The organism is Bradyrhizobium ingae (assembly GCF_055791185.1).
Genome location: NZ_JBVUBB010000001.1, coordinates 281,142 through 394,996, shown reverse-complemented (window position 1 = coordinate 394,996; position 113,855 = coordinate 281,142). Strand labels below are relative to the sequence as shown.

The 113,855-nt window shown below is 61.3% G+C and carries 104 protein-coding genes and 4 riboswitches (2 of these 108 cut by a window edge); of the genes, 42 read left to right on the top strand and 62 right to left on the bottom strand.

Annotated features, from left to right (window positions below; all coding sequences use genetic code 11):
* A protein-coding gene (locus tag ACV1FX_RS01840; RefSeq protein WP_473115820.1) for a hypothetical protein crosses the window boundary here: on the top strand, window positions 1–60 show its final stretch. Its footprint begins 171 nt before the window's first position; the window shows 60 of its 231 coding nt (coding positions 172–231); its start codon lies off the left edge, out of view; it ends in the stop codon at window positions 58–60.
* 43 nt (window positions 61–103) lie between these two features.
* On the opposite strand, the gene rpoH is transcribed toward ACV1FX_RS01840, so the two are convergent.
* Window positions 104–997, bottom strand: a complete 894-nt coding sequence (rpoH, locus tag ACV1FX_RS01835; protein ID WP_232955836.1) for an RNA polymerase sigma factor RpoH — start codon at window positions 995–997, stop codon at window positions 104–106.
* A gap of 264 nt (window positions 998–1,261) precedes the next feature.
* On the bottom strand, window positions 1,262–2,140 hold the full coding sequence (locus tag ACV1FX_RS01830; RefSeq protein ID WP_473115819.1) for an NAD(P)H-dependent oxidoreductase: 879 nt from the start codon (window positions 2,138–2,140) through the stop codon (window positions 1,262–1,264).
* A 90-nt stretch (window positions 2,141–2,230) separates the two neighbouring features.
* Here ACV1FX_RS01830 and ACV1FX_RS01825 point away from each other — a divergent pair, with 90 nt between their 5' ends.
* Window positions 2,231–3,163, top strand: a complete 933-nt coding sequence (locus tag ACV1FX_RS01825; protein ID WP_473115818.1) for a LysR family transcriptional regulator — start codon at window positions 2,231–2,233, stop codon at window positions 3,161–3,163.
* Window positions 3,164–3,545: 382 nt separating this feature from the next.
* Here the strand turns inward: ACV1FX_RS01825 and ACV1FX_RS01820 are convergent, their stop codons facing one another.
* Window positions 3,546–3,812 carry a hypothetical protein gene (locus ACV1FX_RS01820; RefSeq protein ID WP_084334648.1) on the bottom strand — a complete coding sequence of 89 codons (267 nt, stop codon included), beginning with the start codon at window positions 3,810–3,812 and terminating at the stop codon, window positions 3,546–3,548.
* Window positions 3,813–4,066: 254 nt separating this feature from the next.
* Window positions 4,067–5,908 carry an ATP-dependent zinc metalloprotease FtsH gene (gene ftsH / locus ACV1FX_RS01815; protein WP_473115817.1) on the bottom strand — a complete coding sequence of 614 codons (1,842 nt, stop codon included), beginning with the start codon at window positions 5,906–5,908 and terminating at the stop codon, window positions 4,067–4,069.
* A gap of 501 nt (window positions 5,909–6,409) precedes the next feature.
* Between ftsH and ACV1FX_RS01810 the strand changes: the two genes are divergently transcribed.
* From ACV1FX_RS01810 to ACV1FX_RS01800, 3 genes are all read left to right on the top strand, one after another.
* The gene (locus tag ACV1FX_RS01810) at window positions 6,410–6,862 is read left to right on the top strand and encodes an Hsp20 family protein (RefSeq protein ID WP_473115816.1); all 453 of its coding nucleotides are present in this window, start codon (window positions 6,410–6,412) and stop codon (window positions 6,860–6,862) included.
* A gap of 117 nt (window positions 6,863–6,979) precedes the next feature.
* Window positions 6,980–7,387, top strand: a complete 408-nt coding sequence (locus ACV1FX_RS01805) for a hypothetical protein (protein ID WP_473115815.1) — start codon at window positions 6,980–6,982, stop codon at window positions 7,385–7,387.
* Between the two features lie 7 nt (window positions 7,388–7,394).
* Complete coding sequence (locus ACV1FX_RS01800; protein ID WP_473115814.1) at window positions 7,395–7,592, top strand: hypothetical protein; 198 nt, start codon at window positions 7,395–7,397, stop codon at window positions 7,590–7,592.
* 586 nt (window positions 7,593–8,178) lie between these two features.
* Here ACV1FX_RS01800 and ACV1FX_RS01795 read toward each other — a convergent pair.
* The gene (locus ACV1FX_RS01795) at window positions 8,179–9,333 is read right to left on the bottom strand and encodes a ribonucleotide-diphosphate reductase subunit beta (RefSeq protein WP_473115813.1); all 1,155 of its coding nucleotides are present in this window, start codon (window positions 9,331–9,333) and stop codon (window positions 8,179–8,181) included.
* 10 nt (window positions 9,334–9,343) lie between these two features.
* The gene (locus ACV1FX_RS01790; protein ID WP_473115812.1) at window positions 9,344–12,244 is read right to left on the bottom strand and encodes a ribonucleoside-diphosphate reductase subunit alpha; all 2,901 of its coding nucleotides are present in this window, start codon (window positions 12,242–12,244) and stop codon (window positions 9,344–9,346) included.
* A gap of 121 nt (window positions 12,245–12,365) precedes the next feature.
* A riboswitch (cobalamin riboswitch) is annotated at window positions 12,366–12,586 on the bottom strand.
* 255 nt (window positions 12,587–12,841) lie between these two features.
* On the opposite strand from ACV1FX_RS01790, the gene ACV1FX_RS01785 reads away from it, so the two are divergent.
* The 3 genes from ACV1FX_RS01785 to ACV1FX_RS01775 all read left to right on the top strand — a co-directional run bounded on the left by ACV1FX_RS01785 (window position 12,842) and on the right by ACV1FX_RS01775 (window position 18,742).
* Window positions 12,842–15,073, top strand: coding sequence for a TonB-dependent receptor (locus ACV1FX_RS01785; protein WP_473115811.1), 2,232 nt, complete (start codon window positions 12,842–12,844; stop codon window positions 15,071–15,073).
* On the top strand, window positions 15,070–15,855 hold the full coding sequence (locus ACV1FX_RS01780; RefSeq protein ID WP_473115810.1) for a DUF4198 domain-containing protein: 786 nt from the start codon (window positions 15,070–15,072) through the stop codon (window positions 15,853–15,855). The genes ACV1FX_RS01785 and ACV1FX_RS01780 overlap by 4 nt, the downstream gene beginning before the upstream one ends.
* Window positions 15,856–15,978: 123 nt before the next feature.
* Window positions 15,979–16,187, top strand: a riboswitch (cobalamin riboswitch).
* A gap of 125 nt (window positions 16,188–16,312) precedes the next feature.
* On the top strand, window positions 16,313–18,742 hold the full coding sequence (locus ACV1FX_RS01775; protein ID WP_473115809.1) for a TonB-dependent receptor: 2,430 nt from the start codon (window positions 16,313–16,315) through the stop codon (window positions 18,740–18,742).
* Between the two features lie 36 nt (window positions 18,743–18,778).
* Here the strand turns inward: ACV1FX_RS01775 and ACV1FX_RS01770 are convergent, their stop codons facing one another.
* The 8 genes from ACV1FX_RS01770 to ACV1FX_RS01735 form a co-directional block, all read right to left on the bottom strand.
* Window positions 18,779–19,567: a CbtA family protein gene (locus tag ACV1FX_RS01770; RefSeq protein ID WP_473115808.1), complete on the bottom strand. Its 789-nt coding sequence runs from the start codon at window positions 19,565–19,567 to the stop codon at window positions 18,779–18,781.
* A gap of 9 nt (window positions 19,568–19,576) precedes the next feature.
* Entirely contained in the window at window positions 19,577–19,759 is a 183-nt protein-coding gene (locus tag ACV1FX_RS01765; RefSeq protein ID WP_057741343.1) for a CbtB domain-containing protein, read from the bottom strand.
* Window positions 19,756–20,052: a hypothetical protein gene (locus ACV1FX_RS01760; RefSeq protein WP_473115807.1), complete on the bottom strand. Its 297-nt coding sequence runs from the start codon at window positions 20,050–20,052 to the stop codon at window positions 19,756–19,758. The genes ACV1FX_RS01765 and ACV1FX_RS01760 overlap by 4 nt, the downstream gene beginning before the upstream one ends.
* Window positions 20,049–20,630 (bottom strand): hypothetical protein, encoded by a 582-nt coding sequence (locus tag ACV1FX_RS01755; protein ID WP_473115806.1) that lies wholly within the window; start codon window positions 20,628–20,630, stop codon window positions 20,049–20,051. The genes ACV1FX_RS01760 and ACV1FX_RS01755 overlap by 4 nt, the downstream gene beginning before the upstream one ends.
* 63 nt (window positions 20,631–20,693) lie before the next feature.
* Complete coding sequence (locus ACV1FX_RS01750) at window positions 20,694–21,704, bottom strand: DUF6925 family protein (RefSeq protein ID WP_473115805.1); 1,011 nt, start codon at window positions 21,702–21,704, stop codon at window positions 20,694–20,696.
* Between the two features lie 33 nt (window positions 21,705–21,737).
* Entirely contained in the window at window positions 21,738–23,984 is a 2,247-nt protein-coding gene (locus ACV1FX_RS01745; RefSeq protein WP_473115804.1) for a TonB-dependent receptor, read from the bottom strand.
* 111 nt (window positions 23,985–24,095) lie between these two features.
* Window positions 24,096–24,293, bottom strand: a riboswitch (cobalamin riboswitch).
* 138 nt (window positions 24,294–24,431) lie between these two features.
* Complete coding sequence (locus ACV1FX_RS01740) at window positions 24,432–24,932, bottom strand: hypothetical protein (protein ID WP_473115803.1); 501 nt, start codon at window positions 24,930–24,932, stop codon at window positions 24,432–24,434.
* Window positions 24,933–24,938: 6 nt separating this feature from the next.
* Window positions 24,939–26,360, bottom strand: coding sequence for a short-chain fatty acyl-CoA regulator family protein (locus tag ACV1FX_RS01735; RefSeq protein WP_473115802.1), 1,422 nt, complete (start codon window positions 26,358–26,360; stop codon window positions 24,939–24,941).
* Window positions 26,361–26,508: 148 nt separating this feature from the next.
* Between ACV1FX_RS01735 and ACV1FX_RS01730 the strand changes: the two genes are divergently transcribed.
* The 7 genes from ACV1FX_RS01730 (at window position 26,509) to ACV1FX_RS01700 (ending at window position 34,605) form a co-directional block, all read left to right on the top strand.
* On the top strand, window positions 26,509–26,919 hold the full coding sequence (locus ACV1FX_RS01730; RefSeq protein WP_473115801.1) for an acyl-CoA thioesterase: 411 nt from the start codon (window positions 26,509–26,511) through the stop codon (window positions 26,917–26,919).
* A gap of 12 nt (window positions 26,920–26,931) precedes the next feature.
* A complete protein-coding gene (locus tag ACV1FX_RS01725) occupies window positions 26,932–28,449 on the top strand; it encodes an MmgE/PrpD family protein (RefSeq protein WP_473115800.1) in 1,518 nt (505 codons plus the stop codon).
* Window positions 28,450–28,491: 42 nt separating this feature from the next.
* Entirely contained in the window at window positions 28,492–29,673 is a 1,182-nt protein-coding gene (prpC, locus tag ACV1FX_RS01720) for a bifunctional 2-methylcitrate synthase/citrate synthase (RefSeq protein WP_473115799.1), read from the top strand.
* 10 nt (window positions 29,674–29,683) lie between these two features.
* Window positions 29,684–30,607, top strand: a complete 924-nt coding sequence (gene prpB / locus ACV1FX_RS01715; protein ID WP_473115798.1) for a methylisocitrate lyase — start codon at window positions 29,684–29,686, stop codon at window positions 30,605–30,607.
* Window positions 30,608–30,640: 33 nt separating this feature from the next.
* A riboswitch (cobalamin riboswitch) is annotated at window positions 30,641–30,865 on the top strand.
* A gap of 102 nt (window positions 30,866–30,967) precedes the next feature.
* On the top strand, window positions 30,968–33,301 hold the full coding sequence (gene metE / locus ACV1FX_RS01710; RefSeq protein ID WP_473115797.1) for a 5-methyltetrahydropteroyltriglutamate--homocysteine S-methyltransferase: 2,334 nt from the start codon (window positions 30,968–30,970) through the stop codon (window positions 33,299–33,301).
* Window positions 33,302–33,343: 42 nt separating this feature from the next.
* Window positions 33,344–33,547, top strand: a complete 204-nt coding sequence (locus tag ACV1FX_RS01705) for a hypothetical protein (protein ID WP_057741368.1) — start codon at window positions 33,344–33,346, stop codon at window positions 33,545–33,547.
* Window positions 33,544–34,605 carry a Rieske 2Fe-2S domain-containing protein gene (locus ACV1FX_RS01700; RefSeq protein WP_473115796.1) on the top strand — a complete coding sequence of 354 codons (1,062 nt, stop codon included), beginning with the start codon at window positions 33,544–33,546 and terminating at the stop codon, window positions 34,603–34,605. Before ACV1FX_RS01705 ends, ACV1FX_RS01700 begins: the two co-directional genes overlap by 4 nt.
* Before the next feature lie 103 nt (window positions 34,606–34,708).
* On the opposite strand, the gene ACV1FX_RS01695 is transcribed toward ACV1FX_RS01700, so the two are convergent.
* A complete protein-coding gene (locus ACV1FX_RS01695) occupies window positions 34,709–35,107 on the bottom strand; it encodes a hypothetical protein (protein ID WP_473115795.1) in 399 nt (132 codons plus the stop codon).
* A gap of 108 nt (window positions 35,108–35,215) precedes the next feature.
* Between ACV1FX_RS01695 and ACV1FX_RS01690 the strand changes: the two genes are divergently transcribed.
* Window positions 35,216–36,346 (top strand): DUF1194 domain-containing protein, encoded by a 1,131-nt coding sequence (locus ACV1FX_RS01690; protein WP_473115794.1) that lies wholly within the window; start codon window positions 35,216–35,218, stop codon window positions 36,344–36,346.
* A gap of 602 nt (window positions 36,347–36,948) precedes the next feature.
* On the opposite strand, the gene ACV1FX_RS01685 is transcribed toward ACV1FX_RS01690, so the two are convergent.
* The 8 genes from ACV1FX_RS01685 to ACV1FX_RS01650 form a co-directional block, all read right to left on the bottom strand.
* A complete protein-coding gene (locus ACV1FX_RS01685; RefSeq protein ID WP_473115793.1) occupies window positions 36,949–38,691 on the bottom strand; it encodes a peptidoglycan D,D-transpeptidase FtsI family protein in 1,743 nt (580 codons plus the stop codon).
* A gap of 284 nt (window positions 38,692–38,975) precedes the next feature.
* The gene (locus tag ACV1FX_RS01680; RefSeq protein WP_473115792.1) at window positions 38,976–39,854 is read right to left on the bottom strand and encodes a sugar phosphate isomerase/epimerase family protein; all 879 of its coding nucleotides are present in this window, start codon (window positions 39,852–39,854) and stop codon (window positions 38,976–38,978) included.
* A gap of 102 nt (window positions 39,855–39,956) precedes the next feature.
* Window positions 39,957–41,000 (bottom strand): branched-chain amino acid ABC transporter permease, encoded by a 1,044-nt coding sequence (locus ACV1FX_RS01675; protein ID WP_473115791.1) that lies wholly within the window; start codon window positions 40,998–41,000, stop codon window positions 39,957–39,959.
* Window positions 41,000–41,860 (bottom strand): branched-chain amino acid ABC transporter permease, encoded by an 861-nt coding sequence (locus tag ACV1FX_RS01670; protein WP_473115790.1) that lies wholly within the window; start codon window positions 41,858–41,860, stop codon window positions 41,000–41,002. The genes ACV1FX_RS01675 and ACV1FX_RS01670 overlap by 1 nt, the downstream gene beginning before the upstream one ends.
* A 5-nt stretch (window positions 41,861–41,865) precedes the next feature.
* Window positions 41,866–42,564: an ABC transporter ATP-binding protein gene (locus ACV1FX_RS01665; RefSeq protein ID WP_473115789.1), complete on the bottom strand. Its 699-nt coding sequence runs from the start codon at window positions 42,562–42,564 to the stop codon at window positions 41,866–41,868.
* A gap of 32 nt (window positions 42,565–42,596) precedes the next feature.
* On the bottom strand, window positions 42,597–43,352 hold the full coding sequence (locus tag ACV1FX_RS01660) for an ABC transporter ATP-binding protein (RefSeq protein WP_473115788.1): 756 nt from the start codon (window positions 43,350–43,352) through the stop codon (window positions 42,597–42,599).
* Between the two features lie 37 nt (window positions 43,353–43,389).
* Complete coding sequence (locus ACV1FX_RS01655) at window positions 43,390–44,688, bottom strand: ABC transporter substrate-binding protein (protein ID WP_473115787.1); 1,299 nt, start codon at window positions 44,686–44,688, stop codon at window positions 43,390–43,392.
* 224 nt (window positions 44,689–44,912) lie between these two features.
* A complete protein-coding gene (locus tag ACV1FX_RS01650) occupies window positions 44,913–46,547 on the bottom strand; it encodes a bifunctional 3-(3-hydroxy-phenyl)propionate/3-hydroxycinnamic acid hydroxylase (protein ID WP_473115975.1) in 1,635 nt (544 codons plus the stop codon).
* Window positions 46,548–46,836: 289 nt separating this feature from the next.
* Between ACV1FX_RS01650 and ACV1FX_RS01645 the strand changes: the two genes are divergently transcribed.
* The 4 genes from ACV1FX_RS01645 to ACV1FX_RS01630 all read left to right on the top strand — a co-directional run bounded on the left by ACV1FX_RS01645 (window position 46,837) and on the right by ACV1FX_RS01630 (window position 50,206).
* Window positions 46,837–47,616, top strand: a complete 780-nt coding sequence (locus tag ACV1FX_RS01645; RefSeq protein ID WP_473115786.1) for an SDR family oxidoreductase — start codon at window positions 46,837–46,839, stop codon at window positions 47,614–47,616.
* Window positions 47,617–47,632: 16 nt separating this feature from the next.
* Window positions 47,633–48,637, top strand: a complete 1,005-nt coding sequence (locus ACV1FX_RS01640; RefSeq protein WP_473115785.1) for a VOC family protein — start codon at window positions 47,633–47,635, stop codon at window positions 48,635–48,637.
* 67 nt (window positions 48,638–48,704) lie between these two features.
* Window positions 48,705–49,430 carry a GntR family transcriptional regulator gene (locus ACV1FX_RS01635; RefSeq protein WP_473115784.1) on the top strand — a complete coding sequence of 242 codons (726 nt, stop codon included), beginning with the start codon at window positions 48,705–48,707 and terminating at the stop codon, window positions 49,428–49,430.
* Between the two features lie 287 nt (window positions 49,431–49,717).
* The gene (locus ACV1FX_RS01630) at window positions 49,718–50,206 is read left to right on the top strand and encodes a cupin domain-containing protein (protein ID WP_473115783.1); all 489 of its coding nucleotides are present in this window, start codon (window positions 49,718–49,720) and stop codon (window positions 50,204–50,206) included.
* 64 nt (window positions 50,207–50,270) lie between these two features.
* Here the strand turns inward: ACV1FX_RS01630 and ACV1FX_RS01625 are convergent, their stop codons facing one another.
* Window positions 50,271–51,197, bottom strand: a complete 927-nt coding sequence (locus ACV1FX_RS01625; RefSeq protein ID WP_473115782.1) for a branched-chain amino acid ABC transporter permease — start codon at window positions 51,195–51,197, stop codon at window positions 50,271–50,273.
* Here ACV1FX_RS01625 and ACV1FX_RS01620 point away from each other — a divergent pair.
* Window positions 51,190–51,360: a hypothetical protein gene (locus tag ACV1FX_RS01620; RefSeq protein WP_473115781.1), complete on the top strand. Its 171-nt coding sequence runs from the start codon at window positions 51,190–51,192 to the stop codon at window positions 51,358–51,360. The genes ACV1FX_RS01625 and ACV1FX_RS01620 overlap by 8 nt on opposite strands.
* Here ACV1FX_RS01620 and ACV1FX_RS01615 read toward each other — a convergent pair.
* From ACV1FX_RS01615 to ACV1FX_RS01555, 13 genes are all read right to left on the bottom strand, one after another.
* Window positions 51,332–52,237, bottom strand: coding sequence for a branched-chain amino acid ABC transporter permease (locus ACV1FX_RS01615; protein ID WP_473115780.1), 906 nt, complete (start codon window positions 52,235–52,237; stop codon window positions 51,332–51,334). The genes ACV1FX_RS01620 and ACV1FX_RS01615 overlap by 29 nt on opposite strands.
* On the bottom strand, window positions 52,237–52,953 hold the full coding sequence (locus ACV1FX_RS01610) for an ABC transporter ATP-binding protein (protein ID WP_473115779.1): 717 nt from the start codon (window positions 52,951–52,953) through the stop codon (window positions 52,237–52,239). The genes ACV1FX_RS01615 and ACV1FX_RS01610 overlap by 1 nt, the downstream gene beginning before the upstream one ends.
* Window positions 52,950–53,690, bottom strand: coding sequence for an ABC transporter ATP-binding protein (locus tag ACV1FX_RS01605; RefSeq protein WP_473115974.1), 741 nt, complete (start codon window positions 53,688–53,690; stop codon window positions 52,950–52,952). Before ACV1FX_RS01605 ends, ACV1FX_RS01610 begins: the two co-directional genes overlap by 4 nt.
* A gap of 84 nt (window positions 53,691–53,774) precedes the next feature.
* Window positions 53,775–54,872 (bottom strand): NAD(P)-dependent alcohol dehydrogenase, encoded by a 1,098-nt coding sequence (locus tag ACV1FX_RS01600; RefSeq protein ID WP_473115778.1) that lies wholly within the window; start codon window positions 54,870–54,872, stop codon window positions 53,775–53,777.
* Window positions 54,873–54,935: 63 nt separating this feature from the next.
* On the bottom strand, window positions 54,936–56,729 hold the full coding sequence (locus ACV1FX_RS01595; protein WP_473115777.1) for a CocE/NonD family hydrolase: 1,794 nt from the start codon (window positions 56,727–56,729) through the stop codon (window positions 54,936–54,938).
* 119 nt (window positions 56,730–56,848) lie between these two features.
* On the bottom strand, window positions 56,849–58,177 hold the full coding sequence (locus ACV1FX_RS01590; protein WP_473115776.1) for an ABC transporter substrate-binding protein: 1,329 nt from the start codon (window positions 58,175–58,177) through the stop codon (window positions 56,849–56,851).
* Window positions 58,178–58,256: 79 nt separating this feature from the next.
* Window positions 58,257–59,390, bottom strand: coding sequence for a branched-chain amino acid ABC transporter permease (locus ACV1FX_RS01585; RefSeq protein WP_473115775.1), 1,134 nt, complete (start codon window positions 59,388–59,390; stop codon window positions 58,257–58,259).
* Window positions 59,387–60,256: a branched-chain amino acid ABC transporter permease gene (locus ACV1FX_RS01580; RefSeq protein WP_473115973.1), complete on the bottom strand. Its 870-nt coding sequence runs from the start codon at window positions 60,254–60,256 to the stop codon at window positions 59,387–59,389. The genes ACV1FX_RS01585 and ACV1FX_RS01580 overlap by 4 nt, the downstream gene beginning before the upstream one ends.
* A gap of 13 nt (window positions 60,257–60,269) precedes the next feature.
* Window positions 60,270–60,971: an ABC transporter ATP-binding protein gene (locus ACV1FX_RS01575; protein WP_473115774.1), complete on the bottom strand. Its 702-nt coding sequence runs from the start codon at window positions 60,969–60,971 to the stop codon at window positions 60,270–60,272.
* On the bottom strand, window positions 60,968–61,693 hold the full coding sequence (locus ACV1FX_RS01570; RefSeq protein WP_473115773.1) for an ABC transporter ATP-binding protein: 726 nt from the start codon (window positions 61,691–61,693) through the stop codon (window positions 60,968–60,970). Before ACV1FX_RS01570 ends, ACV1FX_RS01575 begins: the two co-directional genes overlap by 4 nt.
* A gap of 75 nt (window positions 61,694–61,768) precedes the next feature.
* On the bottom strand, window positions 61,769–63,031 hold the full coding sequence (locus ACV1FX_RS01565; protein WP_473115772.1) for an ABC transporter substrate-binding protein: 1,263 nt from the start codon (window positions 63,029–63,031) through the stop codon (window positions 61,769–61,771).
* 95 nt (window positions 63,032–63,126) lie between these two features.
* Window positions 63,127–63,630, bottom strand: a complete 504-nt coding sequence (locus ACV1FX_RS01560; protein ID WP_473115972.1) for a flavin reductase family protein — start codon at window positions 63,628–63,630, stop codon at window positions 63,127–63,129.
* 94 nt (window positions 63,631–63,724) lie between these two features.
* Window positions 63,725–64,912 carry an acyl-CoA dehydrogenase family protein gene (locus ACV1FX_RS01555; protein WP_473115771.1) on the bottom strand — a complete coding sequence of 396 codons (1,188 nt, stop codon included), beginning with the start codon at window positions 64,910–64,912 and terminating at the stop codon, window positions 63,725–63,727.
* 246 nt (window positions 64,913–65,158) lie between these two features.
* On the opposite strand from ACV1FX_RS01555, the gene ACV1FX_RS01550 reads away from it, so the two are divergent.
* Window positions 65,159–65,797: a TetR/AcrR family transcriptional regulator gene (locus ACV1FX_RS01550; protein ID WP_473115770.1), complete on the top strand. Its 639-nt coding sequence runs from the start codon at window positions 65,159–65,161 to the stop codon at window positions 65,795–65,797.
* 86 nt (window positions 65,798–65,883) lie between these two features.
* Here the strand turns inward: ACV1FX_RS01550 and ACV1FX_RS01545 are convergent, their stop codons facing one another.
* Window positions 65,884–66,903, bottom strand: a complete 1,020-nt coding sequence (locus ACV1FX_RS01545) for an LLM class flavin-dependent oxidoreductase (protein WP_473115769.1) — start codon at window positions 66,901–66,903, stop codon at window positions 65,884–65,886.
* A 606-nt stretch (window positions 66,904–67,509) separates the two neighbouring features.
* Here ACV1FX_RS01545 and ACV1FX_RS01540 point away from each other — a divergent pair.
* Complete coding sequence (locus ACV1FX_RS01540; protein ID WP_473115768.1) at window positions 67,510–68,406, top strand: LysR family transcriptional regulator; 897 nt, start codon at window positions 67,510–67,512, stop codon at window positions 68,404–68,406.
* Between the two features lie 11 nt (window positions 68,407–68,417).
* Here ACV1FX_RS01540 and ACV1FX_RS01535 read toward each other — a convergent pair whose 3' ends face one another.
* The 5 genes from ACV1FX_RS01535 to ACV1FX_RS01515 all read right to left on the bottom strand — a co-directional run bounded on the left by ACV1FX_RS01535 (window position 68,418) and on the right by ACV1FX_RS01515 (window position 74,345).
* A complete protein-coding gene (locus tag ACV1FX_RS01535; protein ID WP_473115767.1) occupies window positions 68,418–69,497 on the bottom strand; it encodes an isocitrate/isopropylmalate dehydrogenase family protein in 1,080 nt (359 codons plus the stop codon).
* A gap of 64 nt (window positions 69,498–69,561) precedes the next feature.
* Window positions 69,562–71,043 (bottom strand): aldehyde dehydrogenase family protein, encoded by a 1,482-nt coding sequence (locus tag ACV1FX_RS01530; protein ID WP_473115766.1) that lies wholly within the window; start codon window positions 71,041–71,043, stop codon window positions 69,562–69,564.
* Between the two features lie 26 nt (window positions 71,044–71,069).
* Window positions 71,070–71,984 carry an NAD(P)-dependent oxidoreductase gene (locus tag ACV1FX_RS01525; protein WP_473115765.1) on the bottom strand — a complete coding sequence of 305 codons (915 nt, stop codon included), beginning with the start codon at window positions 71,982–71,984 and terminating at the stop codon, window positions 71,070–71,072.
* On the bottom strand, window positions 71,985–73,478 hold the full coding sequence (locus tag ACV1FX_RS01520) for a sugar ABC transporter ATP-binding protein (protein WP_473115764.1): 1,494 nt from the start codon (window positions 73,476–73,478) through the stop codon (window positions 71,985–71,987). It lies immediately after the preceding gene.
* Window positions 73,479–73,484: 6 nt separating this feature from the next.
* Window positions 73,485–74,345, bottom strand: coding sequence for a strictosidine synthase (locus tag ACV1FX_RS01515; RefSeq protein ID WP_473115763.1), 861 nt, complete (start codon window positions 74,343–74,345; stop codon window positions 73,485–73,487).
* A 27-nt stretch (window positions 74,346–74,372) separates the two neighbouring features.
* On the opposite strand from ACV1FX_RS01515, the gene ACV1FX_RS01510 reads away from it, so the two are divergent.
* The gene (locus tag ACV1FX_RS01510; RefSeq protein ID WP_473115762.1) at window positions 74,373–74,582 is read left to right on the top strand and encodes a hypothetical protein; all 210 of its coding nucleotides are present in this window, start codon (window positions 74,373–74,375) and stop codon (window positions 74,580–74,582) included.
* Here ACV1FX_RS01510 and ACV1FX_RS01505 read toward each other — a convergent pair.
* The 3 genes from ACV1FX_RS01505 to ACV1FX_RS01495 are packed head-to-tail and all read right to left on the bottom strand — an operon-like array spanning window position 74,561 to window position 78,785.
* Window positions 74,561–76,681, bottom strand: a complete 2,121-nt coding sequence (locus ACV1FX_RS01505) for an ABC transporter permease (protein WP_473115761.1) — start codon at window positions 76,679–76,681, stop codon at window positions 74,561–74,563. The genes ACV1FX_RS01510 and ACV1FX_RS01505 overlap by 22 nt on opposite strands.
* Before the next feature lie 52 nt (window positions 76,682–76,733).
* Window positions 76,734–77,747: a sugar ABC transporter substrate-binding protein gene (locus ACV1FX_RS01500; RefSeq protein WP_473115760.1), complete on the bottom strand. Its 1,014-nt coding sequence runs from the start codon at window positions 77,745–77,747 to the stop codon at window positions 76,734–76,736.
* Window positions 77,748–77,786: 39 nt separating this feature from the next.
* Window positions 77,787–78,785, bottom strand: a complete 999-nt coding sequence (locus ACV1FX_RS01495; RefSeq protein ID WP_473115759.1) for an ABC transporter permease — start codon at window positions 78,783–78,785, stop codon at window positions 77,787–77,789.
* 436 nt (window positions 78,786–79,221) lie between these two features.
* Between ACV1FX_RS01495 and ACV1FX_RS01490 the strand changes: the two genes are divergently transcribed.
* Window positions 79,222–79,755, top strand: a complete 534-nt coding sequence (locus tag ACV1FX_RS01490) for a hypothetical protein (protein WP_473115758.1) — start codon at window positions 79,222–79,224, stop codon at window positions 79,753–79,755.
* Window positions 79,756–79,836: 81 nt separating this feature from the next.
* Here ACV1FX_RS01490 and ACV1FX_RS01485 read toward each other — a convergent pair whose 3' ends face one another.
* Window positions 79,837–80,349 carry an Lrp/AsnC family transcriptional regulator gene (locus ACV1FX_RS01485; RefSeq protein WP_473115757.1) on the bottom strand — a complete coding sequence of 171 codons (513 nt, stop codon included), beginning with the start codon at window positions 80,347–80,349 and terminating at the stop codon, window positions 79,837–79,839.
* Between the two features lie 32 nt (window positions 80,350–80,381).
* On the bottom strand, window positions 80,382–80,717 hold the full coding sequence (locus ACV1FX_RS01480) for a hypothetical protein (protein ID WP_473115756.1): 336 nt from the start codon (window positions 80,715–80,717) through the stop codon (window positions 80,382–80,384).
* A gap of 29 nt (window positions 80,718–80,746) precedes the next feature.
* On the opposite strand from ACV1FX_RS01480, the gene ACV1FX_RS01475 reads away from it, so the two are divergent.
* The 4 genes from ACV1FX_RS01475 to lpdA are packed head-to-tail and all read left to right on the top strand — an operon-like array spanning window position 80,747 to window position 85,689.
* The gene (locus ACV1FX_RS01475; protein WP_473115971.1) at window positions 80,747–82,006 is read left to right on the top strand and encodes a thiamine pyrophosphate-dependent enzyme; all 1,260 of its coding nucleotides are present in this window, start codon (window positions 80,747–80,749) and stop codon (window positions 82,004–82,006) included.
* A 3-nt stretch (window positions 82,007–82,009) separates the two neighbouring features.
* Window positions 82,010–83,023, top strand: coding sequence for an alpha-ketoacid dehydrogenase subunit beta (locus ACV1FX_RS01470; RefSeq protein WP_473115755.1), 1,014 nt, complete (start codon window positions 82,010–82,012; stop codon window positions 83,021–83,023).
* A gap of 1 nt (window position 83,024) precedes the next feature.
* Window positions 83,025–84,290, top strand: coding sequence for a dihydrolipoamide acetyltransferase family protein (locus ACV1FX_RS01465; protein ID WP_473115754.1), 1,266 nt, complete (start codon window positions 83,025–83,027; stop codon window positions 84,288–84,290).
* Between the two features lie 4 nt (window positions 84,291–84,294).
* Window positions 84,295–85,689, top strand: coding sequence for a dihydrolipoyl dehydrogenase (gene lpdA, locus ACV1FX_RS01460; protein ID WP_473115753.1), 1,395 nt, complete (start codon window positions 84,295–84,297; stop codon window positions 85,687–85,689).
* 124 nt (window positions 85,690–85,813) lie between these two features.
* Here the strand turns inward: lpdA and ACV1FX_RS01455 are convergent, their stop codons facing one another.
* From ACV1FX_RS01455 to ACV1FX_RS01445, 3 genes are all read right to left on the bottom strand, one after another.
* Window positions 85,814–86,722, bottom strand: coding sequence for a VOC family protein (locus ACV1FX_RS01455; RefSeq protein WP_473115752.1), 909 nt, complete (start codon window positions 86,720–86,722; stop codon window positions 85,814–85,816).
* Between the two features lie 15 nt (window positions 86,723–86,737).
* Window positions 86,738–87,865, bottom strand: a complete 1,128-nt coding sequence (locus tag ACV1FX_RS01450) for an FAD-dependent monooxygenase (RefSeq protein WP_473115751.1) — start codon at window positions 87,863–87,865, stop codon at window positions 86,738–86,740.
* 212 nt (window positions 87,866–88,077) lie between these two features.
* Window positions 88,078–88,752 carry a TetR/AcrR family transcriptional regulator gene (locus ACV1FX_RS01445; protein WP_473115750.1) on the bottom strand — a complete coding sequence of 225 codons (675 nt, stop codon included), beginning with the start codon at window positions 88,750–88,752 and terminating at the stop codon, window positions 88,078–88,080.
* 406 nt (window positions 88,753–89,158) lie between these two features.
* On the opposite strand from ACV1FX_RS01445, the gene ACV1FX_RS01440 reads away from it, so the two are divergent.
* Together ACV1FX_RS01440 and fahA are read left to right on the top strand one after the other, a co-directional pair.
* Window positions 89,159–90,529 carry an MFS transporter gene (locus ACV1FX_RS01440; protein WP_473115749.1) on the top strand — a complete coding sequence of 457 codons (1,371 nt, stop codon included), beginning with the start codon at window positions 89,159–89,161 and terminating at the stop codon, window positions 90,527–90,529.
* 96 nt (window positions 90,530–90,625) lie between these two features.
* Window positions 90,626–91,945 (top strand): fumarylacetoacetase, encoded by a 1,320-nt coding sequence (gene fahA / locus ACV1FX_RS01435; protein ID WP_473115748.1) that lies wholly within the window; start codon window positions 90,626–90,628, stop codon window positions 91,943–91,945.
* A 173-nt stretch (window positions 91,946–92,118) separates the two neighbouring features.
* On the opposite strand, the gene ACV1FX_RS01430 is transcribed toward fahA, so the two are convergent.
* From ACV1FX_RS01430 to ACV1FX_RS01405, 6 genes are all read right to left on the bottom strand, one after another.
* Entirely contained in the window at window positions 92,119–93,285 is a 1,167-nt protein-coding gene (locus ACV1FX_RS01430) for a cytochrome P450 (RefSeq protein ID WP_473115747.1), read from the bottom strand.
* Window positions 93,286–93,359: 74 nt separating this feature from the next.
* The gene (locus ACV1FX_RS01425) at window positions 93,360–93,560 is read right to left on the bottom strand and encodes a ferredoxin (RefSeq protein WP_473115746.1); all 201 of its coding nucleotides are present in this window, start codon (window positions 93,558–93,560) and stop codon (window positions 93,360–93,362) included.
* A gap of 51 nt (window positions 93,561–93,611) precedes the next feature.
* Window positions 93,612–95,021, bottom strand: coding sequence for an MFS transporter (locus ACV1FX_RS01420; RefSeq protein ID WP_473115745.1), 1,410 nt, complete (start codon window positions 95,019–95,021; stop codon window positions 93,612–93,614).
* 42 nt (window positions 95,022–95,063) lie between these two features.
* Window positions 95,064–95,612 carry a cupin domain-containing protein gene (locus ACV1FX_RS01415; protein WP_473115744.1) on the bottom strand — a complete coding sequence of 183 codons (549 nt, stop codon included), beginning with the start codon at window positions 95,610–95,612 and terminating at the stop codon, window positions 95,064–95,066.
* Between the two features lie 53 nt (window positions 95,613–95,665).
* Complete coding sequence (locus ACV1FX_RS01410; RefSeq protein WP_473115743.1) at window positions 95,666–96,616, bottom strand: fumarylacetoacetate hydrolase family protein; 951 nt, start codon at window positions 96,614–96,616, stop codon at window positions 95,666–95,668.
* A gap of 3 nt (window positions 96,617–96,619) precedes the next feature.
* Complete coding sequence (locus tag ACV1FX_RS01405; RefSeq protein ID WP_473115742.1) at window positions 96,620–97,570, bottom strand: NAD(P)-dependent oxidoreductase; 951 nt, start codon at window positions 97,568–97,570, stop codon at window positions 96,620–96,622.
* Between the two features lie 328 nt (window positions 97,571–97,898).
* Between ACV1FX_RS01405 and ACV1FX_RS01400 the strand changes: the two genes are divergently transcribed.
* Window positions 97,899–98,951, top strand: coding sequence for an amidohydrolase family protein (locus ACV1FX_RS01400; protein WP_473115741.1), 1,053 nt, complete (start codon window positions 97,899–97,901; stop codon window positions 98,949–98,951).
* A gap of 8 nt (window positions 98,952–98,959) precedes the next feature.
* Here ACV1FX_RS01400 and ACV1FX_RS01395 read toward each other — a convergent pair whose 3' ends face one another.
* Window positions 98,960–99,748 (bottom strand): cyclase family protein, encoded by a 789-nt coding sequence (locus ACV1FX_RS01395; protein ID WP_473115740.1) that lies wholly within the window; start codon window positions 99,746–99,748, stop codon window positions 98,960–98,962.
* A 169-nt stretch (window positions 99,749–99,917) separates the two neighbouring features.
* On the opposite strand from ACV1FX_RS01395, the gene ACV1FX_RS01390 reads away from it, so the two are divergent.
* On the top strand, window positions 99,918–100,892 hold the full coding sequence (locus ACV1FX_RS01390) for a D-2-hydroxyacid dehydrogenase family protein (protein ID WP_473115739.1): 975 nt from the start codon (window positions 99,918–99,920) through the stop codon (window positions 100,890–100,892).
* Here the strand turns inward: ACV1FX_RS01390 and ACV1FX_RS01385 are convergent.
* A complete protein-coding gene (locus ACV1FX_RS01385; protein WP_473115738.1) occupies window positions 100,889–101,455 on the bottom strand; it encodes a carboxymuconolactone decarboxylase family protein in 567 nt (188 codons plus the stop codon). The genes ACV1FX_RS01390 and ACV1FX_RS01385 overlap by 4 nt on opposite strands.
* 213 nt (window positions 101,456–101,668) lie before the next feature.
* Between ACV1FX_RS01385 and ACV1FX_RS01380 the strand changes: the two genes are divergently transcribed.
* The 4 genes from ACV1FX_RS01380 (at window position 101,669) to ACV1FX_RS01365 (ending at window position 105,014) form a co-directional block, all read left to right on the top strand.
* The gene (locus tag ACV1FX_RS01380; protein WP_473115737.1) at window positions 101,669–102,793 is read left to right on the top strand and encodes an FAD-dependent oxidoreductase; all 1,125 of its coding nucleotides are present in this window, start codon (window positions 101,669–101,671) and stop codon (window positions 102,791–102,793) included.
* A 37-nt stretch (window positions 102,794–102,830) separates the two neighbouring features.
* Complete coding sequence (locus ACV1FX_RS01375) at window positions 102,831–103,748, top strand: VOC family protein (RefSeq protein ID WP_473115736.1); 918 nt, start codon at window positions 102,831–102,833, stop codon at window positions 103,746–103,748.
* A 36-nt stretch (window positions 103,749–103,784) separates the two neighbouring features.
* On the top strand, window positions 103,785–104,177 hold the full coding sequence (locus ACV1FX_RS01370; protein ID WP_473115735.1) for a Rieske (2Fe-2S) protein: 393 nt from the start codon (window positions 103,785–103,787) through the stop codon (window positions 104,175–104,177).
* 96 nt (window positions 104,178–104,273) lie between these two features.
* Window positions 104,274–105,014, top strand: a complete 741-nt coding sequence (locus tag ACV1FX_RS01365) for a Crp/Fnr family transcriptional regulator (RefSeq protein WP_473115734.1) — start codon at window positions 104,274–104,276, stop codon at window positions 105,012–105,014.
* A 97-nt stretch (window positions 105,015–105,111) separates the two neighbouring features.
* On the opposite strand, the gene ACV1FX_RS01360 is transcribed toward ACV1FX_RS01365, so the two are convergent.
* From ACV1FX_RS01360 to ACV1FX_RS01350, 3 genes are all read right to left on the bottom strand, one after another.
* The gene (locus ACV1FX_RS01360) at window positions 105,112–106,611 is read right to left on the bottom strand and encodes a porin (RefSeq protein WP_473115733.1); all 1,500 of its coding nucleotides are present in this window, start codon (window positions 106,609–106,611) and stop codon (window positions 105,112–105,114) included.
* A gap of 788 nt (window positions 106,612–107,399) precedes the next feature.
* Window positions 107,400–108,422, bottom strand: a complete 1,023-nt coding sequence (locus tag ACV1FX_RS01355; protein WP_473115732.1) for a Bug family tripartite tricarboxylate transporter substrate binding protein — start codon at window positions 108,420–108,422, stop codon at window positions 107,400–107,402.
* Between the two features lie 119 nt (window positions 108,423–108,541).
* A complete protein-coding gene (locus tag ACV1FX_RS01350) occupies window positions 108,542–109,510 on the bottom strand; it encodes an ABC transporter substrate-binding protein (protein WP_473115731.1) in 969 nt (322 codons plus the stop codon).
* Window positions 109,511–109,691: 181 nt separating this feature from the next.
* On the opposite strand from ACV1FX_RS01350, the gene ACV1FX_RS01345 reads away from it, so the two are divergent.
* The 5 genes from ACV1FX_RS01345 to ACV1FX_RS01325 form a co-directional block, all read left to right on the top strand.
* The gene (locus ACV1FX_RS01345) at window positions 109,692–110,366 is read left to right on the top strand and encodes an RraA family protein (protein ID WP_473115970.1); all 675 of its coding nucleotides are present in this window, start codon (window positions 109,692–109,694) and stop codon (window positions 110,364–110,366) included.
* Entirely contained in the window at window positions 110,363–111,409 is a 1,047-nt protein-coding gene (locus ACV1FX_RS01340) for an amidohydrolase family protein (protein WP_473115730.1), read from the top strand. The genes ACV1FX_RS01345 and ACV1FX_RS01340 overlap by 4 nt, the downstream gene beginning before the upstream one ends.
* Window positions 111,410–111,425: 16 nt before the next feature.
* On the top strand, window positions 111,426–112,349 hold the full coding sequence (locus ACV1FX_RS01335) for an SMP-30/gluconolactonase/LRE family protein (RefSeq protein WP_473115969.1): 924 nt from the start codon (window positions 111,426–111,428) through the stop codon (window positions 112,347–112,349).
* 26 nt (window positions 112,350–112,375) lie between these two features.
* Window positions 112,376–113,089, top strand: a complete 714-nt coding sequence (locus tag ACV1FX_RS01330) for an IclR family transcriptional regulator (RefSeq protein ID WP_473115729.1) — start codon at window positions 112,376–112,378, stop codon at window positions 113,087–113,089.
* Between the two features lie 254 nt (window positions 113,090–113,343).
* Window positions 113,344–113,855 carry the 5' portion of an ABC transporter substrate-binding protein gene (locus tag ACV1FX_RS01325; RefSeq protein ID WP_473115728.1) on the top strand. The gene runs 496 nt beyond the window's last position, so the window shows 512 of its 1,008 coding nt (coding positions 1–512); it begins with the start codon at window positions 113,344–113,346; its stop codon lies beyond the right edge, outside the window.

Genomic DNA, 113,855 nt, shown 5'->3' with positions numbered 1-113,855 from the left:
CGCAAGGATCGTGATTTTTCGGCAGAGGCCATCGTGCCCGATATCTGCACCGGCTGCTGATCCATCGATCAGCAGCCGGCCAACGATTTTTCGTGTTCTGCTTCTAATATGCGCTTGCTGAAGCAGCCTCAATATCCGGAAGGCGTGCGCACATTATCGTCTTGATGCGCTTCAGCGCACGCTGCTCGATCTGGCGGATACGCTCACGAGAAATCCCGAAGGTATTGGCAAGATCGTCAAGCGTGCTTTGCTCTTCCGCCATGTAACGGGCTTCGACGATGGTGCGTTCTCGCGGAGAGAGCGCACTCAGCGCCTCCGAGAGTGCAGCCTTCTGCCGTTCACGGTCTCCGGTCTCCACAAGCTGGGTTTCAGGATCAGGAGATGAATCGGCGAGCCTGTCTTGCCATTGTTCGCCTTCTTCGTCACTGAGCTGAACGTTCAGCGTCATATCGCCACGGATCCGCCCGTTCATCTCGACGACGTCGGTTTCCCTAACCTGAAGATGTTCAGAGATCTGCTTCACCTGCTCCGGCGAAAGCTCGCCATCGTCCGGCGCACCAAGGCGTCTCTTCAACTTTCGAAGGTTGAAGAACAGCTTTTTTTGCGCTGCCGTTGTGCCGAGCTTGACGAGTGACCACGATCTCAGGACGAACTCCTGCACGGACGCCTTGATCCACCAAGCGGCATAGGTCGCCAGGCGAAATCCCTTCTCAGGGTCGAACCGCTTGACGGCCAGCATCAATCCGACGTTGGCTTCCGAGATGAGGTCGGCGATGGGCAATCCATAGCGCCGATATTTCAGCGCGATCTTGGCGGCCAATCGCAGATGGCTCGTCACCAGACGGTAGGCAGCTTCGCGATCCCCAGAATCCCGAAGACGCCTTGCGTACATCACTTCTTCGGATGCATCGAGCAGCGGGAAGCTACGGATCTCCTGCAGATACCGGGACAACCCGGCTTCCGAATGGATGGCAGGGAGGGCTGACTTGATTGACATGACTTGCCCTCCCTCAGAAGCCATCGCCGCTCTTGAGCTCTAACGAGCGGCCAGAGGGAAGACGCAGCCGCGGGGACCCACCGAGGTGAGCGAGACTGATCGACTGCCAAGCGATGACACAGGTAGCTTTCATATCCATATCCTCCATGGAGCAAAATGGTACGAGCCGCCGTGTCGCCTGGCTTAGCTGGGCCCTGAGGCGCCCAACGGCACTCAGGCCGGCGGCGCCAAAAGAACTGCGAACCCAATGGGTTGTTCCCCGTATCAGCTAGCCAATTCGTCAGAAGCCAAGCTGCCACGGCCCGATGAGGCGAGGGACGAGACCGACGCTTGGGGCCTACTCTCCTGCTCGCTATGACCTCCTCGATCGAGGTGAAGTGCGAATGCGCTTGTGCCGGGAGCCTCTAGCCCGGCGCGGAGTTGCATGCTCGGGATCAGGTAATCGCCACCATTCTGTCGCCGGTACGGAATGGGCGTGGTGGTCGCGAGCGCGCGCATCCGCTCACGCAATTCTTCGGCAATAGGCGCAAAACCGGCGTCGTCCAGCCGGTCCACGCGATAGACCACGAAGGGCGGAAGGACTTCATAGCCGGGATAGTAGAGAATGCCGTGATTGATGGGGAACAGCAGGTCGTCGATCGGCCCGTTGACGCCGCGATCGGAATAGTGCTCCTCCCATCCACCGGCAGTCACGACCAGCATCGCGCGCTTGCCCTTCAAAGTCCCGTCGCCATAGCGATCGCCCCACCGCTTGTCGCTGTGTTCGCCGACCCCATACGCGAAGCCGTAGGCGAACACCCGGTCGACCCAGCCCTTGAGGATCGCCGGCATCGAAAACCACCACAATGGAAATTGCAGGATCAGGACATCCGCCCACAACAGCTTTTCGATCTCGGCTTTCACGTCGCCGGTCAACGTCCCCGTCTCGAAAGCCTGCTTGGAGGCCGCGGCCGGCTTGAGCCGTTCACCTTGCCCGAGCGACGGAAAGTCCCCTCTGCCGACCTCCGACTTCCAGCCCTGGGCATAGAGATCCGACACCTGCACCTCGTGGCCGAGCCGCTTGAGCTCCCTGACAGCGACGTCTAGCAGCGAGCCGTTCAGCGAGCGCGGCTCCGGATGGGCGAAGACAATCAATACTTTCATGACAGCACCTCCTGATGAGTGACGCTGATCAGGTGGCGCGCGAAGCCGCGATCTAGTAGATGTGAGCAATGGATAAGATTGTGCCGAAAAATGGATAAATCAGAAGTCACCCTTGAGCGCATGCGCAGCTTCGTCCGGGTCGCCGAGCGGGGCAATCTGTCCGCCGTCGCGCGCGAGCTGGAAGTCGGGCAGTCAACGGTGACGCGCCATTTGCGGGAGCTGGAGGACGCGGTCGGCGTGCCGCTGCTCAGCAGAACCACGCGCCGGGTGACGATGACTGAAGAGGGGGCGCGCTATTATCGCCACTGCGTCCAGATCCTCCGCCAGGTTGATTTGGCCGGCGAGGAAGCGCGCAGCACACGCGGCGCGGCAGCGGGTACGGTACGCATCTCGTGCACCGCGGCCTTCGGAGTACTGCACGTCAGCCGTTTCATCTTCGCTTTTCAGGACCGCCATCCGGACATCCTTGTTGATCTGAGCCTCACGGATGAGCGCATCGACCTCGTGCAGGAAGGCGTCGATATTGCCCTCCGGCTTGGGCCACTTGGTGACAGTTCGATGAAGCTGAAGGCGCTGGGCCAATCCCGCCGAATGCTCGTCGCCGCACCGAGCTATCTAGCCGAACGCGGCAAGCCGGCGCAGCCGCAAGACTTGGCAGATCACGAAGGCGTCAGGATGTCTAATATCGCAGGCAGCGATCTACTCGTACTGCATGGTCAGCGCGGCGGACGCCATGTGGTGCCATTCGGGGGTCGTTTGCGCGTTGATCATGGACTTGCAGCAAGAGAGGCCCTCGTAGCCGGACGCGGGATAGCGCCTGCACATCTCTGGCTGGTCGAGGATCTCCTCGCCGCCAACAAGCTCGAAGTGGTGCTTCCCGAATTTTCGCCACCCTCCGTTCCGCTGAACATGCTGATCGTACCGGAACGTTTGGGCATCGCCCGAGTGCGCTTGCTTACCGACTTTCTCTCGGCACAGATCGCGCAAACGCCTGGGATCAAGAAGCAGGCTCCTGGAGGCTAGAGAGCCGGCGGTGCAGAGGGCCAAATCTGGAGGACTGCACTGCCGCAGCTTTTCACGAGAGCCTCCCGACCAGACCACATCGGCCCCAGCCTGGAGGTTTTTCCGGATCGAAAAACGAGCTGGGACCGAGCGGTCTGCCGCTGTCTCGTCGGCAAACGTCGCCTTCATCCCAAAAAATCATCGCGTTAGGATTCAAATTTGTGAATCCCCGGCCGGCGGGTGGCGTATATCGCGCCTGCAATGTTGCGCGGGTACCTCATGCTGCCAGCTCCGGCGCGTAACCGGCTGTCTGGGCAGGAACACCCTCCAAGGTCTCTTTGCGCTGGGCCTGGATCGTCGCGCGCCCCGGAAGAAGGCCCGGCGAGAACCGGGCTTCGTTTGATCACCAGTACCAGTACGGATAAACCGGAGGATAATAGCGGACTACCCGGTACGGACGGCCATAGTAGTAGGGCGGGCCATAGACCGGTCCATAATAGACCGGTGGTGCGGTCGCGGCCGCTAGTGTTCCAGCGAACAGTCCGAGCGCAAGCCCGGGACCGATACCCGGGCCGCCCCAGCCATGATGACGCCAATGGGCCGAAGCCGGCGCAACCGATCCGATGAGGAGCGTTGCCGCCGCGACGACTGCAAGTGCAAGCTTTCTCATGTCGTTTCCCTCAAGTTACTACGCGCTCTGCGCACTTGTCTCCTTGTCATGGTCCACTTCGCCGAACCTCGGTTCGGCTATACAGTGAATTAGAACTGTCCGGGGCGAGTTCAAGTAACTCGTTGATGAGACCTGTCGATCTTGCCAGCGATTTGGCGGAGCCAAAAACCAGCATCATGAGTTCTTCACCTGCTCCGGCGTTCTCAACGCGGTGGTGGACCAGCTCTAGCTGGGGCGCGAAAATGAGCGCGCCGTTAGACCGCCCGGAGGCCTTCCTTCGGCATCTCCCGGATCAACAGGTCAATATCGCTCTGCTCCAGCGTCTCCTTCTCCAGGAGCTTCTTTGCCGCGCGGTCCAGGATCGGACGCCGCGTATTCAGTATGCCTTGGGTGCGTTGAAAGACCTGATCTACAGTATCCTTTACCTCGCGGTCGATGGCTGCGGCGGTCTCCTCCGCGTAACCACGCTCGCGAACTGGATAGGGCTGGTCAGGGCGTGCTAGGAAATTGCCGGGCTCGCGGTCATAGGCAACGCTGCCGAGCTTCTCCGACATCCCATAGCGTGTGACCATGCTCCGTGCGATGTCGGTCACCCGGCGCAGATCGTCGGCAGCTCCCGTCGACAGATGACCAAACACGATGAGCTCAGCTGCACGGCCGCCAAGCAGAACGGCCATTTTGTTTTCCAGCTCCTCCTTGGTCATCAAAAATCGATCCTCGATCGGCCGCTGAATGGTGTAGCCGAGTGCACCGACCCCACGCGGTATGATCGAGACCTTGTGCACGGGATCGACACCGGTCAAGGAAAGCGCGACCAGCGCGTGGCCCATCTCATGAAAAGCGACGATCTCACGTTCCTTGGGATTGAGCAGCCGGTTACGTTTTTCCAGGCCGGCGACCATGCGCTCCACCGCGTTATTGAAGTCGCTCATGCTTACCGCCTCGGCGCCGCGGCGGGTTGCCAGCAGTGCGGCCTCGTTGACGAGGTTAGCCAGATCGGCGCCAGTAAATCCCGGTGTCAAAGCTGCAACCGACTCCGGCTCGACGTCGCCGGCGAGCCGCACCTTTTTCATATGGACCTTGAGTATCTCGATACGCCCCTTCTTGTCCGGACGATCGACCAACACCTGACGATCGAAGCGGCCGGCGCGCAACAGCGCAGGGTCAAGGATTTCAGGCCGGTTGGTTGCCGCGAGGATGACCAGCCCCGATCGCGAGTCGAAGCCGTCGAGTTCGACCAATAGTTGGTTGAGCGTCTGCTCCTTCTCGTCGTGACCTCCAGCAAACGGACCGATGCCACGCGCTCGGCCAAGCGCATCGAGCTCGTCAATAAAGATAATTGCTGGTGCCTTTTCGTGTGCCTGCTGGAACAGATCGCGCACCCGTGCCGCGCCGACACCAACAAACATCTCCACGAATTCCGAACCCGAGATCGAGAAGAACGGAACTCGGGCTTCGCCTGCAACCGCCTTCGCCAGCAAGGTTTTGCCCGTGCCGGGCGGACCAACCAGCAGCACACCTTTCGGCATGCGACCGCCAAGCCGACCGTAATCGGTGGGATTCTTCAGGAAATCGACGACCTCGCGAAGCTCGTCCTTGGCTTCGTCGACACCGGCGACATCGGCAAAGGTGACGCCCGTGTTGGACTCGACATAGATCTTGGCCTTGCTCTTGCCGATCGCCATCAGTCCGCCGCCAAGGCCGCCGCCTTCAGCCACGCGACGGCCGATGTACCACCACAGCCCGAAGAAAAGCAGCACGGGCATCACCCACGAGAGGAGGTCGCGCAGAAAGGTGCTCTCGATTTGTCCGGTGAAGCGGACGTTGTATTTCTCCAGTTCCTGCGCCACGTCCTGGTCGACACGCGTGGTCACAAATCTCTTCTGGCCGCCCTGCAGCGGCTCCTTGAGCGTGCCCTGCAGGGTGCGATCGGAAATGCCGACCGCATCGATCTTCCCCTGATGCAGTAATTGCAGGTATTCGCTGTAGGGAATGACGGCAATTTGTGTGGTCGTTGCGATAAGATACTGGATGAAGAAGATCGCGAAAATCGCGGCGATGGTATATCCGACATTGAAGCGAGTTTTGTTGGTCATGCAGAAACTCAATGCAAAGGGCCCGGGAGCAGGTTCCTCGAACCGAGCGGATAATCGGCGGTTGGCGCGGCACTGCACCAAACACTCTGGCGTGGCATTGGTTTCAACGAGGTCCTGACGGAGCCGGACGCAGCCCCGTCGGGCGATCTCGACTGCGGCAGTCCGCCTGGGCGGAGGCTCCGCCCCTGGTAAGCCGTCGACCGCCACTTTGACTTCTGCGCGTTCGGCCCGCTCGTTAACGTCCAGGGGCGAGTACGCGGAGGGAATGGCTGCCGCACTCGCACGGGCGTGGACGTATCTCGACTGCGGCCGCCGAAAGTGAAATTGAGCAGGCTTTGCACCAGCGGCGGCGGACCTCTTGAAACCTAACCAGTGGGTTCTAATTCGAAGAGTGCGGTGCGGATCGCGCTGCACCGGACGCCTGTCGAGGGTCCGGTTTTTGGGCGCCGGACGCGGTGTCCGGCGCTCATAAACCATGTTGCTCAAGTGGAGGATGTGGCTATGACCACCTTTGATTTTGCCCCCCTGTGGCGTTCGACCGTTGGCTTCGATCGCGTGTTTGATCTGCTCGAGGATTCCGTCCAATGGACGGGCGACAATTACCCACCTTACAACATTGAGCGGGCCGACCAGGATCACTATCAGATCTCCCTCGCGCTAGCCGGCTTTGCACCGCATGAAATAACCATTACTGCGGAGCAAAACGTACTCACGGTTGAAGGCCGAAAGGCCGATAAGGGAGACCACCAATACTTGTACCAGGGTATCTCCGTGCGTCCATTCCGGCATCAGTTTAATCTCGCCGAGTACGTGCAAGTGAAGCGCGCTTCGTTTGAAGACGGAATGCTCAAGATCGAGCTGGTACGTGAACTCCCCGAAGCGATGAAGCCGCAGCAGATACCGATCCAAGCCGGCAACGACAACCAGAAGCTCGTGAACCAGCAAACGGCCTGAGTTCACTCGCCTGCTAGTCAGCGGGGGTCTCCTCGCTCAGCTACCAGCGTGCACCGGACTGCGGGTGGACGCCTGATGGCAGAGCGAGCTCGCGTGGCCAGATTCAGGGAGAAATACATGAAGAACGTAATCTCAAACGATCCGCAGCAGCTCGAGCGCAGGCTGCTCAAGCTCCTCGAACGTCACGGAGGCGACGGTCGCGCGATCACCCTTGAGAGCCTTGCTGCCAATATTGGCATGCAGCAGCAAGCGAAGGATCTTCTCCTTGCCCTGGGTAACCTCGTCACACGGGGGCTTGTTAAGCGTGCCGGCGACGATCCTATACCTGGCTCTCTTGTTGCATTCCGTCTGGTACGCGCGGCATCGCCGTATGATTTATCGGCTGCCACGAGCGCGGCAGCCGCGATAGTGGCCCGTCCGTTAAAGGCCTCGACCAAGGCAGTTCGTCAAAGCCGTTCACGAGAGAGCACACAGCTGCCCAAAGGCATTGAGACCCTGTATTCGACAGTTTGGCAAGGTTGGTAGATCAGCGATGGACGATTATCGCGACCTCATGACGGTTGCTCTGGTGCTGTTCTTCGCGGGTCTCATGTTGGTGGTCGGCCAACTCTATCTCGAACACAGCACCAGACAGGATCTGGGCACGGAGATCGAGCTACCGCATGTGCCGACTTTATCGCCAATCTTGAGTTCGCGTGCGGGCGAGCATTCAGGCCGAACCTTCCGCTAGTGGTCTAGACAAATGTGTATGGTTCAAGGAGCTGGCGTTTATCAGAAACATCGGGGAGTCGAGTCACCTGGAGCGACTCGAACCGCCGACGTCGCTTTTTGTTTTCTCGCTTTGGCCCACGTGACATCTCGGCATTGACGGACGCTGAGCCCTGCTCGCGAGATTACTAGGCATCTTGGACCCTGCGCAGGGTGTCCAGCCTGCGCAGCGCACCCGCACTCTATGCGCCAACGCTTTGCGGACGTCGCGCATAGCTCCGACAAAGGACCACCGACGCTAGCCTCCGATGGATCTTTTTTGATCTCCCGGTGCACACGTCGTGCACACGCCGCCCTCTAACCAATTGAAAAACCTGAACTCTCGGCCCAATCCATCATGGGGAAGTTTGAGCTAATATTGGACAGCAGAATCACGGTTGCTCCACCATGATCCGCTTTACGCCAAAGGCCGCCCGCCTCGCCAAGCCGCTCCTCGACCTGATGCTAGCATCAGGATGGCCGTTAGGGGCGCACGTTGTCTTGCGCCCCCGAAATCTCGAAAGCAGCCAAGGCAAATTACACGCTCCGCGTTGAGCTTCAACTTCTGATCAATCCCAGCTCAGCGCGCCGCCGTTCTGGTATTCGATGACGCGGGTTTCGAAGAAGTTCTTCTCCTTCTTCAGGTCCATCGCCTCCGACATCCACGGGAACGGATTCTCCACCTCAGCGAAGACCGGAGCGAGGCCGATCTGGGCGCAGCGACGGTTCGCGATGAAATGCATGTACTGCTCGCACAGCGCCGCGTTGAGGCCGAGGAAGCCGCGCGGCATGGTGTCCCGGCCATAGGCGGCTTCGAGTTCGGCCGCCTCACGGATCATGCCACGGATCTCGTCCTGGAATTCGGCGGTCCACAGATGCGGATTCTCGATCTTGATCTGGTTGATCACGTCGATGCCGAAGTTCAGATGGATGCTCTCGTCGCGCAGGATGTACTGATACTGCTCGGCGATGCCGACCATCTTGTTGCGGCGGCCGAGCGACAGGATCTGCGCGAAACCCGTGTAGAACCACATGCCTTCAAATACGACGTAGAACGCGACGAGATCGCGCAGGAAGGCGCGGTCGTTATCGGGCGTGCCGGTCTCGAACGACGGGTCGTCGAGATGCTGGGTGTGCTTGAGCGCCCACGCCGCCTTGTCGGTGATGGACGGCACCTCGCGGTACATGTTGAACAGCTCACCCTCATCGAGGCCGAGACTTTCCACGATGTACTGGAAGGTGTGGGTGTGCACCGCCTCCTCGAAGGCCTGGCGGAGCAGATACTGCCGGCATTCCGGATTGGTCAGGTGACGGTAGATCGCCAGCACAATGTTGTTGGCGACCAGCGATTCCGACGCCGCGAAGAAACCGAGGTTGCGCTTGATGGCGCGACGCTCGTCCTCCGTCAGACCGTCGCGCGACTTCCACAGCGCGATGTCGGCCTGCATCGAGACTTCGGTCGGCATCCAGTGATTGTTGCAGCCGGAAAGATATTTCTCCCAGGCCCATTTGTATTTCAGCGGCAAGAGCTGGTTGACGTCGGCGCGGCAGTTGATCATCCGCTTCTCGTCGACCGAGACGCGGCCGCCGGCACGATCGATCGCCCCTAAGCCGGTCGGATCGACCGGCTCGAGCTTGAGCTGGATATGCGGACGCAGTGCCGTGGCGAGGGTAGAAGCGGCGGGAGCAGCCGCGGTGATTTCGGTGTCGGACCAATCAAGCATCGTCATCTCCTCACTGGCAGGCTTCGCATTCGGGATCGTCGATTCGGCAGGCCTTGATGCCGTCGAGATCGGGCGCCGCCGCCGTCGAGATCATGATCGGGGCATGCGAAACCGCGCTCGACGCGGACACTGCGTTGAGCTTGCCGTCGGTGCCCTTCAACGTGGACTTCTCTACATGGGTGGCGCTACGCGAGCGCAGGTAATAGGTCGTCTTCAATCCACGCCGCCAGGCTAGCCGGTAGAGCGTGTCAAGCTTCTTGCCGGAGGGATTGGCGATGTATAGGTTGAGCGACTGCGACTGGTCGATCCATTTCTGCCGACGTGCGGCGGCTTCGATCAGCCAGGCGCTGTCGATCTCGAACGCGGTGGCATAGAGCGCCTTGAGATCATCAGGCACGCGGTCGATCTGGCCGACACTGCCGTCGAAATATTTGAGGTCGGAGACCATCACCTCGTCCCACAGCCCCCTCGCCTTCAGATCGCGCACGAGGAAATCGTTCACGACCGTGAAGTCGCCGGACATGTTCGATTTGACGAACAGGTTCTGGTAGTTCGGCTCGATCGATTGCGAGACGCCGCAGATGTTGGAGATCGTCGCGGTCGGCGCGATCGCCATGACGTTCGAGTTGCGCATGCCGCTTGAAGTGACCTTCTTGCGGAGGCGATCCCAGTCCAGCGTCGCGGAGCGGTCGGCATCTAACCCGCCGCGGGACTCCGCGACGAACTGGATAGAGTCGAGCGGCAGGATGCCCTTCGACCACAGCGAGCCCTCGAAGCTCGGATAGCGGCCGCGCTCGGCGGCGAGATCCGACGACGCCTCGATGGCGTGGTAGGAGATCGCCTCCATGCTGACATCGGCAAAGCTGACGGCGACATCCGATGCGATCGGGATGCGCTGGACCTGAAGCGCTTCCTGGAAACCCATCAAGCCGAGACCGACCGGCCGGTGACGCATGTTGGAACGGCGCGCCTCCGGGATGGTGTAGAAATTGATGTCGATGACATTGTCGAGCATCCGCACGGCCGTCGTCACCGTCCGCTTCAGCTTGGCCTGGTCGATGCCGCCAGCGCTGACATGGGCGAGCATGTTGATGGAGCCGAGATTGCAGACCGCTACCTCGTCGGCCGAGGTGTTGAGCGTGATCTCGGTGCAGAGGTTCGAGGAATGGATCACGCCCATGTGCCGCTGCGGCGAGCGCAGATTGCAGGGATCCTTGAAGGTGATCCACGGATGGCCGGTCTCGAACAGCATGGTCAGCATGCGCCGCCAGAGATCGGTCGCACGCACGGTCTTGAACACGCGCATGCCGCCGGCTTTCGCTTTGGCTTCATAGGCCTCGTAGGCCGTTTTGAAGGCTGCGCCGTAGAGATCGTGCAGGTCAGGCGTCTCGTCCGGAGAGAACAAAGTCCATTCGCCGTCGGCATCGACGCGCTGCATGAACAGGTCGGGCACCCAGTTCGCGGTGTTCATGTCGTGGGTGCGGCGGCGATCGTCGCCGGTGTTCTTGCGCAGGTCGAGGAATTCCTCGATGTCGACGTGCCAGGTCTCGAGGTAGGCGCAGACCGCGCCCTTGCGCTTGCCGCCCTGGTTGACCGCGATCGCGGTGTCGTTAGCAACCTTCAGGAACGGGATGATGCCTTGGCTCTCGCCATTGGTGCCCTTGATGTGGGCGCCGAGACCGCGCACCGGCGTCCAGTCATTGCCGAGGCCGCCGGAATATTTGGCGAGCAGGGCGTTGTCCTTGACCGATTTGAAGATGCCGTCGAGATCGTCCGACACCGTCGTGAGGAAACAGGACGAGAGCTGCGGGCGCAGCGTGCCCGAATTGAACAAGGTCGGCGTCGAGGCCATGAAGTCGAACGACGACAGCAAATCGTAGAACTCGATCGCCTTGGCTTCGCGATCGATCTCGCGGACGGCGAGGCCCATCGCGACGCGCATGAAGAACGCCTGCGGCAGCTCGATACGCTTGCCGCGCTCATGCAGGAAGTAACGGTCGTAGAGCGTCTGCAAGCCGAGGAACTGGAAGTTCAAGTCGCGTTCGGGCTTGAGCGCTGCCGCAATGCGCGACAGATCGAAACGGGAGAGCTCGGGATCGAGCAGCTCGGCCGCGATGCCGACCTTCACATAGGCCGGAAAATATTCGGCATAGCGGGTCACCATGTCGGCCTGCGAGGCCGAGGTCGGAACGCCCTGGACGTAGGACAGCACCTCGCCGCGCAGCTTGTCGAGCAGCAGGCGCGCGCTGACATAGGCGTAGTTGGGCTCCTGCTCGACCAAAGTCCGCGCGGCCATGATCGAGGCCAGCGCCAGCTCATCCTGGCTGATGCCGTCGTAGAGATTGCGGGTGGTTTCGGCCAGCACCGGCGCGGCGGAGACACCGTCGAGGCCGGCGCAGGCTTCGCCGATGATCAAGGCGAGACGCTTGCTGTCGAGGCCGACGCGCGAGCCGTCGGCGAGCGTGACATGAAGCTCCGGTACGGCGACCGTCTTGGCTTCCGCAGCGGCTTCCTCCGCACGCTGGCGCGAGCGTTCCTCACGATACAGCACATAGGCGCGCGCGACCTTGTGGTGCTCGCTGCGCATCAAAGCGAGCTCGACCTGGTCCTGCACGTCCTCGATGTGGAACGTGCGCCCCTCGCCTGCCCGGCGCATCAGTGCGGTGACGACTTCGGACGTGAGCTGCTCGACACTCTCATGGACGCGGCGCGAGGCGACCGCGTTGGTGCCTTCCACGGCCAGAAACGCCTTGGTCATGGCAACCGCGATCTTGGCGGAATCGAATGGCGAGACCTTGCCGTTGCGGCGAATGATCTGCATGGACGGCTCGCTGGAAGCCGCAAGTGACTGTGGACGCAACTGGATGATGGGTGCGGAAGCGCTTTCCGCGTCGTGCAGGTTCAGTGACATCAATCGGCCCCGTGATGCGCGCGTTATGTTTGAACGGGGCTTTTGGAAAGGACGCCGCAGAAACGCCGGCAGGAAAGCGCCGGACGGTGCATGCAAGCGACCGCCGGACACCCCGCCCGTGGACGTTCAGATCGTCACGGCAGGTCTCCTGGCTCGCAGGTCGTCGCTCGCTTCCCGTCTTCCCAATGCGCGGACGCACCAGTGACGCTTGTACGGAAGCAGCTCGCTGCTGACAGTTGCGGGGGCAGCGCCGGAATTCCGCGCCTTCTGGCGCAGTTCACCGGCTTCCCTCTTAGCCACTAAATCTTGCGATCCAGCGGAACCGTGACGCCCACATGTGGTGATATTCGTGAGCGGGTGTCAACGATTCGTTTGAATGGGCGTCCCGTATTCGCTGTGGAATGTGGGAGTTCCGATCTACGAGCCGGTCTTGGGACTGACTGTCCGTATTTCGCCCCGGTCCCGGTTGAGGCCCAGAGCCACGCAGTATGACGATTTACTTAAATCATCATACCACTGTATGAGTATTCGGGTAAGACATCATACCAGCGACTTCGGAATGCCGGGCCCGAAGCTCGCCGCGTAAAGGGGGACGAGTTGCGTAGGGTTTCTTGGCACCTGGCACTGGCCAGCATGACGTTGTCCGGCTTCGCGGCCGAAGATTCAATCAATGCACAGACGGTACCGAGCGCATCCGCGCCGTTGCCCCCTGTGACGGTTGCAGCGCCGGAAGCTGCGCCCAAACGCGCCCGACGAACCGAGGCGGCCTCGCGAACGAGCACCGCGCGCCGTGCGCAGAACAGGCCCGTTGCGCGGGCATCCTCCCAGCAGCCCGCGCTTGGGCTTTCCATCGGCGCAGGCGCGACGGCAAGCCGCGGCGACGTGTCGAGCGCCGTGACAGCCCTCCCCGCTGCGGTGACCGTATTGGACGCGCCGGCCATCAGCCGGCTGGCGGTCGCGACCTATGGCGACCTGTTCCGCCCGCTCCCCGGTTTCAACGTGTCCAACTACGGCCAAGGCGGCATCGGCTATGGCCTCTCGCTACGCGGCTACACCGACGCCGAGCATGGCCGCGACATCGCCTATTTCATCGACGGCGTCCCGCTCAACGAGGTCTCCTCGCTGCACACGCCGAACTACGCCGACCTCAACGTGCTTTTCCCCGAGACGGTGAAGAGCATCGAGATCGTGCGCGGACCGTTCTCGGTCGAATACGGCGATTCCAACATGGGCGGCTCGGTCAACATCACGACCAAGCAGGCCGAGCCCTTCGCGAGCGTCGGCGTCTCCGGCGGCACGCAAGGCACCGCGCGGGGCGTCGCCACCTACAGTACGACGCAAGGTGCGTGGCTGCCTTATCTGGCGCAGGAGGGCTATCACACCGACGGCTATCGCGAAAATAGCTTCATCAATCGCTACAATTCGTTCAACAAGGTCACGACGATCTTGCCTGACGGTGCGACCATCTCGTTCCGCGCGCAGGCCTATGGCACGGAATACGGCTCGCCCGGCTATGCAAATCGCGATGCGATCGCCGCAGGCGCGATCTCCGAGCGCTCAGCCACCAATCCGACCGACGGCGGCAACAAGCAACTCGAGAACTTCGTCACCAACTACAGTTCGGGCGCCCAGGACCAGGAACTGAAGGGGACGTTGTACGTCAGCCACCAGTTTTCGAACCGTTTCGCCGATTTCGGCGGTGGCCAGCGCGTGCAGCACGAAGACCGCACGATGGTCGGCGGCCGCGTGAGCAAGGTCTGGACCGGCGCCATCGGCGACGACATCCCGGTGCAGGTCCTGCTCGGCAGCAACTGGCGCACCGACTTCATCGAGGCGTTCCAGGCTCCGACGACCGCGCGTGCCGTGACCGGGCCGGCCGTGGTCAATGTCGGGTTGACCCAGACCAACGTCGCCGGCTTTGGACAGGTCCAGGTCAAACCGCTCCCCTGGCTCAAGTTCACGGCGGGCACACGCTACGACCAGTTTTACTACGATATCAACGACCGCATCACGCTCGGCGGGACGCCAAACATCTCGAACGGCGTTACGAGCCCGAAGGTCGGCGTCGCGATCACGCCGGTAAGATGGCTCGAGCTGTTTGCCAATTATGGCCAGGGCTTCCGCAGCGTCGACGTGCCCGCGGAGCTTATCGGCAATCCCGGCATTCAGCCGTTCAAGATCGTCAGTCGCGAAGGCGGGTTCCAGCTCACCTTCGATCGCGTCAGATTTTTGGCAAGCTATTGGACGACCGACTCCGCGAACGAGGCGTTTCAAGCCGATGCCGGCCTGCCGGTTACGTTCCTGGGCAAGGCTCAGCGCAACGGATACGATGTCGATGCACGCTGGTTCGTGATCCAGGAGCCCGTCAACAATGTGTCCCTGTTCGCCAACTATACCGGCATAACGGCGCGCCTCGTCGATGCGGCGCCGTCCTATTTCGTGCCGAACGTGCCGAACTATGTCGCCAATGTCGGCGTCGACTTCAACGTTGCGACCGTCAATGCGCAGGTACTGTCCGGCTCGGCCTATGTGACCTTCGTCGGCAAAAAGAACCTGACCCAGGACGGCCTCATCACGACCTCGCCGTACTCGCGCGTGACCGGAAAGATCGCCTATTCCTGGCCTGAGGGGTGGACCGCATTCACACAGGCAACCTGGTATCCGGGTGATCGGGTCAGCGAGATCGCGATCAATTTCGGCAACCCGGTCAACGCCAATTCATCCGACATCTTCGTCAGCGCCCAGCCGACCCTCGCTGTCCTCGCGGGCGTGAGCTATCGCTTCCCGACAGTGGTGGCCGCGGCGGCGCCAAAACTGGTGACCAAATGATCTCTTCCCGTTCCATTCAATCTCTGCTGCTCTCGGCTGCGTTAACGCTCTGCTCGGCCGCTCCGTCGACTGCACATGACGTCTGGATCACGCTGTCCGGGCCGGCGAACGCGCGCCGTGCCGTCGTCAACTACGGTCATCCCGACGACCGGCCCCCCGCCTTCGCCGACAAGGTGGTGGACCTGTTCGCGATCACGTCGAAAGCACGCAACTCGCTGCTCGACGGCCTTGCGGCCGCCTCGGAGAACGGCGTTCAGATTGCCAGATCAAAACCGTTCGACGATGCCGGACACACGCTGCTCGCGGCGCGCTATGACAACGGCTTCTGGATCAAGACGAAGGACGGCCTCTATCGCAACGCGACGCGGCGGCTGATGCCTGATGCGGTCGAGAGCTTCTGGTCGGGAAAGTTCGCCAAGGCGATCACGGGGGCCGACGCGCCGTGGCAGGAGGTGCTCGGACACGATCTCGAACTCGTGCCGTTGTCCGATCCCGCCAAGACCAAGCCGGGCGAAACGCTCAGGATCAAGGTGCTGTTTCGTGGCAAACCGCAGTCCGACGCCGAGGTCGAAAGTGGCGACGGCAAGACGGCGATCCCGGAGAAGGACATCCCGAAATTCAAGACCGATTCTGACGGCATCGCCGGGATTCCGATCGTCAAGCCCGGTCCCCACCTCCTCGTGATCGATCATCGCGCCGCGCCATCCGCTACTCCGGATCAGGCAACCGCCGATCTCTACAACGCGACGCTGTGGTTCAATGTGTTAGCCAAGCAACGCTAGACCGTTCTAAAGAGCATGGAGGATCTCCTCCTACAGTCGGGGCAAAACAGTCACACTTCGCAACGATCGAAGTACCGGCCGGTCGAACCGACTACGCGAATATTGACGCTCTTAGCGCCGGATGCCATTTTTATAAGCGGTAGTGCCCGCAAGGGCTACCAAAGGGAATGCGGTGCGTCCGTTACAGCGGGCAATTCCGCGGCTGCCCCCGCAACTGTAGGCGGATAGCCGACGACCAAACGTACCACTGGAGCCCCGAATTGGGCCTCTGGGAAGGCGGTCGAACGCGATAACCCGCGAGCCAGGAAACCTGCTGCCAGCCATGAGTCACGCGCGAACGCATCGGGCGGGGTGTCCCGGTGTCGAACCAGCAGCCGAAACATCTGTGCCTGGGGCGAAGGCAGATGACTAAGGCAACCGCGGTGACAGTTTGTTTGCATCGCCGCAGAGCATTGTTGTGCAACATTTTCATTTTCGGTCCGGCGTTACGCCAGGGTTTTCGCGTGTTTTCCTGATTTCCCTGCTCTCTTCGGTATCGCTGTCATCAGCGGCGATCGCGCAGAGCGCGGCCCAGAACAAGCCGCCTGTCGAGATCGGTCCCGTCACCGTCTCTCCATCTACTCCAAAGCCTGCGCCAGCCGTCAGCCCCGGCAATCAGAAGCCTCGCACGGCACGTCGGACCACAGGCCGCAAGCCGGCCACTTCCGTCGTTGCGCGCCCGATCGTCTCGAGCGCGAGCGCCCCGGTCGAAACGCCATTGAACACGGCCGCCGTCACCGACGTCAGTTCGCGGCTCGGCATCACCGCGCGTGAAATGCCGGCGACCGTCGAGGTGATCAGCCAGCAGACTATGCAGGATCAGGGCATCAGGACGACGACCGAAGTTGCCAAAGTGGCGGTCGGCGTGATCGGCGGCGATGCGCCGGGCGCGCCCGCCATCTTCTCGATGCGCGGCTTTACCGGCGACCAGATCAGCACCCTCTACAACGGCATCCCGATCGGGCCGTCGACCATGACCGGCCGTCCGATGGACGTGGCCAGCTTGCAGCAGGTCGAGATCATCAAGGGACCAGACTCGCTGGTGGCGGGTCTCGGCGCGACTGGCGGCGCCATCAATTACGTCAACAAGGCGCCGCACACAGGTCCGATCGTCAACGAAGCCTTCACCTCCTACGATTCCTTCAACGGCTACCGCGCCGGATACGGGTCGGGCGGCAGCACGTTGATCGACGGCCTCGACTATCGCTTCGACATCAGCCATTTCAACGACAAGGGTTTCATCGACGACACCTATTCCAAGCTGAGCAATGTCTCCGGCCAGTTGAACTATCGTGTCAACGACAGCCTGAAGATCTGGGGCGCGGCCGAATACCGACAGGATAATGACCGCTTCTACTGGGGGACGCCGCTGGTGCCGGCGAATGCACCAGGCATCGTGCCAACGACGGGCATCGTCTCCGGGGTCTGGAGCAACTATTACCTTGGCGGCGGCACGCCGGTCCCGGTCACGATCGATGCGCGCACGCTGACCACGAACTACAACGTGCTCGACAATCACAGCGGCGCCAGCGAGCTGTGGCTGCGCAGCGGCTTCCAGTGGGACATCACCAACAACGTCTCGCTGAAGAGCCAGGTTTACGGCTATGACGCCCACAGGCACTGGTTCAATAACGAAATCTCGTCATTTGACCAGACCGTTGGCGGTTTTGCCGGCGCGCAGAGCATCTATCGTGAGCGCCTGGCGCTCGATCACGCGCAGCGGCTCTACGGCAACATCACCGACCTCACCGTCAACTCCAACATCGGTGGTCTGGACAACCGCTTCGTCGCCACCGTCATGGCGAGCAACAACCAGTTCAACGTCTCGCAGGACACGCTGTTCGGAAACGATTACGTCGACCTGCTCAACCCGGACCGTGGGCTCTATGGCTCGCGCACCGACGAGAAGATCTACACCCGTGTCAACACCGCGTCGCTGTCGTTCGAGGACCGGATCAAGCTGACCTCGACCTTCGCGCTGATCGGCGGTATCCGCTTCGAGGACATCAAGCTGGACCGCACGCGCTTCGACCCTGATGGCGTGCTGGAATCTGCCAAGGGCTATCCGTTCTCGACCACTTTCAATCCTATCACCGGCCGCATCGGCTACACCTGGGACATCGCGCCGGGCGTAATGCTGTACAGCCAGTATGCGACCGCAGCCGATCCGACGGTCGCGAACATCTTCATCCTCGCGCCTTCAGTGCCGTTGCTGCTAACGACGTCGCGGACCTACGAGACCGGCGTGAAGGTGCAATCGCAAGACAAGCGAACCGAGTTCACAGCGTCCGTATTCGATATCGAGCGCAAGAACGTCTACGTTCCCGAAAGCGGCATCGTCTTCAACGTTGCCGGCAAGATTGCCTCCAAGGGCATTGAGCTCGCGGCCGCGACCAATCCGTTCGGCGGGCTGAAGCTGTGGGGCAATGTCGCCTTCGTGCAGTCGCGCTTCGTCGACTTCAGCTATGTCGACGGCAACGGAGTCTTCCAGTCCTACTCCGGCAATACGCCGCCCAATGTCCCGAACTTCGTCGCCAACGCCGGTGCGTCCTACCGATTCGAGACGGCTTTGCCGGTCGAGATCGGTGCGTCCATGCGCCACGTCGGCGACCGTTTCAATTTCCAGGACAATCTGGTCGTCATGAACGCCTATACGACCTTCGATGCCTTTGCCTTCGTCGATATCCCGAAGTCCTATTTCTCGACCGTCGACCGGACGCGGATCAGCTTCCGCGTGAGAAACCTGACGAACAAGCTCTACGCGGCGTGGGGGGATCCCGGTTATACCGATCAGATTATCCTGGGCGCGCCACGCAGCTATGAGGTGGCGGCTTCGTTCAAGTGGTAAGACGCATCCGCACGCTTTGAGGTGCGGGACAGATCGTCAGCCCGGCCGGTCTGCGCCCGCGTCGAATCGGGCAAAAGCGATGCTGGTTGCCGCGCCGAGTAGAGTCCAGAAGATCAGGCTGGTCACGGTGACCGCGACCACGAACTGGTGCGACAGCGAGGATGGCACGTTGGTCTCGACGTGTTCCAGCTCCGGCGCACCGATCAGGTGGGGCAGAGCGAGAAGGATCACGCCTGCAACGGCGGCCGGCATCGAACGGCGGAAGACGATCAGAGCGAGGCCGGAAGCCGTCGCGAGCACCGCGACGAGCCACCAGATCTGGCGCGACAGCAACGGCGCGGCCGGAACGCCCGGCAATTCCGGCGGCAGGCCGAGACCGGGGGCGATGGTGAAGACGACGAAGCCGGCCAATCCCCACAGCAGGCCCTCGTGCCATGCCACCCCTTCCCCGGTCACACCGCTTCGCACGGCAAAGAAGCCAGCGAGCAGCAGCGCAAAGCCGATCGCGTTCAGCACATTCGCGGCGGCCGTATAGGCGTTGCGCTCGAACCCGTCGCGCGGCTCCCAAGCTCCGTGGTCGTGATCGTCATGTCCTTGGCCCCCATGGTCATGCGCCGCATGGTCATGGGCAGGATGGTCTTGGCCGGCCGCAGCCGGCTGTGGCGCCGCTGCAGCGTCATGCTGATGGGATTCCGCGGCCTTCTCGAAGACCTCGGCCTTCAGGATCAGGGGAACGGTGCCGAACTGCTGGGCGACCGTGACGATGAGACCAACGATGAAACCGGCAATGACCGACGAGAAGACGATCGAGCGAAACGTGCTCATGCCGCCCGGTCAGTGGCAGGGGAAGGCGTTCGAATGGCGCACGTCGTGCGCCGCATTGTGAACGACGTCGATGTGCGAGAAGCCGACCATGCCGATGACGAAAACGCCAAGCACCATGGCCATCAGGGCCTGCGAAAGCCGCCCGACCTGTCCGGCTGCGACCGGCAGATGCGTTACCTGGGATTGGCTCATGACTGTTCTCCACATCCGATTTGAGCGTCTTCTATCAGCTTCCGGGCGATGTCGCGACTAGTAAGATGCAGGCTGGTACCCGCCGGAATGCCCTTTCGAGCGATCTTGGCCGCGGCCGCCGCCCGAAACGCATCCTCGAAGCGCAGGAAATAGCGCAAGCAGTCCTTTGGCGAGGGTTCGGCGCCGAGCAGCGTCCGCAGCGCGCCCCGATGCACGGCGCAAATCGCGCCGTGTCCTTTGACGGGAAAAACCAGGGACGCGATGTCGTCGCGCCAGTGCGCCTCGTCGTTCAAGTCGAGATCGGGCGTCCCCGCCCCAGCGGATTGAGGAGGCGGACGATTTCGCAGGCGGCAACGAGGCCGATCAGCCATGCGGCGCTCCGCAGCCCGATCCGTGCCACGATTTCGAAGGTGAAGGCGCCTTGACCGCCCAGGGACGGCGTGGCGGCGAAAAGCGCGAATTCGTATGCGGCGTAGGCGCAGACGAACGCAAGCGCCAGGACCAGAGCCGTGCGGTTTTGCGGGAGCGCGCCGAGAGCGAGCGACGAGGCGGCGGTCGCCGCCAGCGCGGCGGCCCCGATGACAAAGCCCCAGGCGATCGTGCTCGCGTCCACCGGATAGTGCAGTACGCCAAATCCGATCGTCTGATTGACCAGCCACGCGCCGGTCACGACGAGCAGAGCCGGACCCAGCCGCAGCGATGCCGCGGCGACAACCGCAAATGCCGCGAACGGCGTCGCGCAGGCGAATGCGAAGCTTGCAAGCGCGCAGGACACCATCAGAAGCGCAAAGCAGAACATGGCGGCGTAGCGCTGCTCAACCGGATGCAGACGGATACGGTCCGCATTGGGCGGCAGAAGGTTGAAAGCCATTGGGAAGGTCTCCTTTTCGTCAATTCTAGCTGGATTTGCCGGCAGGCAATAGTTTTTTGGGGGTCAGTGCAGGGCTTCCATGGGGTTTTCGGGCTCGGACAGGTCGATCCGATCATAGGCCGCGAGCCACTCAACCAAGGTCGAGGACAGCGGCCCGGTGGCAGCCAGTTGCCGGAGCGCAACCCGAACGGTCGCGCGACTGGCGCGATCGTTCCTAAAAGCCAACGCATTCGGGCCTCGGCATGCCAACACAGCCCTCACGACCTCTCGCTTGAGCGCCGCAGTGGCCGGCTCGCCGTATCGCTCGAGCAACGCCTGGAATGCAGCCTGATGTTGGGGCTGAAGCTCCCGTTTCCGGCCAAGCTGATCTCGGAGCGGATGTGCGGGATAGAGATGAGCGCAGGGAACCCAGCCATCGGGAAGTGGCTCGGTTGCCGCATGAGTTCGGTTATGGGCCAGCAGCTTGGGCAAGACATGTGTGTGCGGTCCATCGGGGCTTCGGCCGCCCGGCGGCGGGATCGGCTGAAACACCTCGGCTCGCCCGGCCCGGCTGATGAAGACGCGATGCGGATTGGTCGCGAGGATGATCCTCATCGCATCGTTGCCCGGCGCGAATACCGATCGGCCGGTGCGATCTCGAAGCGCTGAAATCACATCCCCGTCATCCACGCGGATGCAGGCGTCGATCTGCAGCGTGCCGAGGCCGAGATCGAACAGCACGCCGCCGCGATCCCGGCTTCGCAGCGCCTGGTCGTCGGCGCCGATCTCGGTCAGTGTCGTGCGTCCATGCATCGCGCACGCATCCTCTGGAAGGCACAACGCGACGCGATGGCTCCAGCTCTCGCTGGTCGGCGATTCCGAAGCGATCAGCCGTGGCTTCGGCCGGGACAGGATACGAATTCCGCCCCTGTCCGTGACCACGCTGATCGCTACCTCATCGCGGCGCAGATCGGCCAGCTCGCCGGCATCGCGGGTGAATTCGGCGATCGCTCCGAACGTTCCCACGCTCCAGCCGGCCTCCACGTCGTCGAGCTGACCGGAAAGGAGATCCATGACATCATCGCTTGCCGTCATCCGGCGTCCCTCACCTCTTCGCGTCTTGACGCGTCAGAATGTGGCACCTGCCCTCACCATATAGGTGCGGCCCGGCAGCGGATAGGCGCTGAAGCGGCCGTCGGTGAACGTGCTGGCGATCGCATAGTCATAGTAGAGCGCATTCAGGATGTTGTTCACGCTCAATGACCAGAAGTAACGTTCATATTGGCCGCTGAGCTTGAGGTCGATTGTGCCATTGGCAGGGATCGGCTTCTGGGTTCCGGCCTGGTCGTTGTCCATGCGCTTCTCGCTCCAGAAGCGCGCGGTCGCGTCGAGCACGACGTAGTTCTGCCAGATGTTCCAGGTCACGCCGGCACTGGCGGTGTAGCGCGACACCAGCGGCACGTCGTTGCCGGCCCAGACGCTTTCGCGGAACACGGCTCGCGTTACGGCCATGCCGGAGCGCAGCAGCAGCGCGTCATTGACGCGAACTGACAGGCTCGTCTCCGAGCCGTAACGGCGGGTGGGATCGAGATTGACGTTGTAGAACAGCACGGGATTGAAATGGATCTCATTGGTGAGGTCCATGAGATACAGGCTGCTCTGGAACTGCAGTCCGCCGGCCTTGATGCGTAGGCCGCCCTCGACGTCCTGCGAGGTCTGGGTCTTGAGCTGGAAGGTCTGCGGCAGCGGATTGAAGAAGGGGTCGAACGACGGTCCCGACGACACACGCTCGTCCACGTCAGGCGTGCGGAACGCTCGCGCGCCGCGGCCGAACAGCGTGAACACGTCGTTGAGGCGCTGCTCGACGCCGAGGTGCAACGCATAATTGGTCTCGTTGCTGTTGAGCGGCACTGCGCCGATGTCGGTATTGAATGGCGCGGCCGGATTGAAATTGTCGCGGGCCGACAGATTGAAGTCCTGCAGCCGCGCGCCATAAGAGACATCCGTCATGGGCGTGACGCCCAGCGTGTGCTGGAAATAGCCGGCGACCGTTTGCTGCCTGAGGTCGTAATTGTGCCAGGGCGCCAGCCCCTCCCCGGCGCCGCGGTTCTGCTGGTAGCTCGCGTCGTAATAGTCGATGCCCGTCAGGAGCTGCGACGGCATGCCGAAAGCAAAGCTCTTCACGCTGAGGCGCGGCGTGATCGACCACGTCGTCAGATCGGCATCGACATAGGTCGACGTGAAGAGGGCCGGAACCGGCGTCGGGCTGGAGAAGAAAGCGCTCTGCTGCTTCTTGTCGCGCACGCCGCCGTCCACGATGAGGTCGACGCCATTGACCAGCGTCTTGGTGAAGCCTGCCGTTGCGCTGTAGCCCTGCTGGTTGGCGTAGTTGAATGGCGTGCTGGTCCCCCTTCGCGCCGTGGCGAGTTCGTCCAGTCCGATCGAGGGATCGACGGTGCGGCCGCCCGGGAGCCTCAGTTCCTGGTTATCTCCGGTCACGGTCAGGAAGGCAGTCAGGTCGGGCGTCGAATAGTTGAGATTGCCGACGCCATTCTCCTGGGAATAGCGATTGTTGTCGCGGTAGCCGTCGGTCTTGACGACATTGCCATAGAACGAGGTCGACCAGGGACCGGAGCTCAGCGAGGTCGAAACATTGCCGAGCCTGGTATTGAACGAGCCAAAGCCGGCCTCGATGCGCGCGGCAACTGGCGGTCCGCCGACACCGTTCTTGGTGACGATGTTGATCACGCCGCCGATGGCGTTGTCGCCATAGAGCACCGCGCCTGAATTGCCGCGCGTGATCTCGATGCGCTCGATCGAGTTGAGCGGGATGGTGGAGAGATCCACCTGCGCCATGTCGATGTCGTTCAGCCGCCGCCCGTTGATTAACACCAGCGTATTGGCGCTCGCAAAGGCACCGAAGCCGCGCAGGTCGACGGTGGTCTTTGCCGCGATCGGGCCGCCGTAGAGCGTCGTGATCTGGGCGCCCGGCGTCTGCGTCGCGATGATCTCGGCCAATGATTGCGACGGCGAATGTTCGATATCCGCGGCCGTGATGACGGTGGTAGCTGCCCCGACAATGCCGCCGCTGCTCGTGCCTGTCGCATTGCCGGAGGAAGACGCACCCGTCCCAACGCCTCCAGCCGCACGGCCCGGAGCGGTGTTGGTTGGCGCGCGCCGCCGCGTCGTATCACCCTCGCCCGTCGCCCTGGCGCGGGTGCGGTTCTGATCGTCAGGCTTGGTCACCTCGACCGGCGGCAGTTGCTCCGCGGCGGCCTGCTGCGCATGGGCGGTGGAGAGATCGAGCAAAGTGAGGGAAACGGATGCAAGGAGGCCGGCGCTGAGGCGCCTGCCGGCAGAGACAATACGGGACACGGTTTGAACCTCGGTATGACGTCAGTGGCACGTCACAGCGAACGAGGTTTTCGGAGCGATCGATTGCTCCGGTGAAACCAATGTCTGTACTCCCCCGACCGACATCTTCGCATGTGACCACGGCTGACGGCAGGTCTCCTGGCTCGCGGGTCGTTACCTCCACGTCGCCTTCCCGGGACCGAGATTCCCCAGTGGCCTGAGACGAGAGGTTCGCCGCTTACAGTTGCGGGGGCAGCCGCGGCATAGGGGCAATCCCCGCACCGCATTCCCTATTAATCCCCGAAGGGAGCCGTCGATACAACCGTAAGGGTTCGGATTTGATCACGTCAAACAAGTTCACAAGACGATTCTGCGGTTAGTCTTACGGTGTGATTGAAATGCATCACCAGTACTGCACAGAGCGTTTGCAACCACTTTATCGCTGAGAGAGAACAGCAATATTGTTCCTCAAGACCGGGGCTGTCGATCCTGATTTCGCCACTGTGCAATTTGATCGGGACGCGACGAAAGCTCGCGGATCGCCTCGGGTGGATAGAGGAACAGTCCAACCTGCTTTCTGCCTTGGCTGAAATAGGCTCGACCACTTGTCGGTACTCTGCCGTCCTTCGACCAGCGACGCAGCTCGGCGCCGGAGACTGCCAAAATCTCTTCAACCATCTTGGCGGCAAGCGGTTCTTTCTTCAGCCGCTCCAGCTTTCGTTCCACGACACCACATAAATCCAGGATCGAATCCTGGGTCGCCTCGGGGCACTCGATAACAATTCCGGATTTAACTTGCTTCACGAGGCATTTGAATTCGTCACGAAACGTGGATTTGACCAACCTAATTGCCTGGTTTGCCTTGTGAGTGCTGCCAGCGGTTAAATGCTCCGAAGGGATGAAGCCGACAAGATGCGCGGCGACATCAGACGTATCCAGATAGCGGATATGAGCGGCTTCCTCGTGCATGCGTCTCTAGAATTTGGACGCAGCATATGGTGAAAACAGCGACTGTCTCTCGTCAATCATCAGGGAGCGCCCGACAGGGGGAAATGCGCGTTGCGGACAATCGATACGTTCGCACACCTTGCATCCCATGCCAATGGGTACTGCTGACGCAGCGTCGTGAACGTCCAATCCGCGTGAATAGACAAGCTCTCCCGCATGCCTGATGTCGCACCCCAGGGCCACGGCGAAGGTCTTGCTGAGAGACTCATAGCCACCGCTCCTGTGGGAAACGGTCCGTGCGACCCAGAGATAGGCGCGCTCGTCGGGCATCCGGGCAAACTGCGTCACGATGCGGCCGGGAGATGCAAACGCCTCGTAAACGTTCCACAACGGACACGTGCCGCCGATCCGCGAAAAGTGAAAGTCGGTCGCCGACTGACGTTTCGAAATGTTTCCCGCGCGATCCACGCGGATGAAGAAGAACGGCACGCCGCGCGCCGACGGCCGCTGCAACGTGCTCAGGCGATGGCAGATCGTCTCGAAGCCGACCCCGAAGACTTCGCCGAGCATGTCGATGTCGTAGCGTTGCGCCTTCGCCTCGGTCAGAAAACGCCCGTAAGGCATGATCAGCGCGCCAGCGAAATAATTCGCAAGTCCGATGCGCGCGAGCCCGCGCGTCTCCTGATTGGCAAATCCCGCGCCATCAACGAGGGCACCCAGTTCGCGGTCGAGGCCGAGCATCGCGATCTGGGTCGCCAATTGGAAAGCACGCTGCCCGGGCTCAAGCCTGCGCGAGAGATGCAGCATCCTGTTCTGCGGGTCATAGCGGCGATGTACATCGTCAGCCGCGTCACCGGTCAGAACCGTAACGTCGAATTTGGCGCGAAGATGCTCAGCGAGGATGACCGGAGTGACGGCGTCCGACGGCGCAAGTTGCTGCGCCAGACGTTCGGCAGCCTCGTCGAGCTCGACGATGTAGTTGTGGCGCACATAGAAGAAGTCGCGCACCTCTTCGTAGGCTGTCGATGGCAGGATCGCCGTCTCAGCCTGGCGATCCTCTCCAAGCCGTGCAGCGAACGCTGCTCTTTGCTCGATCGCCTGTCGATAGCGGCGATTGATGCTGACGAGCGCCCTCCCCAGCGCCGGCATATTGGTCGCGAGCTCGCGCAACTCAGCGGATGATATCGTCTCCCCGATCTCCGGATCGGACAGCGCTTCCCTTAAATCGGCCACGAGCCGGGCCTCGTCATCCTCCGAAAACAACTGAACGTCGACGCCGAAGGCCGCGTTGAGCTTGAGCAAGACGGCGATGGTGAGAGGCCGTTGGTTGTTTTCGAGCTGATTGAGATAGCTCAGCGAAATTCCGATTGCGGAAGCGAGCGCCTGCTGCGTCAATCTACGCTCTTCGCGCAGGCGCTTCAGGCGCACGCCCATGAATGCCTTCTTCATCCGGTGCTCCATACCGACTTTGCAAACTTTGCAAATTCACAGCCTCAGCTTCGCAAAGCTTCACTTTTTCAGTACTATACGTAAGTTTTGTCTTTGCAGATATTGCGAATAACCGACCCGCCTTGCAAGGGTCATCGGATATCGCTCCATGCAGGCCGCCTTCAAAGCTACCGGACCAAACGAGCCAACACGCTTCGTCGAGATCGTCTTCCCCGAACAGGCCAACCATTACGGAACGCTGTTCGGCGGCAATGCGCTGAGCCTCATGGGCAAGGCCGCGTCTGTCGCGGCCACCCGACGCGCCCGCTGCGCGGTGGTGATGGCGACCTCCGACAAGGTGCAATTCCACGAGCCCGTTCGCGTCGGCGAACTCGTCGAGCTGACTGCTCATGTCGAGCGGGTCGGCCGCTCATCGATGACGGTCGCGGTCGAGGTCATTGCCGAAACGCTGACGACAGGCTCTCGCCGCGTCGCCATGCAGGGGTCGTTCGAAATGGTCGCGGTCGACGCGACTGGAAAACCGACGCCAGTCAATCCGGCCTCTTCCAATCACGCCTGAAGGATATCGATCGTGAAATCGCACAACGTCCGCACCTACAAATCCTCCGAGCATCTGGCGCGGGCGGACCAGCTCGCCTGGAAGATCGCCGAGGTCGCCTCCGATCCCGTCGCGGTCGAGCCTGCCGTGATCGAGATGATCGGCAACCGCATCATCGACAATGCCGCCGTTGCCGCGGCATCCGTCGCGCGTCGTCCCGTTGCCAGCGCGCGGGCACAGGCCGTCTCGAATCCGTTCACGCCTGGCGCGACCGTGTTTGGGCTGCCCCAGGCACAACGCATCTCGCCGGAATGGGCCGCCTGGGCCAACGGTGTTGCGGTTCGTGAGCTCGACTTTCACGACACGTTCCTGGCTGCCGACTATTCGCACCCTGGCGACAACATTCCGCCGATCCTGGCGGTGGCCCAGCACTGCGGCCTCGACGGTGCCGCGCTGATCCGGGGCCTCGCGACCGGCTACGAGATCCAGGTCAATCTGGTGAAGGGCATCTGCCTGCACGAGCACAAGATCGACCATATCGCTCATCTCGGCCCGTCGGCCGCCGCCGGCATCGGCACAGCGCTGGCCTTGCCGATCGAGACGACCTACCAGGCCGTCCAGCAGGCACTGCATGTCACCACCACCACGCGCCAGTCGCGCAAGGGCGAGATCTCGAGCTGGAAAGCCTACGCGCCGGCCTTTGCCGGCAAGATGGCGATCGAAGCCGTGGATCGCGTCATGCGCGGCGAAGGCGCTCCCTCGCCCGCCTGGGAGGGCGAAGATGGCTTCATCGCTTGGCTGCTGTCCGGCCCGAAGGCGCAGTACGTCATTCCCCTGCCCGAGAAAGGCGAGCCGAAGCGCGCCATCCTCGACACCTACACCAAGGAGCATTCGGCGGAGTACCAGAGCCAGGCCCTGATCGACCTCGCCCGGCGCATGGAGCCGAAGATCGGCGATCTCACCAAGATCGAGAGCATCGTGATCCACACCAGCCATCACACCCATTACGTGATCGGCACCGGCGCCAACGATCCGCAGAAGATGGACCCGAAGGCAAGCCGCGAGACGCTGGATCATTCCATCATGTACATCTTCGCCGTCGCCCTCGAAGACGGCGGTTGGCACCACCAGAGTTCCTACGCGCCCGAACGCGCTGCACGGCCGGAGACGATCTCGCTTTGGCACAAGATCTCGACGGTCGAAGATCCCGTCTGGACCCAGCGCTACCACAGCCATGATCCCAAGCAGAAGGCGTTTGGCGGCCGCGTGGTCGTCACGCTCAAGGGCGGCTCGACCGTGAGCGACGAGCTGGCAGTGGCGGATGCGCATCCGCTCGGCGCGCGCCCATTCGCACGGCCGCAATATGTCGCAAAATTCCGCAGCCTCGCCGACGGCGTCATCGCGCCAGCCGAGCAGGATCGCTTCCTCGGCCTGGTCGAACGTCTGCCCGAACTGACGGCCGGCGACCTCTCCGGCCTCACCTTCACGGTCGATTCATCACAGCTCGGCGCGAAGGGATCGACCGGCATCTTCGATTGGTCCAGCCGCTAAGGCGGCGAACGCAAGCTCTCTCGGAATCAAGGGATTGGCATCATGACGAACGAAGTGTCTTCAAAGCCCGCGCCCAAGAAGTCGGTCGCACTCTCAGGCATCGTCGCCGGCAACACCGCGCTCTGCACCGTCGGTCGCACCGGTAACGATTTGCACTATCGCGGCTACGACATTCTCGACGTCGCCGAAACCTGCGAGTTTGAGGAGATCGCCCATCTGCTTGTGCACGGCAGCCTGCCGACACCGGCCGAGCTCGCCGCATACAAAGCCAAGCTGAAGGGCCTGCGGGGCTTGCCAAACGCCGTGAAGGCGGCGCTGGAAGCCCTGCCCGCCGCGGCGCATCCGATGGACGTCATGCGTAGCGGCGTCTCCACACTCGGCTGCGTGCTGCCGGAAGCCCACGACCACAACCATCCCGGCGCCCGCGACATCGCCGATCGCCTGATGGCGTCACTCGGCTCGATGCTGCTCTACTGGCATCATTTCGCCCAGAACGGCCGCCGTGTCGAGGTCGAGACCAACGATGACACCATCGGCGGGCACTTCCTGCATCTCTTGCACGGCCGCAAGCCGTCGGACTCCGATATCCGCGCTATGCACACTTCGCTCAACCTCTACGCGGAGCACGAATTCAACGCTTCGACCTTCACCGCCCGTTCGATCGCCGGCACCGGCGCCGATATGTATTCGGCGATAACGGGGGGAATCGGTGCGCTGCGCGGGCCGAAGCATGGCGGCGCCAACGAGGTCGCCTTCGAGGTGCAGAAGCGCTATGGTGACGTGGACGAAGCCGATGCAGACATCCGCCACCGCGTCGCCGCCAAGGAGGTCGTGATCGGGTTCGGCCACCCCGTCTATACGATCGCCGACCCCCGTAACAAGGTGATCAAGGAGGTCGCGCGCCGCCTGTCGCGCGAGGCCGGTTCGATGAAGATGTTCGAGATCGCCGACCGGATCGAAGCCGTGATGGCGGAAACCAAGAAGATGTTCGCAAATCTCGACTGGTTCAGCGCGGTATCCTATCACATGATGGGCGTGCCGACGGCGATGTTCACGCCGCTGTTCGTTATCGCTCGCACGTCGGGATGGGCTGCACATATCATCGAGCAGCGCATCGACAACAAGATCATCCGCCCGTCGGCGAACTACGTCGGCCCGGAGAATCTGACCTTCGTGCCGCTTGCACAACGCAATGGATCGCGCTCGTCGGTTCGCGCCGCCTGAGGAACAACGGATGCCCTATCTCGTCGCCGCCGATCTGCCGCAAGAGCCCGCTGGTCTTTGCTTCCGCGAGCTCTTGAAGCAGCCCGGCATCCTGAAGCTTCCCGGCGCTCACAACGGCATGGCGGCGCTCCAGGCCAAGGCGGCCGGCTTCGAGGCGTTGTACCTCTCGGGCGCAGCCATGACGGCCTCGATGGGCCTGCCCGATCTCGGCATCATCACCGTGGATGAAGTCGCCTTCTTCATCCGCCAGATCGTCCGCGCATCGGGCCTGCCCCTTCTCGTCGATGCTGACACCGGCTACGGCGAAGCCCTCAACGTCATGCATGCCACGCGCGTGTTCGAGGATGCCGGCGCGGCCGCGCTTCACCTCGAAGACCAGATCCTGCCGAAGAAGTGCGGGCACCTGAATGACAAGAAGATTGCGGATGCAAACGACATGGCGGCAAAGGTTGCTGCCGCCGCGAAGGGCCGCCGCAATCTCGTGATCATCGCCCGCACCGATGCTGCCGCAAGCGAGGGCCTCGACGGCGCGGTTGCGCGTGCCAAGCTCTACATGGAAGCAGGCGCCGATGCGATCTTCCCCGAAGCGCTCAACACCGCCGAGATGTTCCGCGCCTTTGCCCAGCGCATGCCGGGCGTGCCCCTGCTCGCCAACATGACCGAATTCGGCAAGACCCCGTTCTTCACCGCCGCCGAGTTCGAGGCGATGGGCTACGCGATGATAATCTGGCCCGTGTCGTCGCTGCGCGTGGCGAACAAGGCTCAGGCAGAACTTTATGCTGCAATTGCGCGTGATGGCGGCACGCATAAGCTGGTCGACCGCATGCAGACGCGCGCGGAACTCTACGCGACGATCGGATTACACAATTACGAAGCTTTGGATTCTTCGATCGTCCAGACAATCGTTCCGTGCGGTATGCCACAGCGCAAGTGAACGGCGGGAGGTTGACGGAACCCCACCGTTGCAGCTAATCGGAGATGTCGAGGTTCTCCGGGTCCCACTTGATCCGGAGCTAAGAGGGAAGCCGGTGCGCTCCCGGTCCATTCGGACTGATGCAATGCCGGCGCTGCCCCCGCAACTGTAAGCGGTGAGCCCGCATCCAAAAGTGTCACTGAAGCGCATGCTTCGGGAAGGCCAGGATGCAGGCGATGACCCGCGAGCCAGGAGACCTGCCCCGACAACATAATCGTCCACGGGCGGGGTGTCCCGGTGGTACGCCAAGCAGCTGCCGCATCACGGCTGCACTGCCTGCGTCCGCCATGGCCTTTGCCCCCACCACAAGGGGTTAAAGCTATGACTTCTCTTTCACTTCCTGTCGCAACACTCGGCACGCCCCGCATTGGGCCACGCCGCGAACTCAAGCTTGCCCTCGAAGGCTTCTGGGCCGGCAAGATCACCGAGAAACAGCTTCTCGAAACCGCAGCCGGGCTTCGTGCCGCCAACTGGGCGCGCCAGAAATCGCTCGGCGCGACCATCATCCCGTCGAACGATTTCTCGCTCTACGACCAGGTGCTCGACACCAGCGTCATGGTCGGTGCCATCCCCGACGCCTATGGCTGGAAGGGCGGCCCGGTCTCGCTCAAGACCTATTTCGCGATGGCGCGCGGTTCACAGGGCGACACTCACGATGCAAGCTGTGGTCACGCCCATCACGGTCACGGCGCGACTGCGCAGGAAATGACCAAGTGGTTCGACACCAACTACCACTACATGGTCCCGGAATTCCACAAGGGCCAGACCTTCAAGCTCTCCTCGCGCAAGGTGATCGAGGAATACGATGAAGCGAAGGCGCTCGGCTATCAGACCCGCCCGGTGCTGGTCGGTCCCGTCACCTTCCTGAAGCTCGGCAAGAGCCATGACATGGCCGTCGATCCGGTCTCGCTGCTCGACGGCCTGCTGCCGGTCTATGTCGAGGTACTCCAGGAACTGGCTAAGCGCGGCGCAGAATGGGTCCAGATCGATGAGCCGTGCCTGGTTCTCGATCTCAAAGAGACCGAGCAGAACGCGCTGCAGCGTGCCTATGCGCGCTTCGCCAAGGACGTCCCCGGCATCAAGATCATGCTCGCCACCTATTTCGGTGCGATCGGCGACAATCTGTCGACGGCACTCGCACTGCCCGTCGCCGGTTTGCACATCGATCTCATCCGCGCGCCTCAGCAGCTCAGCGAGGTCGAGTCCGGTGCCCGCAAGGACCTCGTGATTTCGCTCGGCGTCATCGACGGCCGCAACGTCTGGCGTTCCAACCTGTCGGCGCTGGTCGAACGGTACAAGCCGGTCATTGCAAAGCTCGGCATGGGCCGTATGCAGATCGCCCCCTGCTGCTCGCTGCTGCATACGCCGATCGATCTCGAGCTCGAGACGGGTCTCGACCCTGATGTGAAGAGCTGGCTTGCCTTCTCCGTGCAGAAGATCGCCGAGCTCTCCACGCTGGCGAAGGCACTCGCGGGTGACACGAGTGTCGCCGCGGACGCTCTTGCCGCCTCCGATGAGGCCGCGAAAGCCCGCCAGACCTCGCCGAAGATCCACGATGCGGCCGTTGCCAAGCGCATGGCGGCAATCGACGACGCCATGCGCCGTCGCACAAGCGCCTTTGCAAACCGCGCAGAGGTTCAGCGCAAGCGCTTCGGCCTGCCCGCATTCCCGACGACGACGATCGGCTCGTTCCCGCAGACCGCTGACGTCCGCAATGCCCGCGCCGCCCATGCCAAGGGTAAGCTGACCGACGCCCAGTACGAGCAGTTCCTCAGGGAGGAAACCGCCCGCACTGTGCGCTGGCAGGAAGAAATCGGCCTCGACGTACTCGTCCACGGCGAGTTCGAGCGCAACGACATGGTGCAGTATTTCGGCGAGCAGCTCTCCGGCTTCGTCTTCACCCAGTACGGCTGGGTGCAGTCCTACGGTTCGCGCTACGTCCGTCCGCCGATCCTGTTCGGCGACGTCTCGCGGCCGAAGCCGATGACAGTCGAATGGTGGTGCTATTCGCAGTCGCTGACCAAGAAGCCGATGAAGGCGATGCTCACGGGTCCCGTCACGATCCTGAACTGGTCGTTCGTCCGCGACGATCTTCCGCGCAGTGAAGCCTGCCGGCAGATCGCGCTCGCGATCCGCGACGAAGTCACTGACCTCGAAAAGGCAGGAGCGACCATGATCCAGATCGACGAAGCCGCGCTTCGCGAGGGTCTGCCGCTGCGTCACTCCGAGTGGAAGACCTATCTCGACTGGGCCGTGGAGAGTTTCCGCATCTGCTCGACCGGCGTTGTCGATGCCACTCAGATCCACACCCACATGTGCTACTCGGAGTTCAACGCCATCATCGACGCGATTGCGGCGATGGACGCCGACGTCATATCGATCGAGACGTCGCGGTCGAAGATGGAGCTGCTAGACGCCTTCACCGGCTTCAAATATCCGAACGACATCGGACCCGGCGTCTACGACATCCACTCGCCGCGAGTCCCGGAGACGGGCGAGATGAAGGATCTCATCACGCTGGCCCGGAAGCGGCTGTCGGACTCGCAGCTCTGGATCAATCCAGATTGCGGCTTGAAGACACGCAAATGGGAGGAAGTCCGTCCGGCGCTCGTCAACATGGTCGCTGCCGCACGCGAGCTCCGAAAGGTGTCGTAACGCTGATGTAACTCTCCCCTCGGCCTCAAATGGAGTCTGCCGATGCGCTTCTGGATCAAATGTACCCGCTTTGACGGCGGTAAGCCCTATCACGTCAATTTCTCGCTGGTCGGCGGGATGTGGCGCGATGGCGACAAGACGATCCTGGAGTTCGTCGGCAGCGGGGCTCAGACGATCGAGGTTCGGGAGACCCCCGAAGAGATCCTCGCGATTCACCTCGGCACGTCGGGGGCGTCCAATCCGTGAACTCCGTTAGAAATGCGGCCGGCACCGATGCAAATCAGGCGCCGGCCGACTTGAGACAAGTGGGGTCACACCCCGATCACTGGTATCCCCTGGCATGGTCGCAAGAGGTGAAGCGCGGACGTGCCTTCGCCTCCTCGTTTGCGGGTGAACCTATCGTCATCGTTCGCACCGAGGCCGGCGATCTGTTCGCGCTGGAAGATCGCTGCGCACATCGGCAGATCCCGCTATCGAAGGGCGTCGTCAAGGATTGCCATCTGCACTGCTGCTATCACGGCTGGAGCTACGACTCCTCAGGCCGCTGCGTCGACGTTCCCTATCTCGGCAAAGATAAGCTTCCGAACGGGGTGCGCGCCTATCCGTGCTGCGAACTGGATGGGGTCGTTCTGGTATGGCCGGGCCGATTGCCAGCCAAGCCGCCGCCTACAACGCTCGGGGCCGCAGCGGATCGCGCCTACAAGACGCGACGGTTCGGACGAGTGGTCAATTGCCACTACACGTTCATGCACGAGAACCTGATGGACATGAACCATCAGTTCCTGCACCGACGGACCACCGGAAAAGTCGGCCCGCGCTATCTCGGCAAGCGATCAGGCAAAGACTGGATGGAGCTGGACTACAGCTTCCGCCGCCCCGGCGAACGCGCTCCGCTTGGTGAGAGCATGATCGTGGGCAGTCTCCGCGCTCCCTCTGCCGCACCGCGCGACCTCATGACGATCCGGACGGACTACCCGCACCAGTCCCTGCGTCTCTGGACCTCAGGTGAGCGTCCGGTCCTGCATGTCTGGCTCGGCTATACGCCTGTCGATGTCGAACAGCGCAAGAACCGGACGTTCATCATGCTCTCCGTCCGGCGTCCGAAGATCCCCGGCGCGCTGGAGATTGTCTGGCCGTTTCTGACCAAATTCACCGACCGGGTCTTTGATGAGGATCGCGAGATCGTCGAGATGGAGCAAGCCGCCTACGACGCGCAGGGCGGAGACTGGAATCGGGAGGTCTTTCCAGCAATCCGGGACCTCAGGGAATTGCTGGCAAGTCAAGGCCAGGCGCGCTTTAGCTAAATGGCATTTTGAGGCTGTTGTGGACGCCGTGGCCGTTCACAGGCGATGGCCGAAATTGCGCGGAGCGCCCTGAAAGCCGCACCATCGAGCATCGCGGACGGCCTTATCTCTGAGAGAATGCGGAAGCAATGGCCCTTAGCGTCAGAACAAAGACGTACAGAACGAGTGAGACAATGGTCACCATTGTCCAGCAAACCATGACGAAGAGCGGATCGTCCGCCCGGCTGAACCGGACACTTCCCGCCAATACGTCATGCACCGTGAAACCTATCCGGATCGAAACGCCAAGATGGATCAACAGGAATGCGAAGGAAAATGGTTCGCTCCTCACGAGAAACATCACAATCACAGGAAAGCAGCAAAGGAGCGGATCGCTCGGCAGCACATGGCCAAAGCGCGCATTCTCGATGATCGCGACTGCGATCAAAATCACGCTTGCCAAGACGAGGGCGCAGATATTCGCGACGAAGGTTGGACACGATCCCGTCAGATTGCTTGTCATTTGAGAAGCCAGAATAGATACTCTTCCAACGATTGACAATGGACGTCGTTGCAACCAAAAAGACGCTCGTTGTGGAACGCGGCTTCCAATTGAGAACTGGATTTGGGAATGCGTTGGTTCTTCTTGGGAGTCCTGCTCCTGGTTTCGACTTCGGCATTCCCTCAATCCGATCGCCGAGACGACGACCCAGCGCCCGTGAATGTTGACGTCGAACTGGTTATCGCCGTCGACGTCTCCAATGGTCTGGACGGCGGCAGGCTCAAGCTTCGGCGTGAAGCATATGCGCAGGCTATCACCTCCACCGAATTCATCGAGGCACTAAAGGCCGGAGTCCACGGGCGGGTGGCCTTCGCGTATTTTGAGTGGTCCGCATTCAATTACCAAAAGGTCGTCGTTCCCTGGCGAATGATCGACGGCCCCGAAGCTGCGGCCGGGATAGCCGCCGATATATTGAAGGCGCCCGCCGTTCTTCAATCTCCAACTTCGATTTCGTCGGCGATCGACTTCGGAATGTCTTTGTTCGAAAAAAGCACTTTTCGAAACCAGAGACGCGTGATGGACATCTCCGGCGAAGGCCCGAATAACAGCGGCGGGCGTGTCTTGGACGCTCGCGATGCGGCACTGGCCGGGGGAATCACTCTGAACGGACTACCCCTCATGGTCGCCGAGCCATCGAGATTGCGGAACGAGGCCCAAGACCTTGATCACTACTATGCGGACTGCGTAACGGGTGGCCCCGGGTCCCTCGTGGTTGCCGTTAGGGATCGCGACAAGATCAAAGACGAGATCCGGACAATGCTCGTCCATGACATTGTGGATCACACGTCCGAGCCCCCGAGCAGCGCTTCTCGCGCGCAATCGTCACAAATCTCATGCTCGATCGGCGAGGACGAATATCAACGTGCTTGGGGTCAACCAGCCGGGCACGTCCCTCCTTTCCGGGGCGTCATGACCACCTACTCGGACGCCCAGGAGCAGCAGTATCTAGCACGCACAAGGGACTGCCTTCGTCGTCGAGTCTGGAGCTCCAAGAACCTCGTTGAGCTCACGGTAAAGATCGATATCAACGGAATGATCGAAGGCGCCCCTCAAATCAAGAACCAATCAAACAGAGCCGAGTACAAGAAGGACGTCGTGGTCGCGCTCAGACAACTTCGGGCCTGCCAGCCATATCTCGTTAGACCACCACGTCGAAACATTAGCTGGTTTCGGGAAGAGTTCAGATTCAGCCCAAATTGACCTATGTTTCACGTGCCGAGCGGTTGCGGATTCAGCCCCTGACCAAGCTCACGCCAAGGGCTTGCCTCAAGCTGACTTCGGCTTCTCGAAGAAACTCACATGGGGGCCGACATGCGCGATGGTTCATGCGCAGTACTCGTCCACCTACAGCTGACGCTGCTCGAAAGCAGTTTACATACCCAGCCATATGCGGCCCGCTTGCTGAGCAGCGGCTCCATCCACCCTTTGGATGCAGCCTCATCTTTGCCCCAACGAGATTATTCTTGATCTCTCGGTGCACACGTCGTGCACACGACGCCCTCTAAACCACTGAAAAACTTGAACTCTCGCTCCAATCCATCATCGGCGCAATACAAAATCGATGCGCTAACGTGTTGATGTTATTTCGCTTTACCATTTCGTCCGGATTAGCTGATTTTGGGCCGACGGTCGATCCGAGCGTTAGAGCAGAATCACTTTTCTTTCGTTTCAAGCCCTTGCTGACCACGGATCCAAGGCTAGCGCTCTGAATTACACCGGCTTGCCAGGCCCGGATGCCCAGGGCCCGGGACGGTTTCCTCGGAGAAACCAGCTCAGGCAGCGGCGGTCGGCAACCCGGTTGACTACTGAGCTTTCCCGGATGCTGCAAGAATAAGGCGATCGGACGACGGCAGGCCGAAGCGTGGTTCGATGCCCAAGATCGGCGCAATTCGGGCGATCACCTTGCCCGCGGTCGGCACCGCATTCCATCCCGATGCGATGAGGCCGTAGGTTTCCTTCAGCGGCTGCGGCTCATCCAGCATGATGAGGACCTGGTAACGGGGATTATCCGCAGGAACGATGCCGGTAAAAGCGGTAAGCACGCGCTTCTTGGCATAATGGCCGTTGATGACTTTCTCCGCTGTGCCGGTTTTGCCGCCAATGTAATAACCATCGACGTTGGCCCTGCGCGCGGAGCCGACCTCGGCATTGAGCCGCATCAGGAACCGCATCTTTTGCGACGTTTCCGGCTTGATTACTTGCTTCGCAAGCCGCATGGCGTCTTCCTCGCTACGCTTGAGGAAGGTCGGCGGAATCAAATAGCCGCCATTCGCCAGCGCACTGACGCCCATCACCGCCTGCAGCGGCGCCACCGCGATGCCGTGCCCGAAGGCGATGGTGATGGTGTTCAGGTCGCTCCAATGCCTTGGTACGATCGGCGACGCGCTCTCTGGCAACTCGGTGCGCAGCCGATCGAGCTGGCCCATCTTGCGCAGAAACGCCTTGTGCGCCTCCACGCCTTGCGAGAGTGCAATGCGGGCTGCGCCGATGTTGGAGGAGTAGTAGAACACCTCCTTCATGCTGATGAAGCGGCCTTTCGGCTCGTCGTCGTGGATGGCGAATTTACCGTAACGTAGCGGCGCCCGCACATCCCACATCGAATTGAGATCTGATTTTCCGGAATCCAGAGCCATCGCGAGCGTGAACGACTTGAAGGTCGAGCCCATCTCATAGACACCGGTGGTCAGGCGGTTGATGCGGTCGGGGTCATGCGCCTCTTTCGGGTTGTTGGGGTCGAAATCCGGCAGCGATATCATGGCAACGATCTCACCCGTCCGCACATTCGTAACGAGACCCGATGCCGCCTTGGCGTGGAACTTCTCTTTTGCCTTTTGCAATTCGTCGCGCAGCGCATGCTCGACGCGGAGATCAACCGACAGCTCCACCGGCTCTTGCAGGCGGTCGGTGGCAAAGCCGGCGCGGTGGAGATCGGCGAGCCCGTTGTTGTCGAGCCATTTTTCCATGCCGGCAATGCCCTGGTTGTCGATGTTGACGAGACCGATGAGGTGGGCGACCTCGTTGCCGGCCGGATAGACGCGCTTGTTCTCACGCAGAAAGCCGATGCCGGGAATGCCGAGCTTGTGAATATCCAGTTGCTGCCGCTGTGTGATCTCGCGCTTGAGCCAGACGAAACCCTTGTGCGACGACAGGCGCTCGCGCACCTCGACCTCATCGAGATCGGGCACGGTGGCGGTGAGAAGCTCAATCGCCTCGTCCTTGTCGATGATGCGGCGCGGCTCGCCGAACAGGCTCGGCGCCTTGACGTCGGTGGCCAAGACCTCGTCGTTGCGGTCGACGATGTCGGGACGCGCGGTCGCAACCACGTCTTGCGCCGCGGCGCGCCGCCCGCCATGAGCATCGGAGCCGATCGCGAACATCACGAGCCGGCCGCCGATCAGCGCGTAGACCCCGGCAAAGGCGAGGATCACGAGGCCGACACGCGCGCGCGCCTTCGCGGCGCGATCGACATTCCGTCCATACAGCAGACTGCGGATCAGCGGCCGCCACTGGGGCTCGGCAGGTTTGACCGGAGTCGTAGCGCTCATTGCGTGTCCTCGAGCGAGACGCAGAGCCCGGCGCCGTGTCGGACCCATTCATGGCTTCGATGGGTTGATCATGAATCCGACCGGATCGGGTTCGCCCGACCTGAAAACGCGCGCGGATGCTCCGATTGCAGGTATCGCGAGCTCGTGTATATGGCCGTTCCGGCGCTATTCCCATTCTGCTGCTGGCTTGCGAACAGGATTGGGTAAAATTGTAATTAAGAGAATGCTAACGCCGGGGTTGATCCAATTGTGGATGTCTGACGTCGCAGCTTTCCGCAGCGAAATCAGCGCTCGCGATCCAGACTCGATTGATCCGAACCGGCCATCGCCCAGCTCGATCGCACGAAATCGTAGCCTTCGCGATAGATCGTGTCCGAGCTGCCGGCGAACTCGCGCCAGACCCGCGTCTTGGCGGCGAATTGGGGCGAGTTTCTTCCAAATGCCTCGATCGTCAGCCATCCATCGAAGCCTGCTCGCCACAGCTCACGGAAGGTGGCTTTCCACGGGACATGTCCACGCCCGGGAACGCCGCGATCATTTTCCGAGATGTGCACGTGCTCGATATATCTTTTCGATGGCGCGATGGTCGCCGGCGGATCAAGTTCCTCGATGTTGGCGTGAAACGTATCGTACATTCCGGTGACGGCCGGATGCGCGACGCGGTCGAGATAGGATACAAGCTGCGACATCGTGTTCAAGAAATGCGCCTCGAAGCGATTCATCGCCTCGATTGCGACACGAACGCCTCGCCTGGCAGCAAGATCGCCCACGGAACGATGAAAGTCGCACCCACGTTCGAATTCGACTTCGCTGGGCGGCTCTCCCGTGAACTCCCCTAGCGTCTGGTGGACTGGGCCAACGACAAGTTGGCTGCCGAGTGCAGCCGAGCAGTCCAGAACCCAATCGAGATGGGCGATCCCACCGCGCCGCTCCTCGGTGCTGTCCGAGAGCGGATTGCTTCCATGCGGCAGCACTGTCACCGTCGTGCGTTGAAGGCCAATGTCGTCGAGCAGCGCGCCGAGCGCACGGTATTCCTCCAACCGCCCGGAAATGACGGGAATTTCCACACCATCATAGCCGACTTGCTTGAGCGATTCAAAAATGGAGCGTTGCGCTGGCGAACTCGACGTTCCCCAAAGAAACATGTTGAAGCCGATCTTCAAGACGCTCCTCCTCCAACAGATGCGATGCGCGGTGCGCGTCGTGATTGATCTCATGCGACGTCGTTCGATTGCTCGCCAAGCGATCCCCACGCGGAAGCACCGTCATGACGTTCCATCCTCGGCGACCGCCACGACGAGCCGACGCGAAAGCGGGAAGGCTTGCCAGCCAAAGCGGTCGGCGACGTAGCCCCACAAACCCTTGGGTGCTCGGAGCATGATGGCGATGCCGATGACGCTGAGAATGATCAGGTAGATGCTTCCGAGATCGGCGAGAAACTCACGTAAGCCGAGGTAGATGATCGCACCGACGATGGGGCCCTCCACACGCCCGATGCCGCCGATCACGGTGATGAAGATCACGTTGACGGTCCAATCGTTCAGGCTGAAGCCCGAGACCGGCGTGATCGTCAGGCGCTGAAGGAAGATCATGGCCCCGATCATCGCGGTGCCGGCGGCGGCCAGCACGAACACCACGAGGCGCGTGCGACCGACATCGATGCCATTCGATCTCGCGGCCACCTCGTTGTCGCGGATCGCTTGCAGCGCCAAACCCCACCGGCTTCGCAGCAGCAGGATGATCGCTCCGAGAACCGCAATCGCGAGCGCCAGGAAAGTCCAATAGACCAGATATTCCCGCCCAGCCCGCGTCGTCGCTATCGATTTGACGATCGCCGCCGGCAAGCTGATACCGGAGCCACCGCCAACCGCATCGATCTGCAGGAACACCTGCTGCAAGACGTCGGCGATCACCCACGAGCCGATGGTGAAGTAGGCGCCACGCAGCCGAAACAGCAGGAGAGCAACCGGAATAGCGAACGAACCGGCGAGGATGCCGGCCAGTGGCACGCCCAGCAGAGGATTGAGACCGAGCCAGAGCGAGCCGAGAAACAGCGTGTAACCACCGAGACCGACAAAGGCCTGCTGTCCAATCGAAACCAGGCCCGCATAGCCGGCCAGCAAGTTCCAAAGGCTGGCGAGCGCCACATAAGAGAACACCTCGGTGAGCGTGCGAAGGGTCGCACGGTCTCCCCAATAAGGCGCCGCGATCAGCGCCAGGACAGCGATCGCGAACGCGGTCACACCGACCCGGCTCGACCTGTCTGCGTGCAAAACGCGATAGTCCGCCCTCCTGGTCATCGCATCCATCAGCGTATCCTGGGAAAGAGGCCTTCCGGCCTGAATAGCAGAACGGCAAAGAGAGCAACGTGCCCGGCAATGACAGGGAATCCGAGGTTGATATGGGCACCGATCGATTGGGCGAGGCCAAGAACGACGCCGCCCGCAAGCGTGCCCCACAAGCTGCCGAGGCCTCCGATCACGATGGCCTCGAAACCGTAGATCAGGAGGGACGGACCGACGAAAGGATTGAAGCTCTTGACGACGCCGATGAAGATGGCTGCGACGGCAACGACTGCAAGCGAAAGCGCCATTGCCAAAGCGAAGACGTGTCTCGTCTCGATTCCCATCAGTTGCGCCACATCCTGGTCGTCCGAAGTGGCGCGGAACGATCGTCCGATCTTCGTCTTGTAGAACACGATCTGCAATGCGCCGATCACCGCGACTGCGGCCGCGAACTGCAGGATCGGCAGGACTCCCACCTGGAAACCATCCACCAGCTTCCAACTCGCCACTTCCAGCGAACCGCCGTTGAGCTTGCGGCTATCGGCCGTGAAGGCCATCAACAACACGTTTTGAATGATGACCGAGATACCGAGCGTCACCAAGAGCGGCGGCAGATCATCTCCGAGAGTCCAATTCAGGAGTCCGCGCTGAAGCACATAGCCGAACATGGCCGCCAATGGGACGACGATAATGAGTGATTGGAACGGACCGATGCCGAAAAACTGAACGCCGAAATAGGCCATGTAAGCCACGGCAATGATGAGATCGCCATGAGCGATATTGACGAGGCGCATCACTCCGAAGATCAGCGAGAGTCCCGCAGCAAATAGCGCGTAGAGCCCTCCAAGCAGCACGCCTTGCACGACAGCATTGATCCAATCCATCCCGGTCAGACTCCAAAATATGCCGCACGCAACTGTTCGCGAGAAAGCGCGTCCGATCGGCCTTCCAGCGATATCCGCCCCTCATGAAGACAGTAGAGATAGCTCGTCGCCTGCACGGCTTGCATCACATCCTGTTCGACGATGACGACCGCCGTCCCCTCGGACGCGATCGACGGCAACCTCGCAAAAAGATCGCGCACCACGATCGGCGCGAGGCCGAGGCTGAGTTCGTCGCAAAGCAGGAGGCGCGGATTCGACATGAGGGCGCGGCCGATCGCGACCATCTGCTGTTGTCCGCCCGAGAGCGACGTGCTGCGGGCGTGTTTCCGCTCTTCAAGAACGGGAAAAAGTTCGAATACGTGTCGCAAGGACCATGGACCCGGCCGGCCCAACTGCCCGCCGACCTGAAGATTTTCGAGGACGGTCAGAGACGGAAACAGCCGCCGCCCCTCCGGAACCAGCGCGATGCCGCGTGCAACGAGGCTGGGTGCGCGCATGCCCCCGATCGCCTCACCGTCGAAACGGATCATGTCTGATTCTGCAGGCATGAGTCCCGCGATTGTCTTGAGTAACGTGCTCTTGCCGGCACCGTTGGCACCGATCACCGCGACGACATGGCCGGCTTCGACCGACATGCTGATGCCGAACAGGGCCTGGAATTCGCCGTAGCGCGCAACAAGGCGATCGATTTCGAGTAGCTTCATTCCGGCCTCAGGTCGCTCTGGTGCTCTGCTGTTCATTCGTTTGCCGGAATACCCATGTAGATTTCCGTCACTTTTGGATCACGAATGACGGTACGCGGATTGCCATCTGCGATCAGCGTTCCTCCCGCCAGAACAACAATACGATCGACCGCGGCAATGAGCGCATGGACGATATGCTCGATCCAAATTATCGAGACACCCGTCGTACGTATGCGATTGATCAGGGCGACGAGACTCTCGCACTCGACTTCGCTCAATCCTCCGGCAACTTCGTCGAGCAGAAGCAGGCGCGGCTCGGTGGCGAGCGCTCTTGCGAGTTCCAGCCGCTTTCTATCGAGCAGGGTGAGAGAACTGGCGCGCAGATTGGCCTTGTCTGAGAGTTCGCACGCCTCAAGCACCCCAGCACATTTGCGATAGACGTCGCGCTCGCGTTGTCCCCGCGCGAAGGCTGCTGCGACGACGAGATTCTCGAAGACCGTCATGCCGCCGAAGGGCTGCGGCACCTGGAATGACCGCGCCATGCCCATCCGGCAACGATCCGATGCGGAGAGGCGCGTCACATCACTTCCCCGAAATACCACCCTGCCCCGGCTGGGCGCAATCGTGCCCGCGATGATCCCGAATAATGTCGTCTTGCCCGCGCCGTTCGGCCCGAGCATGCCGAGAGCCTCCCCTTCGCTCAGCACCAGATCGAGGTCGGTCGCAACGACCACGGCCCCGAAGCTCTTCGACACGCAGTCCAGATTCAGGATAGCACTCACTTGACGCTCCGGTCGCGGGGCCGCCATCTCTGGCGGCCATGTTCAGGATCCAAGCATGCGAACGTCAGCTCCAGGCCGCGAGCGGTAGAAGTTTGGAAGTCGTCTTGATGTCGGGAAATGCGCCGCTGTTGACGATCTGGATATCGAGCCCGTCGTCTTTCTTCTGCCACTGCCCGGCAACGACCGGCGTCGTACAGACGTTCTTCACCGGACCCGGCCATTGGACGTGCCCCACGATCGTATCGAGATTGGTCGAGGTGATCGCCGAGAGAATCGATTGGGGGTCCTTTGGATTCTTGGTGCGCTTGAGCACGTCGATGACGACCTCAAACAGGGCGTGCTTGAATGGTATGGGTTGAGTCCAATGGCGTTTCGTCGCGGCTTCATAGTCGTTCGCGAGTTGCCTGGAGGAAATGCCGGTGAGGCTTGACTTGAAAGGATAGTCCGGCGACCACCAGAGTTCGCTCGTCACGCCGAGACCGCGATTGCCAAGCGAGGCGACATCGGCTGGAAAAAGGAACGCCTTGCCCAGCGTCACGATCTTCGGCTTGAAGCCCTGCTGCGCGCATTGCGCTGAAAACAGTGCGTAGTCCGGCGTGAACAGATTGCCTGTGACGATCTCGACTCCGCCCTTCTTGAAGGCCGTGATCTGCGGCGTGAAATCGTTGCCGAAGGCGGGGAATTGGCCGGGATCAACGACGGTGAAGCCAGCCGCCTTGATCGCCGGGATGAAGGCGTCGTGCCAGGACGTGTCGTCCTGCGCGGTGTTGAAAAGCGTGCCGACCACCCTGTTGGTGTCTTGCGCCTTCCAAAGACCGATAAACGCCGAAAGGACCTGATCGAGCCCCCAGAAGAAGTGATAGGTCCACTCGAAGCCCTTGTCCTTGGTCCCGCCGCGCCCATAATAGTAGGACTCCCACGGATCGTCCGCAGTGACGCAAGGCACTTCGTTGAGCTCCGCCGCGTTGGCAACGGGGTTGCAATCGATCGAGCCGCTCGACGCCGTGATGATGTCGACCTTGTCCTTCAGGATGAGATCGTTGGCGACCTCCGAGGCGCGGCTCTCGTCGGTTTGACTGTCCTTGGTGATGATCTCGACCTTGTAGGTCTTGCCGCCAATCTCCAATCCCTTCGCGAGATATTTGCGGATGTCGGCGAGCACCCAGTCCTGCGCCTCGGCAAATCCCGCCATCGGTCCGGTTTGCGGCGCGACGTGACCAATCTTGATCGTCTCTCCCGCCGCGCGCAGCACCGCGGGGCGAGCGATCGTTGCAACCGCCGCCGTCACGACACCTGTCTTCAGTACCGTTCGTCGGGACAGGCGTGAGGCGCCCGATCCTTGATTCTTTTCGTTTCTCTCCATGACCCTCTCCTCTCTTCATTTGCTTCTTAGAGACAGAATGCGAGCACGCGTCGTCGAGGCTTGATGCGACGATGTGATGAACGAAATCCGCCGCGAGAGGAGTCTCCAGGCAACGTCCCCTCCCCACTCACGGCCTGAACTGAAAATCTCCTGAACCTCCCTTCGCTGCACATCTGCGGCGACGTTTTTTTTGCATTACGAGAGAATACGGCCGAGACGTACGGTTAATACTCCTCGTCCAACTCTGCATCCTGCCGATGCGACGATAAGCGATTGGCGTGAGCGCAGGCCGCGCCTGCGAAGATCTGCGTCGCAAGCTGATTGACGATTTCGTCAAGCGACTCGCGGCTGTTCGCTACGCCAAAAACATACTTGTCCGGCCGAACCAGTACGGCGGTACAATTCCTTGTCCGCATCCATTCCTCGAGTACACCAACCTCATCGGCGAACTCGTCCTCTTTTTCGGGCACACCTCCGACGAGCTTCAAGACCACTCCACCGACACGAGTCAGCGGCGCGGAAGACGCATCGTCGATCCAGTCGGGCGCCGCTCGTTCACGCACGACAAGAAGAAACCGATCGCCGACGAGATCATCGAGCAACAGCGATCGCCCACCGACGAGACGAATGCGCGGCTGGGGAAAGACTTCGCCGGCAGTATCGGCCGGAACGCCGTCACGATCGCGGGCAAGAATTCCCGCGGTCAGGTTCGGAATCAACTGCTGGCGCACCGTAACGGTCTTGCCGGCTCGCAAGGCCTCGCCAAGCTCGATGTCGCGCTGCTGCGCAGCCTCGCTATTGAGCTCACCGATAACTTCGCCGAGGGCCTTGGTAACGGCGACCAGTTTACGGATGTGAGGCTTTCGCTCAGTCTCATAGGTTGCGAGCACGGAGTCGGGCAGACGATCACCGAGCACCGCGATCAACTTCCATGAGAGATTGGCGATATCGCGGATGCCCGAACAAAGGCCTTGCGCCATGAAGGGAGGCGTCTGGTGCGCAGCATCGCCGGCGAGGAATATTCTCCCTCGCCGCCACTCGCGGGCCACGAGAGCATGAAAGCGATAGGTTGCCCCGCGCCATATCTCGATCGCATCCGTGTCGACAAACGGCGCAAGTCTGCGACGCACGACGTCCGGACTGCTGTAGTCCTCCGGGCTTTCACCGGGCATCAGCTTCAATTCCCAACGCCGCAGATTTCGTGGACCGACGACATAGGTGGTCGGCCCAGAGGGCCAGCAAAATTGCGTCGTGCGCTTTGGCAGCGGCGTTTCCCGCTTCACCCAGGCATCGACGACCATCCACCACTCGTCGAAATTGAGACTCTCCTGGGAGATCCCAAGCTGCTTGCGAACGCCGCTGGAAGCGCCGTCGCAGGCGACGATGTACTGCGCCGTCACCTGCTGCTCTTCGCCTCGACTGTCAACGAAGCGAACGCCCGCGACATCGGAGTCACTCCAAACCTTCATCGCCCGATGTTCGAGACGGGTCTCGACATTGGCGAAGCGATCGACCCCATCACGCAGGATCCGTTCGAACTCCGGCTGAATGAAGAGAAGATTCGGAGCCCAATGCAGGGGGTAAGGAGGCGCGCTTGGCTCGAAGACCTTGATCGGGCGTCCATCGATCCCGAGAAAATCCGTGCCCATATAGGGAATGCTCACCGCATCAACGGCGTCGGCAAGCCCGACGCGCTGAAGCAACCGCATGACCTCATGATCGATATTGATCGCACGCGGCTTGTCGTAGATGTCCCGCATCTGGTCGAGAAGCAGAACCGAGCATCCGGCCGCGCCGAGAACGTTGGCGAGCACCGCGCCCACCGGCCCATAGCCGACGATGACGACATCGTAATCCACCGCTCGCAAGGGCAGGATTCCTTCAGCCGGCATTGCGCTGGGCGGACGGCACCGCGGCCGTCGCCAAAACCTTTGTCCCCTTAGCCCGAAGTCTCGTCATCGACGTCCCCTCGCTGCTCTTCGGCGGGGACTTCAAACCCCGCGAACCGTGTTTTCCGGCCGTTACCCGACCTTATCAATCGATTATTCTGCAATCAATGGACAATGATCGATTTTCTTGCCAGTCTAACCGAGCGGTTGCGCCGAACGTCCTATGGCGCGCACCGCCCGAACGTTTAGGGAACTCGCCATGGATCTTGGTCTTGAAGGGCGCCTGGCGCTCGTTTGCGGTTCGAGCCGCGGGCTTGGCCGGGCCTGCGCTGAAGCGCTGGCGCGCGAAGGCGTCAACGTGGTCATTACGGGACGCACATCTCAGGATGTCGAAGCTGCCGTTGCCGCCATCACTGCGCTGGGGGGAGGACGAGCGTCGGGGCTTTGCTGCGATGTGACGACGGAAGCCGGCCACAGTGTCATGCTAGCCGAAGCTGGAAAGGCCGATATCCTGATCAACAACAGCGCCGGGCCGCCGCCGAAGTCCTTTCTCGACGTGAGGGCACAGGAGTGGCTACCGGCCATGCAACGCTACTTGATCGCGCCGTTGCTGCTGACGCAGGCCCTGCTCCCTGGAATGATTGAGCGGCGGTTCGGCCGGATCGTGAATATTACATCGGCCATGGTGACAACGCCGCGGCCTCACATGAGTGTATCGGCAGGGTCGCGCGCCGGCCTGACCGCCGCGATGAAGGCAATCGCGCTGGACGTTGCGCGCCACAATGTCACGATCAACAACCTTTTGCCTGAACGCATCGACACCGACCGGCAAGTCTTCATGGCCAAAGCGGCAGCCGAGCGAGAAAACATTTCATTCGAGGAGGCCCGCGCCCGGCAGATCCAAAGCGTTGCGGCCAGACGTCTCGGGCGACCAGAGGAATTCGGTGCGGCCTGCGCCTTTCTGTGTGGTGCCCAGGCAGGCTTTATCTCGGGTCAGAATCTGCATCTCGACGGCGGGTCCTACCCGGCGCTGATCTGAAAACCAGGAGCCTGTCATGCCCCTCCCGCCACGCGTTCTCGACCCTCCCTTCAACATCACGCGGACCAGCCACGTCGTTCTGGATGTACGTGAACTTGCAGCAAGCCGGCGCTTCTACACGGAGGTCCTGGGGCTCATTGTCACTCTCGAAACGGACGATGCATTGTATCTGCGCGGCATCGAGGAGGCATGCCACCACAGCCTTGTTCTCAGGCAATCGCCGGGCCCTGCGGTTTGCCAGCGTATTGGCCTGCGTGTATTGACCGAGAAGGATCTCGAACGGGCCCAGGTGGAGCTTTCCCGCCGCCGCTGCACAGTCGATTGGGCGGAAATCCCTCATCAGGGCCGAACACTCCATGTCACCGATCCATTCGGATTTCGCTTCGAACTGTGTGCGCACATGCCGGTCCAACCGCGCCACATAACTCGCTTTCGCGATCAGCGCGGCGGATCAGCTATGCGCATCGATCACGTCCAGTTGCTAACGCCCCAACTCGGCGATGCGCTGGGATTCTACATGCAACTCGGCTTCTGGCTGACCGAATATGTCGGCAAAGATGACGATCACATCCGCGCGGTCTTCCTGCAGCGCAAAGGAAATCCGCACGACATGGTCTTCTTCAACGGCGATGGGCCGCGGCTGCATCACTTCGCCTACACTGCACCAGATGCGCAGCACCTGCTCGCCGCTTGTGACGTCGCGGGCGAGCTTGGCTATGGCAGAAAAGTCGAGCGTGGACCCGGGCGGCATGGTCCGGGTCATGCCATGTTCGTCTATTTCCGAGATCCCGACGGCCACCGTGTCGAGTTGTTCAACACCCATTACCAGGTCATGGACCTCGAAAACGAGCCGGTCCGCTGGGATCCGGATGATCCCGCAGTCGCGTTTCCCTGGGGGCTTCCGGCGCAGCGTCGCTGGTTCGAGGAGGCGGCCCCGATGGCGGACACCCCCATTTCCCGGGCCCTTCCACCGCCGAGCCCCGTCACCCTCGAACGCTTTCTTGCACATCAGGCCGAGTAACTCGAAAAGCGCTGCGCGACTCCAAGAGTGTTCAATTGCAAACTTTGTCCATGAGGAATTGTTGATAGTGAGCGCCGCACCTCAACCACCAGACATCGTTCGAAGCGATCCGGAACCTGTCGCGAAGGAAACACTGGCATCGACGGTCTATGGTCAATTACGGCGAGAAATCCTCACGGTAGAGCTCCCGCCCGACACCAAGTTGAACATCCGCAGCCTCTGCGAGCGCTTCTCGGTGGGACTAAGCCCTGTTCGTGAAGCGCTGAGCCGGTTGTCGCGAGAACACCTCGTCCGTCAGACCGATCATCGCGGCTTCACCGTGGCGCCTGTGTCGAAATCGGATCTTCACGATCTCACCAAGGCTCGCTGCGCTCTCGACGGCATGGCCCTCCGCCAATCGATTGAGGGCAGACAGCAGAGCTGGGAAGAGCAACTGCTCGTCTCGTATCATCGGCTTTTCCGTACACCCCGCTTCGACGGTGCAGACGCAAAGCTGCGCAGCCCGGCGTGGGAGGACGCACATCGACAATTTCACGCCGCGCTCGTTGCCGGTTGTGGATCACGCTGGTTGATGAACATCAGCGGCCAGCTGTTCGAGGCCGCAGAGCGCTACCGTCATATCGGGCGCATCGCTGGCAAGTCGCGCGCCCAGGGAGATGAACATCGACCGATCATGGAGGCCGCACTCGCCTATGATGCCGATCTGGCGATCGAGCTTCTCAACCGACACTATCAGACCACAGCAGAGCTTGTGGAAACCGTTCTGTCGCAAGGCCCACCAGCCGAGAGCTAACACATGAATTCCCTTCCGGGATTCATGGCGCGGCCCCGGCGCAGGAATTCGTATCTTGACGCAGAGGGTCGCTCGGTACAGCCTTCCGTCAATCAGGTCACTCATCTGGTTGAGCTCCGACACCTCTCTCGCCGCGATCGCGGCGGATTCTCCAAAACTCGTCATCGATCCCTGCAGACGCGGCAACCACCGAACCCTCGCGAACCCGCGACAACGTATCAAGGAGCGCAGGCATGAGTTTCAGACGCGTCGTCACCGCGAAGAACGCGAATGGCAAGTCCGTGGTCGTGAGCGATGGCCCCTCACCGCGAGAAATCGCGCTCAAGCATACACCTGGCTTTGTGTCCGCGCCGATCTGGATGACCGCAACGACACCAATGCTGTCGGCACTCGGCGGCGATCCGATGTCGGTCGCCGACCGCAGCCTCCTGCCCGGCGAAGGCGGCTCCACATTCATCATCGTCATCTTCCCGCCAGACAGCGTGATGATGTCGGCCGATTTCGACCCGGCCAAAGCCGGACCGGAGCATCTCATAGCGACGCCAGGCATTGCCGAGACATTTGAAGTGGACAATCCCGGCATGCACACGACACCCACCGTCGATTACGCGGTTGTCCTCGATGGTGAAATCTGGCTCGAGCTCGACGACGGCGAATTGGTCCATCTGAAACGGCACGATACTGTCGTTCAACAAGGCGCGCGGCACGGCTGGCGCAACAAAGCAAGCACGCCGGCGACGCTTGCATTCGTTCTGCTGGGAGCGAAGCAGGCGTGACCTGCGTCGCGTCGGGGTTTCCTTACGACGGCACCGAAAGGCGATGATGCGCTTTTTGGTGATATCACTCCGCGGCGCGCCGTGCTCCCACAACCCGGCTCATGCTTTGGCTGCCATGCCCTAGCGGCTGCGTCGGCTCTTTTGGACGCAGCCAATATCCGACGGGCAACAATTGCACCCCGGTGCGCAGGCCGAAGGTGCCGTAAAGGCCGTTAGGCAAGAACAACGAGAACAACAGAGCCACCGCCCCGAGTCCGATCATGTACCAGACGCCCGCGCTGCCAAAGGCCGCCTCGATTGCGTAGAAAATTACAGCGCCGATGATGGCCCCTTCGAAAGTGCCAAGTCCGCCGACAAGTACCATGAAGATCATGTAGGAGGTCCATTGCACGCTGAAATATGTCTTGGGTTGGAATGAGATCGCGGTCGCAAGCCAAAGTGAACCGGCAATAGCGGCGCCTGCCGCCGCAAAGACGAAGACGATGCGCTTGACGGTCACGACCCTGACACCGACGGAGTTTGCGGCCTCCTCGTCGTCCCGGATCGCCTGCAGGCCCGCTCCGGTCGCCGAACGCAGCAAAACGAACAGCGTCACCAAGACCGTTGCGAGCGCAGCGAGAGCGATCCAGAACGTGAGCGCGTTACGCTGCGCCACGTCATAAGCGTTCAGTGCAATCAACGAGATGCCCGTCTCGCCCTGGATCAACGGATCGAGATTCACCAACAGGTGGACGAGCTCCGCCACCACCCACATACCAACCGCGAATTCGCTGGCCTTTAGCCGCAGCATCGGCAGCGAGAGCGGCAGGGACAACAGGGCAACGATCAGAGGCGCAAGGGCGACCGCCAGATAAACGTTTACGCCATAGTTCGACAGGCGGATGGTCAGGTACGCACCAAATCCAAAAAATGCCTGCTGCCCGATGGAGACCAGCCCACCGTAACCCGCCAGCGCGTTCCACGTTGCCGCCAGGATCACATAGATGAACAACGTCGTCATTCTATCGAGCGTGGCCGGGTCGGCGATGAAGGGCAGGAATATCAGGCAGGCCAATAGCACAGCGCCTGAGGCCGCCACCGTGATTGACGCTCGCGTCCATCTCGTAACCATGAACCCGGTTTCTGTCATGACGCTCTCGTCTTCAGAAGATTGAAACTCCGCCAGGCATCGAAGATGCGGCCGAACGAAGCCCGCGCCACCAGGACGGTAAGGAACACCGCGTGTCCCGCGATCAGAAAGCCTTGCGGGCTAAGCTGGGCCCCGATGCTTTGAGCGACGCCAAGCGCGAGACCACCCGCAAGCGTTCCCCAGAGCGATCCGGTCCCGCCGATAACGGCCGCTTCGAAAGCGAAGATCAGTTGGGGCGCTCCGGCGTATGGATCGAAGGTCGCACGCATGGCAAGCGCGGCGCCCGCGATGCTGACCGTCACCATGGCGATCGCTGTGGCGCAGGTGTTGATCCAGTTCGCATCGACGCCCATCAGACCGACGGTATCTCGATCTGCAGCCGTTGCGCGAATCGCGCGGCCCAACTGAGTGTGCGACAGAAAGAGCTGCAGTCCGCCGAGCAGACCGATTGCGGCCAGGAAGATGTAGACGGCGAGCTTTCCGACGAAGACTCCGTCGGCCAGCTCCCAGGAATCGTACGACAAATCTCCGATGTAGGGCGCGAGCGAGCGCGTGTCTGCGCCGAACTGCTCGAACAAGAGGTTGTCGATGCATATCGACAGCCCGAAAGTCGCGAGCACGGGGATGAGGAAACCCGATCGCGTCGAGCGATCGAGAACCAGACGCTGGAGCGCGACGCCAACCAGGGCCATCGCCGGAAGGACAACGATCCAACCGTAGAATGGCGACAGGCCCGCATATTCGGCAATGGCCCACAGGCCAAAGGCAGCGAGCACGGCGAAGCTGCCGTGAGCAAGATTGACCACCCCCATCACGCTGAACATGAAGGACAGCCCGCATGCGATCAGTGCGTAGTACCCGCCAAGCAGCACGCCCTGGAATATCTGTTCAATCCAGATCATCAATGAGCTCCCTCCGAGCCAAGACCGAAATAGGCGTCGGTGATCTGGGCCCGCGTCAAATGCTTGGTCGGCCCCTCGAGGACGATACTTCCCTCCAACATGCAGATCATGCGATCGGCCACCGAAATCGCGCGGTCGAGTTTCTGTTCCACCAGGATAATGGTGGTTCCCGCAGCGATCAGCTTCGCAACCGCCGCGTAGACCAGCTCGACAGCCACTGGAGACAATCCGAGGGATATTTCGTCGAGCAGCAGGAGTTTCGGATTGGTCATCAGCGCTCTGCCAATTGCGACGGCCTGTTGCTGGCCGCCAGACAGGTTCTTGGCCAGGGCGTTGCGGATCGGCTGGAGCTGCGGCAGTGCCTCCACCACGCTGTCGAGCGTCCAGATTCCGGGATTTCGCGCGGAGCGGCCGAGAAGCAGGTTCTCCGTGACCGAAAGGTCGCCAAACAGGCGCCGCCCTTCCGGCACAAGCGCGATTCCAGAACGCACCCGACGATAAGACGGCAAGCGGGTCACATCTTCGCCGGCGAAGTTGATGCGGCCATCAAGCGGGAGGTGAGCGCCGGCGATGGCACGCAACAACGTCGTCTTGCCGGCCCCGTTGGCACCGACGAAGGCCACCGTCTGGCCGGCAGCGACGTCGAACGAGACGCTGCGCACGGCGCGCAAGAGGCCGTGACGAACCTCGAGATCGTGAACGGACAACAAGGTCATCCAACGGCACTCCCGAGATAGGCACGCACCACGTCGGGATGGCTCATCACTTCGGCTGGGCTGCCGTCGGCGATGATACGGCCATTATCCATGCATACCAGCCGCTCGGTAACTTGCACGAGTACATGGACGATATGTTCGATCCAAACCAGGGCGATGCCACGATCCCGAAGGATCCTGATCGTATCGACAAGTTCACCCGCTTCCGCATCCGTCAGCTCGCCGCCGATCTCGTCGAGCAGCAGAACCGCCGGATCGGTTGCAACCGCGCGGGCAAGCTCCAGCCGTTTACGGTCAAGCAGTCCCAGCGTCTCCGCACGACGATTTGCCACCCGCAGCATGCCGGTGAGACGAAGTGTTTCGATGACGCGATCGTAGGCTTCGGAGTCCCGGCGGCGGCCGCCATGTCGCGCGCCCACAAGCACGTTCTCGAACACCGTCATCCCGCCGAACGATCTTGGTACCTGATGCGTGCGCGCAATTCCGATCCTGCAACGCTCCGCTGCCGGAAGCCGTGTCACGTCCCGCCCCATGTAGTGCACGGTGCCGGCTGTCGGCGAGAGCGAGCCAATGAGCACGCTGAGCAGCGTCGTCTTGCCCGCGCCGTTGGGCCCGACGATCCCGACGGCTTCGTTTTTCGCGAGCGCAAAGTCGACGTCGTCAAGCACCGTCAGCGCCCCGAAGCGCTTGACCACGCGGCTGGCGCTCAGGACGTTATTCTCCGTCCGGGCAAGCATCGGCGTATTCTGGGGCCGTTCGGCGCCGGCCGCTTTCACATCAAGCAAAGCAATTGCCTCCCCTCTTTCTCATCGGCCTGCGCGTCAGAACCGAAGTACCGGTTTGACGCATTTTCCCGTCAAGGAATCCTCGATCGCCCGGTTGACGTCCTTGAACGGATAGAACGTGATCAACTTTTCGATAGGAAATCGACCCAGCGCCTGCAGCTCGATCAATTTGGGAAGAAATTCGTCCGGGTTCGTATCTCCCAGGATAATGCCGCGAATCGTACGGCCGCCGTTCATTACGTGCGACGTCACGAACGTCAGCTCGGAATCCTCGGGAGCTCCGCCCACGAATCCGCAAGTCCCCCGCAGTGCCAATATATCGATGGCTTGGCGAAGCACCGGCATCAGAGCAGTGGTCTCAAACGTGAAATCGACGCCACCACTGCTAATCGCCTTGACGGCGTCCGGGACCGCCTGCTCGCTCGGGTTGATGCAATGCGTCGCGCCAAGTTCACGGGCCAATTTGAGCCGATCCTCGCGTAAATCAATCGCAATGATCTTCGCCGCTCCGACCAACTTTGCAGCCATGATGGCGCTCAGGCCGACCGATCCGGTGCCGAAAACCGCAATCGATTTGCCAACGCCCACCTTCAATGCGTTTATGACGCCACCAGCGCCCGTGATGACTCCGCAGCCAAGCGGGCCGAGCAGCTCCAACGGAGCGTCGGCAGCCACCTTCACGACGTTGCGATCGTGACAGACAACATGGCTCGCGAAGGAGCCCTGCCCCATGAACGTGTGCACCTTCTCCCCATTGCTGGAAAGCGGCGTCGTGCCGTCGAGCCGTCCCCCGCCGAAATTCCGCGGAAAGAACTCGTGGCAATAGCACGGCAAACTCTCCTGGCAGCTCGGACAATGCCCGCAGGAGTCACCGCTGAGGATCACGCGATCCCCGACCTTCACCTTGACGACGCTCTTTCCGACCCTCTCGACGATTCCAGCCCCTTCGTGGCCAAGGACCATTGGCTGCGGCATTGGAACGATTGTCTGGTCGCGCACCGCAACGTCGGTATGGCAAACGCCGGTCGCGACCAACCGTACCAGAACCTCATCATCGCGAGGCTCTTCCAGTTCCAACACTTCAAGAGTCAACGGTGCGAATTTCGCCCTGGCAACGGCGGCTTCGATCTTCACGCTTCAATCTCCATCATAGGCTCGATACTCGACATGGCCGCGGCCTCCGCAAGAACTATCCGCTTAAGTGGGAATGATCGGCAGCAGCAGATGCGACGGATGCTTCGGATCATGGTAGATGCGATGCAGCACCGGCTTGCTGCTGCATAGATGATACGGGATGTATTCGACGTTCGTTGCGCCAAGGACGCCCGTCGAAAGATCGAGGCACGAAATCTCGACACAGATTCGATGACCGCGCCGGAACAGATTGGCTGTCGAAAGAATCTCGATGTTGTACTCGTTGATCTCGCCGGGAACGATCTTTCTTTGTGCATCGCGAGTCAGCGGATGCCACGGTTTCCACGGCTTCGAACGGGTGGGGTCGAGCGCGCGGTGCGACGCCTTCAACCAGCCGCGAGTCAATTCGCGCGATGGCAGGTCGGTGCGTATCTCCCGCTCTCCTTCCCTCGCCGTCCGAACCGAGACATCGGGACCCACGTCCTTCAGGATGATGATCCAATTCGTGTCATCCTGATCGATCGACGCAAAGAGATTGAGTACGCTCGGCCCCGCGATCAACAGATCGTGCGGCAGGGGATCGGACAGGAAACGCAGCTTCTCGATCCGGTTGGTCTGGGTCGGCGGCATCTGAACAAACAGATCCGGTGGGATATATTCATCGACACTCGATGACTTGAACGGCTCCGCCGTCAAGCGCTCCCAACTGTTGAGATAGAGCTTCGTCCACTGTGTCTCCGGAAGCGGCCAATCATCCCCGCTCCGCCATTCATTTGCTCCCGTCACGAAGTAGCGAACGGTTGGCTCTTTCATCACGCCGGTATCGACATCGCAAAGCCAGTGGTCGTACCAGCGAAGCATGTCTCCCCGTAAGGCTCGCAACGGCCGATCCAGATGAGCCGGACCGTTCAGGGTGAGCTTCTTGGGTCCCTTGATCTTCTGAAAGTAGGTCTGTGCGCCGCAAAGATGGGTCTTGTACGTGTAGCCGTACCATGCGGCTCCCGTGTGAGTGGGCACAGCGATTTTTTCGAAATCAGCTTCCGCCTTCTTGACGACCTCCTCGGAGTCATAGGGATCGATCAGCGTATCGAAGAACCGGGGGAAGCTCTGCCCCTTCTGCACCAGCACATTGTGGATGAACGGGTACATCTTGTAGTCGGGGTTTTGAATTGCGGTCCGCCAATGCTCCTCCTGTTCGGGCGACAAGGAACCTGGCATGCTGCGAACCGTGTGCGCGTTGCTGACGTGATCACCCACGTATCTGAAGGAATGCACAATCCCGCCCGGGTACTCTTCGCGAAAGCCACCCAGCACACCATATGCCCCGCGAGGGTCGTAGGGAAAAATGGCCTTGAGATGGGGCGGCTGCTGGCGAGCGGCATGATATTGCTCGGAAGCAAACGCGCCGATTCCGATCATACCGACCTTGCCGTTGCACCAGGGCTGTTTCGCGATCCACTCGATGAGATCGAAGCTATCCCACTCTCTTGAACCCCCGGTCTCGGACTTCAGATAACCTCGCGGCTGACCGATCACGTGCACGTAGCCACGTGACACAAAATACTCCGTGTCGCCCGCCTCCATGTGCCCCATCCAAAGCGAGGACCAGGACGGTTGCGGAGGAAACGTCCTTGGATATTCGTCGCCCTGCATCTCCTTGGAATGGACGCCAAATCCCAGCAAGGCAGGAAAGCGGCCTGGAGCGTCCGGTCGATAGACGTCAACCGCCAGGCGGATGCCGTCTCGCATTTCAACCGCGACGTCCTTGTCGCAGACGATTGCACCAAAATCGGCGGGCCGATCGTACTCGGAGGGCGGCTGATTGCCGGATGGAAACAGCCTTTCTGGTGCCGTCATCGTTTCGACCTCAATTTCTTATTCCGATGTTCGTTCAATGGGACCGGGACCGCAAGGCCGACGGGGCTGACGCCCCGCCGGCTCACGGCTCTCCGGCAATTCTGGAAACTCAGCGACAATCACATGTTGTAAGGAAGCTGCTGGCCTGTGACGGGAATGTTTGGATCCCCCTCATGCTCGCAGATGACCTGTTCGATCTTGAACCGGCTACCCGCCTTGGCCTTTTGGTACTGACAACCCAGAAGCGGCGTTGTCGCGACCACGTGGGGCATCGGCCCGGTGTTGAAATCGACGACGCCCACGGTCGTGGTCGCCTTGAGATTGCTGATTGCCTTCGCCAGGGCCTCTTTGTCGAGTGGGTTGCCGGCTGCCTTGAGCGCCTCCAATCCGGCGTCGAACACCGCCATGCTGCTGCCGAGTTGCTGCGTGACCTGCTTGCCGGACGTCTTCTCATATCCGTCCGCCATCTGTTCCGACGTCAAATTGGTGGCCGGCGACTTGTATGGAAACGCACGATTCCACGGGGCGACGTTGGATAGATTGATGCCGAGCGCGCCAAGCGCCTCGATCTCGACGGGAGATCCTCCCGCCTTCGCCGCCTCCATGATCTTCGTCGTCTTGGTCAGACCTTGCTGAGCAGCCTGGCGCAGGAACGTCGCGAAATCCGGCGGCAAGACCAGCGCATTGACGATCTCACAGCGCTCGCGCTTGAACAGGGCGATTTGCGCAGAGTAGTCGGTGGTCCCGTCCTCGAATGGCCCCGGATCGATGACGGTGAAGCCCGCCTTCTTAAAGACATCGGGAAGGAACCCGCGAACGGCATTGCCGTCGGCATCGTTTGGATACATCACTCCGACTTTCATGTTCGTCGGAATCATCTTCCATCGGCTGACATATGCCCCAGAGAACTGTGCGCCTCCGAAACTGAAGTGATAGGTCCATTTGAACGGGGACGGCTGACCGGGCTTCGCCCCGCGTCCGAAATACCAGGCTTCCCATGGCATCACCGTCGACAGACAGGGCACACCGGCGGCTTCGCACGCGTCAGCAACCGGATTGACCACTTCAGGAGTTGACGTCACCAGCATCAAATCGACTTTTTCGCTGGAAATGAGGCCCTTCGCCAACTGCGCGGCGCGCGCGGGGTCGGATTGTGAATCGCGATCGATGATTTCGATCCGGTAGGTCTTGTCTCCGATGCGCCATCCCGACTTCAGCGCCTTCCGGCACTCGTCGAGCACGTAGCCATCACACTGACCGAAAAAGCCGAGATTGCCGGTTCGAGGACTGACGAAACCGACACGGATCACCGCCTCGGAGTCCGCGGCCCAGGCGTTTCGCATCGTGGCGGACGGCAGCATCGCGGCGGTCGCCGAAGCCGCCAGAAAGCTGCGTCTCGAAACTCCGCCCGCCCCAACTGGCACTGTTTTGTTCTTCTGTTCAGACATGGATTCCTCCCTCCTTGAAAAGATCTGTTCGATTGAGCTTCACCACTTCGTCTAAGCCACGCCATCATCATGATTGAAGTCACGCATGGGACCTCCGCTGAGATCCGCCCCAACTCTCCGACGAAGCTTTGTTCACCGCAGAGCCGATGAAGTTGTCCGTGCAGTCTCCAGCCGTTGACGCTCCCCGGAGATCCGCACGATTCACCGCGAGTTGAACTCGTCGCTGAACCGGGAAAAGGTGAACGTTGAAGGTCTGGCTGATCAGGCCCCATAAGCCTCGGGGGGCCGCTAGCATGACGGTGATCGCGACCAAACCCAGCGTGATGAGATACCAGGATCCGTAGTCGGCGAGCAGGAAGCGCAGCGCGAAGAACACGATGGTCCCGACGATCGGTCCTTCGATGCTGCCGATTCCACCGATGATCACGATGAAGATCACATCGGCGGACCAGTCGGTCACGCTGAATGCAGCGCCCGGCGTGATCCGCAGCTTCTGGAGCACGACCAGCGAGCCGACGAGCCCCGCGATCAGCGCCGCAATCAGGTACACGGCCAATTTGGTTCGTCGGGGATTGATCCCGATGCTGCCGGCAGCGGCTTCAGAGTCCCGGATCGCGGTCAATGCCAGTCCCTGGCGCGAGCGCGACCAGAGGAAGATCAGAAGCACCGTTCCAACCCCGATGCCGACGCTCACGTAATAAAGAATGAGATCGCGAAGCTCGCGACTTTCGGCAATGTCGCGTACCACGGAGATGGGCAGGCTCATGCCTGTCCCCGCGCCGAACGGCTTGATCAATGTAGACGTCAGCCGCAGCACCTCCGCCAGGACCCAGGTGCCGATAGCAAAATGGGCACCGCGCAAACGGAAAGCAAGAAAGGCCGCAGGAACGGCGGCTAGTGCCACGAGAATTCCAGCGAGCGGCAAGGCGATGAGCGGCGGGACCTGGAAAAACGCGGTGGCTGTGACGAAGGCGTAGCACCCAAGCCCGACGAACGCTTGTTGCCCCACCGAAACAAGCCCCGCATAGCCGGCCAGCAAATTCCAGGCTTGCGCCAGCGCCAGATAGTAGCTGAATTCGATCAAGAGGCGCATTTCGGCCCGGCCGGCCCAGGCAGGCAGGAGCAACAGCGCCACGACCGCGATGAGCATGACGGCAAAACCGAAGCGGCCGGAACGAGTCGATCGCTCGATATGGTACGCGATTTCGCTCATAGGTCGGACGTCTTTGGAATGAGGCCACGCGGTCGGAACAGAAGCACGAGCAGAAAGACCACATGCCCGGCGAGCGTGTCCCAGCTCGGGTCGAAGGCTGCTCCAAGCGCCTGCGCAACGCCAAGGATTATCCCGCCAGCGAGCGTGCCCCATAAGCTCCCGAGGCCGCCGATAATGACAACCTCAAACGCGTAGAGCAGTCGAGCCGGACCGATGGTCGGATCGAAAATCGTGCGCATGCCGAGCAGGACGCCGGCTATCGAAACAACGGCGAGTGCGGTGCCGCTCGCCAACGCATAGATATTCCGGTTGTTCACGCCATAGAGCCGAGCCGTGTCGATGTCGTCTGACGTGGCTCGAAACGCCCGACCAAGAGCTGTCGAACGCAGCAATATTTCGATCGCTGCGATGACGAGCACGGCGGCACCGAAGACCGACGCAGGCATCAGGCCGATTGCAAGCTGATCCCCGATGCGAACGCTTGCCATTTCAAACCACGGCAACTGTAGCCGTCGGCTGTCGGCACTGAACAACTCGAGCAGCACGTTCTGGATAACCACCGAGAGGCCGAAAGTGACCAACAACGGGCGCAGAACGTCTTCGCCCAACGTGAAATTGAGTAGGCCGCGCTGCAGGAAATATCCAACGGCGAACATGACAGGGATCACGATAACGAGCGCGACCAGCGGATTCACGCCGAGCGTCCCCGTCACCACAACGGCCAGGTAGGCAGCGAGCACTATGAAGTCGCCATGCGCGAGATTGATGATGCGCATGACACCGAACATCAGAGACAAACCCGTTGCGAAGAGCGCGTACAGTCCCCCCACGAGTGCTCCCTGAATGATGGTGTTTACCCAGTACATTGTCAGATCCCGGTCATAAGCCGAAATAGGCGAGCTTGATCTGGTCACGCGTGAGCCCACTGGGCCGCCCTTCGAGGGTCACTCTTCCCTTCTGCATGCAGTACACGCGATCGGCGGCTCGCAGCGCTCTTTGAATGTCCTGTTCGACGATCACGATGGTCGTGCCTTCGTTCCGAATGCCGGGCACTGCCGCATAAATGTCCCGAATGACAATCGGCGCGAGGCCAAGGCTGAGCTCGTCGCAAAGGAGCAGCTTCGGGTTCGCCATCAGCGCCCTGCCGATTGCAAGCATCTGCTGTTGACCGCCCGAAAGCATCGACGGCGGCGTGAAGCGTCGCGCCGCCAAATTCGGGAAGAGCGCGTAGACGCGCTCGATCGACCACGGTCCCGCACGACCGCAATAGGCGCCCATGCGGAGGTTGTCCTCGACGGTGAGAGACCGGAACGGTCGGCGCCCTTCGGGGATCATCGCAATGCCCAGCGCCACGATACGCTCCGGCTCGAGCGCACCGATCGGAATCCCCTCGAACCGAACGTCAGTCGGACGACGCGGACGCAGTAGACCGCATATCGTGCGAAGCAACGTGCTCTTGCCGGCACCATTGGCACCGATGATCGCGACGGTTTCGCCTTGCTCGATCGCCAGGTTGACCCCGAACAAAGCCTGGAAATCGCCATAGCCGGCCATAACTTCCTCGGTCTCAAGCAGACTCATTCGGCTTCGATTCCCATGTAGACTTCCTGCACTTCTGCATTGGCCATCACGACTTCCGGTTCGCCTTCGGCCAAATGTCGACCGAAGTTGATCACCAGCAATCGATCCACGGTGGCGAGAAGGACGTGAACGACATGCTCGATCCAGATAATCGCCACGCCGCTCTTTCTGACGACCTTGAGCACGTCGACGAGCTGTTGACACTCCCCCTCCGTCAGCCCTCCGGCGATCTCATCCAGCAGCAGCAGAACAGGCCTAGTCGCCAGCGCACGTGCGAGTTCGAGCCGTTTGCGCTCGAGCAAGGTCAACCGATCCGCAAGAGCATTGCACCGCTCGAGCAGTCCGGCGCGGTTCAGCACGTCTATGCAGAGGTCATAACAGGCACTCTCGCCTCTTTTCGAAGAGAAGGTTGCCGCCGCGAGCACGTTTTCGAAAACCGTCATGCGGCCGAAGGGCTGCGGAATCTGATAGCTGCGACCAATGCCCAGTCGGCAGCGTTCGTGCGATGGCAGATGCGTGATCTCGCGATCACGCAATCGAATTGCGCCCGAGGACGGTCGAAGGTCGCCGGTGATAAGATTGAAGAGCGTGCTCTTGCCGGCCCCATTGGGACCGAGAATCCCGAGCGCCTCTCCCTCGCCGACCTCGAACGACAAACGGTCAACCGCCCGCAGGACGCCGAACGTTCGAGACAGCGCGTCGACACGAAGGAGAGGAGCCATTTTTTCTTGCACCTTTAGCAAGACCTCAGCAGGTTCGAAGGAGCCCGCAATCGACCAGAAGCGTTGAGGCCCGATCTAGGCCAGCAGTTCCATTTTCCCTCCGACCGGTATCTGGGGAGCCAGGCCATTCGCGACGATCACGAGGTCGTATTTGAACGGACCGCCGGCTGCGAGGCGCCACTGCCCGCTCACGAGCGAGGTCTTCGCGACATTCTTCACGGGGCCATTGCCCCAGGCGATCGGACCAACGACGGTCTGGAGATTGGTCTTGGTCAACGCGTCGAGATTGGCCGCAGGATCCTGGGCGTCGGCGCTGCGCTTGATGATGTCGGCAGCAACCTCAAAGAGTGAGTGGATGAATCCGATTGGCTGCGTCCACTGTTTTCCGGTGGACTGCGTATAGGACGCCGCGAGCTCGGCGGCCGATTGGTCCGAAAGCGAGGACTTGAAGGGGAAAGTCGGAGACCACCACACCTCCGTCGACAGATTATTAGCGGTCTGCCCGACCGATTCCACCGACGACGGGAATAGCAGCGCCTTCGTAATCGTGCAGACCTTCGGACGCAGTCCCTGCTGGCGTGCCTGCGTCCAAAAGGTGGTAAAGTCGGGCGGGATCATATTGCCCGTGATGATTTCGGCGCCGGCCTCCTTGAACGCACTGATCTGCGCCGAGAAATTGTCGGTTAGAGTCTGGAAGTGCGGCGGATGGATCAGCTTGTAGCCGCTCTTTGCCAGTGCAGGCGGAAGGCCAAGCTTGTCGTCCCCCCAGGCATTGCCGTCGGGATCGTTTGCGAAGGCTGCGCCGACGACGCGATTGGTCTGAAGCTGCGGCTGCGACCACATATCGAGAATGATCCCGATCGCATCCTCCAGACCCCAGAAATAGTGATAGGTCCACTTGAACGGCTTGTCCGGCTTACCTCCGCGGGCAAAGAACCAGGGCTGCCACGGCGAAACCGTAGACACACACGGAACTTCGTTGAGCTCGCATTGATCGGCCACCGGATTGTCGGTCTCGGGCGCCGCCCCGACCAGCATCAGGGAAACCTTGTCCTTGAGAATGAGATCGGCGGCAACATCGGCGGCACGATTTGAATTCGTCTGACTATCCTTGACGACGATTTCGATCGGCAGATCCTTCTTCTTGAAGTGCTCGCGAACGGTGCCGATGATGAAGTTGTCGGCTTCTCCGAACGGAGCCAACGGGCCTGTCTGCGGGCTGACATAGCCGATCTTCACCGGCCTGGCCGCCCGCACCCATGGCGCTGGAAAACCCGACAGCAGCACAGCGCCGCCAATCGTTGCGCCACCCCGGCTAATCAGCGTGCGGCGCGTCATGCCACCTCGCGATGAAGTCGCAGAAGCTGGCGTCTCTCCAATCTCTCTACGCTGGCGCATCGTACTTCCCCCTCGATTTTCCTGAAGTGCCTACCCTACGTAGCTGCTTGCGAACGACTGTCCGGTTGTCGTTCCGATGGCTCGTCTCCCAGGGAATGCGCGCCCGCGTATTTGCCGTCCCGATAGAGCAGCGGATCGACATCCTCTTGAACGAGCGTTCGATAGACTCGCGCGATGAAGATCGAATGCGTCGCATAGTCGATGATGCGATCGATCTCGCAAAACATGTTGACCTGCGCATCGCCGAGAAACGGCAAGCCGTCGTCGGTTTCCTGCCAGTCACCCAGCCGGAACCGCTCCTCACCTCTAAATTTGCCGCTGAAAGCTTGGGACAACCCGGAGTGCACGCTTCGCAACACATTGACGCAAAACTGACCGCCACGGCTTAGAATGCGATGCGTGGCAGCCGTCTTGTTGACACAGACAAGCAAGGAAGGCGGATCGGCGGACAGCGACGTCACCGCTGTCACGCTCATGCCATACCGAGCCCCGGCATTGGCGCACGATATGATGCTGACGGTTGCCGCAAATCGCCGCATCGCCTCACGGAACACTTCGCGTTCGACGGCAACATCGGGTACTCGTCCAAGCCGTTGGTGACCCATGTGAACAATCCAAACTTTGTACGGCGCGCTACGCCAGCGGGTCCGCCGGAATGCCGAGCCGAAACTTGCCGTGGTTCTCGTAGGCCGTATCGCTCATCACCTGATGAAGACCGGCGGTATTCAGGTCGCGCAGCGTGCGGCCGAGAATGTGTGGATGGCGCAAGCCGGTATTCCCGGCGAAGTGATACGCCATCGTCGCGACGCCGATCGCGACGTCGGTGGCATGCACACAGATCGCCCGGACATCCGCGATATCGGCTCCATCGGGAAGGCCACCGGCCAGAACCTTGTCGTAGAGCTGCTGATAGCGGCTGTGCATGAGTGCACGAGCGGCGCGGAGCTTGAGATCCGCTTCGGCTATCTGGCGGTGAACAACCTGTCGCTCGTCGAGCTTTGACGAACGGAATGTGCCGCGCGTCGAGGTAGCGATCTCGACCAGTTCGTCGAGTGCGCGCCTCGCTGCACCGATCGCGACGCTGCCGTGCTCCTTCGCGACGAAGCTAAACGGAGGAAACAGATAGGAGGGACCGCCACGCCGAGGTTTCGGCTTGAGCAGGTCCCAGACAAACGACAAGTGCTCGGGCAAGTCGTAGCCCTCAACGGAGCAATCGCAGCTTCCGGTCCCCTTGAGGCCTACGACATCGCGCCAGTTGTCGTACAGCGTCACATCAGTTGCCGGAAGGGCGGTGAAGATGACCAGAGGCCTCCCTCCGTTTTCGTCCTCCGTCCCCTCGACGACTGCGCCGGCAACCACCCATTCGGCGTGCCGGATGCCACTGTTGAAGCGCCAGCGCCCGCTCAATCGATAGCCACCGTCCTGACGCACGGCCCGACCGGCGGGAAAAAAGGAGATCGAAGCGGTCGGGATGGCTCCGCCGGCAAAGACCCGATCGAGACCGGCTTGCGGCAGGAACGCGCCGAGCGAACCGACGGCGGTCGCGCCGACCATGGTGCACCAACCGCTCGTGAAATCGTGATAGGCGATCTCCTCAAGCGCCAGCATCTCGCTGATGGGATCGGCTTCGGCGCCACCCGTCACGGTCGGGAGCTTGAGGCGAAACAGACCGGCTTCTCGTAAAGCCGTGACTGCTTCCGGCGCGAGCGTCGCGAGCTCTTCGCTCTTGGCTCCGGAAGCCTGCAGCGTTGGCGCAATGCGCGCAATCTGCTCCAGCAGCATTGCACGCTTGGACTCCAGCTCCGTCGGAAACTGCAGCATTTCTCCTCCCGCCCTTGATCCAACGTCGGAGCCGACAGGCCCCGTGTCTTCATTTCTTAAAACCAGTATTTATGAACGGTATTCATTTGTCAAACATTATTCGGTATATGATCTATGTTCATATATGACCTATATTCGCTTCGTTCCGAGTTCGGTCGTTGGCACTGCAGAGCCGTGACGGTAGTGAGAGAATGGACAAACTCGAATCGTCCGGCCCGGACCGGGCGAAGCCCAAGGTGGCGATCAATGACTACGGCAGCCAGACTGAGCGAAACCCGGAGCGAGCGTCGCAAACGGCGAAACCGGCAAGCGCTGATTGAGGCGGCCTACGAGATCATCGCAAAGAAAGGGATCGACGCCGCGACCATGTCGGAAATCGCCGAGGTTGCTGACGTTGGCGCCGGCACGGTGTACAATTACTTTGCGTCCAAAGACGAACTGGCGATGGCCGTCATGGAACTGGTCATGGAGCATCTGGCGCAGCGGATCGAAGCTGTCACCAACAGCTTCACCGACCCCGCGCAGGTCTACGCGTTCGGCATCCGCAATGTCATGAAGGCTGCAACAACCGACCAGCGGTGGCGGTGGCTGCTGCGTCGCTCCGAAGTCATCTCGGATGCGATGTATCGGGTGATGGGCCCCTACGCCATCAGGGATATCCGCAACGCCGTCGCCGCGGGGCGATATCGGGTCGAGGATCCTGAACTTGCCTGGAGACAGGCAACGCACGCGATCGCAGGTTTCAGCCTCGCCGTATGCGACAAGAACATCTTGCCCGGGAAGATGGACGAAGCCGTCGTGAATCTGCTGGGCATGGTGGGCGTGAACCGCGACGAAGCCTGGGAAATTGCCCGCCGGCCCTGCCCCGAATTGCCGTCGGAATGAAGATGCGATGCAAGCCCGGCGCGCTCGCAGCAGCTTGGCCGGCGAACGCGTCCGAAATCTTCGCGTAGTCGGCCCCATCGGCATCCTCATGCAGAGCCTACCTCAACGAACAGCGGCATGACCTCGCGCGCAATCAGTTCGACCGTCTGCATCGACTCGTCCGGAGCGAGGTCACCGAACGCGACGTCGCACACAAAGTAGTTGGCGCCGGTTGCCTTGATTTGATCCTGGACGAAGCTCTTGAACCCGCTCGCCGTTCCAGCGAACGCGGCTCCGGCTTTGAGCAGAGGTCCGATCTCAGGAGGCAGTCCGAGCGGCAGCTTCATGCCATTTCGAACCCAGAGCAGCTCCATGTGCTTGAACCAGAGCTTGTAGGCTCGCTCGGCTCTCAGAACCGCTATCTCATCCGTCTCCGCGAGAACAACATGCCGAGAGATGCCCAGCAACGGCAGATCGTCATCGCCTCTTCCAAGCTTCTTCCGCTCCAGGTGATAACGATCGATGATCGCCCGTGCAGGCTCTGCCGGCAGCAGTGTGACGATATGTGCACTCTCCACCGCGGCCCAATAGGCAGCGTCCGGCGTCAGGACTCCGTACCAAATTGGAGGGTGCGGACGCTGCGCCGGCTTCAGCACCATCGGGACATTGGTGAAGTTGTAGAACTCCCCGTTGAACGTGAGCTCGTCTGAAGTCAGACCCTGCTTGATCAACCTCAGCGCTTCCGGAAACTGACGTGGTCCGTCCTTCGGATCGACACCATAGAAACCGACCTCGATCGGCGACACGCCGCGGCCAACACCCAGCTCGAGCCGGCCGCCACTCAACTGATCGAGCATGCATATCTCTTCGATCAAGCGGATCGGATGATAAAGGGGCAGCGAGTAGGCCAAGGGACCGAAGCGAAGGCGCTTGGTACGTTGTGCAACTGCAGCAAGAAATAGGCCGGGCGACGGCGCAAGGCCGAGCGGCGTGCCATGGTGCTCTGCAAGATGATAGGCATAGAAGCCGCAACGATCATAGGACTCGATCAGCGACAGCCGGTTTTCGAAATGCTGTCCAAGCGGAAGTCCGCAGTCGTCCATGTGCTCGAAGATTCCGAATCTCATCTCGGCTCTTCTCGCTCTCGGCTTGGACAGCCGATAATCCGCTGTCCGAGAATCCCGTCAGGAAGATGACAACGCACTGACTGCCTCCGCGGCGCTGCACCATCCATCGAGATGCTCGACTACGCATCGGCGAAGTCAGTCGGCTCATCAATGAACAGGGCTACGCCCTTTGAATTGGTCAATGAAATCATAGGGTGGCACTAGTCAGCGCCGATACCCTGATTCCCGATGAACGTTTGATCGTTGTGCGATGAGCATCGGAAACGGGCACACATGATCCCGTCATCCGCATCAGGAGACATGTCGTGGCCCGCCTCGTGGCCTTCCCAGATGGTCGACGGATCTTGCGTCTCGGCAAAGCGCTATCTGGCTGCTACACTGCCGGAACGTTTGGCTGCGACGATGTCTCGAGGTAGCGCGGTCGTCGAGTAAGAAGACCTGCGCATTACGGATCAGAGGCCAGCGCTCTCAAGATGAGGACCGACGTCGAGTAAATGGGACTGGTCGGCCAGACCGAGACGGTCGCTTCTTTGGCCAAGTATACTTGTCGGCTCTGGGTTCATTCCGCATTTTGGAGCGCATAACGCTGAATCGAGGCAGTGGAACTTGTCGAACATCAATCTCAAGCTCCTGCATACTTTCCTGCTCGCGGCCGAGCACGAAAGCTTCCGGAAAGCAGCAGAGGAATCGAACCGATCGCCGTCTGCGGTAAGCATGCAGATCCGCGACTTGGAAGAGCAGATCGGCGTCCTGCTCTTTCGCAGGACGCCGCAGAAGGTGCTGCTCACGGCTGAGGGGCGGATCCTGTTCGAGCAGGCAAAGCGCGCCCTTCAGGAAGTTCAGTCGGGGCTGGATCTGCTGACGGAATCAGCGCAGTCCCGCAGCCGCCACATTCGAATGGCCTGCGTTCCGACACTTGCGTCCGGATGGCTTCCCAACATCCTGGCGACATTCAAGATCCGATATCCGCGAAGCCAGGTGCAACTCATGGAGCTCTCCACGACGCCCATGCTCGAGTTGCTGAAGCGACAGGATGTCGAGTTCGGCATTGGGCCTGAGGTCCCCGACATGGGGGATTACGAGTTCGAGCCGATTCTTGAGGATCCCCTTTTTGCCTGCGTGCCGCCGGTGTTCGACGAGGGGCAATCAAGCATCGGCTTCGCGGATCTGGTCGAAAAGCCGGTCATCCTGCTGTCGAAGACGACCGCAGTTCGAGGGCTGATCGACGAGACGCTGGAGACGCTCGGCGTCCGCCTCGACGTACAATTCGAAGTCCAGGCCGCCACGACGGCGCTGGCCCTGGCGGCATCCGGCCTCGGCATCGCGATCGTACCGCGGGTCGCGCTGGTCCAAGCCGGCGTGCAGCGATTTCGTGTGGTCCCAATCTCCGATCACGTCAAACTTCGCCAGATCGGTTTGATCACAACGCGCGGCCCGGTCCGGCGTCCAAACACCGAGCAACTGATTTCCCTGATCCGGTCGAGTCTCGCGCAGCTTCGTTGACGCTCTCGGGCTCAGAGCAATTTCAGAAGCGCATCCACAACCTGACCGGTCGTCGCATTGCCGCCGATGTCACGCGTCCTCAACCCAGCGTCCTCCAGTCCGGCGCGTACCGCAGCTTCGATCCTGTCGGCACCAAGCCGCAGCCGGTTATCCCGATAGCGCTGATCCAGACGCTTCAGCATCAGGATCGATGCCAGGATGGTTCCGTAGGGATTGGCAAGCCCCTTCCCTGCGATGTCCGGGGCCGAGCCATGCGAGGCCTGGAAAAAGCCGATCCCGTCACCGACCTCCTCCGACGGAGCCATGCCCATGCCACCGACCGTCGCTGCACCGAGATCGGAAATGATGTCGCCGAACATGTTCTCGGTGACGATGACGTCGAAGTGGGATGGCTTGTTGACGAGATGAACCGTCATCGCGTCAACAAGGACGTGCTCGGCTTCGATGTCGGGATAATCCTTGGCGACCTCATCGAAGACCGCACGAAAGAATGCATAGGTGCGCAACACGTTGGCCTTGTCGCAGCAGGTCACCCGGCGTCGCCCGTCTTTCGGCGAACCGTTCCTCGATCTGGCAAGTTCAAATGCGAACCGGACGATGCGTTCGATACCCTTCCGGGTCTGGACCAGCGTGTCGACCGCGACCTCTTCTCTGAGCAGCGCGCCCGCGCCCCGCGCAGCGTAGAGCCCCTCGCTGTTCTCTCTGACGATCACGTAGTCGATCGAACCCGGGCGCCCGAGAGGAGACGGCACGCCCTTGTAGAGCTTGATGGGCCGCACGTTGGCGTACAGGTCGAGCTTGAAGCGGAGCGTCAGCGTGAAATCCAGGCCGGCTTCGGTCCCGTCACGATGGACCACGCCGGGAAGGCCGGCCGCCCCATGCAGAATGGCGTCGGCCGCGCGACAGCCCTCAAATGTGGTTGCCGGGAACGAGTCTCCCGTTTCGAGAAAGTGCGTGGCGCCGGCCGGATATTCCACGAACTTGAGTGTGCCGGTCTGAACACCGGCCTGCAGCACCGCGACCGCCGCACGAGCGACTTCAGGCCCAATACCGTCTCCATGCACGACGGCAATCTTGTAAGTGTCCTTCATAATACTCGCTCGACTAGTTGTATCTTGTGATGGCGTCGCTTGGCTCGCGGACCGAACATCCGGATCAATCCAGCTTGATCCAGACCCCCTTCGTGTTCAGGTATTCATCGAGCTGTTCGGTGCCGCCTTCGCGTCCGTATCCGCTCATCTTGTAGCCGCCGAAGGGGAGTGCAGGATCGATGGCGTGATAGGTGTTCACCCAGACCGACCCCGCGCGGAGACTGCGCGAGACGATGTGGGCCTTGCTCACGTCGCGCGTGAAGACACCCGCCGCAAGCCCGTAAGGCGTCGCATTGGCTCGCTCCACGGCCTCATCGAGCGTATCGAACGGCAGCGCGGAAATGACCGGGCCAAAGATTTCATCACGGGCAATCTGCATGTTGTCGGAGACGCCAGCGAACACCGTCGGCTCGACGAAATTGCCCTTCGCGAGCGCGCCTTCTCTCAGCCTCCGGCCTCCGGTCACGACCTTCGCGCCCTCGTCGCGTCCGCTCCGCAGGAAGCCTTCGACCTTGTCGAGCTGTCGCTCGGAAACGAGCGGTCCGATCTCCGTCGCAGGATCAGCTCCATCACCGATCCTCAGAGCCGAAGCGAACTTCCCGAGCCGTTCGACCAGCTCGTCATGGATTGGTCGCTCCACGAACAGGCGGGAGCCGGCGATGCAGATCTGGCCCGAATTGGCAAACGCGGCCATCGCGGCAATCGGGACCGCCTTGTCGAGATCAGCGTCGGCGCAGACGATGACCGGCGATTTTCCGCCAAGCTCGAGCGACACCCGCTTGAGGTTGCCGGCCGACGCACGAATGATGGCCTGCCCGGTTGCGGTGGACCCTGTGAAGACGATCTTGTCGACACCGGAGTGCTCCGCAAGAGGCACGCCCGCCTCCGAACCGGTCCCGGTGACGACGTTGACGACGCCCGGGGGCACGCCCGCCTCGTTCATCAAATCCGCGATCAGCAACGGCGTCAGCGGCGCCTCTTCGGAGGGCTTGAGCACAATCGTGCAGCCGGTCGCAAGCGCAGGTCCGATCTTCCACACCGACGCGGCCGTGGGCGCGTTCCAGGGGATGATGGCTCCGACGACACCGACCGGCTCCTTCCGCGTGAAGGAGACAATGTCCCCCGGAAGCGAATTATCGATCGTCTGCCCGTGGATCACGGTCGCCATGCCGGCGTAGTATCTGAGCATGCCGAGCACGCGCAGCTTGTTCGCCCGCGTCCTGACGATCGGCATTCCCATATCGGCCGTGTCGGACTGGCTGATCTCCTCCCAGTGCTTCTCGAAGAGATCTGCGATGCGCAGGAGCAGCGCCTGCCTCTCGAACGGCTTGAAGCGGCTCCAAGGCCCCGCAAAGGCGCGGCGGGCCGCGGTGACGGCAAGCCCGATGTCGGCCGCATCCCCGCGTGGGACGCGGCCAATCACTTCGCCGGTCGCAGGGTTGCGCGTCTCGAAAACTTGTCCCGAGCGAGCCTCCACCCACGCGCCGTCGATGAACATCTTGCGAGTTCGGCCGTCTATGGGAAATCGGATATCGATTTTTGTCATTTGGCTACCCTTCCCTGTCTCAACAATCATTCTCCGCCATGGGCCGTGGGCTTCGTCTTTCGAAGAAGCCGCGCCAGTTCGGAAATGTAGGCTTGGCCGTGACCGTTCTCGACCACTGCCGAGATGGCGGCGGCAACACCGTCGGCGATCGTCCTGGATCCTCCGGAACTATTCGCCATGGCCTGGTAGTAGGCGATGTCTTTCAAGGCGTTGCCGATAAAGAATGGAACGGTGCTGACGTCGTCCGTCACGATGGCAGGCGCCATTCGCTGGAGCGCAACGCCGGCCCCACCCCCCTTGGCGAGGATGTCGACGAAGATTGCCGGATCGACGCCCGCGTCGGCGGCCTGCGCGGCAGCCTCAGCGAGCAGCGCCATGAAGCCGATCGACACGTAGTTGTGGAGCAGCTTGAGCCTATGACCAAAACTCAGGGGACCGACGTGTTCGACCCCCTCGGTGAAAGAGGCGAGAACGCCGCGGACCCTTCGAAGGTCGGCTTCGTCGCCTCCAACCAGAAGGTTCAGCGTTCCTTCTTCCGCGTGCCTGGCCGTGCGCGTCATGGGCGCGTCGAGGAAGCGTCCACCCGCTGCCTCCACCGCGGCGGCCATCCGCAATGTCGAGCCCGGCAGCGCCGTTGAGCAATCGACGACGATGGTACCCTTGCGCAAGCGAGACAGAACGCCCGCCTCACCCGTGAGGATCGCTTCGACCTCGGGCGAGCCGGTCACGCAAAGGATGATCACATCAGACGCGTCTGCCACCTCGCCGGGAGTCTTGCAAGCCGTGGCGCCAAGGCCAATGAGATCGTCGACGGACTGATTGCCTGGATGGTCCAGAAAAGCCAGAGGAAAGCCGCCCTTTGCCAGGACGTTCTTTGCTATTCCATGGCCCATCAGGCCTACACCGACAATTCCGACCTTCATCGCAGTCACCTCGTTCATCTAGTGGACGGCGGCGTACATGATCTGCTGCTCGGTGGCCTCAGTTGCCCTGATCTCCTCGACGATCTTGCCGCGCTTGGCGACCAGAATTCGATCCGAGAGCGCCAGCACTTCCGGCAGGTAGGATGAGATCACGACGACGGCCAAACCTTCATCCGCCAGGCTGTTGATGAACTGATGGATCTCGACGATGGCTCCCACGTCGACGCCGCGCGTCGGCTCATCGAAAATGATCAATTTCGGCCTTTGGATCAGCGATCTCGCGATAACGACCTTCTGCTGGTTGCCGCCGGACAGCTCGATCACTCTGGCCTTTTCGTTGATCGACCGAAGCTGGAGCCGGCTGGCCCATTGCTTGGCCAATTCCTTCGCTTGCGTCATGGAGATGACGGACAGGGGATTCGAGAAGCGCGAGAGCTGGCCGAGATGAAGGTTCTCGGCGACGGTCATCGTCTCGAAGAAGCCATCGAACTTGCGATCTTCCGTGACGTAGACGATGCCGTCGCGTACCGCCTTGCGCGGCACCCGGTAGCGAACCGACCTTCCGCAATACTTGACTTCGCCACCATGGAAGATGTCGCGCTTCAGCCCTCCCGCAACCACCTTCATCATTTCTGTACGGCCGGCGCCGACAAGGCCGAAGACGCCCGTCACCTGACCGGCGAAGATCGAGAAGGACGTGTTGCGCACCATCGTGCCCGAAGACAGGTTCTCCACGCTGAGGACCCGCTCTCCGTACGGTCTGGGGGGCCGACCGCGGTCGCCATGCAGCGTCTCGGTCAGGTTGCGTCCGACCATTGCCTGGATGATCGTGTCGCGCGTGAATGCCGCCTTGACGTCCGATGCGACAAGCCGCCCGTCCCGGAGAATTGTGATGCGGTCGGCGAGCTGAAGAGCCTCTTCAAGCGCGTGCGAAATGAAGATGATTGCGACCCCGTCGGCGACCAGACGCCGGATCAGATTGAAAAAGTGCCGTTTTTCTTCCGGCGTGAGTGTCGCCGTCGGCTCGTCGAAGATGATCACCTTCGCCTTGTGATGAACAGCGCGCGCGATCTCCACCATCTGCTTCTGGGCCGCGCCCAACTGCGAGACCTGGGCCGTGGGATCGACCTGGAATCCCATCCCGGCGAGGAATTGCCGAGCCTGGATGTAGAGTCCCCTCAACCGATTGAATGTCTTCTCCTCGCCGAGGTAAATGTTCTGAGCAACCGTCATCGACGGTACAAGATTGGTCTCCTGATAGACCATGACGATGCCATTCTCTAACCCTTCGGCAGGCGTCGAAAGGCGTACCGGCATGCCGTTCAGAAGCATCTCTCCGGAGGTGAGTTGATAGACCCCGGCAAGAACCTTGGTCAGGGTCGATTTGCCGGCGCCGTTCTCGCCAAGAATGGCATGAACTTCTCCGGGCGAAACGGCGAAATCGACCTCCTGGAAAGCCGGAATCTTTCCGAAGAGCCTCGTTCCTTTGCGGATCTCGAGAATGGGTTGCATTTCGATCTACTCCGAGAGGATTGCCGCTGGATCGCGGATTTCCAGAACCGCGTTCGAACCGCGGCTGGCGACGTAGAGCGCGCCGGCGTGTTCGGTCGCGCTCACGGCCCCGTGCCGCGTGCCATCCGCGCGAGAATGCAAGGATCCGATGGGAGTCATATTCGCGTCGCAATACGCCACCAGCCCGTAGGACCGCGTGACGGAATAGGGCTTCAAGATTCCCATTTGCTTGAGCTGGCTTCCCTGCATTGGTTCCTTGAAGCTGCGACCGGAGCGGAGCGAAGGCGCCATCCAGTATTCTTCCGGCAACTCATTCACCATGCGCGTCCTGTATTCGTCCTCGCGCAGAATGAATTCCACAAGCTGGTTGCGCACGGAGTAGAAGCAGAGCCACACGCCACCGCCGGCCGCGCGCGTCAGGCGAGCGGGATAACCGGGCAGACCGGCCGCGAGCTCGGTGAGCTTCCCGCTCGGAAGCGCCATCGCAACGACGCGGTGACGCAGACATTCGGAAACGAGCAGCCGACCCGCCGACGCCGCCACGCCGGCCGGCCATCCCAATCCGGTTGCCACCACCGTGGCCTGACCCTTGGCGAGATCCACGAGGACGACGGACCCCGAACTGTCGCGCGTCATCAATGCGCGCCGCCAGTCGGATGCGCCCAACCGATCCGATCCGTTGCACACCGCAAGCGTCGACTCGTCCAGCCACGCGATCGCGGTTGGACACTGTAAGACGCCCGAAGGCTGCACCACCTTGCCGTCGAAGCGTCCGCCCCGCACGACGATACCCTTGCGATCCAATCCAATCGCCAGCGCCTCACCCAGTCCGGCCATCGCCGATATCGGGGCATCGAACCCGGCCATTCTTTCTGGGCCGGAGGAGGACGCCGGTTGCAGGCGGAGCAACTCGGAGCCTCGCGAAGCAAAAAGATCGCCGCCGAAAGCCACAAGATTATCGACCTCGTCGACCTCGCAAAGGACAGGAGCAGCCTCGAGCTTCTGATTTGGCAGGAACGGGCCATCGAGCACGGGCACCGTGACGGCTCCCTCGCGACGCCCGAGCAGTTTGTCGATCCATTTCACGAGCGACGCCCCCAATAGCTGTCCACGCCGCAGAACGAAGGATCTGCTCCCTCCAGCCGGTAGGTCCCCATTCGGTTGTTGAATATCCCGCAGAGATAAAGCACGCCCTTGTGCTCCCGCATCGAGGTGATCATCGGATGCTTCTCGCCGCCTTGATCCCAGTAGCTTTCGAGGATCTCGCCCTGTTCGTTGAACTTGAGCACGCATCCGGTGTTGAGGTTCGGCATCAGCCAGGCATCCTCGGAACACCGACGCGACATCCTCTTGCGGAAGCCCGGCATTTCAAGCGACAAGTCCAGTGCGGGCGTGCGCATCCCCATAAGCGCCAGCCAATAGCTCCCGTCGGACGCACGATTGATGTTGTCCGGATAGCCTGGAAGGTTCGGAATGACGACTTCCACCTGGCCCTTCCTCGGGCCGTCGAAATAGTATCGGCTGATCCGGCAGGCCCAGCTCTCGGCGAAAAGCAGAGACTGGTTGTCGTAGGACATGCAAATGCCGTTCGGAAATACCAGATTCTTCAGGACGGTCCGGGTCTTACCGGTCTTCGGCTCGTAGCGGATGATGCGGCCATTGCCCCGGCTCTCGAGCGCGTCCGAATACCAGTCGTGCATCTCGAAGCGCGTCGTCGCCTCGCTGAAGTAGATCGCGCCATCCGGCGCGATGTCGAGATCGTCGGCCAGCTTCATGTTGGAATCGTCGATGATCGACAGCAGGCTCCGGTTTGTCTCCGCAGTCAGCCGGCGCACGGTGCCGTTCATCTCGACCTGATAGAGGCCCATTCCGGCAACGCAGATGTTGAGATGCCCCTGACGATCAAACGCCATTCCCAACGGCGACCCGCCGATATGCGCCAGAACCTCCCAGCGCTGGTAGTCCGGCGGAAACCAGCGCAGGATGTCGCCGTGACGGCTGCCCGTGTAGAGATTATCGTCTCGATCGAAGATGACGTCCTCGGCTCCCTCCAAGATACCAAGGCCGATGACACCGACGTCACGCAGCTTGTCATTCGGCGCCATTGCGCCGGCTCCCGGATCCGTCGAGATGGATTCGGGCATCTGCGCGTGGGCGGGAGAAATGTAGACGCTCCGTAGCAACTTATGGCGGTTCTTGACCCAGCGCACATCGAGGAAGACGGCCGCAACAAGGATCAGGCCCAGCACGAGATCCGCGCCCGGACCGGAAATAGCGAGCGCGAGAAAGCTGTTTGACAGGAGCAGCACGAACACGGCGCCCATGGTCGCCTTCGAGACCGTGCCTCGCCCTCCGCCAAGCGAGATGCCACCCAGCACCGTGGCCGTGAGCGCCTGTAGTTCAAGCCCGGCCCCGACGTCCGACGCCGCGCTTCCAATGCGGCTCGCGAACAGAAAACCGGACAAGGCGACCAAGGTGCTGCAGCAGACATAGGCGCTGAAGATGGTCCAACGGACGTTGATGCCTGCATTATACGCGGAGCGGCGCGCTCCACCGACCGCGAGAAGATGCCAGCCATATCGCGTGCGTGAGAGCACAATATGGATGCCGATGGCAATGACAGCCGTGATCAGGAACGAAACCGGCAGCAGCCCCAACTGTGCGGTGCCAAGATATTCGAATACGGCGGAATCCGACATATTGGTCACGATGGCCGTCGAGAATTGCGGAAAGACGATCTCGAACAACGACCGAAAGATGATGAGGGTGACGAGCGTCGTGAGGAACGCTCGCATCCTGATGTAGCCGACAAGAAAGCCGTTCAGGGCACCGCAAACGATTCCGACCGCCAGTGCGGCAACGAGGCCTGTGCCGGCGCTCCATCCCTCGACATTCATGCCGATCAGCGACATCAGCACGGAGAGCGCGAACACCGAGCCGACGGACAGATCGATTCCGCCCGAGATCATCACGATCGTCAAACCGAGAACGATCAGGCCGAACTCGGCGAACTGACGTGCAAGGTTGCCGAGTGTCGTCCACTCGAAGAAGTGCGGGACGAACGGCCCCAGACCGAGGATAAGGAGCGCCAGCGCCAGAAACGGGATCGCGCTATCGATCCATTTCTTGGTGAGAACCTCCCCGATCACGTGATCGGGGAGAAGCTTGTAGCGCCACCGAACGATATCCGACGAAAAGCTCATCTGGCCTGTTCCATGCGCGCGCCGGCCTGAAGCCGGTCGCGCGGCATTCCTCTCACTTGAGTTCGTCGAGCGTCCAACAGTTGCGGCCTGTGGCGTTGGTCCTGTCGACGCGCGTCACCGGCCCGAAGAACACGTCTTTGACAGCCGCAGCCTTGCGGTTGCTCTGCAGCAGTTCGGAAATCTGGCCCGCCGCGATCTCGCCCTGGATGTCGGCGTGAAAGTTGTAGATGACAGTGAGGAGCCCCTTCTTGACGCTCTCGCAACCGGTCTGGCTTCCAGCGCCATTCGTCACAATCGTGACCTGGCCGGTCTTGCCTGCCGCGGCCACGGCCGCTCCAGCGCCGACCTCGGCGTTGTCCCAGATGCCCATCACGCCACAGAGGTCAGGGTGCTGCTGGAGAACAGTCGCTGTGATCTGGCGCGCCTTGTCGGAGTCGTAGTTGGCGGCCTGATCTGAGACGAGTTGCAGATCCGGATTTGCGGCGAGCACCTCGTTGATGCCCTGGCGCATGTAGATGTTGGCCGCCCCGGTCTCGACACCCGCGAGCCAGACGACCTTGGTGGACGGCCCCTTGCCCTTGGCGCAGGCCTTCGCGAGCTCACCCATCTCGAGGCGGCCCATCTCAATCCAGTCATTGCCGACATAAGAGTCGGTCTGGGTCGCCGACTGCATGTTGACCTGAAGCACCGGAATTCCGGCCTCCTGGGCCTGCTTCAACTGGCGCGCATAGGTCTGCACGTCCGGATTCTGCACGATCAGGAGATCGGGCTTCTCGGCAATCGCACCCGTCAGGGCTCGAATGCCCGCCTCGGTGTTCATGTTCGGGTCGCGCACTTCGAGCGTGAAGCCATAACGTTGAGCATGCCGCTGCCACACCGTCACCCAGGCCTGGTTGAGATCAAAGCCCTGGGAAATCGGAACGAAGATCACCTTCTTGCCCTTGAGAGCCTTCAGATAGGCCTCTCTCCCGACCTGCTGCACATCCGCGGCGGTGCCCGGCGTTGCAGATGCAAGGCCTCCAAACACGAGGCCCGTCAGCAGCAATTTGCGCAGAATGGAAACCATGATGTCCTCCCGGTTTGAAAAGATCTTGAAACGACCGTCCTAGATATCGCCGCTCTGCGATGTCTGCTCGTCCCGCGGATTGAGCACCGCATCGATCGCCAGAGCAGCAAGCAGGATCACACCCTTGATGAGGTTCTGAGCCGTGAAGCTGATGTTCAGAATTGTCATGCCATTGGTGAGGACGCCGACCAGAATCGTGCCGACGATCACGTTGCGGACACCGCCCTGCCCGCCACTGAGGCCGATTCCGCCGAGCACGACGACAAGGAGCACGTCGTAGATCAGCGTCGAGTTGTACAGGCGGGTATTGATGCCGGAGACCACCGCGCACATCAGAATGCCCGATAGAAAGGCGATGAAAGCGCTGGCAGCATATTGCGAGATGATGACGGGACGGGTCGGTAGTCCGATGGTCCGCGCGGCAAACGGATTGTCGCCGGTCGCGTAGATGAAACGTCCGAAGCGAGTCTTGCGCAGAAACAATGCGACCAATCCGGCCAGCAACGCCGCTGCGCAGACCGAGACAGGAATGCCGGCAATCGTCCCGGTCCCCAGGAACGTGAACCAGTCGTACCCCGCGGGGGCGTAAACCACGTCCGACTTGAAGACAATTCGTCCCGCGCCGTAGACCACCGAGGCAAGGCCAAGGGTCGCAAAGATCGGCGGCACGTCGGCCACAGCAACAAGCGTCCCCGTGCCGATGCCGACCAGAATGACGAGAAGGCCGCCAACGACGAGCGCCCAGCCGAAGGGAACACCCGTGGTCGATAGCCAGATGCTGAAGGCAACACCGATCACCATGACCGCAATCATTGTCAGGTCGATGCCGCGTCCAACGACGACCAATGCCATGCCGACAGCGAGAATACCGAGCGTCGCGACATTGTTCAAAAGCGTGAGGATGTTTCCGGCAGTGAGGAACTTCGGCAGGAAGAGCGAGAAAGCGCCGAACAGGACCAGCGTGATACAGAAGATGACCTCCTCCTGCGTCAGCCTGAACGACGGCGTTCCTCGCACCAGATGCTCCAGGCGGGTCATCGGCCGATCCAACCATGCGGGCGCCGACCATTGTCGGCATCGCCGAATTTGGAGACACGACCGAGCCGTGCCTCCGCACCAGATTGACCGCTCACGACCATCGTTTCCTCGCCTGCAACAGGCTTTCTTCTTTGTGACGCAAGATGAGCGGCGTCACCCTGCCTCATGCAAGGCGCTTTTTCTGACCCCCTGTTTGGTTTTTCTGATCTACCGGCGTTCTCCCATCACCGGAAGAACCGCGAGGTCGCTTGCGTGATGCCAAAGGGCGACCGTCGACGTTCACACCAGACCTGCGGTGTCGTGCATATCGACCGTTGAGAAAAACTGACACCCCGTTCAGAAATACTGCGCTTCGCCCGCATTGCCTCGGCATCTCGTCCACCTAAGATCGGAGTTCGATCGACGCCTCTGTCAATCACAACGAAGCCAAGCCGACTTGGCCAATCAGGGAGGTCTAATCGTGAAAATTCTCAAACTGCTGGTGCTAGCGGGCGCGTTCTTTGCCATGAGCACTGTTGCGCACGCTCAGAGCCAGGCAGACGACGAGTGTCTCAATCCTGGAAACGACGAACTCTTGAAGCAAGGGTGCGCCTATCTCGACGAATTTATGAGGGCGTTCAACTCGCGCGATGCGGACGCATGGGCCAAGACCGTACACTACCCGCACATACGGATCGCCGGCGGCCAGGTGCAGATCTGGAACACGCCGGAGGAATATGCTCAATCAAACGATGCGAAGCAGTTGGCGGAAGCGTCGACATGGGCCCGTTCGGCGTGGACATACCGCAAGCTGGTGCAGAAGTCCGACGACAAGCTCCACTTTGTCACGCGGTTCACGCGCTATGACGCCAACGACAAGCCGATATTGTCGGCCGATTCCTTCTACGTGATCGTCAAAAAGGGTGGGCGCTGGGGCGCTCTGGTGCGTTCAAGCTATGTCGGCATCATCGGCAAGAAGACCGCCTTCTGACGAGCCGTACTCTTCCAACTCGAACCGAACGAGCAGACGTCACATCGCGTGACGTCTGCTCATCGCCGCGGGCTCGTTCGACTAAACCTGCACCGAGGTCAGCTTCTTCAGGCAGCGCAGCGCAAACGACGACCGGCTGTGGCGGATGCCCGGGATGCGATAGAGCTTTTCACGCAGAAAGCGTTCGTAGCCGGCGGTACTTTCGACCGCGACCTTCACGACATAGTCGTAATCGCCGGTGGTGAGATAAGCCTCGATCACCTCCGGCAAACTCGTGAGCAGTTGGCCGAAACGTTCGAGCACCTCCTCGTCGTGGCGATCGAGCGTGACCTCTATGATGACGGTCTCCGGCAGGCCGAGCTTGTCCTGATTGAGCAGCGCGACGTAGCCATCGATATAGCCCTGTGTCTCGAGGCGCTTCAGTCTGTTCCAGCATGGCGTGGTGGAAAGCCCGACCCTGTCGGCGAGTTGCGCCGTCGTCAGGCGCGCATCCTGCTGCAACGCGCGCAGGATCTTGCGATCGATCTCGTCGAGCCTAAGCGCGTCCTTGCGCGGAGCCTTGACCGCCCCTCTGGCACGTCCGACCGGCGCCATACTAAGAACCCTTTTCTGGGATCATTGCCAAATCACAGAATAACTGTGTCGCGTTCCGAGAATAGACCCAGAAGAAAAGAACAACAAGCCTGACCTTTGTTAGTACGATATGCTAACAAAACGAGACGAATGCGGTGTTTTTTCTCGAACTCCAGACCAGCGATATGCACGCCGCCCTCGGTCGCCTGCTCGACCAGACACGTGTCGCGGGGCTTCAGCTCGTAGCCGTCAGCGCTCGGGCGGAAGCGCGCGAATGCCGCATCTCGGTTTCCATAGATATCAATGACCGCGACACGATCGATCGGCTCGCTCGCCGCGTCGGCGCGTTGTTCTGCATTGATGCGATCGAGGTGAGAGGTGAATGCCAATGCCCGACCCCAACCTCACGCGCGACACCATGATCGCGCAGGGCAAGGCGGTTCAGTCCGAAACGCCTACGCCGTTGAAGCTGCACGTGCCGGAACCGGCGGTGCGCCCGGGCGGCAGGCCCGATTTCTCGAACATTCGCATTCCTCGCGCGGGTCAGGTCGATCGTCCAGAAGTCGATGTCGACGCCGAAGCCATACGCGACCTCGCGTTTTCCGTCATCCGTGTACTCAATCGCGACGGCGAGGCCGTCGGTCCCTGGGCGGGCCAGCTCAGCGACGACGAATTGCTCGAAGGCTTGCGCCACATGATGACATTGCGCGCCTTCGATGCCCGCATGCAGATGGCACAGCGTCAGGGCAAAACGTCGTTCTACATGCAGCATATGGGCGAAGAGGCGGTAAGCTGCGCCTTCCGCAAGGCGCTTCTGCCGGGCGACATGAATTTTCCGACCTACCGCCAAGCAGGGCTCTTGATCGCCGATGGCTATTCGCTGGTCGAGATGGCCTGTCAAATCTACTCCAACACGCACGATCCCCTGAAGGGGCGCCAACTGCCCGTGATGTATTCCTCCCGGGAGCACGGTTTCTTCTCGATATCAGGCAATCTTGCCACCCAGTACATCCAGGCGGTCGGCTGGGCGATGGCATCTGCGATCAAGAGCGATACCAAGATCGCCGTTGCGTGGATCGGCGACGGCGCAACCGCCGAATCCGACTTCCACGCGGCGCTGGTGTTCGCCTCGACCTATCGCGCGCCGGTCGTGCTCAATATCGTCAACAATCAGTGGGCCATCTCGACCTTCCAGGGCATCGCGCGCGGCGGCTCGGGTACCTTCGCGGCGCGCGGTCTTGGCTTCGGCATTCCCGCGCTGCGCGTCGACGGCAATGATTACCTTGCGGTCCATGCGGTCGCGAAATGGGCCTGCGAGCGTGCACGCCGCAACCTCGGCCCGACCCTGATCGAGCACGTGACCTATCGCGTCGGCGCGCATTCCACCTCGGACGATCCCGCGGGCTATCGGCCGAAGACCGAATCCGAGGCATGGCCACTGGGAGATCCCGTGATCAGGCTGAAGAACCACCTGATCGTGCGCGGCGCCTGGTCGGAGGAGCGGCACAAGCAGGCCGAGGCCGAGATCACGGACACCGTGATCTCCGCGCAGAAGGAGGCGGAAAGCCACGGCACGCTGCATTCTCCCGAGCATGCCTCCGCGCGCGACATGTTCGAGGGCGTCTTCGCCGAGATGCCGCCGCACCTGCGTCGCCAGCGCCAGGAAGCCGGGGTCTGAACCATGCCACGACGGACAATGATCGAAGCGATCCGCGATGCCATGGACGTCATGATGTCGCGCGACGAAGACGTGGTCGTATTCGGCGAGGACGTCGGCTACTTTGGCGGCGTGTTTCGTGCGAGCCAGGGCCTGCAAGCGAAATACGGAACGAGCCGCTGCTTCGATACCCCGATCAGTGAGCTCGGCATCGTCGGCATCGCCGTTGGCATGGCGGCCTATGGATTGAAACCTTGTGTCGAGATCCAGTTCGCCGATTACATGTATCCGGCTTACGATCAGATCGTCTCAGAGGCCGCGCGGCTGCGCTACCGCTCCAACGGTCAATTCACCTGCCCTCTCGTGGTGCGCATGCCGACCGGTGGCGGCATCTTTGGCGGGCAAACGCACAGCCAGAGCCCGGAAGCGCTGTTCACCCATGTCTGCGGCATCAAGACGGTGGTGCCGTCGAACCCGCGCGACGCCAAGGGCCTTCTGATCTCGGCGATCGAGGATCCCGATCCCGTGATCTTTCTCGAACCCAAGCGTCTCTATAACGGTCCGTTCGACGGCCATCATGACCAACCGGTGACCCCATGGTCGAAGCATGATCTTGGCGAGGTCGACGACGGACATTTTGCAATTCCACTCGGTAGCGCGGCAATCCGCAGGCAGGGGAACGCCGTCACCATCCTTGCCTACGGCACGATGGTTCACGTCGCCGAGAGCGCAGTGACCGAGACCGGGATCGACGCCGAGATCATCGATCTTCGCTCGCTGCTGCCGCTTGATCTCGACACCATTGAAGCTTCGGTCAAGAAGACCGGACGCTGTGTGATCGTGCATGAGGCGACGTTGACCTCCGGATTCGGAGCCGAGCTCTGCGCGCTGGTGCAGACGCGATGCTTCTATCATCTGGAAGCACCGATCGCGCGCGTCGCCGGCTGGGACACGCCCTACCCGCATGCGCAGGAATGGGACTACTTCCCAGGACCCGCGCGGATCGCCCGCGCGCTGGTCGAAACGCTGGAGGCCTGAGATGGCCGAGCGCGTCGTCAGGCTGCCCGACGTCGGCGAAGGCATTGCGGAAGCCGAGCTCGTGGAATGGCACGTGAAGGTCGGCGACGTCGTCCGGGAAGACGCCGTGCTCGGCGCCGTCATGACCGACAAGGCAACGGTGGAAATCCCCTCGCCCGCCGAAGGCCGCGTCGTCTGGCTCGCCGGCAAGGTGGGCGACATGCTCGCCATCGGCTCGGACTTCGTTCGGCTGGATGTGGGCGGCAGGAACGAGCCGGCGCCCGAAGCGGCGAAGGTGGCGCCGCGCACGGCAAGCTTCTCCACTGAAAAGCCCGACGCTGCCGCAAGCCCCCCGTCAAGCACGCCGCCCCTCACACTGAGATCGCAGCCCTCCGTAGCGCCGCTATACCAGGCGAGCGAACGGCCTCTGGCCGCCCCCGCCGTCCGGCTTCGTGCGCGCGAAGCAGGCATCGACTTGCGCCAGCTACGCGGCACGGGCCCGGCCGGACGGATCACCCACGACGATCTTGACGCCCATCTCGCACACGGCCGCACCGGCGCGACAGCGGCGCCCTATCCGGCACAAACCGCGGTAACCGAAATAAAGATCGTCGGCCTGCGCCGCAAGATCGCCGAGAAGATGTCGATTGCGAGCTCGCGCATTCCACACATCAGTTATGTCGAAGAAGTCGATGTCACTGCGCTTGAGGATTTGCGCGCGAAGGTCAACCACGAGAAGCGGCCGGACAAGCCCAAGCTGACGTTATTGCCGTTCCTGATGCGCGCCATGGTGTGCGCGATTGCCAAACAGCCGCATCTCAATGCCCATTTCGACGACGAGGCCGGGATAGTACGTCAGCACGCGGGCGTTCATATCGGGATCGCCACGCAAACGCCGGCAGGCCTGGTGGTTCCCGTCGTCCGGCATACGGAAGCGCGCGACATCTGGAGTTGCGCTACCGAAGTCACGCGGCTCGCCGAAGCGGCTCGGAATGGCAATGCGACCCGCGACGAACTCACCGGCTCGACCATCACGATCACGTCGCTCGGCGCATCGGGCGGGCTCGCGACGACGCCCATCATCAATCATCCGGAAGTCGCGATCGTCGGCGTCAACCGGATCGCCATCCGCCCGCATTGGAACGGCTCGGCCTTCGTGCCGCGTCAGATGATGAACTTGTCGTCCAGCTTCGATCATCGCGTGATCGACGGTTTTGACGCCGCTCAGTTCGTGCAACGCATCAAGCTGCTGCTGGAAACGCCGGCCATGATCTTCATTGGCTCATAGAACGATGAACGAGATCACCTGCAAGCTCCTTGTCATCGGCGCCGGCCCCGGCGGTTATACCTGCGCAATCCGAGCTGGACAGCTCGGCATCGATACGGTCATCGTCGAAGCTGAAAAAGCCGGCGGCACCTGCCTTAACGTCGGCTGCATTCCCTCGAAGGCGCTGATCCACGCGGCCACCGAGTACGAAACCGTTGCGCACGCCGCGGACGGCAAGAACGCGCTCGGAATTTCCGCGACGAAACCGTCACTCGATTTCGTCAAGACCGTCACCTGGAAGGACAACATCGTCCGGCGCCTGAACGGGGGTGTGGCCGGTCTACTGAAGCGCGCAGGCGTCAGGCTCGTGAGAGGATATGCCCGTTTCCGCGACGGCAAGACCGTTGTCGTCGAGGAACCATCCGGCCCACAGGTGATCCATGCCGAAACCGTGGTGATCGCGACGGGCTCCGAGCCGGTTGCTCTGCCGGCTCTTCCATTCGGAGGCCGTGTGATCTCCTCCACCGGGGCATTGGCGCTCACCGAGGTCCCGAAGCGGCTTGTTGTGGTCGGCGGCGGTTACATTGGCCTCGAGCTCGGCACCGCGTTCGCGAAAATGGGTGCGACAGTCACCGTCGTCGAGGCCACGTCACGTATTCTCCCGCAATATGACGGCGAGCTGACCGGCCCCGTCGCCAGGCACCTGAGCGCGCTGGGAGTCACAGTCCTGACAGGCGCCAAGGCGAAATCGCTTGTCGCAGGCGGCACGGCGCTCGCGATCGAAACCGCCGATGGCGAGCAGATACTCGAGGCCGACAAGTTCCTTGTTACCGTCGGTCGCAGGCCCGCCACAGACGGTTTTGGCCTCGAGACTCTCGATCTCGACATGGATGGGCCGTTCATCCGGATCGACGATCGATGCCGCACCTCGATGCGCGGCATCTCGGCAATCGGCGACGTCACGGGAGAACCGATGCTCGCGCATCGTGCGATGGCGCAAGGCGAGATGGTGGCCGAGATCGTCGCCGGCCACCGCCGCGCCTGGGATCGGGTTTCGATTCCGGCGATCTGCTTCACCGATCCGGAGATCGTCAGCGTCGGCCTGTCACCAGGCGAAGCAGACCGGACCGGTCTCGACATCAAGACCGATCTGTTTCCGTTCAAGGCCAACGGCCGTGCCCTGACGCTGAATCGGGAGGACGGTTTCATCCGGACGGTGGCGCGGGCCGACAACCATCTCTTGCTCGGCATCCAAGGTGTAGGTGCCGGCATCGCCGAGCTCTCGGCAGCTTTCAGCCTTGCGCTGGAGATGAGCGCACGCCTCGAAGATATCGCCGCGACCATCCATGCGCATCCAACCCAAAGCGAAGGATTTCACGAGGCAGCGTTAAAGTCGCTGGGGCACGCGATCCATATTTAAACGTGCAGGCACGGCCTATGCCGTTGTGCGCGCCACGGGGGGCCGAAACCCCATCCACTTGAGGTATTGGTCCGCCGCAAAAGGCGCGACAACTGCGAGAGGCTCAGGACGCGCCCTCACTCACCTAGTGGCCATACAAGGTGAAGCTGGTGCTCCAGGCAGCGACCATGTCAGGCGTATAGTCGTACTCGCCCGCTTCCCAATCATCGGTGACATGGTCCATGTCGCAGGCGAGCTCGAAGGCGCCGCCCAGCGGCGTCTTGAAGTACCAGAAATAGTTCGAGCCGAGGACGTGACGTCCTGGACCGGAGTAAGTCTTCCAGCCCTTCTCGGTCAGCCTCTGGCCACCCATCATGACTTCATTGAAGTCGCCGAAGTGGAATTCGATGTGATGCAGCCCGCCCGGGATCTCGGGCTTCTGAATCAGGAACAGGTTGTGGTGATCCGTCGAGCCGTCCGCTCGCAGGAAACAGGACCGGCCGCGGTAGGCATCGGTAATTCGAAAGCCCAGGCGACTGGTATAGAAGTCACGCGCGGCGTTGAGGTCCGGCACATAGAGTACGATATGCCCGAGGCTGCGCGCTTTATGCGGCGCCTTGAAATCGATGCGACGGTTGACGCGCTGGGGCATTGCGCCGGCGACGTTCAATGACGGCTGCGACGTGTCATAGCTGTGACGCTTGGTCACCTGAAACGCGATCGCATAGCCGGTGTCATCGCGTGAACGCAGGATGCCGTCCGAACCGAAGGCGACCTGACGATCCCTGCTCAGCTCGGCCCCCAGAGCTTGCAACGCCTCGTGACTGTCCAGGCCCCAAACGATCTCGCGCGCATTGGTCGCCGCACCGACGGCCATCGGCAACGAACGATCGTTTGCGCCGCGCAAGACGAGATCGGTCCCGTCCAGCGCCTCGAACACTGCGCCGGACTGCCCCTTTTCGCGCTCGTTCAGCCCGAAATCCCGGAGGAATTGCTGGGAGGCGTCCATCTCTTCGACGCCGAGGATGACGCTGTCGACTCCACGGATGCTCATGAACTCTCCTCCTTGTCAAAACGGATGTGCGAGGGTGGTACGGACATGATGACTGAGCGCGAGCGCATCATCGATCGAGGTGGGCGTCGGATTGAGTTCCCAATCGCCAATCTGAACCGAGGCTTCGACCACGAGTTTGCATCGGCTCCAACGCCTCTCCATGAATTGATCGAGCACACTATCGAGATCGATCTCCCCGGCCAGCAATTCCGAAAGCACCACCGCATCCTCCACTGCCATTGCGGCACCCTGGGCATGGTGCGGCGTCGTACTATGGGCCGCGTCTCCAATCAGAAGCACGCGCCCACGGTGCCAGGGCGGCGGCAGCAAAATCGTCTCGAGCGGCTTGTACACGACGTCGGCCGGATTCCGGATGCGCTCACACAATTCGCCGACCAATCCACGATGACCGTGCAAGCGGGCTCGCATCAACTCATCGAGGCAGTCCGCGGGCATCCAGGGATTACCGGGCTCCGAGGTGGTGACGAACATATACATGGTCTTGCTGGTGAGCGGGATCAGCCCGACCTTGTTCGGACCATAGAATGTCGCGCTATAGTCCATCCCGGGCGGCTTCTCGGTGGTAAAGCGCCAGCACCCCTGCCCGGAGAAGCGCGGCTTGAGGCCGTCGCCGAAAACCATGCTGCGGATCTTGGAATAGGTTCCGTCGGCCCCGACCACCAGATCGTAGCTCGCGCGGGCGCCATCGCTGAAGACGACCTCCACCCCGCGTCCGTTGTCGTTCAGGGCTTCGACGGTCACGCCGAGCTTCAGCCTGGCTCCCTTCCGGGTCGCTTCGTCGACCAGAATCTCCTGCAGAACGGGCCGCGGGATTCCGCAATAGCCGACAAAGTCGAGCCCATCGACCTTCGGCATCACGCGCTCGCCGAGCTGCTTTCCGTCCGCATCAAAGTAGAGTGAGCGGCGATAGACGAAGCCGCGGAGCAGACAGGCGTCAGCAATACCGAGAGCGCCATAGGCGCGGATCGCATTTCCTGGCTGGATGATGCCGACCCCGTAGGCCGACCAATCCGGCTTGATCTCGACCAGGTCCGCGCGAATGCCAACGCGGCCGAGCCCGACCGCCAGCGACAGCCCTCCAATTCCCCCACCAACGATCAGTATCTTGCGCGTTTCTTTCAAGAGCAAACTCCACTTCGCTCCCGAGCGACTTATCCCGGCGTCGCTCCGGCCTGTCAAGACAATTTCTTTTTTGCGGGAATATTCGTCGATCCGGCAAGACCCACCCGCCGGGTACGCATCCCCGACGTGGCAGCCCGCACTGCAAAACAGCCAAATGCCTGGTGCGAATTTCCGGAGCGGAGCGTCAGCCGGGTGACGCCGAAACGGCTGGCTTACCGTGACTTACCTTCTGGTGGAGCACCCGCAAGACCATACAGGAAGAGCTGCGACACGAACTCTTTATACTGCTGGAGATGCTGCTGGTTGAGCTCCTCGCCCACGAGGTCGCCGAACAAGGCCCGCTCCGCCATCGGATGGCTGCATACGCCGACCATGGCGAGAAATAGAAAGCGTGGATCGACCTTGCGAAATTCGCCTTCGGCTACGCCCTGATCGACGATGTCGGAAATGTTCTTGAGCGCACCGTAGACCATGTCGTCGCGAACCTTGCGCGCGTCCCTCGATTTACCGTGGATGATGCTCTGAATGATCAGATGGTGGATCGAAGGATCTTCGAACAACGTGTCCAACAACGTTCCGAGCCGCCGGGTAATCTTCTCGCTCGCGGTTCCCGGCCGGACCGAATTATCGGCCTGTTGTTTGCGCAGCTCCGCACCAACCTGAAGGACTGCCGCGTTGATCAATTCGGATTTATCGCCAAAATAGTATCGAATGAGGCCGGGATCGACGCCTGCGACCCGAGCGATATCCAGCCTGGTGATTTGCGCAGGCGGCGTCGTCTTCATCAACTGCCGTGTAGCCGCGATCAGCGCCTCGGGGCCCACCGCCGGCTTGTCCTTCTGCGGCCGTCCTTGTTTGCGCTTGGTACGACGAGGGCGAGTGTTCATGGAATGTCGGCTGGCTTCATTATCAGGACAGCATTAAGTGCGTTGAGGAACCGTGACAACGCAATTTTACGACCTCCCCCACCCGAATCGCCTGTGGCGGGGCTGCCCGACGGCCGAAGGCAGAACCCGGATCAATCAATCGGCGGACACGGGCGGCGCGACAGTCCTGTCCTAGCGTCCTGAAATTCTGACGCCCGGCGGGGCCAGATCGAGCAAACCAGACCACTTCGTCTTTTCATAATTCCGCCGCACATCGCCCCCTCATGTTGACTATTCTTTTTTCAAGGAATATCTTTCCTTTGAAAAAGAAATATAATTCGACGCTGAAAGCCGCAACTCGATCATCCCGAACCTGGGAAGAACGGACAGACGGCCGAGTGTCGAACACAAAACGGGAGGGAAGCGCATGACCGGTGAAGCCACCGCTGTCGTGAAGGGATCGGTCGACGACGTGGTGGCGCGGATCGAGCGCATGCCGATCTCGCGCTGGCATCTCAAGGCTCGCTTCATCATCGGAGTTGCGACGTTCTTCGATGGCTTCGATGCGCTCGTCATCGCTTATGTGCTGCCGGTCGTCGGTCCGCAATGGCAGCTCGGCCCAGGTCAGGTTGGATTGCTGCTATCGGCCAGTTTCTTCGGCCAACTGTTGGCAGCGCTGTTCTTCGGATGGTTTGCCGAGCGTTTCGGTCGCATGCCGGCGATCATCTGGTCGACATTGATCTACTCTCTGCTGAGCCTTGCCTGCGCCTTTGCCTGGGATTTCAACTCACTGCTCGTTCTACGCACGCTTCAGGGCATCGGTATCGGGGGCGAGGTCCCGGTTGCAATCACCTATATCGCCGAATTATCGCGCGCCGAGCGACGCGGCCGCTTCCTTCTGCTGTACGAGTTGGTGTTCCCGATCGGCCTTGTTGCTGCGGTGGTGGTCGGTGCGCTCGTGGTTCCTCACATCGGCTGGCAGTGGTTGTTCGTCGTTGGTGCCCTTCCCGCACTCCTGGTGATTCCCATGCAGCGCATGCTGCCGGAATCTCCCCGCTGGCTCGCAACCAAGGGACGCCACGCCGAGGCCGACGCCGTCGTCAGCATGATCGAGCGCGCCGTGGAGTCCTCGAGCGGCCCGCTGCCGCCGGTCCGTCCGGTGGTCAAAACCCGCGGCCGCGCGACTTCCTTCGCAGACTTGTTCGGATCGCAATATCTCCGTCGCACCCTGACCGCATGGGTGATCTGGAGTGCATGCTTCTTTTGCAACTTCGGGCTGGTGGTATGGCTTCCGAGCATCTATCGCACGGTATTCAAGCTGAGCATTAGCGAGGCCATGATCTACACGCTGGTGACGCAGGCGATCGGCCTCGTCGGTTGCCTGCTGTGCGCTCTCTGGATCGATACATTTCAGCGCCGCGCGTGGTTCGGTACCGCATTCGCGGGCGCGGCGGTGTTCTTCCTGTGGCTGGGCTGGGCCGACCTGTCCTCACCTGTCTCCGTGCTGATCATGAGCTCAGCGGCGTTCTTCTTCATCTCGCTGATCTCGATCGGCCTATATCTCTATACCCCCGAAATCTATCCAACGCGGGCCCGCGCCATCGGCATGACCACGACAGGCTGCTGGTCACGCATCGCATCTTTCCTTGGGCCGAACGTCGTTGGGTTTGCGATGGGCACGTGGGGGCTGAATTCGGTGTTCCTGGTATTCGGTGCTGCCGCCGCCGTTGGCAGCATCGTGGCGTTCATCTGGGTCACCGAGACCCGGCACAAGGTGCTCGAGGAGATATCGCCGTAGCATCGCGTATACCGCGTTGCCCGACTGAACTTCCAGCTCTTCGACTGCGCTCGATGAGCCGGCGGCCTGACCGAAATGATGTTGAAGGAAAACCCGATGCAGTTGAACGAGACACATCGCCCGGACCTGCGTAGCTGGGTGGAGAGCGCGAACGCGCCGGAAAGCGACTTTCCCATCCAGAATTTGCCATACGGTGTCTTCCGTCGCGGTGCCCAGGCGCCCCACGTCGGTGTCGCCATTGGCGACCAGATCCTCGATCTTCCGGCCACCCTCGAAGCCGATCTGTTGAAGGGACAAGCAGAAACTGCGGCGAAGCTTGCGACCGGCACGACGCTGAACGCATTGATGGCAGCCGAGCCCGCGCTGCACGCGGCGCTACGCCGGCGGTTGTCAGAGATCCTCAACGCCGACAGCTCTGAGCGCCCCCGAATCCAGGCCGCTGCCCGAAGTCTGCTGGTCCCGATGAGCGAGACGCAACTGCAGTTGCCGGCGGCGATCGGAAACTTCACGGATTTCCTGACCTCAATCTATCACACCGAACGCGGCGGCCGGCTATCGCGGCCGGACAGCCCGGTGCCGCCCGCGTTCCGCTACCTGCCCATTGCCTATAACGGTCGGGCCACCTCGGTTCGCGCCAGCGGCGAGGCCGTTCGCCGGCCCAACGGCCAGTGGAGCAATCCGGATGGCAAGGTGGAATTCGGGCCGACCCGGCAACTCGATTTCGAGCTCGAGTTCGGCACCTATGTCGGCCGTGGAAACGAGCTCGGCGAACCGGTCGCGATCGACGATGCTTCCGAACGCATCTTTGGCTTCTGCCTCCTCAACGATTGGTCGGCACGCGACATGCAGCGCTGGGAAAGCACACTGGGACCGTTCCTGAGCAAGAGCCTTTCCACCACGATCTCATGCTGGGTTGTCACGGCGGAAGCGCTGGCTCCGTTCCGAGCGCCAGCGTTTCCGCGCCCGGAAGGCGACCCCGCTCCCCTGCCCTATCTGTTCTCCAAGACCGATCAGGCGGAGGGCGGCATCGACCTGACATTGGAAGCCAGCGTACTGACCCCGCGCATGCGCCGCGACGGCTCAGGCCCCGCGCTGATCTGCCGAACCAATTTCCTGCACATGTACTGGACCGTGGCTCAAATGCTCACCCATCACACGAGCAACGGCTGCAACATGCAAACAGGAGACCTGTTCGGCAGCGGCACGACCTCGGGGCCTCACGATGAGAGCCGCGCATGCTACACCGAGATCACCACGCGCGGAACGCAGCCCTTGACGCTGCCGAACGGCGAAAAACGCGCCTGGGTCGAGGATGGCGACGAAATCATCTTCCGTGGTCGTGCCGAGCGGCAAGGTTATCGCTCGATCGGCTTCGGGGAATGCCGGGCAGTCGTTACTCCGGCCCTCAAATCTTAGCGGCTAACCGCGTTTGCGGATGGAAGCATGGGTCGCGTTAACGTATCACGGCGAACGCGACCTATAAGCCCTCGGGTGCGTACGGCTGATCCGGGTGCAGGGATGAGCTGCATTCATGCGGCGCCATTTTTTTTGGCCGCGGTGAGCGTCACCGCTATCCGCGGCCCAGCCATTCAGGCGAAGCTGGCGTCCATGGCCTCGTAACCATGGATCAGATTGTTCAACCGTCGCTTCGCCGAATGCACATGCACCCGTTCAACGTAACGCGTCATTGCGGTCAGAATGGCATGCACTTCCATACGCGCGAGCCCTTGTCCGGCACAACCATGCACACCATAGCCAAAAGAGAGCTGGCCTAGCGGATTGCGCGATACGTCGAACCGATCCGGCTCCGGAAATTTGCCTGGATCGCGGTTGGCTGACGCAAACAGAACAAGAACCCGGGCTCCCTTGCCGAGTTCGACACCGTCGACGTTCGTATCGTGCGCAACCGCCCGGCTGAAGCAGTGAAGCGGCGAAGCGATTCGAAGGATTTCAGCGAAGGCGGACGAAACCAGCGTGGGATTTCGACGCAGTCTTTCGTATTCGTCCGGATGTTCGGCGAAGAGACGCACGGCGTGCTGAAGCGATGTGATCGTGGTGTCGAGGCCTCCGGCCAGATAGGCCACAAGGAGAGCGCGAGCCATCTCAAGCGTGATCCGCCCTTGTCGATGAGCCCCAAGAACCGCATCTCCCAGACTGCCCGGCCGCAGCTTGCCAGGCACCATGAGCTCGGCCGCCCATTGGGCCAGAGCACGCGGATTGCCGAGCGCTTGCTGGGTTCGTGGCGAAGTCTCCGGCCCGAGCCTGTTGAAACCGCCATCGACGAGCTGAAGCACTCTTGGCGCGTCCTCCTCCGCAAGGCCGATCAGGTTGAGGACAACCATTGCCGGAAAGCGGGACGAAAAGTCCGCGACTGCATCAAAGCGACGACCGGCAAGACTCGAGACCAACTGGTCGGCTTTCGCCTGTATCTCCTCAGCCATGCCGCGCAAGCCGCGAGGCGATACCTGTTCGGCAACGACAGCGCGGAGCAGATTGTGGTATTCGCCGTCTGAAGCGAGGATGGTTCCGCGTTGCAGCTTGTTGCCGGCCGCATTCAGGCCGACGCCCTCGCCTGAAATGAAGGTTTCGTGATCCGCAAGCACGCGTCGCGCGGCTTCATAGGTCGGTATCGCATAGTAGCTGCCCTTCTCCATCCAGATGCATGAGCCGAGCTTTCGCAGCTCCGCATACCTCGGATAGGGATCGAGCAGGACCTCATCACTAAACAGATCGATAGAACTCGTTGCTCCAGCCATTGTCCTTCAGACTCTCATCGCGTGGTTCGACGTTGCGCAGCCAACAGGAGCACTAGCGATCGGGACACAGTAATCTAGTCCTCAACGACCTGAAGGGCCGTCAGCGGACACGCTCCGATACCCGCGGCTGCGGCCTCCTCGTCCTCTGGAGCAACTTCTCCATTATCCGGGTTCAAGCGAAGCTCCCCGGTTTCATCGAGACGGTAGACACTTGGCGCGGTCTGCTGGCAGAGACCAAAACCCTGACATCGCTTGCGATCGACCACGACCTTCACGACCTTCCTCCCTCGACAGCCATATTCAGCGACAACGGCCTCGGCTGAGGATTACGGCGAGACCTCCTCGAGCACTCGGTGTCGCGTTTCGATCGCAAGGCACGCCGTCGCCAGAGCCGTCACGAGCGCGATCGCGCCGAGCCCCGCGAAGACGTTGCCCAGGCCGTTATTGGCCATGCCCCAGCCGATCACCGGCGGCGCGGTCATACCCGCGACGCGAGATAATGCGAGCGCAGTGCCGACCCCCTGGGCGCGCAGGCGTGTCGGGTAGAGCTCGGGCGTGTAGAGATAGATCGCCAAGTTGAGCGAACTGACACCGAACAGCGTCAATCCGGTCAGCACGAACACGACGGTCACGTCAGATGCGCCCAGCATACCCAGCCCGCAGAGCGCCGCTCCTGCCAGAACAAACGCTCCCGTGAACCACGCCTTCCGGCCCGTGCGGTCAATCAGCAGCGCGCAGGACAGCGTGGCAGCCAGGATGATCACATTGTTGATCATGCCGAAGTTCAGGGCTTGCTCGAGCGACACCTTGAAAACATTGCGATAGATCGTCGGCAGCCAGATGGTCAGTGGCCAGCTAATGAAGCCGACGGTCATCCAGATGATCCAGATGAGCAGGGTACGAGCCCGGTAGCGGGCGCTAAAGAGCTCGCTCCACTGTCCCGTTCCGGTGGCGACCAGGGGCGGCAACGCCCGCGCAGCAGGAATCTCCTTGCCCGAGGCTCGTATCTCCTGCTCGATGCGGGCAATTGCCGTCTCGGCCTCGTTCAATTTGCCGCTTCGAACAAGCCAGCGCGGCGATTCCGGCAGGAGGCGCAGCAGGAGCAGCACAACCAGCGGCGGCACGCTGCCGATGAGAAACAACGACTGCCATCCAAGAGCCGGGATTGCCCAGCGTCCGATAAAGCCGGCCATGACGATGCCGAAAGCGAAGACGAATTCATACAACAGCACGAAAGATCCCCGTTTCGAGGCGGGCGCAATCTCATTGATGTAGGTCGCAGCGACCGGAACCTGGGCTCCCATACCGAGGCCCTGGAACATCCGGAACACAAGCATGCTCGCCAGTCCCGCGGCGAAGGTCGTTGCGATGCCGCCGAGGGTGAAGATCGCAATCGTGAACATCATGGTACGGATACGTCCGATGCGTTCCGCAAGCTGACCGAAGCCGATCGCTCCAATCATCTGACCGAAAAAGCCCCCGGAGATGAGCCAGCCGATTTCGCCCGGCGTGAGCTGCCAGGCGTGCCCGATGACGGGCAGCACAAGGCCGATCGCGACTGTGTCGATGGCGTCGAAGAAGGTTGCGGTACCGATGATGATGCGTGCCTTAAGATGCCAACGCGACAGCGGTAATGCTTCCACGCGGGCCAGAAGCCGAGCCGACTCCGAGCCCAGAACGGAAGTGTCCTGGTTGGTGACAAGCGAAATCGATCGGACCGTCGTGATGTCCGCCATGGCGCCCCCTCCTTTTTTGTATTTTGTCGATGTTTTCTTTTGTCAGTCGCGCTGGCCGTCAACGAGAATGAAGGCTATGCGGCAGATCGCTCCGGAACGGTTGCTCCAGGCGTGATTGGTGCCGCGCTGGATCAGGACATCGCCGGCCCGCATCAGGGTCTCACTGTCCTCGAGAATGGCGTAAATTTCACCGAACAGGACGATTGCGTAGTCGACGGTATCGGTCATATGCATCCCGGGATGTCGGGACTTGTCGACCACGCGTCTTTCACGATCCGGGAACATCGTCTTTGATGTTCCACCGAACCAGGCTTTGAGCTTCTCGGGATCGTCGGGCTCGGACGGAATGTCCATGACGCGAATGATCGTGCCACTCTTTGGTGGATAGAGTACCTTGTGCTCGGCAATCCAGTCGGGTGCATCCACCGGCGCGGGCGTCGCACTCGTCGACCACATGTTGGCAAGGCGCAGCCCAGGTCGTGCCGGATTGGTCGAGATCACCGGCGGCTCTCCGTCGGCGACGATACAGGAGCGACCGTTTGGGCCGGTTCCAGTGACGATACGGCGGATCGGGGGAAGTTCTGCTGGCATCATATCCTCACGGTCGACATTGCGTCTCGATGAAATCCGTAAACCGAGTCCAGCTAAGGTGATGGATTGCGCGGTCGGTTGCGTTTGACCGCCTCGGGGTGGGTCGAGTCGGCGCCCATGTAGACTCCGCGCTCCCATGTGCGCTTGAGCGGGTCGGCAACATGCAGCGCCATGCGACCAATTCCCTGGATCTCGATCTCGATCGTCTCGCCGTCCTGGATCGCACCGAGTCCCTCGTGATTGGTGCCGCAGGCGATGACGTCGCCGGATTTCATCGTCATCACCGTGGTCGCGAATTCGACCAGTTCGGGGACATGGTGCTCCATGTCGTCGGTATTGTAGTTGTGGCGCAACTGACCGTCGTTCCAGAACTGCACGTGAAGATCGTTGGGATTTTCGATCTCGTCCGACGTGACGATGCAAGGCCCCAGAGGCGCGAACGTATCGAATGATTTGCCGAGCCAGCTCATCGGCTGACTCGCCGGCCACGTGCGCCTGCCCTCTCCGCGCGCGGTGACATCGATGAAGCAGGTGTAACCGAACACGGCGTCACGCCAGTTCTCCCGCTTCACCGATTTGGCGGGTCCACGCATGACCAGGGCGAGCTCGGCTTCGTGCATGAAGATCCATGGACTCGTGAAGTTCGGCAGACAAACGGTGTCGTCCGGGCCGATCACGGCATCCGGGTTCTTCATGAACATGTTGAGAGGGCGCGGCTCGCGCTGGGCGTGCTCCCAATAATTCGCGAGCGCGCAGAGGATCTTGTGCGGTCGCGGCAACGGCGCCCGCAACCGTATGGAGGACAGCGGAAGTACATCGGCATTCTTCTCCAGCTCCACCAGCTTGGGACGCAGCCACTCGAAGTCATCGATGATGCCTTCCATTACGAGCTGCGGCGTGTAGTTCGTTCGCGCAACGGCGGAGATGTCGATGACGCCACGGTCCGTCAGCAGTCCCGGGCGCTGAGGTGTTTTCTCGCCGGTTTCGAACAGCACAAGCTTCATGGTCTACCTCTCCGTCAGCGCGTCGATCAGCGGCTTGCCTTCGATCAGCCTCGCCAGGTTGTCATTGAACTTGTTGACCAGGCGATCGATGGTGCCGGGGCCGCTCCATGCCATGTGCGGCGACAAGCGCACCTTTGGATGCACGTAGAGCGCATGGCCTGCCGGCAAGGGTTCGGGATCAGTCACGTCGAGGCTCGCGGCCGCTATCCGGCCATTGTCGAGGGCTTCGAGCAATGCGTCCTGGTCAACGAGCCCGCCACGGGCGACATTGACGAGATGAAGGCCGGGCTTCATCTGCGCGATGGCTGCACGATCGATGATGCAATGCGTTTCCGGCGTATGCGGCAAGGCCAGCACGAGGTGATCTGCCACCTTTAGCAGATCATGAAGGCTTTCCGCGCGCGTTACGCCTTCCGGCATGGGCTCGACGCTCGATCGGCGCCAGGCGATGACCCGCATGCCGAACGCCAGCGCGCGGCGAGCAACCTGGCTCCCGATGCTGCCAAAGCCCATCAGTCCGAGAGTCTTTCCATCGAGCGTGTCGAGATGGAGCTCTCGCCAGTCGTCCGGGCTCTTGACCCAGGTCGACGGAAAGCGCTTTGCCTGCGCAAGAATGCTCGCCATCGCGAATTCGGCGATCGGTATGGAGTTGACTCCGCGTGCCGTCGTCACGATCGGATGATGGAGCAGCCACTTTGGATAGCCATCGACGCCGGCAGCGGCGAGCTGAACCCATTGCAACGCGCGCGGCCACTTGTCGGGTTTGCCGACCTGACTTGGCTTCAGCAGCTTGAATGGCCCACACAGGAGAATGGACGTTTCGTCTGGAATATCCCAGGCGCGCGTGGTCTCGACCGCAACGATGGAAAATTGCGGCCAGCGCGCGGCCAGCGCCTCGCTGATACGAGCTCCGAAGTGATGGACGATAACCTGGCGATCCGCCGTGATGGTCATTGCTTGCCGCCAACAGCCCCGCTCGGCGCAGTTCGCGCGGCGGCGACGGCCAAAGCGATAGCGCCGTGCAACTGCATGCGCCTTCTCCACCCTCTGCGGCGAGGCTTCTCGACTCGCCTTGTTCATTGTCGCCGTTGGGACGGCGCTTCCATCGCGCGAACAGCATCCCGCCAAGACGGCTGGAATATGCTTCGTCCGTTCTTGATCGATTTATTGCGGGCGGCTCGCTACCTGTCAACAAAATTTCTTTCGAAAAAGAATATCTGTCACGTTGACACCCGACGCGCCCCCCGGCGATGCTTGCTCAACAATCCGGAGGAAACGAGACATGGACGAGATCTGGAACAAGTACGCCGCGACTGCCGCACGGCCGGCTCCGTCAACGTCGACCCGCCGGCCACGATCCGGAACGATCGACATCCACTCCCATATGGTCGTTGCCGCAGCGGCTGAACTGGTCAAGCCTCATCTCCCAAAGAGCCATGAGACCGCGGACGCCTCCACTCTCGCGCTCGGAGCAAAGCAGCACGCCGACCGCCGGTCGCGCATGATCGATCTCGCTGAACGCCTCCCCGAACTCGACGCCATGGGCATCGAACGCCAGGTGATCAAACCCTCTCCGGGACAGTGCTATTATGATGTGCCCGCCGATATTGCGGTGAAGGCCGCGCGTATCGTTAACGACGGAATGGCCGAATTTTCCGCTCGCGTCCCTGATCGTCTCATTCCGTTCGGCACGGTGCCGATGTCGGAGCCCGCTGCCGCCGTCGAGGAACTCGAACGGTGCTCGCGCGAACTTAGGTTCAAGGGGGTCCAGATTCTGACCAACATTGCCGGCCTCGAACTCTCGGATCCGCGCATCGAGCCGTTTTGGGCGAAGGCAGAGGCGCTCGGCATGCTGATCGTCATTCACCCTGCCGGATTTACCGAGCCCCGTCGACTTGCGCGCTTCTACTTCGGCAACGTCATCGGCAATCCGCTCGATACGACGGTCGCAATTCACCACCTCATCTTCGACGGCGTGCTGGAACGTTATCCGGATCTCCGCATCCTCGCGGTGCACGGGGGCGGTTACGCCGCCGCCTATTCCGGACGCATGGACCATGCTTGGGGCGCGCGTTCGGATTCGCGGGGAACGCTACCCAAGCCACCGTCGGAGTATTTGCGGCGCATGTATTTCGACACCGTGGTGTTCACCCCGCATCAGCTCGACTATCTGGTCCGTGTGTTCGGCGCGGATCGCATCCTGATGGGCACGGATTACCCGTTCGACATGGCCGATTACGATCCAGTCGGACATGTGGTCTCTGGCAGCCTTGATGAAACGAGCATTGCAGCCGTTGCCGGCGGCAATGCCCGTCGGTTGCTCGGCCTGGACTGAGCCAAACGCTAGCCGGGCAGGATGGCGACCGCCCGCGTCCAGCCGGCCGACCCCCGATAGACTTTCACGGGGAAGCACACGATCTCGAAACCGTCGGCCGGCAGGGCGTCAAGATTTTGCAGCTTCTCGAGATGCGAATAACCGATCTCGCGGCCGGCGCGATGCCCCTCCCAGATCAGGCCGACATCCCCGGTCTCCTGGACCCGTTGGCGGGTAAAGGAGAACGGGGCGTCCCAGCTCCAGCCGTCCGTACCGACGAGCCGCACGCCCCTCTCCAGAAGCCATAGCGTCGCTGCCTTGCCCATACCGCACCCGCGATCGACGTAATCATCCTCTCCGTAACGTGCACCTGCTGCCGTGTTGACGACAACGATCTCGAGCGGCTTCAACTCGTGCCCAATCCGCTTGAGTTCCGCCTCAACATCGCCGGGCGTTGCGACATAGCCATCCGGCAAGTGGCGGAAATCGAGCTTCACGGCAGGCTGAAAGCACCATTCGAGCGGCACCTCATCAATGCGCCAGGAGGGTTCACCACCCGGCTTCAACGCATGATTCATGGTCGAGAAGAAATGATAGGGCGCATCGAGATGGGTGCCATTATGCGTCGAGATGCGCACCTGCTCCCTTGCGCAGTACTCGCCGTCCGGCAATTGGTCGACCGAAATACCCATGTAATCGGCCATTCTCTGGGCCGTCTGATGATGATCATGATAGTCGATCTCCGGCAAATTGGCGGGCGGATCGCTTTTGATGCCGGCGCGCAACGCGGCCGAAATGTCGATCAGTTTGCGTCCCATGGGTTCCTCCGAAGTTATTGCGCGCTAGACAAGCGCGGATATTCGCATCATATTTCCTTCCAAAAAGAATAGTCAAGAACACCGCAGGTGTGGCGGCTCGAGCTGTATTCCCCGCCTTTCGAGACGGGTACTTCCTTCGCAGAGGCATCATTCCAAGCGAGTTTCGAGAATGAAGATCGCTATCCTTGATGACTACCAGCAGGTGGCGCTCGACGTTGCCGACTGGTCCGCGGTACAGCGGACCGCGAGAGTGGACAGCTTCGCCCAGCCGATCCCGCCCGATACCGCGCCGGCGATGCTCGCGGCCTATGACGTGCTGTGCCTGATGCGGGAGCGGATGCCATTCGGCCGCAGTTTGATGGCTCGGCTTCCGAACCTGAAACTGATCTGCATCACCGGCACCCACAACCGGACGCTAGATCTCCAGGCGGCAGCCGATCTTGGCATCACCGTCTGCTTTACAGAATTCAATTCCGACAGCACCCATGCAACGCCTGAGCTGGCCTGGGGCCTGATCCTCGCGGCCGCACGCCGCATTGCACTGGAAGATCGCAATCTTCGGGCCGGGAAATGGCAAACAAGCGTTGGAATGACGTTGCATGGCAAAACACTCGGCCTGTTCGGCCTTGGCCGGATCGGGCGGCGCATGTCGGAGATCGGTCGAGCATTCGGGATGTCAGTGATCGCCTGGAGTCAAAACTTGACTGAGGAAGCCGCCGCGAACGCCGGCGCGCGACGGGTAGCGAAGGAGGCGCTCTTTCGCGAAAGCGACGTGCTCAGCATCCACATGGTCTTGAGCGAACGGACCGCAAAGGCGGTCGGCGCCGACGAGCTCGCGTTGATGAAGCCCACCGCAATCCTGATCAACACTTCACGTGGTCAGATCATCGATGAAGCAGCACTCGTTGAAACTCTGACCCGCGGGCGAATTGCCATGGCGGGCCTGGATGTCTTCTGCCAGGAGCCCCTGCCCGCCGACCATCCGTTGTGCGAGTTGCCGAACACGATTCTGACGCCACACCTCGGTTTTGTGGTTCACGAAGCCTATCGCGATTTCTATCGGCAGACGGTCGAAAACATCCTCGCCTATGCCGGCGGCAACCCGATCCGGGTATTGCGGCCGCCACCGGCAAATGCGGGCTAGGACGAAAGCTTCGGTAACAAGCCCTGCGCATCCGCTGGCAAAGGATATGCGTGACCGTTGAGCGCCATCGCCACCATCACGTAGTAGCCGACAATGGCGGTGAGCTCGACGGCACCGGTGACGCCGAAAGCCCGCCTGACGGCCACGTGGGTCTCCTCCTCTATGAAGTGCGTGCGCAACAGTTGCGAGACGTAGTCATAGACCGCTTGTTCGTCGGCCTCATGGAACGTGGGTTTTGCGCCGGTCCTGATAGCCTCGATGATCGTATCAGCCAAACCTGCCGCGCGCGCCGGGCCGGCGTGGGCATACCATTCGAAGTCGCACGACCAGTGACGGGCCGTCGTGAGGATTGCAAGTTCGCTGATCCGGCGCGGTAGACCAGTGCGATAGCGCAGAAGCTCACCTATCTCCTGCCATTTGTCGGTCAGCTCCGGACAATGCAGTGAGAGCTGGTAAGGGGCAGGCAGCCGCCCTCCCCGGTTCGCCTTTCCGACGATTGCGTCATAAACGGGCTTCTGTTCTGCCGAAAGGCTTTCCGCGGTGACCAGGGGAATACGCGTCATGATCGATCTCTCATCCTGCAAATGACCGGCCTCAGCCAACAACCGGAGGCCCCTTCCGACGTTTCGAAACGGACAACGGCAACTCCTCATTGACTATTCCTTCTTACGAGAATATCAACGACGCAACAAGAAGGAAAGCTGCGGCGCGCTGCCGTCAGGGAGAGAACGGCTCGGATTAAAAAAGAGCCGACAGCAATCGAGGGCAAGGGAGACATGCCGAACATCGATCGCGTGCTCATCGTAGGTGGAGGCGTTAGCGGCATGGCGCTGGCCATCGGCCTCGGCCGAGCCGGCGTCGCAACAGACATCGCGGAGCTCAGCGCGAATTGGGGCACTTACGGAGCCGGCCTCACACTGACTGCGCCGGGCCTGCGAGCTTTCCACCAGCTTGGCCTGCTGGAGCGGATTCAGCATGACGGATTTTGTTCCGATGTCAGGAAGGTCTGCGACCGCACAGGCAACGTCCTGTTTGCGCTACCGACAGCACGGCAGCTTGGGGGCACAATACCCAACGGCGGCGGCATCATGCGCCCTGCCCTGCACGTCATACTGTCGGAAGCCACCCTTGAAGCGGGCACCACGGTCCGTATCGGATTGACGGTCGACGCGCTCGAAAACACCAAATCGGGTGTTCGGGTCGCCTTCAGTGATGGATCTCACGCGGACTACGATCTTGTCGTAGGAGCCGATGGAATCAATTCGCGCATGCGACCGCTGATATTCCCCGATGCTCCGCGGCCTCGCTTCACCGGGCAAGGCTGCTGGCGCGCCATCGCTCCCAGACCGCCAGAGATCGATGGCCCGCACATTTTCCTGGGCGGCCCGGTGAAGGTCGGTGTCAATCCGGTATCGGCATCGGAAATGTACATGTTCGTACTCGAGCACGTGCCGGACAATCCGCGTGTGCCGGATACCGACCTTCATAAACCACTCGCAGCGCTGCTCGAAAGCTTCGGCGGAGCGGTGGCGCGCGTGCGTGACGGGCTCGGTTCGCACTCGCGCATCGTCTATCGTCCACTCGAGAAGCTGCTGCTACCTCGCCCCTGGTACAGGAATCGCTGTGTGCTGATCGGTGACGCCGCGCATGCGACGACACCGCATCTCGCCTCAGGAGCTACGATCGGTGTCGAAGATGCGATCGTGCTTGCAGAAGAGCTGATGGCCGCTAGCCACGTCGAGGAGGCGCTGCCACGCTTCATGACCCGCCGTTTCGAGCGCTGTCGGCTCGTCGTGGAGAACTCCGCCCTCATTGGTGAGCTTGAGATGAAAGCTGCCCCCGTGGACGAGCAAACCGCCGTGTCAATGCAATCCGCGATGGCCTTGGCGCAGCCGTTCTAACCGGTGGCTCGAAAACAGTTTCGATAAGGAGAAGAGCATGGACATCGTCGGTCTGAACGCTGCGGTTCTCGGGGTTGAGGATGTCGATGCGTCGCGGCGCTACTGCGCCGACTTTGGGTTGAGCGCCGTCGAAAACGGCTCAAATGGCCTCAACGCCGAAGCACTGGATGGCACCCAGTTGGTGATTCGCGCGGCGAACGACGCCTGCCTGCCCGCTTCGATCGCTCCGCCGCCCAATCTACGTGAGACGATCTGGGCCGTGCGCGATAAATCGGTGCTCGAAGCGATTGGCGCCGAGCTTGGCAAGGACCGCCAGGTCAAGCTCGACAGCGATGGCACGTTGCATTCCTACGACGACAGCGGGTATCCGATTGCGTTCCAGTTGTCGTATCGGCGTGCCTACCAGGCAGAACCGGTCCTTATCAACGTGGCCGGGTTGCCGCCGCAGCGTGCACCAAACCAGGTCGCCTGCGATCCCAAAGCCCTGATCAAGCCGCGCAGCTTTTCACATATCGTCTATTTTGTGCCGGACCTCGATAAAGCCGAGCGCTTTTATGTCGAACGGCTGGGGTTTGTCGTGACCGATCGCTTTACCGGTGCCGGGTCGTTTCTTCGCCCGGCCGGAACGGCTGAACATCACAACCTGTTTCTGATGAAAGTCCCTCACATGACGGTGGGCCTCAACCACATGGCTTTTCACGTCGGCAGCGGCCACGAGGTCATGCAAGCAGGCACGCAGTTTCAGGGCAAAGGCTGGAAGCCGTTCTGGGGGCCAGGCCGGCACATTTTTGGATCCAACTACTTCTGGTACTTCAACAGCCCATTTGGCGGCGCCATGGAATTTGATGCCGACATGGATATTCATGACGATTCCTGGAAGCCGCGCGAGACACAACTGGTCGATGCCAACGCGGCGATCTGGCAGTTCGGTACGCCCTTGATGCGGGGACGATAGCGGTGGCGCGCATTCTGAACTGGTGCCGGTGCCCGCATGGAGGATGACGTCAAGCACGATCATGTGCATACGCTATGCCGGATCGAGGACATTCCGGACGGCGCAGCCCGCGGCTTTGCGCCAATCGACGGCAGACACCGGGCAATCTTCGCTGTCCGTCGTGGTCAGCGTGTGTTCGCCTACGTCAATCGATGCCCGCATGCAGGAGCGGAGCTGGAATATGCGCAGGATCAGTTTCTGTCAGCCGACGGACGGCGCATCATCTGCTTCGCGCACAACGCGCAATTCGAAGTCGAGACGGGACGCTGCGTCGCCGGTCCGTGCTTGGGGCAAGCGCTAGAGGCTGTCGCCGTTGCTCTTGTTGATGGAGCGATCACGGTTCCACGCGATGCGGGCGGCCAGACCGACCTGTTCGTCGGCCGAACCTGAAGCACAATAGAACAGCCGCACCAAGCGGCGCAGGAGGAGCTCGCTGGACTCGTCAGGACGAACCTGGCGCACTTTCGAATCGGGGGAATAGATTAGATGATCGCGCAGTCCAATAGGCGACCATTTGTAAGGAATGCAATTCTAGCGGGCCTTTCGCTACCGGATCTCGCAGCCCTTGGACCATCTCTCGAGCCGACAGTCCTGAGAGAACGAGCGATCCTGCAAGAGCCAAGGAAGCCCGTCGAACACATCTATTTCGTCGAAACCGGTATCGTCTCCCAGAGAATCGTCGCAGCAGGAAGCATATTGGAGACGGCGGTTGTTGGGTTTCGCGGCGCGGTCGGCGCTTCGTTCCTGTTTGATGGGCATGTTACGACACATCAATCGGTCGTGCTTTTTCCCGGAAGTGCGCTGAGAATTCGGGTGCATGATTTGCGCCGCGCCATGAGCGAACGCGACCAGATTCGCGAACATCTGCTGCAATATGTTCAGGCACTCGTTATGCACGGAGCTCAAACCGGACTGTGCGGAGTTCGCCACAATCTCGAACAGCGGTTGGCGTGCTGGCTATGCCTGACATGTGATGCGCTCGACGGCTGCGTTCTTCCCGTCACGCATGACCATCTCTCCAACGTTTTGGGGCTGCGCCGGGCGGGAGTCACCGAGACTCTTATTCGATTTGAAGAACAAGGCCTGATTCGCAAGATGCGGGGCGTCTTGCAGGTCGATGATCGCAAACAGCTCGAGCAAAAGGCCTGTAGTTGCTACGGTATTATTGCCGGCGCCTACCTGCCGCCTCCACCGTGCGTGGATCAACCCGCAGGAATTTCCGCTTAGCTGGCGGTCGCTCGATCGCCGCTGAGTTGACCTCCGATGGGCACATCGGAGGTCTTTCTTGGAGGCTATTTTGCCGGGGCACGGCGAACCACCGCGCTCACCAGTTCCGCTGCGCACGCAGGAGCATGGTCACTGCGCCCTGGTCTTTCAGCTCATACACGCCGGCCGGCTTGGCAAGTGAGACGGACGCGGGAGAGGCGATCGTACCCGAGTACTTCTGATCAAGCATCGAGTACGTGACGTCGGCCGCAAAGGTCAGGTTCTTGACCGGAGTCCAGCGGGTAATGAGGCCAACCGCGGCGTAGTTGAAGTCGGGGTTGCAAACGCCGGTCAGGGCGAGAGCGACCATGCCGGCGCTCCCGCAGATCGCCGCTTTGGCCGTGCCGTTGTATCGCACCGCACCCCACGAACCGTAGATCGCCGAATTCCAGTATGGATCCCAGTTATGCGTGTATGCGCCGCGGAACCCGTAGGTCGTGGTGAGCTGGAGGTCACCACCCGTGACGAAGACAGCATCGGACACGCCGGCCATACCGAGGCTCTGATAGGCACCTACGACGCCCGTGCTGCCGTACATCGAGAACGACGTCGGAGCCAAGGTATGGAAGTTGTAGCGGCTGGCACCGTTGGTGTAGACGCCCTGGACGTTGACCGTGTCCCCCGGACCGGTCGGGATATTCTTGATCGACAACGAGAGCTGACCAGCCCAACCCCACTTGTCGGCGGCATGACCGGTCGACTCGGTCGCGCCGTAATACGCAGTGTGATTATCGTGAGCGGCGACAGACGCCTGGAATAGACCCCAGGCCTGATCGACGCGGACCATCCCTACGACATCGGGAACAACGACGCCGCCGACATCGTTCACGCCATATGCACCGCCGATGATGCCTGCAGCCGTCGAGCCGGAAACGTTCCAGATGCTGGTCGTGAAGTCGAGAGCCTCATCCTGCGCCGAGATCGTTGCTGTCACGCCCTGACCGAAGTCAGCGGTGTAGCTGACCTGGTTCACGCCGGTAACATTGCCGCTGCCGCCGACGAGAGCATCGAAGCTGTTGCCGGGATAGCTGGTCCACGGCGCGCTGAACTGCGACCATGTTCTGCCCATAGTGAAGCCCGCGAACTGGATGTACGCATGGTAGAGGCCCAGCGAACCGCCACCAACGCTGTCACCCGCATATGTCGTGGAGCCGGGAGCCGTTGGCGTGCCGCTGACGCTGCCGCTTGTCCAGGAAAACGCCGCATCAAAGTATGTACGGACCACGCCGTATTCGGTCGCGGTGCGCGTATCGATGTTCAGGTCTTCACGAGTGCGCGTGCCGTAGTAGTTGGTCAAGCGGTTATTGGCGCTAGCGCTGCCAAAGGTCGGAGGGCCATAAACGAGACTGGTGTTCAGCACGACGTCGGCGCGCACATAACCGCTGAGCTTGATGCACGTATCGGTGCCGGGGATATAGTAGAATCCGGCCCCATACAGGGAGCAGATCTTCACGTATTCGACCGCCTTGGCCTTGACGGGAAGATCAGCCGCCTGGGCTCCGCCCATGACGATCAATCCCGCTGCCGAGCCAAGAACCAGGCTATTCACCACCCGCATGTTCAGTCTCCAAATGACTTCTTCAAAAGTGGCAGCTAAAAACCAACCACCTTCGTCCCCCCGATTCCCTGTTGACGAACAGGGCATTTTGTCTGCCCTTTGATCGCTTTGGACCAAAGGGCTACGGCGCGGACTTTTCCGCTCATCGCGCGAACAAGTTGGCAGATTGCGTTTCACAAAGGCGTGTGAACTTCGTACGAAACGAGCAGACGGGCGTCCTTGCTGGCTCGGCGTGCTCTTATTGAGTCACAAACGTACGGTGCGAACGCTATATCGCGACAAGCGTACGTTTCGTACCGTCGGCTTCTCCGCGGGGATCGGGCAATCAGCAATGACAGACCTGCCGGCCGTCAACACTCTTCAGTTGGAAGACCCGTGCCCGCCCAACGTTGGACCGACGCATTCGCGACGCGGATTACCGAGACAATCGTGGAAGAGTTGATCGCGTTTTCCGCTCTCGTCGGTATGCCCTGCGCCAGCGAGTCGCCCGTGTCGCCAAACAGCGGACGGTTCACCCTCTCCGGCGACATGCACGGCTCCGATGCGTTGGGTGCAATGACGCCACGCGAGAGGACGGTCACATCGGGATTGTAGGCAGCATGCTCCGATAGATCGGCCGAAGCGGCAACAATTGAAGAAATTACCGCCGCACCCTGTAAGGGCGTCGGGCGCTCCATTTTCTACGGCGCGATCTCGCAATGCGTGAAGGGCGCGGACTGGAAGAAGCTACGCGGTGGACTTCCGCTTATAGCGCGCGCTGGCAACCGTCGATTCCGATCGGTCCAAATTCATTCGAGCTTGATGTTGGCAGCCTTGATGACCTCGCCCCATCGCTCATAATCTGCGGCCTGCCGTTGCGCGAGTACGTCAGGCGTGCCGCCGACGATCGTCACGCCGAGCTTGTCGAGGCGTGAGATGACAGCGGGCTCCTTCAAAATGCGGTTGGCAATCTCGTTCAATCGCTGCACGATGGCTGCGGGCGTCCCGGTTGGTGCGTAGATTCCTTGCCACTGCTCCACGACGAAGTCCTTGAAACCCAGCTCCGTCATGGTCGAGACCTCAGGCAAATCCTGCAGCCGATGTGCCGACGTCACGGCAAGGGCCCTGAGTGCGCCGGCCTGCACCTGGGGCAATGCGGCCGAAGCAGGAAGGAACGCGAACGTAACCTGGCCGCCCATGACGTCCTGCATTGCCGGCGCGTCGCCTTTGTATGGCACGTGGAGCATATTCACGCCTGCCTGCAGGCGAAGAAATTCTCCCTGCATCTGGAGGATTGTTCCGATCCCACCCGACGCGAACGAAATCAGATCAGGCTTTGCCTTTGCCGCCGCGACGATGGCCTGCACTGAAGTATAGGGGCTGCTCGCCGGGACCACGAGAAGGTGCGCAACCGTGCCGACCAGCACGATCGGCTCGTAAGCCTTGTTCGGATCGTACGGGAGCTGACGCATCAGATGCGGCACGATGGTCTGAGGCCCTATGGAGGTACCCAGCAATGTGTAGCCGTCCGGCGCTGCGCGGGCGACGAAAGCTCCGCCGATCACTCCCGTCGCACCGGGTTTGTTTTCCACGATGACGGGGACGCCGAGGTTGTCCGAGAGTCCCTGCCCAATCGTGCGCGCGAGGATGTCGGTAGTTCCTCCCGGGGGATAGGGGACGACATAGGTTATCAGCTTTGCAGGCCAGCTCGGCTCGGCGCGGGCAGCCAGCGCGATCGGCGACAGCAGGGCCGCCAAGATGATGCTTCGTCGCGTCTGTCCACGCTTGTCGATGTCTTTCGCGGTCGGACAGGTGTTGAAATCGATGGTCATGAGCCCCTCTCGTCCTCGTGCGGTTCTTCGCCGAGCGGCTCTGCCGCTCGGCGGTCAAGATGCATGGCGACGGTCTTACCTCGCCTGAGAGCCTGCGTGGGCCGTCCCCGCGCCGCCGCTCAGCTTCCACTTCCTCCTGAGACCGGTGGAAAGAAAACGTCCTGCCACTTCGCCGGCGCAGCCTTCAACAGCCCTGCCCTGGCCATGAACGTTGCGAAGCTCATCACCCCCTGCGGCTGCACGCCCCATTCGCCCGTAACGGACTTCAGCATCAGTTCGGTTTCGTCGAGGGAGAGCGATGTCTTCTCCGCGTCGAGCGAGATCTCGGCGGCTTGGCGCGGATTGGCCTTGATGAATGCACCGGCTTCGTCGATCGCCGCGACGATGGCCGCCGCGATCTCCGGGTTCTTCTTCACGAACGCTCCCGTCGTTGCGAGCAGCCCGCTCGTGACCTTCGCTCCCAGATATTCCGAGAAAAAGAACAGCCGATGAACCGACGGACTCTTCTCGACGATGTCGCTGTAGGGATGCGGTGCGGCATAGCCGCTGATGGTTCCGCCGGTGACGAGGCCCGCGGTCGCATCGGGATGAGGCAATTGGATCATCATGGTGTCCAAGCGCCGGGCTTGCCCCTCGCCAAAAGCCTTCTCAGCCGCCATTCGCATCAACAGGCCCTGTTGGCCGGTCGTCGAGGTGACCGCAATGCGGTCGGTCGGCTTGAAGTCGGCCAGCGACTTGACGTCGGGTTTGTTGGTGTAAAGCCCGTTGTCGCCGGCGACGAGCGCCGCCAGACCGCGAATGTCGATCGAACTGCGCGTTTTTTCCGCTGCGATCAGCATTCCAGGCAGGCCGTAGGCGCCGATATCGATGGAACCGCTGATCAGGGCATCGTTGATCGCGGGTGCGCCGCTGATCTTCTGGATCTTCACCGTGACGTCGGCAGCCCCCGTCGCCGCAACATGCTTGGCAAAGAGCCCCTGGCGGTCGGCAATGACGACCGGCAGGTAGGCATACCCATATTGAATTGCGATGGTGACCGTCTTGGAGCTGGCGGCTCTTGCGGGTGTCCAACCCGCCGCCGCGGCCATGGCAGCAGCCCCGCCAACCAACGCCCGCCGCGAAAAGAGGGCTTGCATCTTTCCTCCAAATGTTATTTTTGAAACGCCGTTTCAAATTAGCTACCCGGCTCACGTCCGCGTGTCAACGGGGCAAGCGGAGGCGCGAGAACTCCAATTCGGAGCCGCGCTCAACATAAGGGAGGACAAGTCCATGATTGGATTTCGAATTTTGAAGCGCCGGCGCGCAGTTAGCGCTGACGTCGTCGAGCGGTTCCGCACCATCCCGGTCGCCAATATCAGCGACTCCATGTCACGCATGACGGCGGGGGGATCGCGCCTGCGACCATTGCATCGCAGCGGCGTAATGGCCGGACCCGCGGTGACCGTGAAAACTCGGCCGGGCGACAACCTGATGATCCACAAGGCGATCGACATCGCGGCACCAGGCGACGTGATCGTGGTTGACGGCGGCGGCGACCTCACCAATGCGCTGATCGGCGAAATGATGATCTCGCACGCTCAGAAGCGCGGACTCGCCGGCATCGTCATCAACGGCGCCGTGCGCGACTCCGCCTGGATTGCCGAGCATGATTTTCCGATGTTTGCAGCCGGTATCAGCCATCGCGGCCCATACAAGGACGGTCCCGGTGAAATCAACGTCCCGATTGCCGTCGACGGCATGGTGATCGACCCGGGCGACCTCGTGATCGGCGACAATGACGGGCTGCTCTGCGTGCCCTTCGACCACACGGAAACGATCTATACGGCCGCTGCCGCCAAACACGCGGCTGAAGAAAAGCAAATGGTCGCGATCGCCGAAGGACGCAGTGATCGCAGCTGGATCGATGCCGCCCTCAAGCGGCTGGGATGCGAGATCGAGTCGTGAGCGCGGCGGCGGCGCCACACATTCCGGTGCGACCGGACTGGCTGGCGCTCTGCCGCGAACAGGCCATCGAGCCCGAATTACCGATCGTCGACGCCCATCACCATCTGTGGGACCGGCCGGGGCAGCGATATCTGTTCGACGAACTGCTGGCGGACATGCGAAGCGGACACGACATCCGTGCCACTGTCTTCGTCCAGAGCCGGTCGATGTATCGCGCTGGCCTGCCATCGGAACTCCAACCCGTCGGCGAGGTAGAATTCGCCAACGGTATCGCCGCACAGGCGGCCAGCGGGTTGTATGGCCGGGGCCGGGCCTGCGCCGCCATCGTCGGCTTTGCCGATTTGATGCTGGGGGACCGCGTCGATGCCGTGCTGGATGTCCTGCGTCGGGCCGGCGGCGACCGGTTTTGCGGCATCCGCAACCAAACCGCCTGGCATGCCGATCCGGATATCGTCTCAAATCCGGTACCGCCGAAACCCGGCCTGCTCACGCATCCACAGTTCGTGGCGGGCGCACGCCGCCTGCCCTCATATCGCCTGACACTGGATGTGTGGGCCTATCATACCCAGCTCGCCGAGTTCGCCGAGCTGGCGCGGTCCTGTCCCGAGACCCTGATCGTGCTCGACCATCTCGGAGGTCCGTTGGGGATCGGCCGTTATCGGAATCGCCGCGAGGAAGTCTTCGCGGAATGGTCCGCGGACCTGAAGCTGCTCGCCGAGCTTCCCAACGTCATCGTCAAGCTCGGCGGGCTTGCGATGCGCATCGGTGGATTTGATTTGCATGAGCAGCCGGAGCCGCCATCATCGACCACTCTCGCCCTCGCATGGGCGCCCTATGTGATGACCGCGATCGAACTGTTCGGGCCATCACGCTGCATGTTCGAGAGCAATTTCCCGGTGGACAAGGGCATGGTCAGCTATGTGTCGCTCTGGAACGCATTCAAGGCAATGACGAAGGAGTTAACGCCATCGGAACGGCACGAACTGTTCTGCGGCACGGCGGTGCGAACCTATGGTCTTTCCGCCGCCGATCTCGAACTCTAACAACAGCGGGTCGAAGCTGATGTTCTTTGCACCACCGCCTCACCTGGACACCACCGTATTCACGCGCCTGCCCGACCGCTTCCGGAAGCCCCGCAACACGGCCTGGGCCGACGCCAATCGCGGCGGGCTGGCCATCGACAGTTTCCTGGAAGGGCCCTCCTTCGACCGCGAGGGCCGGCTCTACGTCACCGACATTCCCTTCGGCAGGATATTCCGCATCTCCCCTGGCGGCGATTGGGAGCTGATCACGGAGTATGACGGCTGGCCCAACGGGCTGAAGATCCACCGCGACGGGCGCATCTTCATCACCGACTATAAGCGCGGCATCGTTCTGCTCGATCCAGCCTCGGGCGCCATCACGCCGTTCCTGGAAACCGCAGCATCGGAAGGCTTCAAGGGCGTCAACGACCTGATATTCGCGCCGAACGGCGATCTCTACTTTACCGACCAGGGCCAGACCGGCCTGCACGATCCAACGGGACGCGTCTATCGCCTGAGCGCCGCCGGCCAGCTAACCTGCCTGCTCGACACCGTCCCAAGCCCTAACGGCATCGTCATCGATCCCGAGATGACGCACGTTCTGATCGCCGTCACGCGCGCCCAGCAGGTCTGGCGAATTCCGTTGGGACGTAGCGGCCTGACCACGAAAGTCGGAGTCTTTGCCCAGCTTCACGGCGGCCTTGGCGGCCCCGACGGCCTTGCCCTCGATGAAAACGGCGGCCTGCTTATCGCCCACACCGGCTTTGGATCGGTCTGGCACCTGTCTCGCACCGCCGAACCGCTCCGACGTATCGTCTCCTGCGCGGGCATTTCGACGACAAATCTGGCGTTTGGCGGCCCATCCGGGCATGATCTGTTCATCACGGAATCGCAGACCGGCTCTATTCTGCGTGCCACGCTCGACGTCGCCGGCGCACCGATGTACGCCCATGGGCGTTGAGCCAACTGGAATACCGCGTGCTTCACATGATGGATCGAAAAGTCCGCGCCCGTCCGAAAGTCGCAGGCGTAGCTTCGGCCGATCGCCTCTTGACCGTTCTGACGGCGTTCAAACGCGGCGACGACGCGCTTGAACTGACTGAACTCGCGAAGCGAACCGATCTGGTCAAAAGCACCATTATGCGGCTGTGCGTGTCGCTCGAGCGGTTCGGCCTGATCGAGCGGATTCCAGATGGGCGCTACCGGCTGGGGACCGAGATTGCCCGCCTCGGTTCGGTCTATCTCTCCTCGTTCGCACTCGAGGCCCACGTGATGCCGGCCCTGGAAAAACTCGTCGCCGTCTCCAGCGAGACCGCGTCGTTCTATATCCGACGGGGCGACCAGCGGCTTTGCCTTTTCCGGCTCGATTCACCTTTTCCCCTGCGCATGCACGTTCGCCCGGGCGACCTGCGCCCGATGGACAAGTCCTCCATCGCGCAAGTGCTGCAGAAGTTCGATCCAGCCCGCGGAAAACCCTCATCTGCGATCGAGGTTCCCATCTATACCAGCGGCGTGACTGATCCTCACGTCGCCTCATTGGCAATGCCGGTGTTCGGTGCCGGGGGGCGTCTGCTCGGCGCGCTTGCGATCACGGGTCCGGCGTCCCGCTGGACCAGGAAGCGGGCCGATGAAGCGCGAAAATTGCTTCGCGACGAGGCCGAAGCGCTCTCCACGGCGCTCGGCGGCGCAATGCAAACCTGACCATCCACCTGGAATCGCGTTGGAACCACGTTCGGCCGGCACCGACACGATGCCGCATGCGATATTAGAACGTCGTTTCATTTTCCCTTTTGCAACGCCGTTCTAAACTGCTAAATCAGTTTCGGACGCAAGACGCGTTCGAACGAAAGAGGCGTTGAGAACGCCCGGGTTGTAGGGAGCGAATGGCGATGGCGAGTAATCCCGCCGACGCAACATGCAAGATATTTCCACGGCCGGGTTTCGACACGGCAGGGATGGCAACGGTTTCCAGGCGTCAGGCCCTGAAACTCGGTGTCGCCGCCGCCATCGTCCCATGCGTCGCGCGCCGAGCGAGCGCTGGGGCCAACATCACGATCGCGATGCAGAACGGCATCGGCTATCTTCCGATCATCGTGGCAGATGCCCTTGGACTGTTCGACAAGAACGTTGCCGCGCAGGGCGCGGTCGGCACCAAGGTCGCGATCAAGAAGCTCAGCGGCGCCCCCGCGATCAACGACTCCCTGCTCAGCGGCAGCATCGAGATCGGCGCCTACGGTGCCCCGGGCCTGCTGGTCGCTTGGGAGAAGACGCGAAAGTCCTACAACGTCCGCGGCCTCACTCCGCTTTCGATGGGCCGCTATTCGCTCTACACGTCGGACCCCGCGATCAAGACGGTCACTGACTTTCCGGCGACGAGCCGGATCGCAGTTACCGCGTTGAGTTCGCCGCAAGCCATCCTGCTGCGGATGGCGGGCGTGAAGACGCTGGGCGAAAGTGCGCTCAAGCA

What these genes read in the sequence shown, in the direction of transcription:
- rpoH (WP_232955836.1), bottom strand. Translation starts at nt 997, where the DNA reads ATGTCAATCAAGTCAGCCCTCCCTGCCATCCATTCGGAAGCCGGGTTG.
- ACV1FX_RS01830 (WP_473115819.1), bottom strand. Translation starts at nt 2,140, where the DNA reads ATGAAAGTATTGATTGTCTTCGCCCATCCGGAGCCGCGCTCGCTGAAC.
- ACV1FX_RS01825 (WP_473115818.1), top strand. Translation starts at nt 2,231, where the DNA reads ATGGATAAATCAGAAGTCACCCTTGAGCGCATGCGCAGCTTCGTCCGG.
- ACV1FX_RS01820 (WP_084334648.1), bottom strand. Translation starts at nt 3,812, where the DNA reads ATGAGAAAGCTTGCACTTGCAGTCGTCGCGGCGGCAACGCTCCTCATC.
- ftsH (WP_473115817.1), bottom strand. Translation starts at nt 5,908, where the DNA reads ATGACCAACAAAACTCGCTTCAATGTCGGATATACCATCGCCGCGATT.
- ACV1FX_RS01810 (WP_473115816.1), top strand. Translation starts at nt 6,410, where the DNA reads ATGACCACCTTTGATTTTGCCCCCCTGTGGCGTTCGACCGTTGGCTTC.
- ACV1FX_RS01805 (WP_473115815.1), top strand. Translation starts at nt 6,980, where the DNA reads ATGAAGAACGTAATCTCAAACGATCCGCAGCAGCTCGAGCGCAGGCTG.
- ACV1FX_RS01800 (WP_473115814.1), top strand. Translation starts at nt 7,395, where the DNA reads ATGGACGATTATCGCGACCTCATGACGGTTGCTCTGGTGCTGTTCTTC.
- ACV1FX_RS01795 (WP_473115813.1), bottom strand. Translation starts at nt 9,333, where the DNA reads ATGCTTGATTGGTCCGACACCGAAATCACCGCGGCTGCTCCCGCCGCT.
- ACV1FX_RS01790 (WP_473115812.1), bottom strand. Translation starts at nt 12,244, where the DNA reads ATGTCACTGAACCTGCACGACGCGGAAAGCGCTTCCGCACCCATCATC.
- ACV1FX_RS01780 (WP_473115810.1), top strand. Translation starts at nt 15,070, where the DNA reads ATGATCTCTTCCCGTTCCATTCAATCTCTGCTGCTCTCGGCTGCGTTA.
- ACV1FX_RS01770 (WP_473115808.1), bottom strand. Translation starts at nt 19,567, where the DNA reads ATGAGCACGTTTCGCTCGATCGTCTTCTCGTCGGTCATTGCCGGTTTC.
- ACV1FX_RS01765 (WP_057741343.1), bottom strand. Translation starts at nt 19,759, where the DNA reads ATGAGCCAATCCCAGGTAACGCATCTGCCGGTCGCAGCCGGACAGGTC.
- ACV1FX_RS01755 (WP_473115806.1), bottom strand. Translation starts at nt 20,630, where the DNA reads ATGGCTTTCAACCTTCTGCCGCCCAATGCGGACCGTATCCGTCTGCAT.
- ACV1FX_RS01750 (WP_473115805.1), bottom strand. Translation starts at nt 21,704, where the DNA reads ATGACGGCAAGCGATGATGTCATGGATCTCCTTTCCGGTCAGCTCGAC.
- ACV1FX_RS01740 (WP_473115803.1), bottom strand. Translation starts at nt 24,932, where the DNA reads ATGCACGAGGAAGCCGCTCATATCCGCTATCTGGATACGTCTGATGTC.
- ACV1FX_RS01735 (WP_473115802.1), bottom strand. Translation starts at nt 26,360, where the DNA reads ATGAAGAAGGCATTCATGGGCGTGCGCCTGAAGCGCCTGCGCGAAGAG.
- ACV1FX_RS01730 (WP_473115801.1), top strand. Translation starts at nt 26,509, where the DNA reads ATGCAGGCCGCCTTCAAAGCTACCGGACCAAACGAGCCAACACGCTTC.
- prpC (WP_473115799.1), top strand. Translation starts at nt 28,492, where the DNA reads ATGACGAACGAAGTGTCTTCAAAGCCCGCGCCCAAGAAGTCGGTCGCA.
- prpB (WP_473115798.1), top strand. Translation starts at nt 29,684, where the DNA reads ATGCCCTATCTCGTCGCCGCCGATCTGCCGCAAGAGCCCGCTGGTCTT.
- metE (WP_473115797.1), top strand. Translation starts at nt 30,968, where the DNA reads ATGACTTCTCTTTCACTTCCTGTCGCAACACTCGGCACGCCCCGCATT.
- ACV1FX_RS01705 (WP_057741368.1), top strand. Translation starts at nt 33,344, where the DNA reads ATGCGCTTCTGGATCAAATGTACCCGCTTTGACGGCGGTAAGCCCTAT.
- ACV1FX_RS01695 (WP_473115795.1), bottom strand. Translation starts at nt 35,107, where the DNA reads ATGACAAGCAATCTGACGGGATCGTGTCCAACCTTCGTCGCGAATATC.
- ACV1FX_RS01690 (WP_473115794.1), top strand. Translation starts at nt 35,216, where the DNA reads ATGCGTTGGTTCTTCTTGGGAGTCCTGCTCCTGGTTTCGACTTCGGCA.
- ACV1FX_RS01685 (WP_473115793.1), bottom strand. Translation starts at nt 38,691, where the DNA reads ATGAGCGCTACGACTCCGGTCAAACCTGCCGAGCCCCAGTGGCGGCCG.
- ACV1FX_RS01675 (WP_473115791.1), bottom strand. Translation starts at nt 41,000, where the DNA reads ATGGATGCGATGACCAGGAGGGCGGACTATCGCGTTTTGCACGCAGAC.
- ACV1FX_RS01670 (WP_473115790.1), bottom strand. Translation starts at nt 41,860, where the DNA reads ATGGATTGGATCAATGCTGTCGTGCAAGGCGTGCTGCTTGGAGGGCTC.
- ACV1FX_RS01665 (WP_473115789.1), bottom strand. Translation starts at nt 42,564, where the DNA reads ATGAAGCTACTCGAAATCGATCGCCTTGTTGCGCGCTACGGCGAATTC.
- ACV1FX_RS01660 (WP_473115788.1), bottom strand. Translation starts at nt 43,352, where the DNA reads ATGGCGGCCCCGCGACCGGAGCGTCAAGTGAGTGCTATCCTGAATCTG.
- ACV1FX_RS01655 (WP_473115787.1), bottom strand. Translation starts at nt 44,688, where the DNA reads ATGGAGAGAAACGAAAAGAATCAAGGATCGGGCGCCTCACGCCTGTCC.
- ACV1FX_RS01645 (WP_473115786.1), top strand. Translation starts at nt 46,837, where the DNA reads ATGGATCTTGGTCTTGAAGGGCGCCTGGCGCTCGTTTGCGGTTCGAGC.
- ACV1FX_RS01640 (WP_473115785.1), top strand. Translation starts at nt 47,633, where the DNA reads ATGCCCCTCCCGCCACGCGTTCTCGACCCTCCCTTCAACATCACGCGG.
- ACV1FX_RS01620 (WP_473115781.1), top strand. Translation starts at nt 51,190, where the DNA reads ATGAACAACGTCGTCATTCTATCGAGCGTGGCCGGGTCGGCGATGAAG.
- ACV1FX_RS01615 (WP_473115780.1), bottom strand. Translation starts at nt 52,237, where the DNA reads ATGATCTGGATTGAACAGATATTCCAGGGCGTGCTGCTTGGCGGGTAC.
- ACV1FX_RS01610 (WP_473115779.1), bottom strand. Translation starts at nt 52,953, where the DNA reads ATGACCTTGTTGTCCGTTCACGATCTCGAGGTTCGTCACGGCCTCTTG.
- ACV1FX_RS01605 (WP_473115974.1), bottom strand. Translation starts at nt 53,690, where the DNA reads ATGCTTGCCCGGACGGAGAATAACGTCCTGAGCGCCAGCCGCGTGGTC.
- ACV1FX_RS01595 (WP_473115777.1), bottom strand. Translation starts at nt 56,729, where the DNA reads ATGACGGCACCAGAAAGGCTGTTTCCATCCGGCAATCAGCCGCCCTCC.
- ACV1FX_RS01590 (WP_473115776.1), bottom strand. Translation starts at nt 58,177, where the DNA reads ATGTCTGAACAGAAGAACAAAACAGTGCCAGTTGGGGCGGGCGGAGTT.
- ACV1FX_RS01585 (WP_473115775.1), bottom strand. Translation starts at nt 59,390, where the DNA reads ATGAGCGAAATCGCGTACCATATCGAGCGATCGACTCGTTCCGGCCGC.
- ACV1FX_RS01580 (WP_473115973.1), bottom strand. Translation starts at nt 60,256, where the DNA reads ATGTACTGGGTAAACACCATCATTCAGGGAGCACTCGTGGGGGGACTG.
- ACV1FX_RS01575 (WP_473115774.1), bottom strand. Translation starts at nt 60,971, where the DNA reads ATGAGTCTGCTTGAGACCGAGGAAGTTATGGCCGGCTATGGCGATTTC.
- ACV1FX_RS01570 (WP_473115773.1), bottom strand. Translation starts at nt 61,693, where the DNA reads ATGGCTCCTCTCCTTCGTGTCGACGCGCTGTCTCGAACGTTCGGCGTC.
- ACV1FX_RS01565 (WP_473115772.1), bottom strand. Translation starts at nt 63,031, where the DNA reads ATGACGCGCCGCACGCTGATTAGCCGGGGTGGCGCAACGATTGGCGGC.
- ACV1FX_RS01560 (WP_473115972.1), bottom strand. Translation starts at nt 63,630, where the DNA reads ATGCGGCGATTTGCGGCAACCGTCAGCATCATATCGTGCGCCAATGCC.
- ACV1FX_RS01555 (WP_473115771.1), bottom strand. Translation starts at nt 64,912, where the DNA reads ATGCTGCAGTTTCCGACGGAGCTGGAGTCCAAGCGTGCAATGCTGCTG.
- ACV1FX_RS01550 (WP_473115770.1), top strand. Translation starts at nt 65,159, where the DNA reads ATGACTACGGCAGCCAGACTGAGCGAAACCCGGAGCGAGCGTCGCAAA.
- ACV1FX_RS01545 (WP_473115769.1), bottom strand. Translation starts at nt 66,903, where the DNA reads ATGAGATTCGGAATCTTCGAGCACATGGACGACTGCGGACTTCCGCTT.
- ACV1FX_RS01535 (WP_473115767.1), bottom strand. Translation starts at nt 69,497, where the DNA reads ATGAAGGACACTTACAAGATTGCCGTCGTGCATGGAGACGGTATTGGG.
- ACV1FX_RS01530 (WP_473115766.1), bottom strand. Translation starts at nt 71,043, where the DNA reads ATGACAAAAATCGATATCCGATTTCCCATAGACGGCCGAACTCGCAAG.
- ACV1FX_RS01525 (WP_473115765.1), bottom strand. Translation starts at nt 71,984, where the DNA reads ATGAACGAGGTGACTGCGATGAAGGTCGGAATTGTCGGTGTAGGCCTG.
- ACV1FX_RS01520 (WP_473115764.1), bottom strand. Translation starts at nt 73,478, where the DNA reads ATGCAACCCATTCTCGAGATCCGCAAAGGAACGAGGCTCTTCGGAAAG.
- ACV1FX_RS01515 (WP_473115763.1), bottom strand. Translation starts at nt 74,345, where the DNA reads ATGGCCGGGTTCGATGCCCCGATATCGGCGATGGCCGGACTGGGTGAG.
- ACV1FX_RS01505 (WP_473115761.1), bottom strand. Translation starts at nt 76,681, where the DNA reads ATGAGCTTTTCGTCGGATATCGTTCGGTGGCGCTACAAGCTTCTCCCC.
- ACV1FX_RS01500 (WP_473115760.1), bottom strand. Translation starts at nt 77,747, where the DNA reads ATGGTTTCCATTCTGCGCAAATTGCTGCTGACGGGCCTCGTGTTTGGA.
- ACV1FX_RS01495 (WP_473115759.1), bottom strand. Translation starts at nt 78,785, where the DNA reads ATGACCCGCCTGGAGCATCTGGTGCGAGGAACGCCGTCGTTCAGGCTG.
- ACV1FX_RS01485 (WP_473115757.1), bottom strand. Translation starts at nt 80,349, where the DNA reads ATGGCGCCGGTCGGACGTGCCAGAGGGGCGGTCAAGGCTCCGCGCAAG.
- ACV1FX_RS01475 (WP_473115971.1), top strand. Translation starts at nt 80,747, where the DNA reads ATGATCGCGCAGGGCAAGGCGGTTCAGTCCGAAACGCCTACGCCGTTG.
- ACV1FX_RS01470 (WP_473115755.1), top strand. Translation starts at nt 82,010, where the DNA reads ATGCCACGACGGACAATGATCGAAGCGATCCGCGATGCCATGGACGTC.
- ACV1FX_RS01465 (WP_473115754.1), top strand. Translation starts at nt 83,025, where the DNA reads ATGGCCGAGCGCGTCGTCAGGCTGCCCGACGTCGGCGAAGGCATTGCG.
- lpdA (WP_473115753.1), top strand. Translation starts at nt 84,295, where the DNA reads ATGAACGAGATCACCTGCAAGCTCCTTGTCATCGGCGCCGGCCCCGGC.
- ACV1FX_RS01455 (WP_473115752.1), bottom strand. Translation starts at nt 86,722, where the DNA reads ATGAGCATCCGTGGAGTCGACAGCGTCATCCTCGGCGTCGAAGAGATG.
- ACV1FX_RS01445 (WP_473115750.1), bottom strand. Translation starts at nt 88,752, where the DNA reads ATGAACACTCGCCCTCGTCGTACCAAGCGCAAACAAGGACGGCCGCAG.
- ACV1FX_RS01440 (WP_473115749.1), top strand. Translation starts at nt 89,159, where the DNA reads ATGACCGGTGAAGCCACCGCTGTCGTGAAGGGATCGGTCGACGACGTG.
- fahA (WP_473115748.1), top strand. Translation starts at nt 90,626, where the DNA reads ATGCAGTTGAACGAGACACATCGCCCGGACCTGCGTAGCTGGGTGGAG.
- ACV1FX_RS01430 (WP_473115747.1), bottom strand. Translation starts at nt 93,285, where the DNA reads ATGGCTGGAGCAACGAGTTCTATCGATCTGTTTAGTGATGAGGTCCTG.
- ACV1FX_RS01420 (WP_473115745.1), bottom strand. Translation starts at nt 95,021, where the DNA reads ATGGCGGACATCACGACGGTCCGATCGATTTCGCTTGTCACCAACCAG.
- ACV1FX_RS01415 (WP_473115744.1), bottom strand. Translation starts at nt 95,612, where the DNA reads ATGCCAGCAGAACTTCCCCCGATCCGCCGTATCGTCACTGGAACCGGC.
- ACV1FX_RS01410 (WP_473115743.1), bottom strand. Translation starts at nt 96,616, where the DNA reads ATGAAGCTTGTGCTGTTCGAAACCGGCGAGAAAACACCTCAGCGCCCG.
- ACV1FX_RS01405 (WP_473115742.1), bottom strand. Translation starts at nt 97,570, where the DNA reads ATGACCATCACGGCGGATCGCCAGGTTATCGTCCATCACTTCGGAGCT.
- ACV1FX_RS01400 (WP_473115741.1), top strand. Translation starts at nt 97,899, where the DNA reads ATGGACGAGATCTGGAACAAGTACGCCGCGACTGCCGCACGGCCGGCT.
- ACV1FX_RS01395 (WP_473115740.1), bottom strand. Translation starts at nt 99,748, where the DNA reads ATGGGACGCAAACTGATCGACATTTCGGCCGCGTTGCGCGCCGGCATC.
- ACV1FX_RS01390 (WP_473115739.1), top strand. Translation starts at nt 99,918, where the DNA reads ATGAAGATCGCTATCCTTGATGACTACCAGCAGGTGGCGCTCGACGTT.
- ACV1FX_RS01385 (WP_473115738.1), bottom strand. Translation starts at nt 101,455, where the DNA reads ATGACGCGTATTCCCCTGGTCACCGCGGAAAGCCTTTCGGCAGAACAG.
- ACV1FX_RS01380 (WP_473115737.1), top strand. Translation starts at nt 101,669, where the DNA reads ATGCCGAACATCGATCGCGTGCTCATCGTAGGTGGAGGCGTTAGCGGC.
- ACV1FX_RS01375 (WP_473115736.1), top strand. Translation starts at nt 102,831, where the DNA reads ATGGACATCGTCGGTCTGAACGCTGCGGTTCTCGGGGTTGAGGATGTC.
- ACV1FX_RS01370 (WP_473115735.1), top strand. Translation starts at nt 103,785, where the DNA reads ATGGAGGATGACGTCAAGCACGATCATGTGCATACGCTATGCCGGATC.
- ACV1FX_RS01365 (WP_473115734.1), top strand. Translation starts at nt 104,274, where the DNA reads ATGATCGCGCAGTCCAATAGGCGACCATTTGTAAGGAATGCAATTCTA.
- ACV1FX_RS01360 (WP_473115733.1), bottom strand. Translation starts at nt 106,611, where the DNA reads ATGCGGGTGGTGAATAGCCTGGTTCTTGGCTCGGCAGCGGGATTGATC.
- ACV1FX_RS01355 (WP_473115732.1), bottom strand. Translation starts at nt 108,422, where the DNA reads ATGACCATCGATTTCAACACCTGTCCGACCGCGAAAGACATCGACAAG.
- ACV1FX_RS01350 (WP_473115731.1), bottom strand. Translation starts at nt 109,510, where the DNA reads ATGGCCGCGGCGGCGGGTTGGACACCCGCAAGAGCCGCCAGCTCCAAG.
- ACV1FX_RS01345 (WP_473115970.1), top strand. Translation starts at nt 109,692, where the DNA reads ATGATTGGATTTCGAATTTTGAAGCGCCGGCGCGCAGTTAGCGCTGAC.
- ACV1FX_RS01330 (WP_473115729.1), top strand. Translation starts at nt 112,376, where the DNA reads ATGATGGATCGAAAAGTCCGCGCCCGTCCGAAAGTCGCAGGCGTAGCT.